94 protein-coding genes, 3 tRNA genes, 1 other RNA gene and 1 riboswitch are annotated in these 106,665 nt (G+C 63.5%); of the genes, 64 read left to right on the top strand and 34 right to left on the bottom strand.

All coding sequences use genetic code 11. From position 1 onward, the window contains the following. The 5 genes from LPA37_RS16635 to LPA37_RS16615 all read left to right on the top strand — a co-directional run. A partial coding sequence (locus LPA37_RS16635) for an endoribonuclease YicC domain-containing protein (protein WP_229013135.1) occupies positions 1-332 on the top strand: 332 nt, incomplete at its 5' end. Positions 333-339: 7 nt separating this feature from the next. Next, positions 340-1,023 (top strand): guanylate kinase, encoded by a 684-nt coding sequence (gmk, locus tag LPA37_RS16630; protein WP_228981318.1) that lies wholly within the window; start codon positions 340-342, stop codon positions 1,021-1,023. A gap of 59 nt (positions 1,024-1,082) precedes the next feature. Beyond that, complete coding sequence (rpoZ, locus tag LPA37_RS16625; protein WP_006025620.1) at positions 1,083-1,286, top strand: DNA-directed RNA polymerase subunit omega; 204 nt, start codon at positions 1,083-1,085, stop codon at positions 1,284-1,286. A 91-nt stretch (positions 1,287-1,377) separates the two neighbouring features. Next, entirely contained in the window at positions 1,378-3,762 is a 2,385-nt protein-coding gene (locus LPA37_RS16620; protein WP_228981317.1) for a RelA/SpoT family protein, read from the top strand. Between the two features lie 60 nt (positions 3,763-3,822). Next, positions 3,823-4,314: a phage protein NinX family protein gene (locus LPA37_RS16615; RefSeq protein WP_228981316.1), complete on the top strand. Its 492-nt coding sequence runs from the start codon at positions 3,823-3,825 to the stop codon at positions 4,312-4,314. A 52-nt stretch (positions 4,315-4,366) separates the two neighbouring features. On the opposite strand, the gene LPA37_RS16610 is transcribed toward LPA37_RS16615, so the two are convergent. Together LPA37_RS16610 and LPA37_RS16605 are read right to left on the bottom strand one after the other, a co-directional pair. Next, positions 4,367-4,443: transfer RNA gene (locus LPA37_RS16610), tRNA-Arg, on the bottom strand. Between the two features lie 101 nt (positions 4,444-4,544). After that, positions 4,545-4,621: transfer RNA gene (locus LPA37_RS16605), tRNA-Arg, on the bottom strand. Between the two features lie 116 nt (positions 4,622-4,737). On the opposite strand from LPA37_RS16605, the gene greB reads away from it, so the two are divergent. After that, positions 4,738-5,307: a transcription elongation factor GreB gene (gene greB, locus LPA37_RS16600; protein ID WP_228981315.1), complete on the top strand. Its 570-nt coding sequence runs from the start codon at positions 4,738-4,740 to the stop codon at positions 5,305-5,307. Between the two features lie 99 nt (positions 5,308-5,406). Here greB and LPA37_RS16595 read toward each other — a convergent pair whose 3' ends face one another. Beyond that, positions 5,407-6,555, bottom strand: a complete 1,149-nt coding sequence (locus LPA37_RS16595; protein WP_229013134.1) for a porin — start codon at positions 6,553-6,555, stop codon at positions 5,407-5,409. 527 nt (positions 6,556-7,082) lie between these two features. After that, positions 7,083-7,334, bottom strand: coding sequence for a hypothetical protein (locus LPA37_RS16590; RefSeq protein ID WP_229013133.1), 252 nt, complete (start codon positions 7,332-7,334; stop codon positions 7,083-7,085). Between the two features lie 362 nt (positions 7,335-7,696). Here LPA37_RS16590 and LPA37_RS16585 point away from each other — a divergent pair, with 362 nt between their 5' ends. Together LPA37_RS16585 and LPA37_RS16580 are read left to right on the top strand one after the other, a co-directional pair. Then, positions 7,697-7,900, top strand: a complete 204-nt coding sequence (locus LPA37_RS16585) for a cold-shock protein (RefSeq protein WP_090528809.1) — start codon at positions 7,697-7,699, stop codon at positions 7,898-7,900. A 281-nt stretch (positions 7,901-8,181) separates the two neighbouring features. Beyond that, a complete protein-coding gene (locus tag LPA37_RS16580) occupies positions 8,182-9,339 on the top strand; it encodes an exonuclease domain-containing protein (RefSeq protein WP_229013132.1) in 1,158 nt (385 codons plus the stop codon). Here the strand turns inward: LPA37_RS16580 and LPA37_RS16575 are convergent. The 5 genes from LPA37_RS16575 to pepN form a co-directional block, all read right to left on the bottom strand. After that, positions 9,336-9,941, bottom strand: coding sequence for a chorismate mutase (locus LPA37_RS16575; protein WP_407672541.1), 606 nt, complete (start codon positions 9,939-9,941; stop codon positions 9,336-9,338). The two genes, LPA37_RS16580 and LPA37_RS16575, sit on opposite strands and share 4 nt — an antisense overlap. 255 nt (positions 9,942-10,196) lie before the next feature. Continuing rightward, positions 10,197-10,346: a hypothetical protein gene (locus LPA37_RS16570; RefSeq protein WP_228981305.1), complete on the bottom strand. Its 150-nt coding sequence runs from the start codon at positions 10,344-10,346 to the stop codon at positions 10,197-10,199. Positions 10,347-11,243: 897 nt separating this feature from the next. After that, positions 11,244-11,319, bottom strand: a tRNA-Thr gene (locus LPA37_RS16565). 62 nt (positions 11,320-11,381) lie between these two features. Next, positions 11,382-12,398 (bottom strand): class 1 fructose-bisphosphatase, encoded by a 1,017-nt coding sequence (locus LPA37_RS16560; protein ID WP_228981304.1) that lies wholly within the window; start codon positions 12,396-12,398, stop codon positions 11,382-11,384. Positions 12,399-12,595: 197 nt separating this feature from the next. After that, complete coding sequence (pepN, locus tag LPA37_RS16555; RefSeq protein ID WP_229013131.1) at positions 12,596-15,298, bottom strand: aminopeptidase N; 2,703 nt, start codon at positions 15,296-15,298, stop codon at positions 12,596-12,598. Between the two features lie 212 nt (positions 15,299-15,510). Between pepN and LPA37_RS16550 the strand changes: the two genes are divergently transcribed. Beyond that, positions 15,511-16,206 (top strand): DUF4136 domain-containing protein, encoded by a 696-nt coding sequence (locus LPA37_RS16550; RefSeq protein ID WP_228981302.1) that lies wholly within the window; start codon positions 15,511-15,513, stop codon positions 16,204-16,206. A gap of 114 nt (positions 16,207-16,320) precedes the next feature. Here the strand turns inward: LPA37_RS16550 and LPA37_RS16545 are convergent, their stop codons facing one another. Further along, entirely contained in the window at positions 16,321-16,893 is a 573-nt protein-coding gene (locus tag LPA37_RS16545) for a TMEM165/GDT1 family protein (RefSeq protein ID WP_228981301.1), read from the bottom strand. 18 nt (positions 16,894-16,911) lie between these two features. Further along, positions 16,912-17,127, bottom strand: a riboswitch (yybP-ykoY riboswitch). 543 nt (positions 17,128-17,670) lie between these two features. Between LPA37_RS16545 and LPA37_RS16540 the strand changes: the two genes are divergently transcribed. Genes LPA37_RS16540 through LPA37_RS16455 form a run of 18 tightly spaced genes read left to right on the top strand, consistent with a single transcriptional unit; the run spans position 17,671 to position 34,737 of the window. Next, positions 17,671-18,372 (top strand): beta-ketoacyl synthase chain length factor, encoded by a 702-nt coding sequence (locus LPA37_RS16540; RefSeq protein WP_228981299.1) that lies wholly within the window; start codon positions 17,671-17,673, stop codon positions 18,370-18,372. Continuing rightward, positions 18,356-19,150 (top strand): lysophospholipid acyltransferase family protein, encoded by a 795-nt coding sequence (locus LPA37_RS16535; protein ID WP_229013139.1) that lies wholly within the window; start codon positions 18,356-18,358, stop codon positions 19,148-19,150. Before LPA37_RS16540 ends, LPA37_RS16535 begins: the two co-directional genes overlap by 17 nt. Continuing rightward, the gene (locus tag LPA37_RS16530) at positions 19,125-19,424 is read left to right on the top strand and encodes a phosphopantetheine-binding protein (protein WP_228981298.1); all 300 of its coding nucleotides are present in this window, start codon (positions 19,125-19,127) and stop codon (positions 19,422-19,424) included. The genes LPA37_RS16535 and LPA37_RS16530 overlap by 26 nt, the downstream gene beginning before the upstream one ends. 3 nt (positions 19,425-19,427) lie before the next feature. Continuing rightward, on the top strand, positions 19,428-19,679 hold the full coding sequence (locus LPA37_RS16525; protein WP_228981297.1) for an acyl carrier protein: 252 nt from the start codon (positions 19,428-19,430) through the stop codon (positions 19,677-19,679). Next, a complete protein-coding gene (locus tag LPA37_RS16520) occupies positions 19,679-20,320 on the top strand; it encodes a COG4648 family protein (protein WP_229013130.1) in 642 nt (213 codons plus the stop codon). Before LPA37_RS16525 ends, LPA37_RS16520 begins: the two co-directional genes overlap by 1 nt. A 5-nt stretch (positions 20,321-20,325) precedes the next feature. Further along, complete coding sequence (locus LPA37_RS16515) at positions 20,326-22,017, top strand: AMP-binding protein (RefSeq protein WP_229013138.1); 1,692 nt, start codon at positions 20,326-20,328, stop codon at positions 22,015-22,017. Further along, on the top strand, positions 22,014-23,753 hold the full coding sequence (locus LPA37_RS16510; RefSeq protein ID WP_229013129.1) for a glycosyltransferase family 2 protein: 1,740 nt from the start codon (positions 22,014-22,016) through the stop codon (positions 23,751-23,753). Before LPA37_RS16515 ends, LPA37_RS16510 begins: the two co-directional genes overlap by 4 nt. Then, positions 23,740-25,338, top strand: a complete 1,599-nt coding sequence (locus LPA37_RS16505; protein ID WP_229013128.1) for an HAL/PAL/TAL family ammonia-lyase — start codon at positions 23,740-23,742, stop codon at positions 25,336-25,338. Before LPA37_RS16510 ends, LPA37_RS16505 begins: the two co-directional genes overlap by 14 nt. Next, complete coding sequence (locus LPA37_RS16500) at positions 25,335-25,766, top strand: acyl-CoA thioesterase (protein WP_229013127.1); 432 nt, start codon at positions 25,335-25,337, stop codon at positions 25,764-25,766. Before LPA37_RS16505 ends, LPA37_RS16500 begins: the two co-directional genes overlap by 4 nt. Beyond that, complete coding sequence (locus LPA37_RS16495; protein ID WP_228981288.1) at positions 25,754-26,428, top strand: LolA family protein; 675 nt, start codon at positions 25,754-25,756, stop codon at positions 26,426-26,428. The genes LPA37_RS16500 and LPA37_RS16495 overlap by 13 nt, the downstream gene beginning before the upstream one ends. Then, positions 26,428-28,845, top strand: a complete 2,418-nt coding sequence (locus tag LPA37_RS16490; RefSeq protein ID WP_229013126.1) for an MMPL family transporter — start codon at positions 26,428-26,430, stop codon at positions 28,843-28,845. Before LPA37_RS16495 ends, LPA37_RS16490 begins: the two co-directional genes overlap by 1 nt. Then, on the top strand, positions 28,842-30,026 hold the full coding sequence (locus LPA37_RS16485; protein WP_267478177.1) for a beta-ketoacyl-[acyl-carrier-protein] synthase family protein: 1,185 nt from the start codon (positions 28,842-28,844) through the stop codon (positions 30,024-30,026). Before LPA37_RS16490 ends, LPA37_RS16485 begins: the two co-directional genes overlap by 4 nt. A 38-nt stretch (positions 30,027-30,064) precedes the next feature. Next, a complete protein-coding gene (locus tag LPA37_RS16480) occupies positions 30,065-30,556 on the top strand; it encodes a hotdog family protein (RefSeq protein ID WP_228981324.1) in 492 nt (163 codons plus the stop codon). Continuing rightward, positions 30,553-31,278: a 3-ketoacyl-ACP reductase FabG2 gene (locus tag LPA37_RS16475; RefSeq protein ID WP_228981284.1), complete on the top strand. Its 726-nt coding sequence runs from the start codon at positions 30,553-30,555 to the stop codon at positions 31,276-31,278. The genes LPA37_RS16480 and LPA37_RS16475 overlap by 4 nt, the downstream gene beginning before the upstream one ends. Further along, positions 31,278-32,504, top strand: a complete 1,227-nt coding sequence (locus LPA37_RS16470; protein WP_228981281.1) for a beta-ketoacyl-ACP synthase — start codon at positions 31,278-31,280, stop codon at positions 32,502-32,504. The genes LPA37_RS16475 and LPA37_RS16470 overlap by 1 nt, the downstream gene beginning before the upstream one ends. A gap of 5 nt (positions 32,505-32,509) precedes the next feature. After that, the gene (locus LPA37_RS16465; RefSeq protein ID WP_228981323.1) at positions 32,510-33,748 is read left to right on the top strand and encodes a beta-ketoacyl-[acyl-carrier-protein] synthase family protein; all 1,239 of its coding nucleotides are present in this window, start codon (positions 32,510-32,512) and stop codon (positions 33,746-33,748) included. A gap of 37 nt (positions 33,749-33,785) precedes the next feature. Beyond that, positions 33,786-34,283, top strand: coding sequence for a signal peptidase (locus LPA37_RS16460; RefSeq protein ID WP_228981279.1), 498 nt, complete (start codon positions 33,786-33,788; stop codon positions 34,281-34,283). Positions 34,284-34,302: 19 nt separating this feature from the next. Next, on the top strand, positions 34,303-34,737 hold the full coding sequence (locus tag LPA37_RS16455) for an excinuclease ABC subunit A (RefSeq protein WP_228981277.1): 435 nt from the start codon (positions 34,303-34,305) through the stop codon (positions 34,735-34,737). 65 nt (positions 34,738-34,802) lie between these two features. Here LPA37_RS16455 and LPA37_RS16450 read toward each other — a convergent pair whose 3' ends face one another. Then, positions 34,803-35,534, bottom strand: coding sequence for a class I SAM-dependent methyltransferase (locus LPA37_RS16450; protein ID WP_228981276.1), 732 nt, complete (start codon positions 35,532-35,534; stop codon positions 34,803-34,805). Between the two features lie 158 nt (positions 35,535-35,692). Between LPA37_RS16450 and LPA37_RS16445 the strand changes: the two genes are divergently transcribed. Beyond that, a complete protein-coding gene (locus LPA37_RS16445) occupies positions 35,693-36,937 on the top strand; it encodes an NAD(P)/FAD-dependent oxidoreductase (protein ID WP_228981322.1) in 1,245 nt (414 codons plus the stop codon). Positions 36,938-37,090: 153 nt separating this feature from the next. Here LPA37_RS16445 and guaD read toward each other — a convergent pair whose 3' ends face one another. The 7 genes from guaD to LPA37_RS16410 all read right to left on the bottom strand — a co-directional run bounded on the left by guaD (position 37,091) and on the right by LPA37_RS16410 (position 47,015). Further along, positions 37,091-38,404, bottom strand: a complete 1,314-nt coding sequence (gene guaD, locus LPA37_RS16440; RefSeq protein WP_229013125.1) for a guanine deaminase — start codon at positions 38,402-38,404, stop codon at positions 37,091-37,093. A 131-nt stretch (positions 38,405-38,535) separates the two neighbouring features. After that, positions 38,536-39,564 (bottom strand): adenosine deaminase, encoded by a 1,029-nt coding sequence (locus LPA37_RS16435; protein ID WP_228981269.1) that lies wholly within the window; start codon positions 39,562-39,564, stop codon positions 38,536-38,538. A gap of 84 nt (positions 39,565-39,648) precedes the next feature. Beyond that, complete coding sequence (gene xdhC, locus LPA37_RS16430; RefSeq protein ID WP_228981268.1) at positions 39,649-40,656, bottom strand: xanthine dehydrogenase accessory protein XdhC; 1,008 nt, start codon at positions 40,654-40,656, stop codon at positions 39,649-39,651. Positions 40,657-40,733: 77 nt separating this feature from the next. After that, complete coding sequence (xdhB, locus tag LPA37_RS16425; RefSeq protein ID WP_229013124.1) at positions 40,734-43,118, bottom strand: xanthine dehydrogenase molybdopterin binding subunit; 2,385 nt, start codon at positions 43,116-43,118, stop codon at positions 40,734-40,736. Then, on the bottom strand, positions 43,118-44,674 hold the full coding sequence (xdhA, locus tag LPA37_RS16420; RefSeq protein WP_228981263.1) for a xanthine dehydrogenase small subunit: 1,557 nt from the start codon (positions 44,672-44,674) through the stop codon (positions 43,118-43,120). Before xdhA ends, xdhB begins: the two co-directional genes overlap by 1 nt. Positions 44,675-45,036: 362 nt before the next feature. After that, entirely contained in the window at positions 45,037-45,543 is a 507-nt protein-coding gene (locus tag LPA37_RS16415) for a disulfide bond formation protein B (RefSeq protein ID WP_228981262.1), read from the bottom strand. Between the two features lie 95 nt (positions 45,544-45,638). Then, a complete protein-coding gene (locus LPA37_RS16410) occupies positions 45,639-47,015 on the bottom strand; it encodes an amidase (RefSeq protein WP_229013123.1) in 1,377 nt (458 codons plus the stop codon). 192 nt (positions 47,016-47,207) lie between these two features. Between LPA37_RS16410 and LPA37_RS16405 the strand changes: the two genes are divergently transcribed. From LPA37_RS16405 to LPA37_RS16395, 3 genes are all read left to right on the top strand, one after another. Next, on the top strand, positions 47,208-48,965 hold the full coding sequence (locus LPA37_RS16405; RefSeq protein ID WP_228981259.1) for a cation:proton antiporter: 1,758 nt from the start codon (positions 47,208-47,210) through the stop codon (positions 48,963-48,965). A gap of 130 nt (positions 48,966-49,095) precedes the next feature. Further along, on the top strand, positions 49,096-50,517 hold the full coding sequence (locus LPA37_RS16400) for a gamma-glutamyl-gamma-aminobutyrate hydrolase family protein (protein ID WP_229013122.1): 1,422 nt from the start codon (positions 49,096-49,098) through the stop codon (positions 50,515-50,517). A 268-nt stretch (positions 50,518-50,785) separates the two neighbouring features. Then, a complete protein-coding gene (locus LPA37_RS16395) occupies positions 50,786-51,493 on the top strand; it encodes a DUF2968 domain-containing protein (RefSeq protein WP_228981257.1) in 708 nt (235 codons plus the stop codon). Positions 51,494-51,707: 214 nt separating this feature from the next. Here LPA37_RS16395 and LPA37_RS16390 read toward each other — a convergent pair whose 3' ends face one another. The 4 genes from LPA37_RS16390 to LPA37_RS16375 all read right to left on the bottom strand — a co-directional run bounded on the left by LPA37_RS16390 (position 51,708) and on the right by LPA37_RS16375 (position 55,216). Further along, positions 51,708-52,307 carry a cupin domain-containing protein gene (locus LPA37_RS16390; RefSeq protein ID WP_228981254.1) on the bottom strand — a complete coding sequence of 200 codons (600 nt, stop codon included), beginning with the start codon at positions 52,305-52,307 and terminating at the stop codon, positions 51,708-51,710. Positions 52,308-52,467: 160 nt separating this feature from the next. Next, a complete protein-coding gene (locus LPA37_RS16385; RefSeq protein WP_229013121.1) occupies positions 52,468-52,962 on the bottom strand; it encodes a cache domain-containing protein in 495 nt (164 codons plus the stop codon). 416 nt (positions 52,963-53,378) lie between these two features. Continuing rightward, complete coding sequence (locus LPA37_RS16380; RefSeq protein ID WP_229013120.1) at positions 53,379-54,458, bottom strand: hypothetical protein; 1,080 nt, start codon at positions 54,456-54,458, stop codon at positions 53,379-53,381. 233 nt (positions 54,459-54,691) lie between these two features. Next, complete coding sequence (locus LPA37_RS16375) at positions 54,692-55,216, bottom strand: GNAT family N-acetyltransferase (RefSeq protein ID WP_228981249.1); 525 nt, start codon at positions 55,214-55,216, stop codon at positions 54,692-54,694. A gap of 202 nt (positions 55,217-55,418) precedes the next feature. On the opposite strand from LPA37_RS16375, the gene tcuC reads away from it, so the two are divergent. After that, positions 55,419-56,717 carry an MFS transporter gene (gene tcuC / locus LPA37_RS16370; protein WP_228981248.1) on the top strand — a complete coding sequence of 433 codons (1,299 nt, stop codon included), beginning with the start codon at positions 55,419-55,421 and terminating at the stop codon, positions 56,715-56,717. Between the two features lie 117 nt (positions 56,718-56,834). Here the strand turns inward: tcuC and LPA37_RS16365 are convergent, their stop codons facing one another. Further along, positions 56,835-58,682, bottom strand: coding sequence for a tetratricopeptide repeat protein (locus tag LPA37_RS16365; RefSeq protein ID WP_228981247.1), 1,848 nt, complete (start codon positions 58,680-58,682; stop codon positions 56,835-56,837). Between the two features lie 125 nt (positions 58,683-58,807). Between LPA37_RS16365 and LPA37_RS16360 the strand changes: the two genes are divergently transcribed. The 3 genes from LPA37_RS16360 to LPA37_RS16350 all read left to right on the top strand — a co-directional run bounded on the left by LPA37_RS16360 (position 58,808) and on the right by LPA37_RS16350 (position 62,152). Then, positions 58,808-59,134, top strand: coding sequence for an ArsR/SmtB family transcription factor (locus tag LPA37_RS16360; RefSeq protein WP_228981245.1), 327 nt, complete (start codon positions 58,808-58,810; stop codon positions 59,132-59,134). 113 nt (positions 59,135-59,247) lie between these two features. Beyond that, on the top strand, positions 59,248-60,357 hold the full coding sequence (locus LPA37_RS16355; protein ID WP_407672543.1) for a cation diffusion facilitator family transporter: 1,110 nt from the start codon (positions 59,248-59,250) through the stop codon (positions 60,355-60,357). A gap of 79 nt (positions 60,358-60,436) precedes the next feature. Then, a complete protein-coding gene (locus tag LPA37_RS16350) occupies positions 60,437-62,152 on the top strand; it encodes an FAD-dependent monooxygenase (RefSeq protein ID WP_229013118.1) in 1,716 nt (571 codons plus the stop codon). 94 nt (positions 62,153-62,246) lie between these two features. Here LPA37_RS16350 and LPA37_RS16345 read toward each other — a convergent pair whose 3' ends face one another. Genes LPA37_RS16345 through LPA37_RS16330 form a run of 4 tightly spaced genes read right to left on the bottom strand, consistent with a single transcriptional unit; the run spans position 62,247 to position 67,467 of the window. Further along, on the bottom strand, positions 62,247-62,489 hold the full coding sequence (locus LPA37_RS16345) for a formate dehydrogenase subunit delta (protein ID WP_228981240.1): 243 nt from the start codon (positions 62,487-62,489) through the stop codon (positions 62,247-62,249). Positions 62,490-62,498: 9 nt separating this feature from the next. Then, a complete protein-coding gene (gene fdhF, locus LPA37_RS16340) occupies positions 62,499-65,411 on the bottom strand; it encodes a formate dehydrogenase subunit alpha (RefSeq protein WP_228981238.1) in 2,913 nt (970 codons plus the stop codon). A 17-nt stretch (positions 65,412-65,428) separates the two neighbouring features. After that, positions 65,429-66,985, bottom strand: coding sequence for a formate dehydrogenase beta subunit (locus LPA37_RS16335; protein ID WP_229013117.1), 1,557 nt, complete (start codon positions 66,983-66,985; stop codon positions 65,429-65,431). Continuing rightward, on the bottom strand, positions 66,982-67,467 hold the full coding sequence (locus LPA37_RS16330; protein WP_267478176.1) for an NAD(P)H-dependent oxidoreductase subunit E: 486 nt from the start codon (positions 67,465-67,467) through the stop codon (positions 66,982-66,984). The genes LPA37_RS16335 and LPA37_RS16330 overlap by 4 nt, the downstream gene beginning before the upstream one ends. Before the next feature lie 143 nt (positions 67,468-67,610). On the opposite strand from LPA37_RS16330, the gene LPA37_RS16325 reads away from it, so the two are divergent. Both LPA37_RS16325 and LPA37_RS16320 read left to right on the top strand, forming a co-directional pair. Next, positions 67,611-68,690, top strand: coding sequence for a substrate-binding domain-containing protein (locus tag LPA37_RS16325; RefSeq protein WP_228981236.1), 1,080 nt, complete (start codon positions 67,611-67,613; stop codon positions 68,688-68,690). Between the two features lie 110 nt (positions 68,691-68,800). Further along, entirely contained in the window at positions 68,801-69,067 is a 267-nt protein-coding gene (locus LPA37_RS16320; RefSeq protein ID WP_228981235.1) for a hypothetical protein, read from the top strand. A 75-nt stretch (positions 69,068-69,142) separates the two neighbouring features. Here LPA37_RS16320 and LPA37_RS16315 read toward each other — a convergent pair whose 3' ends face one another. Next, positions 69,143-69,502, bottom strand: coding sequence for a COG4315 family predicted lipoprotein (locus tag LPA37_RS16315; protein WP_228981234.1), 360 nt, complete (start codon positions 69,500-69,502; stop codon positions 69,143-69,145). A 746-nt stretch (positions 69,503-70,248) separates the two neighbouring features. Between LPA37_RS16315 and LPA37_RS16310 the strand changes: the two genes are divergently transcribed. The 4 genes from LPA37_RS16310 (at position 70,249) to LPA37_RS16295 (ending at position 76,006) form a co-directional block, all read left to right on the top strand. Further along, entirely contained in the window at positions 70,249-71,214 is a 966-nt protein-coding gene (locus LPA37_RS16310; protein WP_229013116.1) for a lysophospholipid acyltransferase family protein, read from the top strand. Positions 71,215-71,317: 103 nt separating this feature from the next. Then, positions 71,318-72,514, top strand: coding sequence for an HlyD family secretion protein (locus tag LPA37_RS16305; RefSeq protein WP_228981230.1), 1,197 nt, complete (start codon positions 71,318-71,320; stop codon positions 72,512-72,514). Between the two features lie 2 nt (positions 72,515-72,516). Beyond that, positions 72,517-74,634 carry a peptidase domain-containing ABC transporter gene (locus LPA37_RS16300; RefSeq protein ID WP_229013115.1) on the top strand — a complete coding sequence of 706 codons (2,118 nt, stop codon included), beginning with the start codon at positions 72,517-72,519 and terminating at the stop codon, positions 74,632-74,634. Continuing rightward, positions 74,627-76,006, top strand: a complete 1,380-nt coding sequence (locus tag LPA37_RS16295) for a TolC family outer membrane protein (RefSeq protein WP_229013114.1) — start codon at positions 74,627-74,629, stop codon at positions 76,004-76,006. Before LPA37_RS16300 ends, LPA37_RS16295 begins: the two co-directional genes overlap by 8 nt. 109 nt (positions 76,007-76,115) lie before the next feature. Here LPA37_RS16295 and ssrA read toward each other — a convergent pair. From ssrA to ompA, 4 genes are all read right to left on the bottom strand, one after another. After that, positions 76,116-76,485, bottom strand: a transfer-messenger RNA (tmRNA) gene (ssrA, locus tag LPA37_RS16290). A gap of 178 nt (positions 76,486-76,663) precedes the next feature. Further along, positions 76,664-77,377, bottom strand: coding sequence for an HAD family hydrolase (locus tag LPA37_RS16285; RefSeq protein WP_229013113.1), 714 nt, complete (start codon positions 77,375-77,377; stop codon positions 76,664-76,666). A 28-nt stretch (positions 77,378-77,405) separates the two neighbouring features. Then, entirely contained in the window at positions 77,406-78,104 is a 699-nt protein-coding gene (ubiG, locus tag LPA37_RS16280; RefSeq protein WP_229013112.1) for a bifunctional 2-polyprenyl-6-hydroxyphenol methylase/3-demethylubiquinol 3-O-methyltransferase UbiG, read from the bottom strand. 226 nt (positions 78,105-78,330) lie between these two features. Continuing rightward, entirely contained in the window at positions 78,331-78,978 is a 648-nt protein-coding gene (gene ompA, locus LPA37_RS16275; RefSeq protein ID WP_228981222.1) for an outer membrane protein OmpA, read from the bottom strand. 491 nt (positions 78,979-79,469) lie between these two features. Between ompA and gyrA the strand changes: the two genes are divergently transcribed. The 17 genes from gyrA (at position 79,470) to cysM (ending at position 98,624) form a co-directional block, all read left to right on the top strand. Then, positions 79,470-82,106 carry a DNA gyrase subunit A gene (gene gyrA, locus LPA37_RS16270; protein WP_228981220.1) on the top strand — a complete coding sequence of 879 codons (2,637 nt, stop codon included), beginning with the start codon at positions 79,470-79,472 and terminating at the stop codon, positions 82,104-82,106. Positions 82,107-82,234: 128 nt separating this feature from the next. Beyond that, positions 82,235-82,852, top strand: a complete 618-nt coding sequence (locus LPA37_RS16265; RefSeq protein ID WP_229013111.1) for a DUF2059 domain-containing protein — start codon at positions 82,235-82,237, stop codon at positions 82,850-82,852. Positions 82,853-83,040: 188 nt separating this feature from the next. Continuing rightward, entirely contained in the window at positions 83,041-84,123 is a 1,083-nt protein-coding gene (gene serC, locus LPA37_RS16260) for a 3-phosphoserine/phosphohydroxythreonine transaminase (RefSeq protein WP_228981219.1), read from the top strand. Between the two features lie 50 nt (positions 84,124-84,173). Next, on the top strand, positions 84,174-85,256 hold the full coding sequence (pheA, locus tag LPA37_RS16255) for a prephenate dehydratase (protein WP_228981218.1): 1,083 nt from the start codon (positions 84,174-84,176) through the stop codon (positions 85,254-85,256). 59 nt (positions 85,257-85,315) lie between these two features. Further along, positions 85,316-86,431, top strand: coding sequence for a histidinol-phosphate transaminase (gene hisC, locus LPA37_RS16250; RefSeq protein WP_228981217.1), 1,116 nt, complete (start codon positions 85,316-85,318; stop codon positions 86,429-86,431). Positions 86,432-86,476: 45 nt separating this feature from the next. After that, positions 86,477-87,418: a prephenate dehydrogenase gene (locus tag LPA37_RS16245; RefSeq protein WP_228981215.1), complete on the top strand. Its 942-nt coding sequence runs from the start codon at positions 86,477-86,479 to the stop codon at positions 87,416-87,418. Between the two features lie 12 nt (positions 87,419-87,430). Beyond that, the gene (gene aroA, locus LPA37_RS16240; protein ID WP_229013110.1) at positions 87,431-88,735 is read left to right on the top strand and encodes a 3-phosphoshikimate 1-carboxyvinyltransferase; all 1,305 of its coding nucleotides are present in this window, start codon (positions 87,431-87,433) and stop codon (positions 88,733-88,735) included. A 46-nt stretch (positions 88,736-88,781) separates the two neighbouring features. Next, entirely contained in the window at positions 88,782-89,468 is a 687-nt protein-coding gene (gene cmk / locus LPA37_RS16235; protein WP_229013109.1) for a (d)CMP kinase, read from the top strand. Between the two features lie 177 nt (positions 89,469-89,645). Beyond that, positions 89,646-91,361, top strand: a complete 1,716-nt coding sequence (gene rpsA / locus LPA37_RS16230; protein WP_090528989.1) for a 30S ribosomal protein S1 — start codon at positions 89,646-89,648, stop codon at positions 91,359-91,361. A gap of 22 nt (positions 91,362-91,383) precedes the next feature. After that, positions 91,384-91,707 carry an integration host factor subunit beta gene (locus LPA37_RS16225; RefSeq protein WP_228981209.1) on the top strand — a complete coding sequence of 108 codons (324 nt, stop codon included), beginning with the start codon at positions 91,384-91,386 and terminating at the stop codon, positions 91,705-91,707. 220 nt (positions 91,708-91,927) lie between these two features. Further along, positions 91,928-92,221, top strand: coding sequence for a lipopolysaccharide assembly protein LapA domain-containing protein (locus tag LPA37_RS16220; RefSeq protein WP_229013108.1), 294 nt, complete (start codon positions 91,928-91,930; stop codon positions 92,219-92,221). Positions 92,222-92,284: 63 nt separating this feature from the next. Continuing rightward, on the top strand, positions 92,285-93,460 hold the full coding sequence (gene lapB, locus LPA37_RS16215) for a lipopolysaccharide assembly protein LapB (protein WP_229013107.1): 1,176 nt from the start codon (positions 92,285-92,287) through the stop codon (positions 93,458-93,460). Between the two features lie 173 nt (positions 93,461-93,633). Then, entirely contained in the window at positions 93,634-95,049 is a 1,416-nt protein-coding gene (locus LPA37_RS16210; RefSeq protein ID WP_228981203.1) for a UDP-glucose dehydrogenase family protein, read from the top strand. Beyond that, positions 95,003-96,004, top strand: coding sequence for a D-glycero-beta-D-manno-heptose-7-phosphate kinase (rfaE1, locus tag LPA37_RS16205; RefSeq protein WP_407672539.1), 1,002 nt, complete (start codon positions 95,003-95,005; stop codon positions 96,002-96,004). The genes LPA37_RS16210 and rfaE1 overlap by 47 nt, the downstream gene beginning before the upstream one ends. Before the next feature lie 84 nt (positions 96,005-96,088). Next, entirely contained in the window at positions 96,089-97,081 is a 993-nt protein-coding gene (rfaD, locus tag LPA37_RS16200; RefSeq protein WP_229013106.1) for an ADP-glyceromanno-heptose 6-epimerase, read from the top strand. 77 nt (positions 97,082-97,158) lie between these two features. Continuing rightward, complete coding sequence (locus tag LPA37_RS16195) at positions 97,159-97,533, top strand: ComEA family DNA-binding protein (RefSeq protein ID WP_229013105.1); 375 nt, start codon at positions 97,159-97,161, stop codon at positions 97,531-97,533. Positions 97,534-97,721: 188 nt separating this feature from the next. After that, positions 97,722-98,624: a cysteine synthase CysM gene (gene cysM / locus LPA37_RS16190; protein ID WP_228981196.1), complete on the top strand. Its 903-nt coding sequence runs from the start codon at positions 97,722-97,724 to the stop codon at positions 98,622-98,624. A 94-nt stretch (positions 98,625-98,718) separates the two neighbouring features. Here the strand turns inward: cysM and mltB are convergent, their stop codons facing one another. Then, the gene (gene mltB, locus LPA37_RS16185; RefSeq protein ID WP_229013104.1) at positions 98,719-99,951 is read right to left on the bottom strand and encodes a lytic murein transglycosylase B; all 1,233 of its coding nucleotides are present in this window, start codon (positions 99,949-99,951) and stop codon (positions 98,719-98,721) included. A gap of 194 nt (positions 99,952-100,145) precedes the next feature. On the opposite strand from mltB, the gene LPA37_RS16180 reads away from it, so the two are divergent. Next, positions 100,146-101,069: a histone deacetylase family protein gene (locus tag LPA37_RS16180; protein ID WP_228981191.1), complete on the top strand. Its 924-nt coding sequence runs from the start codon at positions 100,146-100,148 to the stop codon at positions 101,067-101,069. Between the two features lie 29 nt (positions 101,070-101,098). Here the strand turns inward: LPA37_RS16180 and LPA37_RS16175 are convergent, their stop codons facing one another. After that, positions 101,099-102,025, bottom strand: a complete 927-nt coding sequence (locus LPA37_RS16175; protein ID WP_407672542.1) for an alpha/beta hydrolase — start codon at positions 102,023-102,025, stop codon at positions 101,099-101,101. Positions 102,026-102,253: 228 nt separating this feature from the next. Here LPA37_RS16175 and LPA37_RS16170 point away from each other — a divergent pair, with 228 nt between their 5' ends. The 5 genes from LPA37_RS16170 to LPA37_RS16150 all read left to right on the top strand — a co-directional run. Continuing rightward, on the top strand, positions 102,254-103,288 hold the full coding sequence (locus LPA37_RS16170) for a methionine ABC transporter ATP-binding protein (RefSeq protein WP_229013103.1): 1,035 nt from the start codon (positions 102,254-102,256) through the stop codon (positions 103,286-103,288). Then, the gene (locus LPA37_RS16165; RefSeq protein ID WP_228981185.1) at positions 103,278-103,931 is read left to right on the top strand and encodes a methionine ABC transporter permease; all 654 of its coding nucleotides are present in this window, start codon (positions 103,278-103,280) and stop codon (positions 103,929-103,931) included. The genes LPA37_RS16170 and LPA37_RS16165 overlap by 11 nt, the downstream gene beginning before the upstream one ends. 53 nt (positions 103,932-103,984) lie before the next feature. Further along, positions 103,985-104,788: a MetQ/NlpA family ABC transporter substrate-binding protein gene (locus tag LPA37_RS16160; RefSeq protein WP_228981184.1), complete on the top strand. Its 804-nt coding sequence runs from the start codon at positions 103,985-103,987 to the stop codon at positions 104,786-104,788. Between the two features lie 287 nt (positions 104,789-105,075). Beyond that, complete coding sequence (locus tag LPA37_RS16155; RefSeq protein ID WP_229013102.1) at positions 105,076-105,825, top strand: electron transfer flavoprotein subunit beta/FixA family protein; 750 nt, start codon at positions 105,076-105,078, stop codon at positions 105,823-105,825. Between the two features lie 26 nt (positions 105,826-105,851). Then, positions 105,852-106,665, top strand: an 814-nt coding sequence (locus LPA37_RS16150) for an electron transfer flavoprotein subunit alpha/FixB family protein (RefSeq protein ID WP_229013101.1), incomplete at its 3' end; no start/stop codon positions are given.

The raw sequence follows: 106,665 nt of genomic DNA, 5'->3' as shown, positions 1-106,665 counted from the left end.
AGCCGCGGGGGGGGGCCGCCCGGCCGGCGGGGGCCACGATCGTCCCGCGCGAGGAAATCGCCGAACGTATCCGCCAGGAAGTGACGATTTACGGCATCCGCATCGACATCGCGGAAGAGCTCACGCGCCTCACCGCGCATCTGAACGAAACGCGTCATGTGATCGAGAAGGGCGGCAAGGTCGGCAAGCGCCTCGACTTCATGATGCAGGAACTGAATCGCGAGGCGAACACATTGGGATCGAAGGCGGCCGCGAAGGAACTGGCCGATTCGTCGATGACGCTGAAGCTCCTCATCGAGCAGATGCGCGAACAAGTACAAAACCTGGAGTGACACGCCCATGACTGGCCAGACACGCGAAGGCAGCGCGCAGCACAACCCGTACGCCGGCGCTTATCCGGGCAACCTGTTCATGGTCGTGGCGCCGTCCGGCGCGGGCAAGTCGACGCTCGTGAACGCGCTGCTCGCGAAAGATCCGCAGATCCGTCTGTCGATTTCGTACACGACGCGCTCGCCGCGTCCGAAGGAACAGGGCGGTCAGCACTATCACTTCACGACGGTCGACGATTTTCTGTTGCGTCACACGCAGGGTGAGTTTCTCGAAAGCGCGGAAGTGCACGGCAACTACTATGCGACCTCGCGCGTGTGGATCGAGGAACAGATGAAAAGCGGCCACGACGTGCTGCTCGAAATCGACTGGCAAGGCGCGCAGCAGGTGAAAAAGCAGTTCCACAATGCCGTCGAAATTTTCATTCTGCCGCCTTCGCTCGATGCGCTCGAAGAGCGTCTGAAGAAGCGTGGCCAGGACGAGCCGAACGTGATTACGCGCCGTCTGCTTGCCGCGGGTAGCGAGATGGCGCACGCCGCCGAAGCCGAATACGTGGTGATCAACGAGAACTTCGATCGCGCGCTCGCCGAGCTGCAATGCCTCGTCGCGGCGACGCGTTCACGCTTCGCTTCGCAGTACGCACGCCACACGCAGCTTTTTGTGCAACTCGGCATCCATCTGCCGCACGGCGGCTAACGGCGGGGTTTCCGGCACATAAGGTAGAATAAGCAACATACTGAGAAGGAATTTCCAACATGGCCCGCATTACCGTCGAAGACTGTCTGAAACAGATTCCGAACCGTTTCGAACTGGCGCTTGCCGCAACCTATCGCGCGCGTCAGCTCGCACAAGGCCACACGCCGAAGATCGAAAGCCGCGACAAGCCTACCGTCGTCGCACTGCGCGAAATCGCGGCTGGTCAGGTCGGCGTCGAAATGCTGAAGAAAGTGCCGGTTTAAGGCGCGCTTCGTCCGCATTCGACTGCTGAGTTATTGAACAACGCGTGCAGACCGGCTTGTCGCCAGCACGTATTCCGGCACGGAGGCGAACATGAGCACGACCCCATCGCCTGCCACTTCGGAAGCGGAGCACGATTCACACGACAACGTCCCCGAAGGCGATTCGCCTTCGACTGCACGCCGCTACATCGACGCGGTCCTCGAACAGTCGTTTCGTCATCTGTTCGGGCCGACCGCCACGCCGGAGCAGCCGCGCCGGCATGACGTCGTTTCGATCTCGAAGCTGACGTCGGCACTTGCCGAATACATCACGCCGGAAGAGATCAAGGACGTCAAGGCGGCCTTCCATTTCAGCGATGAGGCCCATCTCGGCCAGTATCGTCAAAGCGGTGAACCCTACATCACGCATCCTGTCGCCGTCGCGGAAATCTGCGCCGGCTGGAAGCTCGACGCCCAGTCGATCATGGCGGCGCTGCTACATGACGTGATGGAAGATCAGGGCGTGACCAAGGCGGAACTTGCCGAGCGCTTCGGCGCGAAGGTCGCGGAACTGGTCGACGGGCTGTCGAAGCTCGACAAGATGGAGTTTCGCAATCGCGAGGAAGCGCAGGCGGAAAACTTCCGCAAGATGCTGCTCGCGATGGCGCGCGACGTGCGCGTGATTCTCGTCAAGCTTGCGGACCGCCTGCACAACATGCGCACGCTGGGCGCGGTACCGCATGAGAAGCGCCGTCGCGTGGCGCGTGAAACGCTCGATATTTACGCCCCGATCGCGCACCGGCTGGGTCTGAACAATACGTATCGCGAGTTGCAGGACCTGAGCTTCGCGAACTTCAACCCGCATCGGTACGCCACGCTCGAAAAGGCCGTCAAGGCGGCGCGCGGCAACCGTCGCGAAGTGGTCGGCAAGATCATGGAATCGGTGCAGCGCGCGATCGCCGACGCGAAGCTCGATGCCGAAGTCACCGGCCGCGAAAAGACCATCTTCAGCATCTACAAGAAGATGCGCGACAAGCAACTGTCGTTCTCGCAGGTGCTCGACGTGTACGGGTTCCGCGTGGTCGTCGAAAGCGCGCTGGAGTGCTACACCTGCATCGGCGCGCTGCATGCGCTCTATAAACCGGTGCCGGGCAAGTTCAAGGATTACATCGCGATTCCGAAGGTCAACGGCTATCAGTCGCTGCACACCACACTCGTTGGCCCGTTTGGCGCGCCGATCGAGTTCCAGGTGCGCACGCGCAAGATGCACGAGATCGCGGAAGCGGGCGTCGCCGCCCACTGGCTGTACAAGAACGGCAGCGCCGATCTCAACGACGTGCAGAAGCGCGCGCATCAGTGGATGAAATCGCTGCTGGATATCCAGAGCGAAGCGGGCGATTCGAGCGAATTCCTCGAACACGTGAAGATCGACCTGTTCCCGGATGCGGTCTATGTGTTCACGCCGAAGTCGAAAATCATGGCGTTGCCGCGCGGCGCCACGGCACTCGATTTCGCGTATTCGATCCACAGTGACCTGGGCAACCAGTGCGTCGCGGTGAAGATCAACAACGAACTGCTGCCGCTGCGCACGGAGCTGAAGAGCGGCGATATCGTCGAAGTCATTACCGCGCCGTATTCGAAGCCGAATCCGGCGTGGCTTGGCTTTGTGCGCACGGGCAAGGCGCGTTCGGCGATCCGCCACTACCTGAAGACGATGCGGCTGAACGAGTCGGTGCAGCTCGGCGAACGTCTGGTCGATCAGGCGCTGAAGGGCTACGGCTTTGCACTGTCGGACGTGACGCCGGAAGTCTGGGAAAAGCTGGTGCAGTGGACCGGCAACAAGAACCGCCAGGAAATTTTCGCGGACATCGGCCTTGGCCGGCGCGTCGCAGCCGTGATGGCAAAGCGCATCGAGGTGCTGATGAGCGGCCGCGACGCCGACGACGACAGTCCGCGCCAGGAGTCCGCCGGCTCGCATGCGCCGCCGCCGGTCGTGATTACGGGCACCGAAGGCATGTCGGTGCAGCTCTCGGCCTGCTGCCGTCCGATTCCGGGCGACGACATCATGGGCTACATCGGCATTGGCCTCGGCATGGCGATTCACACCACCGATTGCCGCGTCGCACAGCGCATTCACCGCCGCGATCCGGGCCGCTGGATCGACGTCGCGTGGGCGCCGCAGCCCGGGCGTCTCTTCGACGTCGCGATCAAGGTGCTGGTGAAGAACACGAAGGGCGTGTTCGCCCGGGTCGCCGCCGACATCACGTCAGCCGACGCGAATATCGTTCATATCGCAATGGACGAAGACCTGTCGCAGGAATCCACCGTCCTGCGCTTCGTGATTCAGGTGAGCGACCGCGTGCACCTCGCCAATGTCATGCGCCGCGTGCGTACGAACCCGGATGTGATGCGCATCGCGCGCGAGCGTCCGAGCGAGGAAGGCCATCATCGCCACGACGGCGGCATGCGCATCGACCGCGAACGCGCCGATTACTGACGGTTTCAGGCGCGTCTGAATCGAACGCGCGCACCTGCGGCTGTTCGAAAGGGAAATCCGATGAACGTTGCTGATCTGACCGATGTCGCGCTCGATTACTGGGTGGCGCGAAGCCTCCACGATTTTGTCCGCGAAATCCACTTCACCGACAGCGGCCGCACGGTTGCGATCCGCGGCACCGACCGCGGCCGCCCCTGGGATGGACGGTTTACGCCGTCGGCCTCATGGGAAGCGGCTGCGCTCGTGCTCGACCGCGCAAGGCAGCTGGAGCTCGCGGCGGGCGGGCACGGCACCGACGCGCATTGTGTCGCTGATTTCGAGGGTGGATTGCATACGGTGGAAGGGCGCGGGGAATCGACGCGAACCGCACTGCTGCGGGCATTCGTCGCGAGCCGTTTCGGCGATACGGTCGCTGACGACATGCTGCGCCAGTCGCAGGCACTGGCGGGCGTGTGTGCGGAAGTAATCAGCGAGGCGTTGACGCCGCCCTCCGCCGAAGACATGCCGACGCCGAACGGCCGCATCGGCGATATCCAGTCGGCGCCGCGTTGATTGAGGCAACATAAAAGACAAAGGGCCTTCCATCTGGAAAGCCCTTTATAGGTGGTGCGGCTGGCAGGATTCGAACCCACGACCCCTTGGTTCGTAGCCAAGTACTCTATCCAACTGAGCTACAGCCGCACGCGAAACAGGTAGTGCCTGAACGCCGGCGCTTCGTACAAAAAACCGACGAAAGGCCGGTGAAACAAAAGGGCCTTCCCGGAGGAAGGCCCTCGAATAAGTGGTGCGGCTGGCAGGATTCGAACCCACGACCCCTTGGTTCGTAGCCAAGTACTCTATCCAACTGAGCTACAGCCGCACGCAGAAACGGGATTATAGCAAAGCCGCGAAAAAAGGGAAGCCACAAACGCCAATTTGTCCCATTATCCTTGTTATGTATCCTTGATGGACGGGGCCTGGCCCTTTCGAAGCACCATGAACAAAGCCTTTGTCAAAGAGTCGACCGACGATCTGGACGACGACGCCGATGTCGCCCAGCCCGAGATTCCCGCGGGTGCGAAGAACTACATCACGCCTGCGGGTTACCGGCGTCTGCGTGACGAACTGTTGCATCTGATCGACGAGGAGCGTCCGGAGGTCGTGAGGCTGGTGTCGTGGGCGGCGTCGAACGGCGACCGCTCCGAAAACGGCGATTACATCTACGGCAAGCGGCGCCTGCGCGAAATCGACCGGCGTATCCGCTTTCTGACGAAACGCCTCGATCTGGCGGAAGTCGTCGACAGCAGCCGGCAGGAGAGCGTCGACCAGGTGTTTTTCGGGGCGAGCGTCGACTACGGGACCGAAGACGGCGAAATGCACACGGTGACGATCGTCGGCGTAGATGAGGTCAATCTGGACATCGGACATGTGAGCTGGGTTTCGCCGATTGCGCGCGCGCTGCTGAAGGCGCGAACCGGCGACCAGGTCACGCTGCACACGCCTGCGGGGCCGGAACCCATCGACGTGCTCGACGTCCGTTATCCACGGCCGGACGCAGGCGGGTAAGCCGTTACGACGTCGATGTCGATACCGGAGAATGCCCGCGGCCAGTAAAAAAGGCGCCGCAAGCGGCGCCTTTCAATACTGCGGATACTACCTGACAGCTTAGAAGCGGTGACGCAGACCAGCCGTCACAGCGACTTGCTTGTTGTTGCCCGAAGCGTTCAGGCCGTTGATGTCTGCATTGACACCAGCGCCTTCGTTGACTTCCTGGTATTCGCCTTGCAGGTACACGTCCGTACGCTTCGACAGCGCATAAGCGGTTTGCAGGTTGAACTGGTTCCAGTGCGGGCTCGTGCCTTCCAGGTTGCCACGCGTGTACGTGTACGAACCGGCGATGCTGATAGCCGGCGTCAGAGCGTAACGTGCGTTTGCTTCGAAGTTCTGGAAGCGTGCGCTGTCGCCGTTCGTGGCGATGCCACCCGACACGCCCGACGCACCTTGGCCGATGCCGGCGAGACCGTTCAGGTTCGTTTGCGAGTACACGAGGCCAGCCGTTGCCGGGCCGAACGAGTAGCTTGCACCTGCGCCCCACGTTTGCTGACGTGACGCGAAGAACGTGTTGTCGCTCGACACCGCGCCGCTCGTGTTGAACGCTGAGCCCGGTGCAGCCGTTGCGCCGTTGCTGTTCAGTTGCAGGTAGGCCGCGCCGATGTTCAGGCCGCCGTAGTTATACGATGCACCCGCGCTGTATGCGCGGTTGTTCGCGAAGCCGTCTGCCTGGTTCGAGAAGCCATACAACGCGCCGAACTTGAAGCCGCCGTAAGCCGCGCTCTGGTACTTGACCGAGTTGTTCACGCGGAACGAGTTGTTCAGGTTGTCGTTGTCGAACGGGTGGGCAAACTGCGTGCCGCCGTATTGCGTGCCGGTCAGCGACAGCGGGCCGACGTAGTCAACCATGCTGTCGTATTGACGGCCCAGCGTCACGGTACCGAACTGGTTGCTCGACAGACCGACGAAAGCCTGGCGGCCGAATTCACGACCACCTTGCTTCAGCGTGCCGTCGTTGATGCCGAAGCCATTTTCCAACGTGAAGATGGCCTTCAGACCGCCGCCCAGATCTTCCGCACCGCGCAGGCCCCAACGGCTGCCGTTCACCGCGCCGCTCGTTTCCTGCCAGTTGCTATGACCGCCCTGGTTGTTCGTGTAGGTGATGCCTGCGTCGATCAAGCCGTACAGCGTGACGCTGCTTTGTGCATGAGCGGCAGTAGCGAAAACGCCCGACAGGGCCGCGACCATGAGTGTCTTTTTCATCTTTGTAACTCCGAGAACAGGATGGGCTTTGGAAACCCAGGCTTCAAGGAAACGATCACGCAACGCTGCGAGAGGCGGAATGCACGTGAAAACGCGCCATACGACAGGCACGTTCGTTTCCGGGACAGCCAAAGTGTATGTACGTGAGTTGCGATGCGCCCATTCCGAAATCCGCAATAAAGTATTACTGGATTGGAAATGATATTTAGCCTCGGCTAAAGCCTTGCTGGTAAAGGCTTTGGGGGCTTCTTCCCGATACGGGAGATTGATGTCAACCTTAGGGCGTTGTGCAATTGCGACAGCAAAAGTGGCCCAAAAACTACAACGTTTGTCTCAAACTGTAACTGTTGCAGTTTTCGAAATAGACGATTGTTGTTATTGCCGCTAATCGCATTTCAAGGCAGCGCTATACTGAACTTTCTGCTTTTCGGAGCAGACTTTTTCGTTGACGAAAAAGATCTCCAAACCTTTGTCGGCGCGGCCTTCCAGCCGCGCTCTTTTTTTTCAGCCGTTCTGCACGTTCCTTCCTAGCCAGCTCCGGTTGCCACCGGATTCGCTTCGTCGAACCCGAAGCTGCCATGCACGCTCCAATCTTCCATCACGTAGCGGCGCGCGTCCATAGGGGAAGACAGCAGGTTCTGCCAGTGATCGCCGTGCCACACCGGGTCGAATGCGAACGCAGAAGAATCCGCCGCTTCCGTGGTTCCTTCCGACTGTACGGATGACGGTTGAGAATGAAAAAGCCAGTTGGCCAGCCATCCGGGTTGCTTGAAAAACATGGCGATCTCCCTTTTGCGTGATACATAACTTCGATCGTGATGTGAATGTATTACATGAACAACCCGGATAAACACTTACCAAAAACACTATTTGTTACATAGTGGAAATTTTGCCCGAATTTCCGTTCTGAGACTTTTAAAAAAAGTAATAATGACCGATAGTTTTAAAATGCGTTTTGAATTAGGTGACTGCTTCATTCAGGCCTTCAAATCCAGTTGCCTGGATTTCTCTTGACGGCTTCTCATCGTTCCCCGTATAACGGCAAGGCTGAATTCCAGAGCTGGATGTGTAGTTGGCAGGCCCATGGAGTTGGCATAAAGGGCATCACCCGTTTTACTTTAAATTTCGAGGGAACTGGAATATGGAAACCGGTATCGTCAAATGGTTTAACGATGCTAAGGGCTTTGGATTCATCACGGCTGATTCGGGTGGCGAAGATCTGTTCGCTCATTTCTCGGAAATCCGCTCGGAAGGATTCAAGTCGCTGAAAGAAAATCAGCGCGTGTCCTTTGAGGTGAAGGCCGGGCCGAAGGGCAAGCAGGCTGCGAACATCCAGCCGCTATAAGCCTCTGCGCGCCACGCGCAGAGGTTGCCGTGACCTCAAAAGCCCTCGCCACGCCGAGGGCTTTTTTTATTGGCGGAAATTGTGGAATTTTAATCGAAATTAAAAAGCGGATTTCGCAGGGCTGGTTTATAAATTCTGAATGCCGGTGGCGATTTTTTAAAGGTCATGAGCGCGCGGGTTTTTTATTCGCCGGGCAACCAGACAGAAATTTCCCGCCGCAATCCTGCTGATCTGCCAACTGGTGCATACTTGCGCAAAGTCCACGCCTAGAACGCATTCTCATGTCTGAACAGTATCTGGCGGTTCCCGCCATCGATGTACCTATTGTCTTTGTCGACCTCGAAACCACTGGCGGATCTGTCGGCGAGCATCGAATTACCGAAGTCGGCGTAGTCGAAGTGGGGCCGCAAGGCGTTTCGCGCTGGAGCACGCTGGTCGATCCGCAACAACCCATCCCGCCCTTCATCCAGCAACTCACCGGCATCACTGACGCGATGGTGCGTGGCGCGCCGACGTTCGAGTCAATTGCGCCCGCGCTGTTCGAGCGCCTGAAGGGCAGGCTCTTCGTCGCGCATAACGCCAGTTTCGACCGCGGTTTCCTGCGCGGCGAATTCGCGCGCGTGGGGCTGACGTTCAATCCGGATGTGCTGTGCACGGTGCGGCTGTCGCGCGCGCTGTTTCCGGCCGAAAAGCGCCATGGTCTCGATGCGCTGGTTCAGCGGCATGCGCTCGTGCCGTCCGACAGGCATCGTGCGCTGGCGGACGCCGATCTGCTCTGGCAATTCTGGCAGCGTCTGCACAGCCTCGTGCCGGTGGACGCGCTGCGCACGCAGATCGAGCGCACCACGCGCTATTTCCAGCTTGCCGGCGACATCACCGAGGACCTGCTTGACACCGCGCCGGCCGGCTGCGGCGTCTATGCGTTCTATGGAGAGGACGACCTGCCACTCTACGTCGGGCGCAGTGTGCGTGTCCGTCAGCGGGTACGGGCGCATCTCACGGCCGAGCGGCGTTCAGCGAAGGACATCCGTCTCGCGCAGCTGGTTCGGCGCGTCGAATGGCGCGCGACGGGCGGCGAGCTTGGCGCGTTGCTCGCCGAAGCGCAGTGGATTGCGACATTGCGCCCGCGGCATAACCGGGCGCCACGAGTGGGCCGGCACGATCCCGTCGACGCCCCCTGGCCGTTCAGCGGTCCAGTCGTCTTCGAGGAGCGCGATGCGCAATCGCAGGCCACGGCGTTTCATGTGATCGATCGCTGGCGCTATCTCGGCGGTGCGGCGACACAGAAAGAGGCAGCTTCGCTGGTCGTGCCAGGTATTGCCGGCGCGTTCGAACTGTCGACGTACCGCATTCTCCAGACGCATCTCGAGCGCGGCCTCGCAGTGTCGCTGCTGGGCGCGCCAGCGCCGCTCGCTTCGAGCGACGCCGCTACCGTCTAACCCGTCGCGCCGACGCCGCCCGACTCACACACGTGCGAGAGTGCATGCGTCAGCGCGCTCGAATGCGCGGCGTCGTAGCGCGTCAACGACTTCCAGTTTGCAATGCCCCGTGCGACCCGCGACGGACAGTCCGCTGCACCGCGCAGCGGCTGCACGCGCGCGAGGCCAGCCAGCATCGACTGCGTCAGTCGATCCAGTTGCGGGCGCGTGCTGGTGGCGAGGTCCGGTGCGGCGCCAGCCGGCGGCTGGCCGTTGCGCCACGCATCGAACAGTGCATTCTGCACATCCTTGCTGGCATCGATCTGATCCCGGAAGAACGCTTGCGCGAACGCCGGATCGACATTCGCGACTACCGCGCGCTTCGCGACATCAGCGAGTAGCGTGTTTTCGCGCGGCGTGTCGGTGATCGGCTGATGCGTTGCCCACTTGTAGCGCGCGACCGGCTCGGCGAGCGCAAGACGTTGCGAGGCAAGCGCGATGAGATTGGTGAGCGCTGTGTCGTCGCCATCGGCGGAGGCGGGAAGCGGTGCGACGGCGAGCGTGGCCGCGACCAGCGTCGCGCAGAGCGCGCCAGTGCGTGTCAGAAGTGTCAGAAGTGTCATGAGTGAATAGCGGCCGGCAGGCCAGAACGGAAACAGCAGTAGAGTAGACGATCACCGCACTGGCGCGGTCAAATCGACGCGCGCAACCGTGCGCGCCAGGTGCCGCCACCCGGCGCGCAGGCAACAATCAGGCGGCAGTCGTTCGCGCGAGTGCACGCGGTACGCAGCGCGCAACGGCGCCTGCGCACGATAGCCATCCCCGCGCGAATCGGGCGTCACCCGGCGCGTCACCCGTATTGCCGTGTCTGACCACGCTTACTTCTGGTCGCACGACTTGCGTTGTTCGTCGAAGAATGCGCGAACGTGTTCTGGAAGTTCGGCCCCGAGGAACTCAACGCCTGCCGGTTCCGGATCCGGACTCAACACCTTGTCTGGGGTCGGAATTCTTGGCGGTCTGGTATCCATGATCTTTCTCCTTTACAAACCGATTATCTGCTCCGGTCTCCGTTTTGCACCAGTGCTGCGAAGCGGCAACTCCGGTTTCGCTGTTTCATTGTTGCTTTAACGGCACAGCCCTTCCGGAATTGAAGTCGAGTGAATAAAATTTATCGGTTGTCTGCTAATCCCTTGCTGTCAGCTCTTCCTTACAGCCAGTCTCCCGCTCCTCTCCGCCCTGGTCCGTGCGTCGCCATACATGCGGACGCACGAAAGCGGTGTCGTTGTTATTGTGCATCGCAGCGAAAAGATGCGCGATTCCGGATTCGTATGAAATGTGATCTTGCCTGATCTTTTATTAACGGATGATTAAGGCGCTCCGTTGACGAACAGAAACAGGTTTCGTTGTCGTCAACGTGAATGAGGACGCATTCGGTTTTTAAACGATCATTCGTTCGGAAATCGACTTTCGAAAATATCGCTAATATTTACCGGACATGGAAATATGCGTCCGGTGTGAGGAAGGCGTGAATGCATTTGCCGGGTAGCGACGCGGTTTCGCCGTCCGGAGCAGGTTCGTCGTTCTACCGGGAGGCGCACATGAAATCGGGCGCATCGTTGTGAACGCGGTATGCGTTCAATCAGGATTCTTAAGCATGGCCAGGAGGCGAAACAACCAGCCGATGCAGTTTTTTCGTAGCGATCGCGCCGCGCCGTGCATCTGGAATGGTTTTGTGCGCAACGACCGCGTCGGAATATCAGGGAATCGTGCTGGACCCGCCGCGGCAATGTCGTTCGCTACGATGGGGGTAGCGAGACCGCGACCGACGGCGTACGGTTCGCCGACGTCGCCTTTATCCGCGCTCCACAAAGCCTGCAAAGCAAAAAGCCCAGTCGCGATGACTGGGCTTTTTGCCTGAATCTTGTTGGTGCCGGAAAGAGGAATCGAACCCCCGACCTTCGCATTACGAATGCGCTGCTCTACCGTCTGAGCTATTCCGGCATCAGGGAAACGAGATTATAGGGACTTCTTCAATAGTTTGACAAGCCCCCGGTTCAACTTTTTCAGCTTTTTGCTTCGAGATGGTAGCGGGTCACGCGATCGACTTCATTTTTCGAGCCGAGGAACACCGCGACGCGTTCGTGCAGGCTCTTCGGCATCACGTCGAGAATGCGTTTCTCGCCGTTCGTCGCGGCGCCGCCCGCCTGTTCGACGATGAACGCCATCGGGTTCGCTTCGTACATCAGGCGCAGCTTGCCTGGCTTGTCCGGGGTACGCTTGTCGGCGGGGTACATGAAGACGCCGCCGCGGTTCAGGATACGGTGCACGTCCGCGACCATCGATGCAATCCAGCGCATGTTGAAGTCCTGCTGACGCGGACCTTCGGAACCCGCGTTCAGTTCACCAATGTATTGCTGGACCGGCGGATGCCAGTGGCGTGCGTTCGATGCGTTGATCGCGTATTCGCGTGTTTCGACCGGAATGCGCATATCGCTTTGCGTAAGCACCCACGAGCCGAGTTCGCGATCGAGCGTGAAGCAGTTCACGCCATTGCCGGTCGTCAGCACGAGCACGGTTTGCGGACCGTAGACGGCATAGCCCGCGGCGACCTGCTGCGAGCCGGGTTGCAGAAACGACTGCTCGGTCGGTTGCTGGCCATCGGGGCAGCGCAGCACCGAGAAGATCGTGCCGATCGACACATTCACGTCGATGTTCGACGAACCGTCGAGCGGGTCGAACACCAGCAGGTATTCGCCCTTCGGATAGTTGCTGGGGATCGGGAAGAACGTTTCCATTTCTTCCGACGCCATCGCGGCCAGGTTGCCGCCCCATTCGTTCGCGTCGAGCAGGATTTCGTTCGACAGGATGTCGAGGTTTTTCTGCACCTCGCCCTGCACGTTTTCGCTGCCGGCTGTGCCGAGCGCTTCGCCCAGCGCGCCCTTGCTGACGTGGTAACTGATCGACTTGCATGCCCGCGCAACGACTTCGATCAACAGACGCAGATCGGCAGGCAGGTTATTGGTCTCGCGTTGCTGCTCGATCAGGTACTTCGTAAGAGTGGTACGACGTTGCAAAGCCATTGCTTACTCCGGAAAGGCATAGGAATGCACTGATTTTACCTGCTTGCATCCGCCCGCCCCGCCTTTTGAGACGGCGCGTGCGCTTTTCGCATCACGAGGGTTCGATTCGCGGCGCATTGAGGCGGCCCGTTTCTCGCATGAAAAAAAGAGCCGGCGTACCGCACCGGCTTCTTCTTCAAACAGAACCGCCGAAAAAATCAGCCCAGCGCCTTCTCCACGATCTCGCGCACATCGCGCGATTTCACCTGCGCCGCGACGGACTCCAGTGCCGCGCGCATGCCGTCGCGCAGCGTCGGCGTGAACCGGCGCCACAACTCCAGCGAGCGCGCGAGACGCGCCGCAACCTGCGGATTCATCGCGTCGAGCGCGATCACCTGTTCGGCCCAGAAGCGGTAGCCCGAACCGTCCTCCGCGTGGAACTGCGACGGATTGGCCGCGCAGAAACTGAAGATCAGCGAGCGTGCCCGGTTCGGGTTCTTCAGCGTGAACGCCGGATGCGCCATCAGCTTGCGGACGATATCGATCACCGGCCGCTGCGCGCTGCCGCGTTGCGTCGCCTGCAGTGCGAACCACTTGTCGATGACGAGCGGTTCGTTTTCGAAGCGTCGATAGAAGTCGTCGAGGGCGGCGTCCGCCAGCGTGCCGCCCGCAGCCGCCGACGCATTCAGCAGCGCCGACAGCGCAGCCGACCGGTCCGTCATGTTGTTCGCCGCGTCGTACTGCGCGTGGGCAAGACGCACGGCTTCGGCGGGATCGTCCAGTTCCGCGAGATACGACAGCGCGAGGTTCTTCAGCGCGCGATGGCCCGAAGCCTCGGGAGTCGCTTCGTATGCGCCCGGCGTCTGATGCCGGGCGTAGATCGCGAGCCAGTCGGCGCGCAGCGCGTTCGCCAGACGGTTGCGCACGAACTGCCGCGCCCGGTGCACGGCGGCCGGATTCGACTCGGCCATCTGCTCGGCCAGGTACGCTTCCGAAGGCAACATCAGCGCGAGTTCGCGAAACGCCGGCGACAGCGTTTCGTCGCGCAGCACGCGCGCGAACGCTGCGACCACGGCGTCGTCGAGCTGCAGCGGCGCGCCCGTCGCGGCGTGTGCCGCGAGTGCGAGCAGTTCGCGCGTGGCAAGCCGCTGGCCGGCTTCCCAGCGGTTGAACGGATCGCTGTCGTGGGCAAGCAGGAAGGTCAGTTCCTCGTTCGAGTAGTCGTATTCGACGATCACCGGCGCCGAGAAATTGCGCAGCAGCGAAGGCAGCGGCTTGTCGGCAACATCGACGAACGTGAAGGTCTGCTCCTTGGCCGTGAATTCGAGCACGCGCGTCGTGCCCGCGCCCGCGGCCGTTTCACCTTCGAGGCGCAGCGGCAGATCGGCGCCGTCCTTGCCGATCAGGCCGATGGCGAACGGAATCAGCAGCGGACCCTTTTGCGTATCGCGCGCGGCCGGCGAACTGTCGCCGTAGCCTTGCGTCAGCGTCACGCTGTAACGGCGCTGCGCAGCGTCGTACGTGGTCTTGACGGACACGCGCGGCGTGCCGGCCTGGCTGTACCAGCGCTCGAACTGCGCGAGGTCGCGACCGTTGGCGTCGGCGAGCGCGTGACGGAAATCGTCGCACGTCACGGCCTGGCCGTCGTGGCGCCTGAAGTAGAGATCCATGCCCTTGCGAAAACCGTCGCGGCCGAACAGGGTCTGATACATCCGCACGACTTCCGAGCCTTTTTCGTAGACCGTCATCGTGTAGAAATTGTTGATTTCGACGTAGCTTTCCGGGCGCACCGGATGCGCCATCGGGCCGGCGTCCTCGGCGAACTGCATCTGGCGCAGCACGCGCACGTCCTCGATGCGCTTCGTGGCGCGCGCGGCTTCATCGCTACTGTTGCTCTGGCCGCCGGCCATGTCGGCGGAAAATTCCTGGTCGCGGAACACGGTCAGCCCTTCCTTCAGGCTCAGCTGGAACCAGTCGCGGCACGTCACGCGATTGCCGGTCCAGTTGTGGAAGTACTCGTGGCCCACCACGGCCTCGATGTTCGCGAAGTCGGTATCCGTCGCGGTTTCGGGGTTCGCGAGCACGTACTTCGTGTTGAAGATGTTGAGCCCCTTGTTCTCCATCGCGCCCATGTTGAAGTCGCTCACGGCGACGATCATGAAGCGGTCGAGATCCAGTTCGAGCCCGAAGCGCTGCTCGTCCCAGCGGATCGAGTGCTTCAGCGAATCCATCGCGTGTTGCGTCTTGTCGAGGTCGTGCGGTTCGACCCACACCTGCAGCAGCTTTTCCTTGCCCGAGCCGCTCTTCACGCGCTCCTCGAGCGCGACGAGCTTGCCCGCCACCAGCGCGAACAGATAGCTCGGCTTGCGAAACGGGTCTTCCCAGCGCGCGAAGTGGCGACCGTCAGGCAGGTCGCCTTCGTCGACCAGATTGCCGTTTGACAGCAGCACCGGATATGCGGCCTTGTCGGCACGCAGCGTGACCGTGTAGGTCGCCATCACATCGGGCCGGTCGAGGAAGTACGTGATGCGGCGAAAGCCTTCGGCTTCGCACTGGGTGAAGAAGTTGCCGCCCGAGACGTAGAGGCCCGAGAGCGTGGTGTTCTCCGCCGGGTTGCAGGCGCTCACGAGCGTCAGCTCGAAATCGTCGGGCACGTGGTCGAGCGTCAGGCCGCGCGCGTGCGGATGCGCGGCGGCGTGCGGCTTGCCGTCGATCGTCGCGCTGACGAATTCCAGCTGTTCGCCCATCAGTTCGAAATGCGACGCGCGCACGGCGCCGGGATTGCGACGCACGCGCATCGTGTTACGGACGACCGTGCGCCCGGGGACGAGATCGAACTCCAGCGCGACGGTATCGATCATGAATGCGGGCGGCGCGTAATCGGCGCGGCGGATCACAGCAGGCGTAGCGGTGTCGGACATGGCGGGTTCATTAAAGAGTGCAGGGCGGCCGATGGCCGTGCGGGGTGCGCGGCGACAAACCAGTTGGACCATTGTACAAAGCCATTCCAGATTGTGCCCCTCGAACTTTTTACCGACGATGCGGGTCAGCGTAATATCGGGCCACGATGCAATGGCGCAGCGCGCCTGCCAGACACCGAAAGATGCCGAAGACGCTGAAAATGAGGAAGACCATGAAGTTCGACCGTTGGACCCGCCGTGTCACCATGCTGCTGGGCGCCATGGCTGTCACCCTGTCCGGCTGCACCACCTGGGTGACGACGCAGGTCACCGCCTTCTCCGACTGGAGCGGGAGCGACGCGACGCGAACCTATGCATTCACCCGCGCCAGCGACCAGCAGAACAACCTCGAACTGTCCACCTACGAGGCGCTCGTCGGCAACGAACTCACGAACCAGGCGTTCCGTCGCGTGAACAGTCGGGACGCGCACTATCTGGTTGGACTCGGCTACGGCACCCGCAGCGATATGGTGACGGTTTCGCAGCCGGTCTATTACTACAACCCGTGGCCGGCGCCTTACTACTGGGGCCGCCCGATGGTGGACCCGTGGGGACCGTTCGGGCCGTTTCCGGCCGGCTACGTGGGCCAGAGCTATCCGGTCTATACCCATCTGCTCAGCATCCGCATCACCGATCGCGCGTCCGGCAAGGAGGTGTACAACGTGACGGCCCGCAACTCGGGCGACGAGCCGTCGCTGGTGCGCGCGATGCCATATCTCGCACGCAGCGCGCTCGCGGATTTCCCGCTGGGTAACGGCGTCGTGCGCACGGTACGCATTCCGCTCGATGGCAGCGGCGGCGCGCCGTCGAACGAAGCGGCTGTGGGAGCGCCGCCGGCGCCGGCCTCCGCGGCCAAAACCGTCCAGTAGCCGAGGCTTCGCAGGTTTTACGCGTTCCGCACCGGCGGCATCGCGGCGGAAAAAGCCGGCTCCCGCGTCATACGCGGAGCCGGCTTTTTACTGATGCATCACGCGGAACGCGCCTCAGAGCCCCACGCCGAAGAGCGCCATCGTACCCAGCACCACGAACATGACCGCGGCGATACCGTGGACCACCTTCGTCGGCAGCCGGTGGGCGAAGCGGTCGCCGAGCAGGATGGCCGGCACGTTCGCGATCATCATCCCGAGCGTCGTGCCGGCCACCACGCCGAAGAAATCATGGAAACGCGCGGCGAGCGCGACGGTGGCGATCTGCGTCTTGTCGCCCATTTCCGCGAGAAAGAACGCGACGACGGTCGCCCCGAACACGCCGAGGCGCGTGCGGTTCGCGTTGGCTTCGTCTTCGTCGAGCTTGTCGGGCACCAGGATCCACAGCCCCATGCCGATGAACGACACCGCCAGCGCCCAGCGCATGATCGTCGGCGTGACGAGCGTGCCAAGCCATGCGCCGAGCGCGCCGGCGCCCGCGTGATTGACGAGCGTCGCGACGAGGACGCCGAGAATGATCGGCAACGGTTTGCGATAGCGGGCAGCGAGGACGAGTGAAAGCAGCTGCGTCTTGTCGCCGATTTCGGCCAGCGCGACGGCGCCGGTCGAGATGAGAAAGGCTTGATCCACGTTGTGATGGTTTTCCCGGGCCGTGATGAACGAGCGACGACCCACAACCAGCCGGACCCTGTAGCGGCAGCTGTGGATCATCGGTCTCGCCAGGCCTCAAGGCTGCGTCTGCCATGGCCGTACAGGCCAGGTCTGTTGACAGGCGCCCCCGCGTGACACGTGCGCGGCGCGGTCTTCATGACTGAAAGACTGCGCGGACATGCAGCAGGGCGGCTACTCCCCAATGAGGGGCGGATTATAACACGCGGTTTTCGGGTCGCTGCGCCCCGCCTGGCGCGCCTGGGCCCCGTCCGCAGTCCCTTTCAACCTGATGTCGCAGATGCGACGCGTGCAAACCGTCCAGATTCCGGCGGATGGCGCAAACATTTCTTTCCGAAAGTAAAAAGGGCGACATGAAAATGCGAGAGCGGTTCACCACATTTCGTCAGCATGCGAAAGGGTTTGAGGCCTTCCAGGACTACATTTACGTTTCCGTGGCGGCGTTAAGACGGATACAGATAGATACGTCTTTCGTGGCTGATTTAATCCACAATATTCAGTATGATGCCGGCGACCGCCGGGGAATCCGAGTCTAACTAACATCATGTCCGGTGAGTCCGCCCCTAAATAATCCGGGGCATCGGCCGTTAATTCACCTGAACACATATAAATAACGAGACTGGATTGACCCTTGCGGCGTCTGCCCCGGGCTGGGCGGCGCCCGTGTGTCGCCTTCCGGCCGGCGCGCCGGATGGGGCGCCAGCAGCCTTAGCCGCTTTCAATCGCGCGAACACCGATATGCCCGATCTGCACTGGACTATTCCGGTTGCTCGCTGGTCTTCCTGGCCTGCCGCCGCAGCCACCGCCCCCGATATCGGCTTCATCGAGCCGATCGTACGGCGGCGACTGAGCACACTGTCGCGCGCCGCGCTGAAGGTGGCGCACGACTGCGTGGGCGATGACGTCGCCGCCGTGCGCACGGTATTTGCGTCGCGACATGGCGAACTGCGCCGCACCACCGACATCCTGCGCGCCATCAGCGCGGGCGAACCCGTATCGCCGACCGCGTTCAGTCTTTCGGTTCTCAACGCGATGACGGGCGTGTTCGGCATCGCCCGCGGCGACCGTTCGCCGGCGAGCGCGATTTCGGCGGGCGCCGAGACCCTTGGCTACGCATTGCTGGAAGCGCATGCGCAATACGCGAGCGATCCCGCCACGCCCGTGCTGCTCGTCTACGCCGATGAACCCGCCGATCCCGCGTACGGCACGATCGAAGACGAAGTGCAGGGCGGCGCACTTGCCATCCTGCTCGACGCGGCCGCAACCGCAGGCCAGCTGACGTGTACGATTGCCCGCGCGCCGGACGCCGGCGATGCGTCGTTCGCCGTATTCCCGACACAGAGCCAGGCCGTGCATCACTGCCTCGACACGCACGCGAACGCGGTGTGGCAGGGCGCAGGCGCAATCTGGCAATGGAGCTGGCATCATGGCGCGGCTTGAGTTCGTGTGGCGGTTGACCGCAACCGGCCTCGCGATGGCGGTGTTCGGGGTATGCGGTTTCCTGTTTTCCGTGATCGTGTTTCCGCTCGCGTGGCTATGGCCGCACCGGGCGTCACGGCAACGTGCGGTGACCACGGTCATTCACGGATTTTTCCGCGCGCTCGTGGCCGTGCTGCAGTTCGCCGGCGTGATGAAGCTCGAAGTCGAGGGCGGCGACGCACTGCGCACCCGCCGTCCGGCGGTCGTCGTGGCGAATCATCCGACGTGGCTCGACGTGATGGTGCTGCTCTCGCTCACGCCGCACGCGTGCTGCGTCGTGAAGAACGCGCATTGGCGCAACCCGTGCTTTTACGGCATCGTGCGGGCGGCCGAATACGTGAGCAACGCGGACCCGGTCGAGCTCGTCGAGGCAGGCTCGCGGCAACTCGAAGCCGGCTATACGATGATCGTCTTTCCGGAGGGCACGCGCAGCCCCGCGCAGAACCGTCTGCACGCGTTTTCACGCGGGTTCGCGCACATGGCGATCAAGGCGGGCACGCCGATCCTGCCCGTGCTGATGAATTGCGATCCGCCCGTTTTCACGAAAGAGATGCGCTGGTACGACGTGCCGGCGCGCGCATTTTGCATGCGCGTGAGCGTGCTCGAGCCGGTTGGCGTCGAACAGCTTTCAGCCCACGAGACTTCGCCGGCACTTGCCGCGCGTTCCGTGACCAGCGCCATCGAGGCCCACATTACCCAGCATCTGTTCGACTATGGATTCTTTAAAACTGGAAATTAAGCAGCTCCTGATCGCCGCTTTGGATCTGGAGGACCTGACACCTGCCGACATCGACGACGATGCGCCGCTCTTCGATACCGATGGCATCGGTCTCGATTCGATCGACGCGCTCGAGATCGGCATCGTGCTGCGAAAACAATACCAACTGACCATCGCTGCGAACGACGAACGCACGCGCGAGCATTTCCGCTCGATCAATACGCTGGCGGCGTTTGTCGCCAGCCAGCGCGAGCCGGTGCACGCAGCGAACGAAACCGCAGGAAAAGGGGAGTAAATCGTGAACGAGGCAGACATTCTTGAGCGCATCCGCGCCATCTTCAAGGAGAACTTCGCGATCGAGCCCGAGCGCGTGACGCCCGGGGCGAATCTGTTCGAAGATCTCGATCTGGACAGCATCGATGCAGTCGATCTCGCGATCAAGCTGCAGGAGATGACGGGCCGACGCATCAAGCCCGAGGAGTTCAAGTCGGTGCGCACGGTCGGCGACGTGATCGGCGCGGTCGAATCGCTGCTGGCGGCGCAGGGCTGATGCAGTCTGCTCCGTCAGACGCACCGGACGCTACGGCAGGCGGGGTGCGTCGGGTGCTGGGCGCGATCGTGCAGGTGCTGTTGAAGCTGGCGTATCCCGCGTTGATCCTGTGCGCCTGGAAGTGGGACACGCCGCGCTACGTCGGGCTCATGCTGTTCGCCATCCTGTGGTTGCAGCGCTGGGCGGGGACCGGCAGCGTGGCGTCGTCGCTGCGCAGGCTGACGGCCGTCGACTGGTGCGTCGCGGGCCTGTTGAGCTGCGCGTCGGCCGCCATCGTCGCGACCAACAGCGAGATGCTGCTGCGTATTTACCCATCGCTCGTCAACCTTGGCCTGCTGATCGCGTTTGGCGCGACGCTCGTGCGCGGGCCGACGATGATCGAGAAATTCGCGCGCATCAGAACGCCCGATCTCAGTGCGCCGGCCGTGCTGCACACGCGCCGCGTCACCCAGATCTGGTGCGGATTCTTCGCGCTGAACGGCACGTTCTCCGCGTATACGGCGTTCTTCTGGACGCGCGAGGCGTGGTCGCTCTATAACGGCGCGATCGCGTACTTCCTGGTCGGCGTGCTGCTGATCGGTGAAATCGTCTGGCGCTATCTCGTGGTGCTGCCGCGCGCGGCGCGCTCGGGGGCGGCATGAGCACATTGATCGCGCTGCACGATCTGCTGCTACCGGTGCGAACCGACGCGACCCCCGTGTGCCGCAACGGCGACACGGTGACCGGTTTCGCCACGTTTCGCGCGCGAGTCCTGAGCCTCGCGGATACGTTGCACGCGCAACCGTCGACGCGCTACGCGCTGTGCGTCGACGACGCTTACGATTTCGCGTGTGCGCTGTTCGCGCTCTTTGCCGCCGGCAAGGAGCCCGTGATTCCCGCGAACGCGACGCCAGGCTACCTCGCCGATCTTTCGGACGCGTTCGATGCCGTGCTGACCGACGCCAGCCTGCACGCGCTCTTCGCCGATGCGCCGCAAAAGCCAGGCATGCGGATCGCGACCATCGATCCCGTCGCGCCGCTCACGCTCTACACATCGGGCAGCAGCGGCCGGCCGAAGCCGATCCACAAGACGCTCGCGCAGTTCGACGCCGAAGTGCACACGCTCGAAACGCAGTGGGGCGCAACCGTCGGCGATGCGACGGTGCTGGCGAGCGTTCCGCATCATCACATTTACGGGTTGCTGTTTCGCGTCCTGTGGCCGCTTACCGCCGGTCGCGCGTTCGACCGTTTAGTCTGCATCGATCCGATGCAGTTGCAGGAGCGCGTCGATCGATGTGGCGCGAACGCCGTGCTGGTGTCGACGCCGGCGCAACTGTCGCGCTGGCCCGCGCTTGCGGGTTTTGGCACGCTCGCGCCTGTGCCGCGTGTGGTCTTTTCGTCGGGCGGTCCGCTCGCACGGGATACCGCGCGCGAATACGCCGCCGCGTTCGGTGCGGCGCCCGTCGAAATCTACGGCAGCACCGAGACGGGCGGTATCGCCTGGCGGCAGCAGAGCGAATCGGAGGCGTGGCAGCCGGTGGCCGGTATCGAAGTGCGTCGCGATGAAGACGGCGCGCTCAACGTGCGCTCGCCGCATCTCGATCACGACGGCTGGCATCGCACCGACGACGCCATCACGTTCGACGACGATGGCCGGTTCCGTCTGCGAGGCCGGCTCGATCGCGTGATCAAGCTCGAAGGCAAGCGGCTTTCGCTGCCCGAGCTCGAAGTGCGGCTTGCGCTGCACCCGTACGTCGCACAGGCGGCGGTCGTGCCGCTCGCGGGCGCGTCGCGCGAACGTGTCGGTGCGCTCATCGCACTCACCGATGCAGGCAGCACCGCGCTGCGCGGCGAAGGCCGGCTCGCGCTGACGAAAATCTTGCGACGTCATCTCGCGGCCTGGTTCGACGTCGTCGTGTTGCCGCGGCACTGGCGTTTTCGCAGCACGTTGCCGTTCGATGCGCGCGGCAAGCTGCCGGCCGCCGCCGTGGCCGCCGCGTTCGAGGCGCGCAGCGAAGGCGTCGAGGTGCTCGCCGAAGCGCGCACCGGCGACGAAGTGCATTACGACCTGCGCGTGCCGCCGGAACTGGCGCATTTCGCGGGTCATTTTCCTGGCTTGCCGATTCTGCCGGGCGTCGTGCAGGTCGACTGGGCGATTCGTCTCGCAGCGGAACATGTTCCTGATGCACGCGCCATTGCTTCGGTCGACCGGCTGAAGTTCATGGCCCCCGTGCCGCCCGGCGCGACGTTGAGCCTGAAGCTCTCGCACGATGCGACGCGCCGTCGCGTGCAGTTCGCCTACCGGCTTGGCGAGCGCGAATGCGCGTCGGGCGTGATCGTGTACCGGGAGCGCGTATGAACTTCGCGCCCTGCATCGTGATTCCGATCTACAACCACAAGGACGCGATTGGTTCGACCGTCGCGCATCTGGCGGTGCACGGCCTGCCGCTTTTCGTCGTCGACGATGGCAGCGATGAAGCCACGCAGCACGTGCTCGCCGCGCTGGCAGCGCAATACGCGGGACAGGTGACGCTGTTGCGTCTGCCGGTGAACGGTGGCAAGGGCGCGGCCGTGATGGCCGGCCTGCGCGCCGCCCGCGCGGCAGGTTACACGCACGGGTTACAGATCGACGCCGACGGCCAGCATGACGCCGCCGACGTGCCGCGTTTCATCGACGCGGCCCGCGCCGAGCCCGGCGCGGTGATACTCGGGCGGCCGGTATACGACGAAAGCGTGCCGAAGTCGCGTTTGTATGGCCGCTATCTGACGCATGTGTGGGTGTGGATCGAAACGCTGTCGTTCGAGATTCGCGATTCGATGTGCGGATTTCGCATGTATCCGCTCGATCTCGCCTGTGCGCTGATCGACAGCGTCGCGCTGCCCACGCGCATGGATTTCGACATCGAGATTCTCGTGCGTCTCTACTGGCGTCGCATCGCGTTTCGCGCGATTCCGACGCGCGTGACGTACGCGACCGACGGCGTCTCGCACTTCGACGTGCTGTGGGACAACGTGCGCATCAGCCGAAGCCATACGCGGCTCGTCGCGGGCATGCTGCTGCGTTTGCCGTTGCTGCTCGCGCACAAGGTGATGACGCGACGCGCGGTGCCCTCGCTCGATGCCGATGCCGCAAATGATGGAAAGCGTGGTCAGCACTGGTGGCGCATCGCTGAGCGCGGCAGCCAGCCAGGCATGTCGTTGCTCGCGCTAAGTTGCCGGCTTTTCGGCATGCGCTTTACCGCGTTGTGGCTGCATCCCGTGGTCGCGTACTTTCTGTTGACGGGCCGTGCCGCGCGCGTGGCGTCGCATAACTATTTCGCGCATCTCGCGCGGGCGTCATCGCCCGATGCGAAAACGCCGCGCCCAGGCTGGCTCTCCGCGTACCGGCAGATGCTGGCGTTCGCGCAGTCCGGTCTCGACAAGCTCGCTGCGTGGTCGGGGCGCGTCGACATGAAGGACGTGCGGTTCGACGATCCGCGAGCGTTCGAGGCGTTGAGCGCGAGTGGCCGCGGCGCGCTCGTGATCGGCGCGCATCTCGGCAACCTGGAAATGACGCGTGCGCTCGCCGCGCGCGGCGCGCACACGAAGGTGACCGCGATTGTCTATACGGAACACGCGCGACGCTTTAACAGCGTGCTTGCTTCGTCGAACAGCGACTTCACGCGGCGGCTGGTCGAAGTCAGCGACTTCGGTCCGGAAACCGCGATGATGATGCAGGAGCGCGTCGATGCCGGCGAGCTGCTCGTGATCGTCGGCGATCGCGTGCCGGCGCACGAAACAGGACGCACGACCGAGGCGCAGTTTCTCGGTGCGACCGCGCCGTTCGCGCAGGGGCCCTATGTGCTCGCGCATGCGTTGGGTTGCCCGGTGTACCTGTTTTTCTGTATCCGGGAGCAGTCTGGCTACCGGCTTTATTTCGAACCGTTCGCGGAGCGCATCGACCTGCCGCGCCGCGAACGCGCGCAGCATCTTGCTGCATGGGCGCAGCGCTACGCCGCACGCCTCGAACACTACTGTCGCAAGGCACCGTTTCAATGGTTCAACTTTTTCGATTTCTGGGCGCGCCCAGGTGGAGGCGCGAATGGCCGAACATGATCTGATCGACGATGCCGGGCTCGATGCGCAACCCGCCGTCGACAAGGCAATCGTCATCGGCGGACGCCGGCTGACGATCGAAGACGTGGTCGCGATCGCGGAGCGTCGCGCGCCCGTCGCGCTGAGCGACGATCCGGCATGGCGCTCGCGCATCGAGCGCGGCGCCGATTTTCTGCGCAGGCATCTCGCCTCGGGCGCGACGGTGTACGGCGTCAACACCGGCTATGGCGACGCATGCGTGGTCGACGTACCGATGGACCTCGTCGAAGCATTGCCATTGCAGCTCACGCGTTACCACGGCTGCGGCATGGGCGTGCATCTCGACGACGCCCAGACGCTTGCCGTGATCGCCGCGCGCCTCAACTCGCTCGCGTATGGTTTCTCGGGCGTACGACCTGTCCTGCTCGACCGTCTCGCCGATCTCATCAACCATCGCGTGCTGCCGCGCATTCCGTCGGAAGGGTCGGTGGGCGCAAGCGGCGATCTGACGCCGCTGTCGTATGTTGCCGCCGCGCTGGTCGGCGAGCGCGACGTGCTGTTCGAAGGCCAGTTGCGCGACGCGTCGGACGTGTGGGCGCAACTCGGCCACATGCCGCTCAGGCTCGCGCCGAAGGAAGGCCTTGCGTTGATGAACGGCACCGCCGTGATGACCGGTCTCGCGTGTCTCGCATTCGCGCGTGCCGATCATCTGACACGGCTTGCCGCGCGTCTCACCGCGCTCTCGACGGTCGCGCTCGACGGACGTGCCGCGCATTTCGACACGCTGCTGTTCGAAGCGAAGCCGCATGCCGGTCAGGCGGAAGCCGCCGCGTGGATCCGAGAGGATCTGGCGGGCCGCGCCGATACGCCGGGGCATCGTTTGCAGGACCGCTATTCGATTCGCTGCGCGCCGCATGTGATCGGCGTCGCGCGCGATGCGTTGTCGTGGGTACGGCGCGACGTCGAGAACGAACTGAACAGCGCCAACGATAACCCGCTGATCGATCCCGACGGCGAGCGTGTGCTGCACGGCGGCAACTTCTACGGCGGACACATCGCGTTCGCGATGGATTCGCTGAAAGTGGCCGTCGCGAATCTCGCCGACCTGATGGACCGCCAGCTCGCGCTGCTCGTCGACGACAAGTTCAACAATGGTCTGCCGCGCAACCTGTCGGGCGCGTCGCCTGCGCGCGCGCCGATCAATCACGGCTTCAAGGCCGTGCAGATTTCGTCGTCCGCGTGGACGGCCGAAGCGCTCAAGCTGACGATGCCCGCGAGCGTCTTTTCACGTTCGACCGAAGCGCACAATCAGGACAAGGTCAGCATGGGCACGATCGCCGCGCGCGACTGCCTGCGCATACTTGAACTGACCGCGCAGGTCGCGGCGGCGCATACGCTCGCGACGGTTCAGGCGGTGCGGCTGCGTTTGCGCATGAACGAAACGACGCCCGTGCCCGCGCCACTCCACGCGTTCGCTGGGCGTGTGAGCGCGCAGTCGCCGTTCGTCGACGAAGATCGCGCACTCGAACCCGACCTGCGCGCGTTGACCGCGCGCATCGTGGAGTGCGCGTTGATCGACGGCTATCGCGGAGAGCACATCGCATGACCGGAACCGGCAGGGTGCTCAGGGCGAGCGCGACGGTCGAAGTGCCGTTTCATGACGTCGACGCCATGGACGTCTGCTGGCACGGCCATTATCTGAAGTACTTCGAGATCGGTCGCGCGGCGCTGCTGCGCGCGTTCGACTACGACTATCCCGAGATGCGTGCCTCGGGTTATCTGTGGCCGATTGTCGAGGCGCATCTGAAATACGTGCGACCGGCCACGTACGGTCAGCGCATCGACGTGTGCACCGAACTGCTCGAATATGAAAACCGCTTGAAGATCGGTTACGAGATCGTCGACAGCGTGACGGGCACGCGACTCACGAAGGGCTATACGATCCAGGTGGCGGTCGACGCGGCGACGCAGGAACTGCAGTTCGTCTCGCCGCCCGTCGTGTTCGAACGGCTGGAGCGTGCATGGTCACGTTAAAACTTCGCGCGTACGTATTCGCGGCGGCGATCGCGTTGACGCTACCGATGTCGTCGCTGCCCGCACGCGCCGCGGGCACGCAGCAGGCGGCATCGCCAAACGACACGCAACTGGTCCAGCAGATCGCCGGTCGTCTCGCGCAGGCGAAAGGCATCCGCGCGCAGTTCACGCAGACACAGACGTTGTCCGCGATGAACCGGCCGCTCGTGAGCACGGGCTCGCTCGTGTTCTTCCGCGAGCGCGGCGTGATCTGGCAGATCGATACGCCCTACAAGGCGACATACGTCATCACCGATGCGGGCGTCGCGCAGGTCGACGCGAACGGCAAGCCTTTCACGGCGAATCGCCAGCCTCAGGGCGCGCGTGGCGTCGCGCAGGTTTCGAAGATGATGCGTGCGATGCTGGGCGGCGATCTCTCGGCGCTCTATTCGCAGTTCGACGTGAAGGCGGACGGCACGACCGCGCAATGGCGCATGCAGCTGACCCCGAACCAGCCGCAGCTCGCGCAGTCCATCAAGGGATTGCAGATGGAAGGCGGAGATTATCTGAAGACGCTGCGCATCACGCTCGCCAACGGTGATGTCACGCAGATCGGGTTCGCGAACAGCAACGCCATCGACGCGCTCGATCCGGCCGATCTCGCGCTGCTGGGGGCGAAGTAATGCAGGTGCTGCAGCAACGCGCCGCGCGGCACACATGGGGCATTCGTGCCGCGTGGCTGCTGCTCGCCGTGGTCGCGTCGCTGTATTGCGTGTGGCGGTTCACGGTCGGCTCGCCGTTGCAGACCAATCTGCTCGCGCTGCTTCCCGCCACCGAGGCGGACCCCGTCGCCGAAAAAGCCGTCGACACGCTCGCGGCCGCGCTGGGCGACCGCACGGTGCTGCTCGTCACATCGAACGATGCGACGCATGCGAAGGCCGCCGCGAAAGCGCTGGGTGCGACGCTCTCGAAGAGCGGCGCGTTCGCTTCCGTGATCGCGGAACTGCCGCCGTTCGATACTTCGCAGATCGCGCGTCTTTATCTGCCGTATCGCTTCAATCTGCTCGCGCCCGACGATCGCGCCGCGCTTGCGGGCGGTCCCGCCGCACTGCACGACGCGCTTGCGCAACGTTTATACAGCCCGATGCAGGGCGGCCTGTCCACCCCCGTCGCCGACGATCCATTCGGCTGGCTTCAGCACTGGATGGCCGGCCTGCCGCTCGCCACCTCGAATCTGGCAATCGAGGACGGCCTGCTGGTCGCGCACCGGGGCGCGGCGACGAGCGTGCTGATCGTTGCCACATTACCCGGCTCGGCATACGAATCGGAGACCCAGCATGCGGTGATGGAAGCCGTCGCGCACGGTGAAGCCGCGCTGAAAACGACATGGCCCGACGTCACGCTGGCCCGCACCGGTGCTGTGTTTTATGCGCAATCCGCGCGCGCCGCATCCGAGCGCGAGGTGCATCTGATCGGCGTGGCGTCGATTTGCGGCATCGCGTTACTGATGCTGTGGGTGTTCCGCTCGCCGCGTCTGTTGCTGCTGGGTTTCGTATCGACGGCGCTCGGCGTTGTCTGCGCGCTCGCGGTGACGATGCTGGTGTTCGGCAAGCTGCATCTGCTGACGCTCGTGTTCGGCGCGAGCCTGATCGGCGAAGCGGTCGACTATTCGATCCAGTACTTCGTCGTGTACCTCGGCGGCGCTCGCGACTGGGAACCGCGGCGCGGCGCGCGCGAAGTCCGCCCTGCACTGAGCGTTGCGCTCGCGACGAGCCTGCTCGGCTACGCGATCCTCGCCTGGGTGCCGTTTCCCGCGTTGAGGCAGATTGCCTGTTTCGCGATCGTCGGGATCTGCACGGCGTTCGCATCGGTGTTGTGGCTGTTGCCCGCGTTACTGATGCATGCGCCGAAGCGCACGCCGCAGCGGATCTTCAACGGCGGCGCCACCTTGCTTCGGCGATGGCAGGCCGCAATCGGCGGACGCCGCGCATGGGGCGTGGCGGTGCTACTCGTGATCGTCGCGATTCCGGGCTGGCTGCGTCTCACGAGCGACGACGATATTCATCTGCTGATCCAGCGCGATCCGGCGCTCGTCGCGCAGGAGCAGAAAGTGCGTGACGCGATTGGCGTCGACAACAGCGCGCAGTTCTTCGTCGTGCGGGGCGAGACGCCCGAAACGGTGCTGCAGCGCGCGGAAGCGCTCGGCGCGCGTCTCGATGCGCTGACGGGCAAGCTGAAAACGAACGGCTGGCAATCGGTGACTTCGTTCGTGCCTTCCGCGAAGCGTCAGCGGGAAGATCGCGCGTTGCTCGCGCAGCACGTATTCAACGATCCCGTCGCGTTACGCGCGATGCTGATCGATGCGGGTTTTCGCGACGCGGTCGCCGACGCGTGGCTGAAGGCGTGGGCGCAGTCCGGACAGTCCGTGCTGACGGTCGATCAGTGGCTCGCCGCGCCGTGGTCGCAGCCGTACCGGCATCTCTGGCTCGGCCAGGTCGATGCCGGTGCGAATGCTGCATCGCACGGTTATGCCGCTGTCGTGATCCCGCAAGGCGTCACGCCTGACAATCAGGCGGCATTGATCGCCACCGCGCACGCGTTGCCGGGCGTCGTGTTCGTCGACAAGGCGGCGAGCGTGTCGTCGCTGTTCGGCGAGTACCGTGTCGATAGCGGGATCTGGCTTGCGGGCGCGCTCGCGCTCGTGATGGCGTTGCTGATGGTGCGCTACCGGCCGCGCGGCGGCATCATGGTGACATTGCCGGTTCTGCTCGCTGTCGGCGTGACGCTTGCGGTGTTCGGCTACGCGCGCATACCGCTCAATCTCTTCAACTGGCTTGCGCTGATGCTCGTACTTGGCGTCGGCGCAAACTATGCTGTATTTCTGCGCGAAGGGTGCATACGCGCGCCGCACGAACTCGGCGCGGTGTGGACCGGCGTGCTGCTTTCGGCATCGACGACGTTGCTGTCGTTCGGTCTGCTCGCATTGAGCGCGATGCCCGCGCTGAAAAGTTTTGGCGCGACGCTGGCGCTCGGGATTGCCGTTTCGGTGCTGCTTGCGCCGGCCGGCATGCCGTCACAGGATGAAAGGAGGGCTACGTGAGCGTGTCACGAGTTTACTTACATGCCCTCGGCATGATCAACGCGCTCGGCGAAAATCTCCACGCAATCGTGCCGGCGCTGGCCGCGTGCCGCGCGCCCGGAATGGGCGTCGCGCACATGGGCATCGGCGATGCGTTCGTCGGCCGCGTGTGCGCGCCGCTCGACATTGCGCCGCCCGCGTCGCTCGCGCGATACGACTGCCGCAACAACCGCCTGCTGCTCGCCGCGTTGAAGCAGATCGAATCCGCGGTTCAGGCGGCGCGCGAACGGTATGGCGCGGACCGTATCGGCGTCGTGCTGGGCACGAGCACATCCGGCATCGATGCCGCCGAAACCGCGTTCGTCCATCAGGCGCAGGCGGGCGAGCTGCCCGCGAGCTTCAACTACCGGCAGATGGAAATCGGCACTGTCGCGCCGTTCGCGGCGGCCGTGCTGGGCATTCACGGCCCGGCATTCACGATTTCCACCGCGTGTACGTCGAGCGCCAAGGCGTTCGTTTCGGCGCGAAGGCTGCTGCAACTACGGCTTTGCGATGCGGTGATCGTCGGCGGTGTGGATTCCCTGTGCGAATTGACCGTGCAGGGTTTCGCCTCGCTCGAATCGACGAGCAACACGCGCACCAATCCGATGAGCCGCAACCGTAACGGTATCAACGTCGGCGAAGGTGCGGCACTGTTCCTGATGAGCCGCGACGAGGGTGCCGTGCGGCTCGCGGGCGCGGGTGAATCGAGCGACGCGCATCATATTTCGGCGCCGGACCCGCAGGGTGTCGGCGGTGAGATGGCATTGCGCGCCGCGCTGGATGATGCGGGACTGGCGCCGTCGGCGATCGGCTACGTGAATCTGCACGCCACCGCCACGCGCAAGAACGACGAGATGGAAGCGCATCTGATGTCGCGTGTTTTCGTGGAAGGCGTGGCGACGAGCGGCACGAAGCCGTTCACGGGTCATCAACTCGGCGCGGCGGGCGCGACCGAACTCGGCTTCGCATGGCTCACGCTCGCACGCGATGACGTCGCGCTGCCAAAGCATGTATGGGACGGCGAGGCCGACGCTGGATTGCCCGCGCTCGATCTCGTGGAGAGCGAGCGTTATCTGTCGCGGCCGGCCGGCCCGCAGTACGTGATGAGCAATTCGTTCGCCTTTGGCGGCAGTAACGTCAGCCTGATTCTCGGACGGTAATGGACGCGATGGATACCTCAACCGCCAGTGCTCACGCGATGCCCGTCGAACCGGAAGCGGGCGCGACATCGGGTCCGTTCGGGCCGATCGAAACGATCCTGCCGCATCGCGGCACGATGCTGCTGGTCGACGCCGTGCTGACGTACACCGACGAAACGCTGAGCGCCAGTGCGCACGTCGAAAGCGACGCGTGGTACGCCGACGCCGACGGCGCGATGCCCGCGTGGATCGGCATTGAACTGATGGCGCAGGCCATTGCGGCGCACGTCGCGCTGCTCGCGATGCGCGCGGGTGGCCGGGCGCGTCCGGGCGTGCTGCTCGGCTCGCGCAGTTACAGCGCGCTCGTGTCCGCGTTTGCCGCCGGTGCGCGCCTCACGATCGAGGCGAAGGAACTGCTGCGTAGCGAGGAAGGCCACAGCGCGTACGAATGCACGATCGATCACGACGGTGTGTGCTACGCGCAGGCCGTGATCAAGGTGTATCAGCCAGTCGACTTTCAGTCATTCATCGAAGGGAGCTTCAGCACATGAGCCGGCGTGTTCTCGTAACCGGTGCAAGCCGCGGCATCGGCCGCGCGATTGCCTACCAACTGGCCGCTGACGGCTTCACGGTATCCGTGCATTGCCGCACCGGACGTAGCGAAGCCGAGGCCGTGACGGCCGGCATCGCGGCGCAGGGCGGCGCGGCGCGCGTGCTGCAGTTCGACGTGCGCGAGCGCGCCGTGTGTCGCGAAGTGCTCGAAGCCGATATCGGCACATACGGACCGTACTACGGCATCGTGTGCAGCGCCGGCGTGACGCGCGATGCGGCGTTCCCCGCACTCACCGAAGAAGACTGGGACATCGTCATCGAAACCGGGCTCGACGCGTTCTACAACGTCGTGCATCCGCTGACGATGCCGATGGTGCGAGCGAAGAAGGGCGGCCGCATCGTCACGATCGCGTCGGTGTCCGGCGTCATCGGCAATCGCGGGCAGGTGAATTACAGCGCGGCGAAGGCCGGCCTGATCGGCGCGAGCAAGGCGCTGGCCGTCGAACTTGCGTCGCGCAACATCACGGTGAACTGCGTGGCGCCCGGGTTGATCGAAACCGGCATGCTCGACGACATGCCGCTCGAACATGCGCTGAAAACAGTGCCGATGAACCGCGTCGGCCAGCCGGCCGAAGTGGCTTCCGTGGTGAGCTTTCTGATGTCCGATGCCGCTTCGTATGTGACGCGGCAGGTCATCGGCGTGAACGGCGGGATGATCTGATGAAGCGCGTCGTCATTACCGGCATGGGCGGCGTCACGGCATTCGGCAGTGCGTGGGACGGCATCGAGGCCACGCTGCGCAGCGGCCGCAATGCCGTTCGACGCATGCCCGAATGGGATTATTTCGAATCGCTGCATACGCGGCTCGCGTGCCCACTGCCCGAATTCACGCTGCCTTCGCACTATCCGCGCAAGAAGACGCGTTCGATGGGCCTCGTATCGATGTACTCGGTGCGCGCAAGCGAGCTGGCGCTCACCGACGCGGGCCTCATCGACGACCCGACGATCAGCGACGGACGCATGGGTGTCGCGTACGGCTCGTCGTCCGGATCGGTGCAGCCGATCCGCGCGTTCGGCACGATGCTCGAAACCGGCTCGATGGGCGACGTCACGTCGAACAGCTACGTGCAGATGATGCCGCACACCACGGCCGTGAACGTCGGGTTGTTCTGGGAGCTGAAGGGGCGCATCGTGCCGACGTCGTGCGCGTGCGCATCGGGGAGCCAGGCAATCGGCTACGCGTATGAGGCGATCGCGACGGGCAGGCAGACGCTGATGCTCGCGGGCGGCGCCGAGGAACTGTCCGGTCCCGCGGTCGCCGTGTTCGATACGCTCTACGCGACGAGCACGCGCAACGACGAGCCGCATCTCACGCCGCGTCCGTTCGACGTCGCGCGCGACGGTCTCGTGGTCGGCGAAGGCGCGGCGACGCTCGTGCTCGAAGAGTACGGGCATGCGCTCGCGCGTGGCGCGCGCATTCATGCCGAGATCGTCGGTTTCGGCTGCAACTCGGATGGCGCGCACATGACGCAGCCCACCGCGGCGACGATGGCGTTCGCGATGCAGCTTGCGCTTCAGGATGCAAAGCTTCCGCCCGAAGCGATTGGGTACGTGAACGCACACGGCACGTCGACGGACCGCGGCGACGTCGCGGAAAGCCACGCGACCGCGCAGACATTCGGCGCGCACATGCCGATCAGCTCGCTGAAGAGCTATGTCGGCCATACGCTCGGCGCGTGTGGCGCGCTCGAAGCATGGTGGACGATCGAAATGATGAAGCGCAACTGGTATGCGCCCACGCTGAATCTGACCGATGTCGATCCGGCCTGTGCGCCGCTCGATTACATCGTCGGCGAAGGCCGCACGATCGACACCGAACATGTAATGACCAACAATTTCGCGTTCGGCGGCATCAATACGTCGCTGATTTTCAGGCGCGTGCCGTGAGCGTGATGGCAAAGCGCGGCATGCAGCGCGTCGTCGTGACCGGCATGGGCATCGTGTCGTGTCTTGGCAACGCGCTCGACGACGTGTCCTCCGCATTGCGCGCGGGGCGTGGCGGCATCACGCGTGTCGATGCATGGCGTGAGCGCGGTTTTGGCAGCCAGGTCGCCGGTGTTGCATCGGTGGCGAACGAGTTGCCGTTCGATCGCAAGCTCGAACGCTTCATGGGTGACACCGCGCGTTTCGCGGCCCATGCCGCGCGCAAGGCGATCGATGACGCCGCGCTCGATCCCGCTGCGTTGCGCTCGCCGCGCGCAGGCGCTGTGATCGGCTCGGGTGTCGGCACGATGTCGACGTACGACGCGGCGATGGCGGTCGCGAATGCGCGTGGCGTCGAGAAGACGCCGCCTTATACCGTGCCGCAGGCGATGAGCAGCACTGCTTCGGCGAATGTCGCGCAGGTGTTCGGCATCGAGGGCGTGACGTATTCGCCTTCGTCCGCGTGCACGACTTCTTCGCTCGCGATCGGACAGGCGATGCAGCTGATCCAGACAGGCCGCCAGGACATCGTGCTTGCGGGCGGCAGCGAATCGCTGCACGACAACATGACGCTGATGTTCGACGCGATGGGCGCGTTGTCCCGGCGTTTCAACGACACACCCGGGAATGCATCGCGTCCGTACGACGTGGCGCGAGACGGTTTTGTGATGGCGTCGGGCGGCGGCGTGCTGGTGCTCGAATCGCTGGAGCATGCGCTCGCACGCGGCGCGCGCATTTACGCCGGGCTGACCGGTTTCGGACATTGCACCGACGGCGCCGGGATGGTCACGCCGCACGCGAGCGGCATTGCACGCGCAATGCGCGAGGCGCTCGACGAATCCGGTGCACGTCCCGACTACATCAACACGCATGCACCTTCGACGCCACGCGGCGACGCTGAGGAACTGCTCGCGCTGCAGTCGATTTTCGGCGCGGAGATTCCCGCGTTTTCCTCGACGAAGGGATTGACCGGACATCCGCTTGGCGCGTGCGGCGCGCACGAGGCAATCTACGCGTTGCTGATGATGCGTGACGGTTTCATCGCGGGAACGACAGGAATCGAAGTTCCCGATCCGGCTCTGGATCTCGACCGGTTGCCGCTCGTGCGCGAGTCGCGTGAAGCGTCGATCGACACGGCGATGTCAGTTTCGTTCGGGTTCGGCGGGAGTTGTGCGAGCCTGGTGTTGAGTGCCTGGAAAGGCGTGTGAAGTAAAAGAAGATCAAACCATAACGAGGGAAATAACAATGAAGATGCGTTACACGCACGGCGTCGTGGCAATCGCGGTCGCGTTTGCGGCTCTGTCCCAGACCGCGCAGGCGGGAACCGAGGTGAAGTCGTTGCCGCTGCAGGCCGTGCTCGGGCAGGCGGCACCCGCAGGGCAGGCCACGCCGGGAAGGCGCATGCAGGCTGTCGCGCAGCCGCAGTCGGGCGCCGATATCGCGTTGTTCTTCGGCGACGAGGCACACCCGGCGGTTCGGAGCCAGCTCGGTGACGCATCGGAATCGGCGCGTATTGCGCGCAGGACCGACGATCAAACGACCGCATGCAATCGCGCGCTGAGCGAAGCGGTCGACAAGTTGCGCACGTATGCGCATGACCATAACGCGAACGCGATCATCAATATCCGCACGAGTTTTCATAGCACCGAAACCGCGTCGACGACGGATTTCACGTGCGGTGTGAGTGGTTCCGCTGCCGCGCTGCGTCTGCGCGGCGACGCTGTTGTACTCGAAACCAACTGATAAAACGGGGAACATGATCATGAAACGCCATTTGATGTTTGCTGCAGTCTTCGCGTCGCTGATGACGGGCCAGGCCTTCGCGCGCGATACCATCAACAACTTCCCGGTCGACGCAGCGCTGAAGAGCGAGCCGGGCAAGGTCGGCGATGACATTCCGCTGTATTTCGCGGGCCAGAAGCATCCGGCAGTCGTGAAGTCGTTAGGCGAGTTCGCGACCAACAAGAAGACCAATGCATTCGGCAAGAGCGACGAGGCTGCATGCCAGCACGTGTTTCTGTCAGCGGTGATCGAATTGCAGGAGCGGGCGCGCAAGGAAGGCGGCAATGCCGTCATCAATATCAAGAGCAACTACAAAAATGAAGAGCGCGAGAGTGCGACCGAGTACACGTGCGGCGCGGGTGCCGTGGTGGCGGGTGTCGCGCTGAAGGGCGACGTGGTGACGTTGAAGAAGTAAGCGGCGCGTGTAGTCGTCGTGGCAGCGTGGCATGCGCCGCACTGCCACGGCAGGTCGGGTCGGCGTCAGGACGACGGCGTTCGGGTCGCTGCCACGTTGACCAGCGTTTCGCGACGCTTGCCGGGTTGCGGACGATGCAGGCCGAGCCGCTCGAAGAGACCGAAGTCCCTGGCGCGGCTCCACCAGAGATAGGGCAGTGAGATGTTGCGTTCGCCGAATGCGAAACCGGCGTCGCGGATCATGCCGAGATATCCGTCAGCGCTTTTCTGCACGTGCATCGGATGACGGAACAACAGACGGATCACCCATGACTTGATGTATGCATCGGTCGATTCGGCGAAGAGCAGCACGCCACCCGGTTTCAGCACGCGACGGAATTCCGCCAGTGCGCGTTCCTGTTCAACGAGGTGGTGGAATGTTTGATGGCAGAACACGATGTCGGCGCTGGCGTCGGGCATCGGCAGGCGGGCACAGTCGCCGTGCATGACATCGATGGCTATGTGCGGCGGGCAGGCGCGGGCCGCGTTTCTGGCGAGTGCGAGTGACGGTTCATGAAAGTCGACGCCGGCAATGCGAGCCGGCTTGAACGCTTCGGCGAGCAGGCGAAACGAAATGCCCTGGCCGCAACCCGTATCGACGATGACCGGTGCGGCCGGCAGGGGTGTATCGATCAGGCGCTTGAGGTCGTTGATCGCGACGCGCAGGACGTGGTGCTCCCACGTATGGGTTCGCAGGAACCAGATGCCGAAGGCCGTTTCCGGCACGTATGGCACGCGGGATGTTTCAGCTGGCGACATATGGTCTCCTCGTCGCGATGTAATGGTCGATTGACTGATCTGCGCGTCATTGTAATTGGAAGTCGATGACGCGTGAGGGGATGGCGGGTACAGGGCGCGCTCTGTCTGCGACAACCGTGGATTACCAGAAGAGGGTTACCTTGAATACGAATACTGATATTAATACTCGTACGAAGACGGGCGATGCGGTGGATGTCGCGATCATTGGTGCGGGGCCTGCGGGTTCGGTTGCCGCGGCGTTGCTCCGGAAGGCCGGGTGTTCCGTACTCGTGCTGGAGCGCCAGCATTTTCCGCGGTTTTCGATTGGCGAGAGCCTGTTGCCGCAGAGCATGGCTTACCTCGAAGAGGCGGGCATGTTGCAGGCCGTCGTCGAGGCCGGGTTTCAGTACAAGAACGGCGCGCATTTCATCGCGGGCGAGCGCGTATCCTCGTTCGATTTCCGTGACAAGCACACGCCTGGATGGGGCACCACCTATCAGGTCGAGCGGGGCACGTTCGATGACCTGCTGATTGGCTGTGCCGCGAAAGCGGGCGCCGAAGTACGCTTTGGGCACACCGTGCGCGCGATGCAGACGGGCGATGCGCCGGTCCTGGACGTCGAGAACGAAGCCGGCAACACGTACAAGGTACACGCACGATTTGTCCTCGACGCTAGCGGGTTTGGGCGCGTTTTGCCGCGGCTTATGAATCTTGAGACGCCGTCACGGATGCCGACGCGCGCGGCGATTTTCACGCACGTTCAGGACGGGATTCCGTTCGGCGCGATGGATCGCAACAAGATCACGGTAGCGGTTCATCCGGAGCGTCGTGACGTGTGGTACTGGATGATTCCGCTTGCGGGCGGGCGATCTTCGGTGGGGTGTGTGGCTGAAGTGGCGTTCCTCGATGTACCCGAGGAGGCGCGTGAGGCGAGATTACGTGAGTTGATCCGGCAGGAGCCTACGTTTGCGCGGTTGATTGGCGATGCACCGTTTTTGATGCCTGTGCGGCATATTGGCGGTTACTCGGCGAACGTCGAGCGGTTGCATGGCGCGGGTTATGCGTTACTGGGTAATTCGGGGGAGTTTCTTGATCCGGTGTTTTCATCGGGCGTGACGATTGCCGTGCGTTCGGCGCATCTTGCCGTGCAGGTTTTGTTGCGGTCGTTTGATGGCGAGGCTGTCGACTGGCAGCGGGAGTATGACGTGCCGTTGCGGAAAGGGATTGATACGTTTCGGGCGTTTGTTGAACGGTGGTACACCGGTGAGCTTCAGGAGATTATTTTTTATCCTCATCAGACGGATTCCATCCGGAGGATGATCAGCGCTGTGCTCGCTGGATATGCATGGGATGAGAGCAATCCTTATGTCGCTGATCCTGAGCGACGACTCAAAACGTTGTTTGAGGTTTGTTCCCAAACCTAGTGGCTGTGTTTTTTTGTTGTTCTGGTTTTTGGGCCTTTCCTGGTTTTCGTACCGGTCTGTTTGTGCTGCCCCTTTGGCGGGGCGGCATTCTGGTTTTGTCTCGCCGATGCGGGTTCTTGCCAAAAACAAAAAAAAAGCCAAAAAACAAAAACATCAAACCGCGCCGCGAGGCGCACCCCTCGAATGAACAAGCCTCCCACCCGAATAAGTCTCAAACACAGCGCGATCATCGCCTAAAAGAGCAAACGAGAACAACAACTCTTCAAGCGATTCACACCGGGCATTCCGCCGGGCAAGCACTCGCGTCCCCGCCGGATCAAGCACGACAAAATCCGCTTCACTACCCGCGGCAAGCGTCCCAACCCTGTCGCCAAGATCCAGCGCCTCAGCAGCACCTGCCGTCGCCAGCCAGAACATCCGCGTAGCGCTCAGATGATGTCCGTTCAATCGCGCAACCTTGTGCGCCTCATTCATCGTCTGCAGCATCGAGAACGATGTGCCTCCACCCACATCCGTCGCCAGCGCCACCGGCATGCCCGCTTCACCCGCCGCGTCGAAATCGAACAGTCCACTGCCAAGGAACAGATTGGACGTCGGACAATGCGATGCCACCGCGCCGGTCTCCGCCATCCGTCGACGATCCTCGTCATCGAGATAGATGCAGTGCCCATACACCGCGCGACGACGCAGCAACCCGTAATGGTCGTAAATGTCCAGATAGCTACGATGCCCCGGGAACAGGTCGGCCACCCACTTCACTTCGTCTCTGTTCTCGGCAACGTGGCTCTGGATAAATACATCCGGATGCTCGCGTGCGAGCACGCCGCACGCCTCCAGTTGCGCTTCGGTCGAAGTCGGCGCAAAGCGCGGCGTCAATGCGTACATCTGGCGTCCACGGTTGTGCCAGCGACCGATCAGCTCGGCGCTGTCGTCGTAACCCGATTGCGCCGTGTCACGCAGAAACTCAGGACAGTTGCGATCCATCAGCACCTTGCCCGCCACCATCCGCAAATTTCGCGCTTCGCTTTCGGCAAAGAGTGCATCCGCGGATCCCTTGTGCACGGTGCAGTACACAAGCGCCGTCGTCGTGCCGCAGGCAAGCAGCTCATCGACGAAAAAGCTCGCGGTGTCGCGCGCGTACGCCGGATCCTCGAAGCGACGCTCCGTCGGGAACGTGTACGTGTCCAGCCACGGCAGCAGTCCGGGTGCCGGCGACGCAATCATGTCGGTCTGCGGATAGTGAATGTGCGTGTCGATAAACCCGGGCACGATCAGCTTGTCGCGCATCTCGCTGACCTGTGTGCCCGGAGCGAGCTGTTTCGATAGCGCCGCATACGCGCCGCTCGCAACCACGTGACCGTCCTCGACGATCAGAAGACCGTCTTCATTGAAGACCGCCGCATTGGACGATTGCGCGGGATCGCCATTGAAGGTCAGCAGTTGTGCGCGGTAAGCCGTTTGAGTCATGGAAAAACCGTCTCCGTCATAGGGAATCTAAAGTCTCAAGGCTGGCTCTCCTGCCAGCTCTTGTTGTCAGGGTTCAGGATTCAAAGCAGGGGAATGCACACGCAAGGCAAAACGCAACGCAAGCGCGTGCGTCAGGCGTTCCAGTGCGCGTCGAGCTTTGCGAACATCGCGTCGCGTTCTGCCGGCGTCACGAATGAAGCCTCAAAACTGTTGCGCAGAATCGTGTAGACCTCGGCATCGTTCAGCTTCAATGCCGCGATGGTCGCCACATAGTTCGCGTTTACATAGCCGCCGAAATACGCAGGGTCGTCGGAGTTCACCGTGACCGCGACGCCGCGTTCAAGCAGGTCCTTCAGCGTGTGTTTCGTCATGTCGTCGAACACGCACAGCTTGAGGTTCGACAGCGGGCACACGGTCAACGCCACGCGCGTATCGGCGAGGCGTGTCACGAGCGCGGGATCTTCGATGCTGCGTACGCCGTGATCGACACGGTCCACCTTCAGCAGGTCGAGCGCTTCGTAGATGTATGCCGGCGGCCCTTCCTCGCCCGCATGCGCGACGAGCTTCAGTCCCTTGTCGCGTGCCTTCGCGAACACGCGCCCGAATTTCGATGGCGGATGCCCACGCTCGGACGAGTCCAGTCCGACACCGATCAGGCGGTGACGGTACCGATCGAAAAGCGGCAGCGCTTCGTCGAAGGTGGCGAGGGCATCCTCCTCGGAAAGATGGCGCAGGAAACACAGGATCAGCTTGCTGGTGAGCCCGCGTTTTTCGGCGTCCGCAAGGGCACGTTCAATGCCGGCCACCGCTGTTGCAATCGGAACGCCACGTTCGGTATGCGTCTGCGGATCGAAGAAGATTTCGGTGTGAATGACGTTGTCGGCAAGCGCGCGTTCGGCGTACGCCATCGTCATGTCGTAGAAATCCTGTTCCTTGAGCAGCACGCTCGCGCCGGCGTAATAGATGTCGAGGAACGATTGCAGATCGGTGAACGCATACGCAGCGCGCAATGCATCGATCGAGTCGTACGCGAGCTTCACGCCGTTGCGCTCAGCCAGCGCGAAAATCAGTTCGGGTTCGAGCGAGCCTTCGATGTGAATGTGCAGCTCCGCTTTAGGCGCGGCTGCCGCTTTGGTAGTGAGGGCGTCGATTGGGGTCATGTTCTGTCGTGTACGTTTATGTCTGTGGAGCTTCCTTCGCTCCTGATATTGCGGGTTTGGTACTGATTCTGATTAATGCTGTCCTCAGGCCGTTTGCGTCGCATGGGCCTGCGCTTCGACGGCCTGGAGCAGTTGCGCGGCCGCCGAGATCGCGATGATTTCCGGCGACTTGTCGATGATGCCGTCCACGCCGAGCGGGCATTTCATCCGCGCGATCCGCGAAGGATCGATGCCGCGGGCGGCAAGCCGGTGCTCGAACTGCTTGCGCTTCGAATGCGAGCCGATCATGCCGAAGAACGCAAAGTCGCCGCGCTGCAGGATGCGCTCGGCAAGCGCCAGATCGACGCGATGATCGTGTGTCATCACGATGAAGTACGTGTTCGGCGCGGCACGGTCGACGGCTTCGTCGGGCGCGTCGTTCGCGTCGATCGTGAGGTTCGGCGCGTTAAGCGTTTCGCGCGGCGGGAACTGCGCGTCGCGTTCGTCGACCCACAGTACGTGGCACGGCAGCGTCGCGAGCACGCGCACGAGCGCGGCGCCGACGTGCCCTGCGCCAAACAGCACGACGGCGAAGTCGCGCGGCGCGATCGTCTCGGTGAGCAGCGCGCCGCTCTCGTCGAAACCGGCGCCGTCCCACAGCAGACAGTCGGCGCCTTCGACGCCGGGTTCCGGATCGGACAGCATCACGGCATCCGGAGCGGGGCCGAATGATACGCTACGCACGGTCGACTGGCCGGCGGCGTTGCGTCTCGCAAGCGACGTCACCCAGCCAAGATCGCCGACGTCGAGCCGTTCGAACGCAAGCACCACGGCGCCGCCGCAGCACTGTCCGAGACTTGGGCCCAGCGCGAAGCGTTCGAGCCTGCGCAGATGCGGCGTACGCATGCCGTCCTTGAGCACCTGACGCGCGGTCTCGATGGCCTTCCACTCGAGATGTCCGCCGCCGATCGTATGCTTCGCGGAATCGCGCGTGACGATCATCCTGGTGCCGGCATCGCGCGGCGCGGAACCCTCGGCGCGCGCGACCGTCACGAGCACGACGGCATCGCCGTGAGCAAGTAGCTGTTGCAGATCGGGCAGCCAGGTTTGCATCCGTCTTTCTCCATACAGGGCTTCACGGGATCGCCGTAAGGCCGGTTATGTGCGCGGCGACTCGCGTATCAAAGGCTTCAGGCTGTCGAATCGGCCGTTGCGGGTGCCGGCGCTGGCCGCGCATGCAGTTGCGCATGCAACCGCATCGCGTCGATCGCATCGAGAATCGCCTCGGGCGTCGCGGGCGCACGCAGCGGCGGCGCGACATCCGCATCCGGCGCCACTGCGGCGATCGCGTCGCGCAGCGCGAGCAGCACCGAAAACGGCAACAGCAGCGGCGGCTCGCCGACGGCCTTCGAACGGAACACGGTCGGCTCGGCATTTTCGTTGCGATACAGCTTGACGTTGAATGCCGCGGGCGTGTCGCTGACAGCGGGAATCTTGTACGTCGAAGGTGCATGCGTCATCAGGCGGCCGTCACGATTCCACCAGAGTTCCTCGGTGGTGAGCCAGCCCATGCCCTGGATAAATCCACCTTCGACCTGACCGATATCGATCGCGGGATTGATCGACTGACCGACGTCGTGCAGGACATCCGTGCGCACCAGCTTCCATTCACCGGTGAGCGTATCGACGACGACTTCCGACACCGCCGCGCCGTACGCGAAATAGTAGAACGGATGGCCGGTGAGCGTCTTCGCGTTCCAGTGGACTTTCGGCGTCGTATAGAACCCGTCGGACCACAGCTGGACGCGCGCCAGATACGCGGCGTCGACCAGTTGCGCAAACGGGATCGATGCGCCGTTGACGCTCACCATGCCGTCGGCGAACGTCACGTCTTCGACGGCGCCGTTCAGCTGCTGCGCGGCGAGCGCGGCCAGCCGGTCGCGTATCGTGCGGGCGGCGGCTTCGGCGGCCTTGCCGTTCAGATCGCTGCCGGTCGAGGCAGCCGTCGCCGACGTGTTCGCCACCTTCGACGTATCGGTCGCGGTGGCGCGCACGCGCGACAGCGCGACGCCGAGTTCGCTCGCCACCACCTGCGCGACCTTCGTGTTGAGCCCCTGGCCCATTTCGGTGCCGCCATGATTGACGAGAATCGAGCCGTCCTTGTAGACGTGCACGAGCGCGCCGGCCTGATTCAGGAACGGCACGTTGAACGAGATGCCGAACTTCAGCGGCGTCATCGCGATGCCGCGCTTGAGCACGGGGCTCGTCGCGTTGAACGCGGCGAGCGCGTCGCGACGCGCCCGGTAATCGCTTGTCGCGAGCAGTTCTTCGGTCAGCGGCGCGATGACGTTGTCCTCGACGCGCTGTCCATACGGTGTCACGTCGCGTTCGCCGACGCCATAGTAGTTGGCGGTTCGTACATCGACCGGATCGCACTTCAGCTGGCGCGCGATGCTGTCGAGCATTACTTCCATGACGAGCGCGCCCTGCGGTCCGCCGAAGCCGCGAAACGCGGTGTTCGACTGCGTGTTGGTCCGGCAGCAGAGCGTGAGGATCTCGACGTCGGACAGATAGTAGGCGTTGTCGAAGTGACAGACGGCGCGTGTCGCCACCGCGCCCGACAGATCCGCCGAATAGCCCGCGCGCAACGCAATCTCGACGCGCGCGCCGAGAATCCGGCCGCTATCGTCGAAGCCGGCTTCGTATTCGTAGATCGCGTCGTGGCGCTTGCCGGTGATCATGAAGTCGTCGTCGCGATCGGCGCGCAGTTTGACCGCGCGCTGCAGCTTGTGCGCCGCGAGCGCGGCCACGCACGCGAACAGCGCCGACTGCGATTCCTTGCCGCCGAAACCGCCACCCATGCGCCGGCATTCGCACATGACGCTGTGCGTCGGCCAGTCGAGCATATGCGCGACGACGTGCTGCATCTCACTCGGATGCTGCGTCGAACTGTAGACGAGCATGCCGTCCATCTCCTTCGGCAGTGCATACGCGACCTGCCCTTCGAGATAGAACTGCTCCTGTCCACCCACTTCGAACGTGCCCGAGATGCGATGCGGCGCGGCGGCGATCTTCGCTTCGGGACTGCCGCGCTTCAGATGCAGGGGCGGCAGCACGAACTGCTTTGCCGCTTTCGCTTCGGCGGGCGTGAGCACCGCTTCGAGCGGTTCATAACGGACGACGTCGTCGCTCCTTGCAAGCGACGCCGCACGCCGCGCGAGTTCATGACTTTCAGCGATGACGGCGAAAACGGGCTGGCCGAGGTACAGCACTTCGCCGTCGGCGAGGATCGGGTCGTCGTGCAGCACCGGGCCGCAATTGTTTTCGCCGGGAATGTCGGCGGCCGTCAGCACCGCGACGACGCCCGGCGCGTTGCGCACCGCATCGAGATCCATCGACACGATGCGCGCGTGCGCATGTCGCGACAGACCGAGCGCCGCGTGCAGCGTGCCCTGGAGTTCGACGATGTCGTCGGTGTAGGTCGCTTCGCCGCTCACGTGCAGCGTGGCGGATTCGTGCGGTAACGCGGCGCCAGCGGCGGATTGCGTCACGAACGCATCGGTTTGCCTGTTCATCACAACGGCTCCCTTGCCGCATCGGCGGCTGCTTCGCCAGGTTCGCCCGCCTCGAATGCGAACGCGTTCACATCGGACAGCGCGAGCGGCGCGACGTCGCGCGTTTCCAGATGAAAGCGCCACAGCAGATTGCGCGCGACCTTCAGCCGGTAAGCGCTCGACGCGCGCATGTCGGTCAACGGCTGATAGTCGGCGGTGATCGCGTCCATCGCGTTGCGGGCGCAGGCTTCGTCCCATGACGCGCCGGCCAGTGCCGCTTCGGCCTTTGGCGCGCGCTGCGGCGTCGCCGCCATGCCGCCGAACGCGACGCGGGCTTCCGCGATCGTGCCGCTGGCGTCGATCTTCAACGCAAACGCCGCGCAGACGGCCGAGATGTCCTGATCGTACCGCTTCGAGACTTTATAGGTGCGAAAGCGCAGATCGCGCGCGGGACGCGGCACGCGGATCGCCGCGACGAATTCGCCGGGTTGCAGCGCGCTTTTCTGATAGCCGACGTAGAACGCATCGAGCGGCAGCGTGCGCGTGGCGCCGCCGTGCCGCAGCACGACTTCGGCGCCGAGCGCGATCAGTGCGGGCATCGAATCGCCGATCGGCGAGCCGTTCGCGACATTGCCGCCGAGCGTGCCGGCGTTGCGGATCGGCAGCGAGGCAAAACGCGTCCAGAGTTCGGCGAGTTCGGGATAGTCGACGGCGAGCGCCGCATACGCGTCTTCCAGCGATGCGGCCGCGCCGATGGTGAGCGTCTGCGCGTCTCGCTCGATGGTTTTCAGTTCGGCCACGTTGCCGATGAAGAGCACGTCGCCGAGATCGCGAAACTGCTTGGTCACCCACAAACCGACGTCCGTGCTGCCAGCCAGAATGCGGGCTTGCGGATGCCGCGCGCGCAACGCAGCGAACGCCTCGACGGTGACGGGCGCGTAGAACGTCGGCGAGCCGAATGACGCGCCGCGCGCATCGGGCGCGGTGTATTCGAAGGTGTCGCTGCGCTGGAGGGTGCGCAACGCTTCGGCGATGGGCGCGCGCTCGAGCGGCACACGCGGATACTGCTGATAGTCGAACATCTTCTGCGCGGCTTCGACGATGGGCCGATAGCCGGTGCAGCGGCACAGGTTGCCCGACAGCGCGGTGTTGATTTCATCGCGCGAGGGCAGGCCGGCGCTGGCGGGCTGGTTCTCGTAGAGCGCCCACATCGACATCACGAAGCCCGGCGTGCAAAAGCCGCATTGGGAGCCGTGACAGTCGACCATCGCCTGTTGTACCGGATGCAGCGCGCCCCCGGCGTCGCGCAAATCCTCGACGGTGAAGAGCGCGCGGCCATCGAGCGTCGGCAGGAACTGGATGCAGGCATTGACCGCTTTCAGCGTGAGCGCGCCGTGCGCGTCGCATTCGCCGACGACGACCGTGCACGCGCCGCAATCGCCTTCCGCGCAGCCTTCCTTGGTGCCTGTGCAATGGAGATCCTCGCGCAGATGCTGAAGCACGGTGCGCGACGCGGGCACGTCGCGCACTTCACGGACGGACCCACGGTAGAAGAAGCGGATGGTGTGCGTTGTCATGGCGAATCCAGAAGACATTGCGGACCGGGCGCGCGTTACGCATGGGGTCGTGCCGTAGCCGGCCTCGCGCACGTAGATCGCCATCCATGACCGAAGATAGCACCGTCGGGCACCAGAAAGTATTTCGGTCCGATGATGCGGGCTATCAGCCTGCGGTCATGCCATCCGTACGATTCGTATCGCGCGGACAGGTTGCGTCGCGCCGGAAAAATCGCGGAGCCATGCGGGGCGGGGGAGAGCGGCCGGTGCGGGCGTGCGACGAGGGCAGAAACAGGAGTGCCGGAGCCGGCCAGGTGTTTACGCGCAGGCGGCCCGCGATGGGCGCGGCCTGCGCGTTTTTTGCGGATGCGTGCAGCGGGGCGTTAGCTGCGGTGACGGTTGCGCACGATACTCAGGGCGAGCAGCACGAACGTGATCACGAACGCGATCAGCGACCACGTAGGCAGCGAAAGCCCGAGGATAGGCGGATACGGCGTTTCGCAGAGGCCGGCTACCTTGAAGACGGAGGGCAGCCAGCGCGCGGGCGGCAGGCTGTCGACAACCGGTTGCAGTGCATCGAAACCGCAGCTGAAACCCGGGTGCGCCAGCACATGGATATGCCGTGCCGCCGTGACGATGCCGCCCAGCGCCGCCAGCGCGGCCAGCACTTCCAGCAGCCGCACGCCGCGCCAGCGGTCGAACCGCGCGCCGAGGAACGCGAAAATCGCGACCAGCAGGAAGAAGTAGCGCTGGATGATGCACAGCGGACACGGATCTTCGTGCTTCACGAACTGGAGATAAAGTGCGCCCGCAACCAGCGCGACGCAGATGAGACCGAGCAGGACGAGCCATGTGCGCTCGCTGCGCAGCACGGGATCCCGATGATGCATGAGGTGGTTTAGAGCCATTTTGATATAAATAGGGGCCGAAGTAGCGTGAGTGTGACCGCGATTCTAGCGCGAACGCTGCCCGTATCGCGGCTGGTCTAACGGATAGTGTTCAGGACGGCTTCGACGGCCCGGCCAACCCCGAGCAGTGCGTCGTCGCCATAAGGCTCGCCGGCCAGCATCAGGCCGACCGGCGCGCTTCCCCGCGCGTGGCAGGGTAGCGACAGCGCGCAGGCGTCGAGAAAGTTGAATGCGCTCGGATTGCGCAGGATCAAGGCGTTCGTACGGCCGAACGCGTCGTCGTCGTGGATGAGCTCGGCGAGGCGCGGCGGCACGACCGGCACGGTCGGTGCGACGATCGCGTCGAAGCGCTGCCAGAGCGCCCGCGCGGCATCGAGCATCGCGTGGCGTTCGGCGACGAGGTCGAGGTAATCGGCGGCACTCGCGGGCTGACCTTTCAGGATGCGCACCCGGACGCGCGGGTCGTATTCCTCGCGGTGCTTTTCCAGCAGCGGACGGTGCCATGCGTACGCTTCAATCGATGAAAAGCCGAAGCGATTGATCGTGGGCAGCCGGTCGAGCGGCGCAAAGCGCACTTCGCTTACGATCGCGCCGGCGGCTTCGAGATGCTTGAGGGCGGCATCGATGGCTTCGGCGACGGCCGGTTCCACGCCGTCTGTCACATAATGATTGAGCACGCCGAGCCGCACGCCTTCGAGCGGCCGCGCGGCCGGAATGCGCGGCTCGAGCCCCGCCAGCATCCGGTCGACGAGCGCGCAGCACGCCACCGTTACGCCGATCGGGCCGAACGAATCGAGCGTCGTCGAAAGGGGCACGCCCCCTTGTCTCGGGATGCGCGCGGCGGTCGGCTTGAAGCCGGTCAGGCCGCACAGCGTGGCCGGAATGCGGATCGAGCCGCCGGTGTCGGTGCCGAGCGCGACCGCCGCCATGCCGTCCGCGACCGATACGCCCGCGCCCGACGACGAGCCGCCTGAAATCCGTTCGTCGCCTTTCACGTCGCGCCGCCAGGGCGACAGCGGATGGCCGTAGTGCGGATTGAGCCCGAGCCCGGAGAACGCGAACTCGCTCATATTGGTGCGCCCGACGATCACGGCGCCCGCGCGCTTGAGCCGCGCGACGACGAGTGCATCGGCGGTGGCGGGCGCGGCGCCGGCAAGCGCCCGGGAACCGGCGCGCGTCACCTGGCCTTCGATATCGAACAGATCCTTCACCGAAACCGGAATGCCCGCGAGCGGCGAGAGCACGGTGCCGGCGGCGCGCAGGCGATCGTGGGCGTCGGCGGCGGCACGCGCGCTGTCCGCATCGACGTGCATGAAGGCGACCGCGCCCTGGCCGGCGGGATCGGCAATCCGTTCGAGTGCGGTCTCAACCAGCTGGCGGCTCGTCGTGCGGCCGGCGGCCAGATCGGCGGCAAGCTGGGCAAGCGGCGGGAAGGGCGTGAATTCGGTAGCCATGGCGGTCCGTGTCCAGTCGATGATGCGGAAGATGCAATGTGCGGTTTTGCCGGGTCCGGTGTGCCGGCCGGCGCCGGAACACCGCGCGGCGCACGTCAGGCGATATCGTTCGCATTGTAGATCGGCGCGCAGGGGACTTCTCGTCCAGCTGGGTTACCATGCTTTCTTTACCATTTGTAAGGATCTGGGCGTATGCATCACGGCATCGGCTTCATTCAGGATCTGGCGGTGGTGATGGCGATCGCGGGCGTCGTCACGGTGTTGTTTCATCGCCTGAAACAGCCGGTGGTGCTGGGGTATATCGCAGCGGGCGTGATCATCGGGCCGTACACGCCGCCGTTCCAGCTGATCCACGACGAGCAGACCATCCAGACGCTCGGCGAGCTCGGCGTCGTCTTCCTGATGTTTTCGCTCGGTCTCGAGTTCAGCCTGCGCAAGCTGTTTCGCGTCGGCGCGACGGCGATCGTCGCGGCGTTATCCGAGATCGTGCTGATGCTGTGGCTCGGCTACGAGATCGGCAGCGCGTTCGGCTGGAGCCAGATGGACTCGCTCTTTCTCGGCGCGATCCTCGCCGTTTCGTCGACGACGATCATCGTCAAGGCGCTCTCCGAACTGAACCTGAAGCGCGAAAGCTTCGCGCAACTCGTGTTCGGCATTCTGATCGTTGAAGATATCCTGGCGATCGCCATGCTCGTGCTGCTCTCCGGCATCGCGCAGACGGGCGAACTCAACACGGGCGTCGCGTTCGTGACACTCGGCAAGCTGCTGCTCTTCATGACGGTTTCGCTCGTCGCCGGTATTCTGATCGTGCCGCGCGCGCTCAACTACGTCGCGCGCGCCCAAAGCGACGAGATGCTGCTCGTGTCGGTGCTGGGCTTTTGCTTCGGCTTCTGTCTGCTCGTCGTGAAGCTCGACTACAGCATCGCGCTCGGCGCGTTCCTGATCGGCGCGATCATGGCCGAGTCGCGTCATCTGCATCGTATCGAGCATCTGATCGCGCCGTTGCGCGATGCGTTCTCGGCGATCTTCTTCGTGACGATCGGGCTGATGCTCAACCCCGCCGTGCTGGTGGATTACGCGTGGCCGATCGCGGTGATCACGGTGGCCGTGATCGTCGGCAAGATCGTGTCGTGCGGGCTCGGAACCTTTCTTGCGGGTAAGGATGGCCGCACGGCGATGCGCGTCGGCATGACCGTTTCGCAGATCGGCGAGTTCTCGTTCATCATCGCGTCGCTCGGGCTGACGCTGAAGGTGACGAGCGCGTTTCTCTATCCGGTCGCGGTGGCCGTGTCGGCGCTCACCACGCTGTTCACGCCATACCTGATCCGCGCGGCCGATCCGTTGACCCGCCGTCTTGCTCACGCCATGCCGCCGACGCTTGCCAGCCTGTTCGGCATGTACGCACAATGGCTCGGCAGCCTGGGGCCGGCAACGGGCGAGCCGACCCTGTTCAGCATCACGCGGCGCATTGTCGTGCAGATCGCCGTGAACCTCGCGCTCGTCGCGGCGATCTTTCTGGCGGTGTCTTACGGTTCGTCGTATGGCAGCCGCTGGATCGGGCGCTGGATCGCCTCGGAGCCGAACCAGCGCGTCGTGCTATGGAGCGCGGCGCTGCTGGTATCAATGCCGTTTCTCGTCGCCGTGTATCGCAAGACGAAATCGCTCGCGTTGCTGCTCGCCGAGATCAGCGTGCAGCCCGGGAAGGCGGGACGCTTCACGTACGCCATCCGCTATGCGATCTCGGGCCTCGTGCCGGTTGTCTCGATGATCGGCGTGTTCCTGCTGGTCGCGGCGCTCTCGGGCGCGATCCTGCCGCCGACAGGTCTGCTCATCGCCGTGCTGGTCTGCGCCGCGCTGCTGGCGGCCCTGTTGTGGCGATGGTGCGTGAAGATTCACGCGGCGATGCAGATCGCGCTGCGCGACACCTTCGACGAGCAGCCGGATCCCTGACCGTCGGTTTTTCGCAAAAAAGCCGCAACAATGTGAGCAAATGTTTGCTGGTTTGCCGCTGATGGCGGGCTGGCGGATAATCGGACGGTGTCCCATTCGTTCGCGTACACGGCGCGCCTGTCCCACAGTCATGAGCGAAAACAAGCCAACCAATCCTGGAACACCCGCAGCCGCTTCCGCGGGTAAGCCCGGCGCTACACCTTCCTCCACTGATTTGCCCGGCACATCGTCGCCCGACGCGCAGTCCGCGCCGGCGGGGTCGTCGACGGCGCCAGCGGCCGCGCCCGAGGCCGCGGCCCGCGCATCGACGGACGATCCGCGGAGCGCGTCGACCGTGACGCCCGCCGCGACACCGAAGACCCGGCAGCAACTCGACGCCGCCGAAGCACGCGCGGCCGCCGTCCAGGCTACTGCGAAGCAGGAAGCCGCGGTTCACGATCGCGACCGCACATCGCGAACGGGTACGCCGGCGTCGTCTGCTGGCGCCACGGCCGGTGCGTCGCCAGCCTCCGCCGAAACGACCGGAGCGACCGAAACGACCGGAACCGCCGGAGCTACCGGAACCGCCGCGGGCGCAGCACCCGCACCGGGTACGCCGCCACCGGGCTTCACGTCGCAGCCGGACTTCGCCACGTTCAATCCGCCGCCGGCCAGTTCGCTGCCGCCTTCGGCGCCGCGTTATCTGAAGCACAACGATTCGGCGTGGACGGTATTCGGACGGATCATCGCCGCGCGCGCCCGGCAGCTGTTCGATCGCGCCGGCCAGCGCATCACGCAACGCACACTGCGTATCGGCGTGTCGGCGCGGATCTTTCATCCGGAACCGGGCGCGAGAGGCCTGCGCGGCAAGACGCTGCAATACCTCGAAGAGTCGATCGCGCACTGGGTGATGTCGCGCGACGTCATCGTGTTCATGATTCCGACGGTCGGCCATCAGGGCATGCTGCATCCGAGCAACATCCGTCTGCGCGACTACGCGAAGCACCTCGACGGCCTGCTGCTGCAAGGTGGCGCGGACGTCTCGCCGCAGTCTTACGAGGAAGCCGCGACGCGGCCGGAGTGGCCCGGCGACCGCGTTCGCGACATGTACGAACTGGAACTGCTGCATGAGTTCGTCGAGTCGGGCAAGCCGGTGCTCGGCGTGTGTCGCGGCTGCCAGTTGATCAACGTGGCGTTCGGCGGCTCACTCTACCAGGATATCGCCACCGATGTGCCGACCGCCGGCGTGCATGTCAGCGAGCAGTACGACCAGCATCGTCACGCTGTGCATTTCCCGGATGGTTCGACGCTCGCGAACATGTTTCCGGGGCGGCGCGAAGCGATCGTCAACTCGATTCACCACCAGGCCGTGAAGACGCTCGGTCGCGACCTGAACATCGAGGCGGTCTCGGCGGCCGACGGCATCATCGAAGCCGTGCGGTATCGTCGCGCGCCGTTCGTGATGGGCGTGCAGTGGCACCCGGAATTTCACCGTGCGGGCGGTCCGGAACTGCTCGACTGCACGCCGTTGCTCGATACGTTTTTGCGCGTCGCGCGCGAGACCCGGTTCTAGCCTCGCCGTTTTCGACATCGACAGGAAAGCCGGCGCATGCCGGTTTTTTTGTGTCTTCTTTTGTCCTTCCCCTGGGATTTCCATCGCTTTTCGCGCGGGTCCACTTCGTTGAGCCGCGATTGATCTTCGACGTCGCTGATTGATGCGATCGCCGGGGCGCTCATCTATCTCGATTTAAAGTCTGCACGGGGTTGCTCAGAACGCTTCGCTTCGCCGTCAAACCGCGCGATAATCGTCGGCTATTCAGCATTTGCACGGAGCATGCACGATGAAGTACTCCTTATGTTTGCGGCGCGCGATGCTGCTCGCGGTGGTGGGCGCGTCGCTGCATGGTGTGGCGGTGCAGGCGCAGGAGAGCGACTCCTCGGCGCCTGTCGTCGGCACGCGACCCGCGATGAACACGCTGACGCCGCAGTTGAGCGCACCGCCCCAGCAGGGCGCGTCGGGCGCGAGTGCCGCGGGCGATGCGCAGGGTGACGTCGCCGAACTGATGCAGATGATTCACGATTCGAAGCTCGTGGAATTGCGCACCACATACAACGGCAGCTACGGCGCGAGTCTCTTCTTTTATCCGCAGGAAATGACGTATTACGTCGCGCTGTTTCAGGACCGTCATTTCTGGCGCGTGATCAAGTCGCAGGACGATGTGCGTGCCGAAGCGATTTACGCCGGCTTCGTGAAGCAGACAGCAGAGCTTGCCGACATCGAAATCCATCGAACCGGATTGCAGGCGCAAAAGGCGTTTCTCGATCGTGTGATCGCATTGTCGGAAGACCGGGCAAAGCGCTTGCAGGCCGACCTCGATGTCGCGCGGACGCAGCAGGCGCAGGTCAACGAACACCAACGCGAGGTGCAGGGCGAGGCGGTCGCGTTGCGCGCCGGGAAGGACCGCGCGCAGGCGCAGCTGCGTGAACTGCAGCGGCAGGTGCAGCAGTTGCAGCGTCAGACGGAAGCAGGCTTGCCAGGCGCACGATAGCGCGACGTCAGTGCCTGTCCGAAACGAAACAGACCGATTGTGTGAACTGCAACACTAGCGCTCACGAGACCGTAGACCGTAACCGGACCGAAGCGGAATTACAAGGTATCGGATTCGAAGGCCGAAAGCGGTCGCTCAACGTGCGAAATGACAGGTATCGGCGAAGCGAAGCCCACAAGAGGATGTCCACGCAATGAGGCGGTTAAACCGCTGTTCACGGGAAATTTGCGGGAGATGAAAACGGTTTGGTGCCGTCGAGCACAAACATCACCAGGGCGTGCAGATCCGCCGAGCCACTGGCCGAGACTTGCATCGGGACACCAGCACCGTGGCCCGGCTCGACCTGGCCAGCCTTAACGACCATCACGCCGTCTGGAGTACGAACGCTTTGCGCCCCGGCCAGCACGAAGAAGGTCTCCGAGCCCGGATGAGTATGCACGGGAGTTGTGCTGCCAGGCGTCCCACTAGCCGCATTGATTCTGAGGAGATACTGCGGCGCAATAACTCGAGGGATGGGGCCTACCTCGGCCACCTTCGTGCCGCCCACTGACGACCCACCCGCCGGGCCGAGCGTGAAAAGCCAGACCTTGCCCGCCGATTCGGCAACCAGTCCCCAGGTGCCTGCGACGGCTTGCGCCTGCCCGCGCGTTGTAAAGCGCTCTATTCGCCAGAAAAGTTGTCCGGGCGGCAACTCGGCGACCTTCTTTTCGGCCAGCTTCGTGATGACAAGTGGCGTCTGCGCAACCGCCGCCGATGGCAGCAAGGACGGTCCCAACGCCAGAACCAGAATGAAACTGATGAGAAATCGTGTCATGAGGACGCCGCCTTTGTTCACGTACCGACGTAAACCACTCTGGAGCCTCACTCGCCGCGCTACGCTACGTCATCGACGATCCCGCAACTGCGACACGTGACCACTCGCCACAACGGATTCTTACGCAGCCGTGCGGTGATCGACTGAGGCTAGCCAGAATCTACTCCGAATAGAAACCCGAACCCACCAGGCCTGGAACTCCGTTGATCTTTACTGCCTTCACATAGGTCCATTTATGCGACGGCTGGGTCTGCCCGGGTCTCAGGAACATGTAATCGACCCAGCCCGATCCCTTCGTTTCAGCCGTCTGAATCATGGCGTCGTGAAACAGCTTGCCGTTGGTATCTTTCTGACCGTTGACATTGGTCCCCTCACGGGCCGGGAAGGCCGGATTCAACAAGACATTTGCCTTCAGATCGTAAACGAACAGATAGGTGTCCCCGTGGAACCACTCGCTGCCTTTCGCTCTGAAGCCGGAAAACGCCTCCCTGCCTTTACTGTCAATCAACGCCGCAGCTTTGTCGACCAGCGCTTCGGTTTGTTTTGCTGTCTCGGACGTCGGGGAAGATGACTGAGAAAACGCAGGCGACGCGGAGCAGAACAATCCAGCCAGCAGCAAGATGCTGATAAAGAGAGCTTTCCCGTTCACGTTCATAGCGGTATCTCCAGCCGTATCGAATGACGACCGCTGAGCGGACCCGGTGGCGCTTCGTCACAGGCTCGGCGAGGACTACACAAGAGCCGCTTGTGGGAGGGAAGCACTTGCTCCGTATGCAAGAAGACCAGGACGCGAAGCGCAGTCTGGTCAGGCTCGTTTTCCCGCATCGCATGGGCGACTTGACATGAATGACTGCTGCTAATGTCGACCTGACAGCGGACGGTCGCGGAGAGGAAAATGGCCGAACCGCGGAAGTAGGCGGTCGACCCGGTAATCCCCCGTCAGATATTCCGTGGCCAATTGCTGGCGAAACTTCACGGTGTATTCGTCATTCCCCCCAAAGAGGTTGGACGGTTGTCCAGCTTTCGGGGAGCGGCTTATGTGTGTCGGGCTGTTTTTTGGGGTGCTGTCGGTTATGGCGAGAAGCTGTCAGGCACCTCGGTCACGCGACGTTGCGTCATGCCGTTCATCCAGTCGCCGGAGGCGTTGTTCGTGCGGACAGGTGTGCGCGATGTCGCGGGGCTGCCTGTCAGCGTGGCGGCCCAGGTCTTGATGGACGCGTAGTCGTCAGTGGAAGCCGTGGACGCCGCATGGGGCGAGAAACGCCCCGCGGCGGATAGCGCAGCATCGGGACGACGCGCTGTCCCGATGCGTTGACCTGTGGTGGCCGTGGCTACATTCGAGGCGGCAGAACGACGGCTCACTCCGGCGAGTTGCGCGGCCCGGCGTTGATCCGCCTTCAGCGATTTCGCGTACGTCGTGCCTGTTGCATCGCGCGCGGACTTGCGCGATGACTTCACGTTCGCGTGGGCGATTTGGGTGGAGCGCTTGCGCGTGGAGCGCCTTGTTGAGTCGCGACCGGCTGATGCAGCGACGGCTGTAGTCGTTGCCGCCGATGCGCTTTTCATTACCGTTTCCGCGGTCTGTCCGCGACCTGGCGCCCGGGAACCAGCCGGCAGCCTGGCGTCTTCATTGCGCAATGCATCTTGCGCCGACGGCACACGAGGTGATGCAGGAGCGTCGGCCCTGGCGACATTGTCAGCATCGCGGCCGCCTGCATCCGGTGGCGAATGAGAAGACGACAGCGCGATCCACGCGAGTATGGCCGCGCCGCTCACGGCGCACGCGCCACCCAGAGCCATCCGTTTGCGAGTGGAGGTGGGCGGTGCAACCGGCGGTATCCGCAAATCGATATGCGCGGCGCGCGCCGGGGCCGCGGGCGAACCCGATGGCCCGGCGACATGCGAAGCAGTCACCGGACCGGTGCGCTTCGCCTTGAGCGGTTCCCACCGGCATGCCGAGCGTATCGCGTCGGCGCTCAGACAGAACGTGTGCAGCATCGCTGCATACAGCGCCTTGAGTTCGGCACGAAAGCTGACATTGGGCGGCAGCAGCGCCCATTCGCGACCGAACGAACGAGGCAGGCGTTCGAGCGGATGCGTTCTGGGCAGCGCCATTGCGCCTTCGATCAAGGTGAGGGGAATTGTCGACATCGTTCTTCTCGCGATGCCGCGTAGCTGAGGTTGGCCGTTCGACGTATGACGCGACGCCGATGCACCGCGACATGCAGTGGCCGACCCCGACGCGGGCCGTCTCGGTAAAAGCCATAGCTGGAAGCGGCCGATGATGCCTTGGCACCCAGGCGCCAACGATCAGAAACATCTGAAAGTGCCTGGCGTTATATCGGGTTCTCCGCGTTGCATTGCATCGAACGGAAGCATGTCGTCTACGCGGCATCTGCGTCGAGACGATAGATGTAGCGCAGTGCCGTGATGTCGACGCCGCCCATGAAGTCCGGCTCCGCGCCTGCTGCCCGCCAGCCCTGACGTTCATAGAACGCGATCGCGGGCGCGTTGCCCTCGAGTACATAGAGATAGAGCTGGCGCTCGCCCTGCGTGCGCGTCCAGTCGCACGCGGCGCGCATCAGCCGCTTGCCGACGCCGATACCCTGGTGCGCGGGCAACGCATGCAGGTTGTCGAGCAGCACACCCCATTGCGAATCGGTCTGCCGTTCGACGCACACGAAGCCCATCGCCTCGCCCGCACGTTCGGCGACCACGACGAGCCGCCTTTCGGCACCCGGCGCCGCAAGCCGGGCCCGCCAGTGCGCGGCGCGATCCTGCACGACGTCGTTGTCGAGAAACGCGTCGGGCAGCAGGCCGCGATAGGTGGCCTGCCAGCTGGCGGCGTGGATCGATGCAATGAGCGCGGCATCTTCGACGGTGGCGGGACGCAGGATGAGTTCGGACATGGCGGAAAGCGCGCAAACAGGGGCGGTAATCGCATAGTGTACCGCCCGCCGCGAGGCGATTTTAGTAAGCATTCTGTATGAATTCTGATGCATCATCCTGATGCTCATCCCGATGTTGCCGCGCGCGTCTCCGCTGACGCCGCGGTCGTTTCAACTGCCCTTCGTCGTCGCCAGCACGGTGAGGGGCCAATCAGAGAATGTCATGTCTACTGCGTCCCACGCATCGCCGTCAAGCGAGTCGAAGGTCAAGACAGTATTCCGCGTGGTCAGCGGCAACTTTCTTGAGATGTATGACTTCATGGTCTACGGCTATTACGCTTCGGCGATTGCCAAGACCTACTTTCCGGGCGGCAACGAATTCGCCTCGCTGATGCTGTCGCTGTCGGTGTTCGGCGCGGGCTTCCTGATGCGTCCGCTCGGCGCGATCGTGCTCGGCGCGTACATCGACCATCACGGCCGCCGCAAGGGGCTGATCCTCACGCTCGGCCTGATGGCGCTCGGCACGCTCACGGTAGCGGCGATTCCCGGGTACGCGACGATCGGTGTGCTGGCGCCGGTGCTCGTGCTGCTCGGGCGGCTGCTGCAGGGTTTCTCCGCAGGCGTCGAACTGGGCGGCGTCTCGGTGTATCTGTCGGAAATCGCGACGAAGGGTAACAAGGGCTTCTATTGCTCATGGCAGTCGGGCAGCCAGCAGGTGGCGGTGGTGTTCGCCGCGCTGATCGGCGTGGTGCTGAACCGGATCCTGCCGGCCGACCAGATGACCGCCTGGGGCTGGCGTGTACCGTTCCTCATCGGCTGCCTGATCGTGCCGTTCCTTTTCTTCATCCGCCGTTCGCTGCAGGAAACGGAAGAGTTCAAGGCGCGCAAGCATCGTCCGTCGATGGGCGAGATCATGAAGTCGATGGTGCAGAACTGGGGCGTCGTGCTGGCCGGCATGGGCATGGTGATCATGACGACGGTGTCGTTCTACATGATCACCGCGTACACGCCGACGTTCGGCAGGGAAGTGCTGAAGCTGTCGTCGATCGACGTGCTGATGGTGACGGTGTGCGTCGGTGTGTCGAACCTGATCTGGCTGCCGCTCTCGGGTGCGCTGTCGGATCGTATCGGCCGTCGCCCGGTGCTGCTCACGTTCACGATCCTGACGATTCTCACGTCGTATCCGGCTGTGCAGTGGCTCGTCAGCGATCCGTCGTTCGTGCGTCTGCTGATGGTCGAACTGTGGCTCTCGTTCCTGTACGGCTGCTACAACGGCGCGATGGTCGTCGGTCTGACCGAGGTGATGCCGGTCGAGGTGCGCACCGCGGGTTTCTCGCTTGCCTACAGCCTCGCGACGACGATCGGCGGCTTCACGCCGGCCATCTCGACGCTGCTGATTCACACGACGGGCAACAAGGCCGCGCCGGGTCTGTGGATGGGTGTGGCCGCGATCGTCGGCCTGATCTCGACGCTCGTGCTGTATCGCACGCCTGAGGCGCGCAACCAGTACCGCACAGCGTAACGGCGTGCGCGCCGCAAGCATTCCACGCATTGCACGGATCGTATGATGGGTGTCGTGTGACGTAGCAGTGGTCGATCCGGAAACCCCCATGTTCGTCGTGAACGTGGGGGTTTTGTCTTATGCGTCGCGTAAAGCGAGCGCGACGGTTTGCACGACGTCGTCCCACGCGCCCGGTTCCGGCTGACGCACGAGTTCGACGCCCGGATACCACGGGCTGCGCGTCTCGCGGGTGAACCAGCGCCAGTCGGCGGCGAACGGCAGCATCAGCCAGAGCGGCTTGCGCAGCGCGCCGGCAAGGTGGGCAATCGACGTATCGATCGAGACGACCGCATCGAGCCGTTCGACGATCGCGGCGGTGTCCGCGAAGTCGGCGATGCGCTGCCCGAAGTGATGGATCGAGGCGGCGCGCGGATGCGCTTCGAGCGCGGCGCGCTCTTCCGCGCGCAGGTCGGGCTGCAGCACGATCCAGTCGATGCCTTCGAGCGCGAAGAGCGGCTCGAGCGCGGCGAGCGGCATCGTGCGGTTTTCGTGCTGCTGGATGCGGCCGGACCATGCAAGACCGATCTTGCGTTTCGCGTGACCGCCGAGCGAACCGCGCCACTTGCGCCGGTACGCCGGCGGCACGCTGAGATACGGCGTGCGCGCGGGGATCGTATCGAACGTCGTGCCGAGCGCGAGCGGCAGGCTCAGGAGCGGACACTGCAGATCGGCGTGCGGGCGCGGCGCGCCCTGTGCGATCAGCGTGATGCGCCATTCCTGCGCGGCGGGAGCGAGAACCGGCAGCAACTGCGGCTGCACTTCGAGCACGACACGTACATCGCGACGCGCGACAAGCGGCACGAAGCGCACGAACTGCAGCGTGTCGCCGAAACCCTGTTCCGCGTGGATGAAAAGCGTCTTGCCTGCGATCGGCTCGCCGCGCCAGCGCGGCATCGGCAAACTGACCGGCAGCGCGGTGGTTTCGAGCCGCCACTCGTATTCCGGCAGACCGCGCGCGAAGTCGCCCTGCGTGAGCCAGACCAGCGCGCGGTTCATATGCGCCGACGCCAGATCGTCGCGCAGACGCAGTGCCTGATTGAACGCGCGCACCGCTGCGTCGAGCGCGCCGAGCGCGTGACGCGCCGTGCCGAGTCCGAGCCACGCGAGGCTGAACGCCGGATCGAGACCGACCGCGCGCTCGAAATGCTGCGCGGCCTGCGCGTGCTGCCCGAGCGCGGCCAGTGCATTGCCGAGCCCGAACAGCGCGGGCGCGAGATGCGGCTGCATCGCAAGCGTTGCTTCGAACGCGGCGACGGCTTCTGCGTGCCGGCCGAGTGCGTCGAGCGTGTTCGCCAGATTGAATTTTGCCGCGACAAAGCGCGGCTCCGCGGCGAGCGCGGCCTGGAACTGCGTGATTGCGTCGTCCGGCTGGTCGAGTGCGTTGAGCGCCATGCCGAGATTGTTGTGCGCGCCTGCGTGGCCCGGGCGCAGCGTCAGCGCACGCTCGAATGCGGCCACGGCCTCGCGATGCTGACCGAGCGCGTGCAGCGCGTTGCCCAGATTGTTATGCGACGACGCATCCGCCGGTTGCAGTTGCAGCGACCTGCGGAAGGCATCGGCGGCATCTTCATGACGGCCGGTCGCCGCGTACGCGTTGCCGAGGTTGTAGTGCGCCATCGGGAGCGTCGGCGCGAGCGAGAGCGCGTTGCGAAACCGCTCGATCGCGCCATCGAGACGGCCGAGCGCCTTCAGCGCGTTGCCGAGATTCAGTTGCAGCGCGGCGTCGTCCGGGCGCAGGTCGGCCGCGCGCTTCACGAGATCGGCGGCGGCGGCGTGCTGGCCCTGCTGATGGCGCAGGACGCCGAGCAGATGCAGGGCGTCGACGTGGACGGGGTCGGCGGCGAGGGTCGCGAGGTAATCGCGCTCGGCGTCGTCGAGTCGACCGTCACGATGCGCCGCCCAGGCGCGGTCAAATACAGGTTGCATGACGGTGGGAAGGCAGTTCGGTGAGACAGACGCCGCATTTTCCCACACTCGGCGCCGCGCACCCGGATTGACGTGGCGGGCAGCAACGCATAACATATGAACAAATGTTCATATGTACATCGACAATGACTCCTTCGACTCAGGATGACCGCGTCGTCCAGCTCGCCGATCTGTTCCGGCTGCTTGGCGATCCGACGCGTTTGCGCATCGTGCTGGCCTGCGCGGAAGGCCGGCGCGCCGTGGGTGCGATTGCCGGACTGCTGGGCCTGTCGCCTTCGCTGGTGAGCCATCACCTGCGCCTGCTGCGCGCGGCGCGCATCGTGCGCGCGGAACGGCAGGGCAAGCAGGTGTTCTATCTGGCGGCCGACCTGCATATCAGCGCGATGCTCGCGGGCATGCTCGAACACGTGGCCGAGCCGGTTGCGGAATTTTCCATGGATCAAGAATCATGAATACGACGAACCGGAACCAGCCGGCCGAAGAGCGGGAAGACGAACACGCGCCGTCATCGGTAGAGGATTCCGGCGCCCATGGCGACGAAACCGCGCGCGTGTCCCCTTCGCATATGAAGTACCGTCGCGCGTCTGTGCCCGTGTCCGCGTCCGCGCACCGGCATGGCGCGGGTTGCGATCACGCGGGTCATTCACCTGCCACGCACGGTCACGCGGATCACGGGCATGCCGAAGACGCCGCCCACCAGCATGACGATCACGCCGGGCACGACCACGCCGTGCACAGCCACGGTCACGGTCACGGTCACAGTCATGGCGGACATCACCATCCCCACGCACCCGTAGCGGGGCAGGGCCGCTCGTTCGCACTCGCTGTCGGGTTGAACGTTGCGATTGTCGTGATCCAGGGCGTCTATGGCGTGCTCGCCAATTCGACCGCGCTGCTCGCCGACGCCGGCCACAATCTTTCCGACGTGCTCGGCCTGCTGCTCGCATGGGGCGCCATCTGGCTGACGACGCGCCGTCCGTCCGCGCGCTACACGTTCGGTCTTGGCAGTTCGTCGATTCTCGCTTCGCTGGCGAACGCCGGTTTGCTTCTTTTTGCGTGCGGCGTGATCGTCGCCGAGGCGATCGGGCGACTGTTCCATCCAGCGCCGGTCGCCGGTCTCGACGTGTTCGTCGTCGCGACGTTTGGCATGGTCGGCAACGGCTTTTCGGCGTGGCTCTTCATGCGTGGCCAGGAGAAGGATCTCAACATTCGCGGCGCGTTTCTGCACATGGCCGCCGATGCGCTGATTTCCGCGGCAGTCGCCGTGAGCGGTCTGGTGATTCTTTTCACGAACTGGACGTGGCTCGATCCGCTGATGAGTATCGTCGTGGTCGCGGTGATCGTGTACGGCACGTGGGGGCTCGCGCGCGATTCGATGTGCCTCGCGCTCGACGCGGTACCGCCAGGCGTCGACCTGCAGCGCATCCGCGACTACCTTGGCGCGCAGCCGGGCGTCACCGGCGTGCACGACCTGCACGTGTGGGCACTGTCGACAACCGGCAATGCGCTGAGTGCGCACGTCGTCATGCCCGACGGTCATCCGGGCGACGAGTTTATCGACAGCATCGTAAGGACGTTGCGCGAGCGCTTCGAGATGCATCACGCAACGCTCCAGGTCGATCTCGGCACGACCGATCATCACTGCGCGCTCGATCGCCACGCGGCCAGCCATTGACACGCAATTGACGCAGTGCGTCGCCGGACGGAAATACGGCGGCGTACACTAGACACCGTGTCAGTGTCTGGAGCCCTGCATGGCCGCTGTTCCTCTCGACGCGCCGCCGGTCCTCATCGTCGGCGCGGGTCCGACCGGGCTTGCTGCCGCGATGAGCCTCGCCCGGGCGCGCATACCAGTACGTCTCATCGACCGCGCGTCGCAGCCCGCACCTTATTCGCGCGCGATCGGCATCCAGGCGCGCACGCTCGAACTGCTCGAACAGCATCGCATCGTCGAACCGTTTCTCGAACTCGGACACCGGGCGCGTGCCGCCAATCTCTACTCGAACGGGCAGCGTCGCGCGCGGCTCGATTTCGATCCGTTGCAGACGCGTTATCCGTATCTGCTCTTCATCGATCAGTCCATCACCGAGCGGCTTCTTGCCGGACATCTGGAAACGCTGGGCGTCACGATCGAGCGCGGCGTCGAGATGACCGGGTTCGCACAGGGTTCGGCCGGACTGAACGCCACGCTGCGACGCGCCGACGGTCACGTCGAGACGCTGCATCCCTCGTATCTGATTGCCGCCGACGGCGCGCATAGCGGCGTGCGTCACCGGCTCGGTGTGAGCTTTTCGGGCAAGACATTCCAGCAGACGTTCCTGCTCGCGGACGTCGAGGCCGACGTCGACTGGCCCGACGACGAATTCCACATCTTCGCCTCGGGCGAGGGGCTCGCCGGCATGTTTCCGATGGGCGAGGAGCGCTACCGGCTGATCGCCGATCATCCGCTTCAACCGTTCGAAGCCATGAGCATGAACGGCGAGGCGCCGCCGCCGTCGGAAATTCCGTCCACACCGCCTTCGCTCGATGAATGCAGGGCGATGATCGGGCGACGCGTACGGCATCCTGTGACGCTGAAGTCGCTGAACTGGTCGTCGTATTTTCATCTGAACAGCCGCATGGTCGGCCAGTTGCGCGCCGGGCGTGTGTTTCTGGCCGGCGATGCCGCGCACGTGCACAGCCCGGCCGGCGCGCAGGGCATGAACACCGGCATCCAGGAGGCGTTCAACCTCGGCTGGAAGCTCGCGTGTGTGCTGTCCGGCGAGGCGCCTGACCGGCTGCTCGACACGTATCACATCGAACGTCATCCGATCGAACGCGACGTGCTGCGGCAGACGAGTTTCGTCACGCATCTCGCCGAAGCCGATCATGGCCCGCTCAAGATGCTGCGCGAACGCGTGATGCCGGTGCTGTCCACGCTCGGGCCGCTGCGCGACGCCGCGCGCCGTTCCGTCAGCGAACTGTCGATCCAGTACCGGCGCAGTCCGCTCACGCTGGAGCGTGTGCTCGACGGCGGTCCGCGCGCGGGTGAACGCGCGCCCGATGCGTACGTACACGTGCTGGACGGCCCGTTGGGACGCGCGCCGGGCGTGGGCTGCCTGTTCGATCTGCACGATCCGGCTTATTTCTCGCTGCTGCTGCTGGTCGCGCCGGACAAGCAGGAAGAAGCCACGCACGATCCGGTCACCGCCCGCGATGCGGCGCGCGATGCGGACCTGAAACGCTTTGTCGAGGAAGTGGCGCTGCTCATGCCGGGTGCGATGCGCATCTGGCGTCTGACCGACGTGCAGGGCGAGGGCGGCCCGACGCTGACCGATTCCTATGGCCGCACGCGGCCCGCGTTCTATCTGGTGCGCCCGGACGGCTACATCGCGGCGCGCGGCCGGCCCGCGTCGGATCTGAACGGCCTGTTGCGTCACTGCGAAACGTGGTTCACGAAAAGCACGCAGGCTGAGCGCGATATCGGCTGACCCGCGGCGACTGAACCACAACAGCTGAAAACCAGCGGATAAAAAAACGCCGGACGCATCACGCGTCCGGCGCCCTGTGCTGCTACTGCGAGATTCAGGCAGCGACCGGTGTCAGGTCGTCGCGATGCTTCACAAGCGATTCCCTGACGATATCCGACATCACGATTTCGGTGGCGCCGGGTGTGTCGAGCGTCGCCAGAATCGCGCGACGCATCCGCGGCTCCCAGAAACGCCGGATGTGATCGGCGATGCTGGTCACGGCTTCCTCGTGATCCGGCAGTGAATCGAAGAAATCGCCGATCCGGTTCGCCATGTCGATCAGGTTGTTGTCATCCATGGTTTGCCCTCATTTACCCGACGTGACGTTGGCCAGTTCGAGCTGCTCGGCGTTGAAGCGCGAATACTGCTGCTGCCACTCGGACGGCTGTTCGACCGGCATCACCTGCACCGCCGTCACCTTGTACTCCGGGCAGTTCGTCGCCCAGTCGGAACTGTCCGTGGTGATCACGTTCGCACCCGATTCGGGGAAGTGGAACGTCGTGTACACGACGCCCGGCTGCATGCGCTCCGTCACCTTCGCGCGCAGCACGGTCTGTCCGGAGCGCGACTCGATGCCCACCCAGTCGCCCGTCTTGATGCCGCGCTCCTCGGCGTCGTGCGGATGCAGTTCGAGCCGGTCCTCTTCGTGCCAGCGCGAATTCTCCGTACGGCGCGTCTGCGCGCCGACGTTGTACTGCGACAGGATGCGGCCCGTCGTCAGCAGCAGCGGATATTTGCGCGTGACCTTTTCCGGCGAGGCGATGAACTTCGTGATCACGAACTTGCCCTTGCCACGGACGAACGTATCGACGTGCATGGTCGGCGTGCCGTCCGGGGCTTCTTCGTTACACGGCCACTGGACGCTGCCCATCTCGTCGATCTTCTTGTACGAGACGCCATGGAACGTCGGCGTGAGCCTCGCGATCTCGTCCATGATTTCGGACGGATGCGTGTAGTCCATTTCGTAGCCGAGCGCGCGCGAAAGCAGCAGTGTCACTTCCCAGTCGGCGTAGCGCCCGAGCGGCGGCATCACCTTGCGAACGCGCGAGATGCGACGTTCCGCGTTCGTGAACGTGCCGTCCTTCTCGAGGAACGTCGAGCCTGGCAGCAGCACGTGCGCGTACTTCGCGGTTTCATTCAGGAAGATGTCCTGCACGACGATGCATTCCATCGCCGACAGCGCGGCCGCTACATGGTGCGTGTTCGGGTCCGACTGGACGATGTCCTCGCCCTGGCAGTACAGGCCCATGAACGTGCCGTGCGTGGCCGCATCGAACATGTTCGGAATGCGCAGGCCCGGCTCCGGTTGAAGCGTGCAGTTCCATGCCTCTTCAAAGAGCGTGCGCGTCGTCGTATCGCTGATGTGGCGATAGCCCGGCAGTTCGTGCGGGAACGAGCCCATGTCGCACGAGCCCTGCACGTTGTTCTGGCCGCGCAGCGGGTTCACGCCGACGCCTTCGCGGCCGATGTTGCCCGTTGCCATCGCGAGGTTCGCGATACCCATCACGGCCGTGGAACCCTGTGCGTGTTCCGTGACGCCCAGGCCGTAATAGATCGCGGCGTTGCCGCCCGTCGCGTAGATGCGGGCCGCGGCGCGAACCGTTTCCGCCGGCACGCCGGTGACCTCGGCGGTTGCTTCCGGTGCGTTTTCCGGCAGTGCGACGAAGTCGCGCCATTGCTGGAACGCGCGGTCTTCGCAACGCTCGGCGATGAACTGGTCCGCGAGCAGGCCTTCGGTGACGATCACGTGCGAGAGCGCATTGATGATCGCGACGTTCGTGCCCGGACGCAGTTGCAGGTGATACACGGCCTTCACATGCGGTGTATCGACGATATCGATCACGCGCGGATCGATGACGATCAGCTTCGCGCCTTCACGCACGCGCCGCTTTAGACGCGAGCCGAACACCGGATGCCCGTCGGTCGGATTCGCGCCCATCACGACGATCACGTCGGCCTTGTCGACCGATGCGAATGTCTGCGTGCCGGCCGATTCGCCGATCGTCGTCTTCAGGCCGTAGCCCGTCGGCGAGTGACATACGCGTGCGCAGGTGTCGACGTTGTTGTTGCCGAACGCGGCGCGCACGAGTTTCTGCACGAGATAGGTTTCCTCGTTCGTGCAGCGCGACGACGTGATGCCGCCGATCGAATCGCGGCCGTGCTTCGCCTGGATGCGACGGAATTCCGACGCGGCATAGCTGATCGCTTCTTCCCAGCTGACTTCGCGCCACGGATCGGTGATTTTCGCGCGGATCATCGGCTTCGTGATGCGGTCCTTGTGCGTCGCGTAGCCCCACGCGAAGCGGCCCTTCACGCACGCATGGCCTTCGTTCGCGCCGCCGTTCTTGTACGGCACCATGCGCACGACCTGGCTGCCCTTCATCTCGGCCTTGAACGAGCAGCCGACGCCGCAATACGCGCACGTCGTGATCACCGAGTGCTCGGGCTGGCCGAGCATCACGATGGTCTTTTCCTGCAGCGTCGCGGTCGGACATGCGGCGACGCACGCGCCGCACGACACGCATTCCGATTCCATGAACGGCACGTTCTCGCTCGCGGCGACGCGCGATTCGAAGCCGCGCCCGGTGATCGTCAGCGCGAACGTGCCTTGCGTTTCCTCGCACGCGCGCACGCAGCGGTTACAGACGATGCACTTCGACGGGTCGTACGTGAAGTACGGATTCGACTCGTCTTTCACGTCCTTCAGATGGTTCTCGCCATCGAAGCCGTAGCGCACTTCGCGCAGGCCCGTGACGCCCGCCATGTCCTGCAGTTCGCAGTCGCCGTTCGCGGGACAGGTCAGGCAGTCGAGCGGGTGATCGGAGATGTACAGCTCCATCACGTTGCGTCGCAGCGATTGCAGACGGTCGGTTTGCGTGCGTACTTTCATGCCGGCTTCGACCGGCGTCGTGCACGACGCGGGATAGCCGCGGCGGCCTTCGATCTCGACGAGACACAGACGGCACGAGCCGAACGGTTCGAGCGAATCGGTGGCGCAGAGCTTCGGCACGTTCACGCCGGCCTCGGCCGCGGCGCGCATCACCGAGGTGCCGGCAGGCACCGTGACGGATTCGCCGTCGATTTCGAGCGTCACACTGACGTCGGCGTGACGCAGCGGCGTGCCGTAGTCGGTGTCATCGAACGGATCGCGTGACTGTGATTTGCAGGCGCAGTTGCCGGAGCCGCAGCCGCCAGCTTTCGGGTTGAGCACGTCGGACATATTGTGGGGCTCCATCGTCAGGCCGCGGCCGCTTTCGGCGCGGTGTCGAGACCGAAGTCTTCGGGGAAATGGTCGAGTGCGGACAGCACCGGGAAGGGCGTCATGCCGCCCATTGCGCAAAGCGAGCCCGCCACCATCGTGTCGCACAGGTCGCGCAGCAGTTGCACCTGTTTCGTCGAGGTGTCGCCGTTGCGGATGCGGTCGATCACTTCGACGCCGCGCGTCGAGCCGATCCGGCACGGCGTGCATTTGCCGCACGATTCGATCGCGCAGAAGTGCATCGCGTATTGCGCGAGGTCGGCGAGATTCGACGTGTCGTCGTGCACGACGAGACCGCCGTGACCGACCACCGCGCCGACCGCCGCGTAGGCCTCGTAATCCATCGGGATATCCCACTGGCTTTCGGGCAGATACGTGCCGAGCGGGCCGCCGACCTGGACGGCGCGTGCCGGACGACCGCTCGCCGTGCCGCCGCCGTAGTCGTAGAGCAGTTCGCGCAGTGTCACGCCGAACGCCAGTTCGACGAGGCCGCCCTGTTTGACGTTGCCCGCGATCTGGAACGGCAGCGTGCCGCGCGAGCGGCCCATGCCGAAGTCCTTGTAGAACGCTGCGCCCTTCGCGAAGATGATCGGCACCGTCGCGAGCGTGATCACGTTGTTGATCACGGTCGGCTTGCCGAAGAGGCCCGCGAGCGCAGGCAGCGGCGGCTTCGCGCGCACGATGCCGCGTTTGCCTTCGAGCGATTCGAGCATCGCGGTTTCCTCGCCGCACACGTAAGAGCCCGCGCCCTTCGCGACGAACAGCTCGAAGCGGTGCGCCGAGCCGAGCACGCTGTCGCCGAGCCAGCCGGCGGCGCGCGCTTTCACGATCGCCGCTTCGAGCGTGGCGATCGAATGCGGATACTCGCTGCGCACATAGATATGACCGACGGTTGCGCCCGTCACGATGCCCGCGATGATCATCCCTTCGATCAGCACGTACGGATCGCTTTCCATCACGAGACGATCGGAGAACGTGCCGGAATCGCCTTCGTCGGCGTTGCAGACGATGTACTTCTGGTCCGCGAGCGCCGCGCGCACCGTGCGCCATTTGATGCCGGCCGGGAACGCCGCGCCGCCGCGCCCGCGCAGGCCCGATTCGATCAGCGCGTCGCAGGCGGCGGCGCCGTCCATCGCGAGCGCCTGCTTCAGACCTTCGATACCGCCATGCGCGACGTAATCTTCCGTCGACAGCGGATCGGTGATGCCGATGCGCGCGAACGTCAGGCGCTGCTGCTTCTTCAGATACGGAATCTCGTCGACCACACCCACATGCCGCGCGTGCGCGTTGCCTTCGATAAAGCCCGCATCGAACAGCGACGCGACATCGGCTGCCTCGACGTTCGCGTAACCGACGCGGCCCGCCGATGTTTCCACTTCGATGAGCGGTTCGAGATAGAGCAGACCGCGCGAGCCGTTGCGCACCACCTCGATCGCGATGCCGCGACGCGTGGCCTCTGCTGCGATGGCTTCAGCGATGGCGTCCGCGCCGAGCGCGAGTGCCGAGGAATCGCAGGGAATAAAGATGCGCGTCATACCGTTTCCTCCACACACTGGCTGGCGGCGGCAAGGATCGCATCGAATTTTTCCGGCGTGACTTTCGCGTGCAGCGTGTCGTTGACCATCATCGCCGGCGACAGCGCGCACTGGCCGAGGCAATACACCGATTCCAGCCCGACCGCATCGCCGTGGCTGTGATCCGCGTCGAAGCGGCAGCCGGTGCGCGCTTCGATATGTTTCGCGAGCGCTTCGGTGCCCATGCTGCGGCATGCTTCAGCGCGGCACAGTTGCACCGTGACACGCGCGGCGGGCTGCGTGCGGAAGTGGTGGTAGTAGCTGATGACGCCGTGCACTTCGGCGCGCGACAGGTTCAGCGCCTTCGCGAGCGGCCCGACGACTTCGGGCGGCACGAATCCGGTTTCGTCCTGGATTGCGTGCAGGATGGCCAGCAACGACATCCCCGGCCGCGCATGACGCTGGACGACCTCTTCGGGCACGACGGTATTTGTATTGTTCAAGTGGGGGCTCCTCCAGAGTCAAATATGCACTTGTTATTCATAATGTGTGCATCTATGCTTTCGTGTATCTGGTATATCTGTATAGAAAGATAGGTGGACAACCCGTCTGCCGCAATAGGAAACGTTGTTGCATATACGAGCTCATGATCAAAATTGAATGCCAGGCGCAACTCGTGATGCGCGATCTGGACGGCCGGGAGGCCAGTCTGACGGACGTCGTGCCGCTTCTGGCGCTCGTCGATGAATCCGGCAGCATTTCGCAGGCCGCCACGCTTAAGGGTTTGTCCTACCGTCATGCGTGGGGTTTACTCCGCTCAATCGAGGAGCGGCTCGGCGGTGCGTTGATCGCCAAGGAGCGCGGCCGGGGTTCGGTGCTGTCAGAGCTGGGTCAGGCAGTGCTGCGTGCGCAGCGTCTGTGTGGCGAGCGACTCGACGGCAACATGCAGGCGCTGGCGAGTGAGGTCGCGAGCGACCTGAACCGCTGGCTCGCGCCGCCCACCGACAACGTCCGGATTCACGCGTCGCACGGTTATGCGGTCGCGGCGCTCGTGACCGAGCTGGTGACGCGCGATATCGCCGTCGAAATCAAATACCGCGACAGCGGCGAGTCGGTGACGGCGCTTGCTCGCGGCGAATGCGATCTGGCGGGCTTTCACCTGCCGCGCGGCGAGTTTCGCGAGGCGTGCGCCGATGCATATAGAGGCTGGCTCGATCCGCAGCGACATGTGCTGGTGCATCTCACGATGCGCCAGCAGGGCCTCTTTCTCGCGAAGGGTAATCCGAAGGGAATCGTTGGCCTGACCGATCTTGGGCGTGACGACATCCGCTTCGTCAACCGTCAGCCGGGATCGGGCACGCGGATGCTGCTCGATCTCGCGTTGCGGCGCATCGATATCGATCCGGATCGCGTAAACGGCTATGCATCGGCGGAACTGACGCACTCGGCGATCGCGGCGTTCGTGGCGAGCGGAATGGCTGATGTGGGCTTCGGCGTCGAGCCCGCCGCGCATCATTTCGGGCTCGACTTCGTGCCCGTGGTCCACGAGGACTATTATTTCGCCTGCGAGCGGCAGGCGCTCGCGCGCGCGCCGCTCGCCGCCGTGGCCGCGCTCCTGCGTAGCACCACGTTTCGCGACTGCGTCGCGCGGCTGGAAGGCTACGATCCGCTGTACTGCGGCGAGGTCTTCGAGCTCGATGAGGGATTGAGCGGCGTGGCCGCGTAAGCGCGCGTAACATCCGCGGCGCGCGTGGCCGCTGCATCGCGGCGCGGTTTGCGATACTCTCTACGCTTCGCAGCCCGCTTCACGCGCGTGTCACGACGCGCCGAGTTCCTATGAAATTCCTGATCAATGTGTGCGCCGCCGCGATCTCCGTCGGCGCACTTTTCGGTACCGTTTCAGTTGCGTTCGCGCAGAACTCGCCGGGTGTGCCCGGCGGCATCCTGCAGGACCAGTTCCGTCTGAAGGAGCATCCGCAGATGCCGTTCGCCGCATCGGCGCCTTCGAAGAAGTATCAGAAGGACACCCCGTCGGCGCGTCGCCGCAAGGGCGACAACGGCGATCCGAACGGCTGCAACCTGCAGTGCCCTGACGACGAGTAATGTGTCGCGACGCCGCGAATGTGCATATCGCGGCGTGTGGGCAAAGCGGATCCCTTCAGCCTGCTTCAGACCGCATCACGGCTTTGCCGTGTGCCACATGTCCTTGAAGCCGTCGCCCTTCATATCCCCCGCCCTGGTGTCTTTCGCGAAGCGATACACCGGCTTGCCTTTATACGCCCACTGCTTCTTGCCATCGGCTGACGGAATCACCGTCCAGTCGCCCGAAGGCTTGTCGTACGAGTCAGCCATCGCGGCCGGCCACGCCGTCGCGCAGCCGCCCATGCAGGCGCTTTTGCCAGGCGTCGTGTCCTTGTCGAACGTGTAGAGCGTCATGCCGTCTTCGTCGACGAAATGGCCATCGACGGCTTTGGGCATCTCGGCGAAAGCGGTCTGCTGGATCGCGAGAAGGGCGAGCAAAAACATCGTCTTGCGCATGATGTGATCTCCTGTTGTGGACGTTCTGTGATGGAGTTTAGGTGTTCAGGGAGAACGGCACGTGACGAGAGCGTCGCGTGTTCCCGATAAACGGGTGCCGGTGGGAGATTATTCCGTCCGTCGTGGTTTTTATATCCGGTGTCGGAATATCTGATTTTCTGCGTGGGGTTTTTCCCGCATGGCGTAGTTTATTTTCGTTTTGCCTGCCTGATAGTTAATTCTGGAACTTCATCTGACGGAAGTGCCTGATCCTGTTTTGAATTCCTTATTGATGACCGGGAACTATTCCTGATTCATTTATTGTGTGTTTCCTGCGTGGGGCCGCGCAACAGACCTGCCGTGGCGCTGCCGGTGAGCGCTGCACGTGACTTCGTTAAAAAGCTGTACCCGGGATTTGCGAGATGCGATCGTTTCGCGGACTGGTTTTTTTAATACAAACAGGTCAATGTAAATAAAGGTCATGCCGTTTTATATTAAAAAAATCCCGGGCTATGATTCGCGTCGCTCGAATATGAATATCCGTTTCGAGTGAAGGAAAATAACCCATCATCAATGAGGTAACTGAAATGCAAAAGATCGAACGCACCGAACTGGCCAGGGCAGCTATCGCAGGCGGTTGCTGCAAGTGCTGCTCCGCTCCGGCAAAGGCGGCGAGCAAACCCACGCCGTCGAAGCCGGTAGCCTGAGCTTCGCGTAGCTGACAGGACGGCCCCCCGAGGGGCCGTCTTCATGTTGACGCCATTCCCATGTTGATGCACATCTGGTCGCAAAGCGCGGTCGCCAGATTGCGGGTTGCGTTGCGCAACAGCATCAGGCGCTGGCCGCTTTACCTGCGAGGCGCACTGGTGGCGCGGCTTCCGGCTGCGGCAATCGAACCACTCGCGCTCGCCGGTTCACGCATACGCGGTTTTGCCGACGCGCGTGCGCGTTGTCATGGCGAAATGCGTTGTGAGATTGGCCGCGATGTACTCGGGTCCGCGCCGTTCGACAGACGGCGTGTCGCCGCGAGCAGCACGCGCGAGCGTCTGATCGATCAGCGTATCTATTACGGCAGGCTGTCGCGTGGCGTTGAAGTGTGGCCTGAACTTCACGCGGTCGCTGCCCGGCTCGCGAGTGAGATCCGGCGTCTGAAGGCCATCGATCCGAAACGTCCGGTCATCGTGTCGCCGTTTCACTATGTGTCCCAGTACGCGAACATCTACGTGGTCGACGCATTGCGCGTCGCGCTGGGTCTCGAATCGATTGCTGTCGTCTCGGCTGTGCCACGGGACATGTATGGCGATGACGACGCCCTGATTCCTGGCGTGGATGTGCTCTACACCTACGGCGATGGCGATCGCAACGGGCTCGGCCTGCGCGTTGCGCGGGCGTTGAGGCGCACGGGCGTCGCGGTGCTGTTCGCCGACGTGCCGCCGTTCGCGTTGCACCGCTATCCGATGGAAACCGTGGGTGTTTCGATGTTCGGGCGTCCCGCGCGGATTCATAACGGCGTGTTTCGCCTCGGTACACAGTTCGACGCAACCTTGCTGCCGTTCTATCTGCGCTTCGACGCGGGACGCTTCAGCGCCGAACTGTTCGAGCCGCTGACGCTGGCCGGCGAGGGCGCGCCGCAGCAGCTTGCCGGCTACATCGAGACCGCGCTCATCGATAACTTTCTTCACTCGCTCGTCGCGGTCAATCCGTCGATGTACGCCTTCGCGCCAACGCGTTAGGCGCGCTGCGCTTGCGCTGTCCTGCCAGGCGCGGCATGCCGCGCGCGTGAATTCAGGCAAGGCGTCCACGCCGGTCAGAAGCCGGCATTCCGCACAACAGGTTATGGAACCCATCGATCTCCCTCAATTCAAGGACGTCTCATGGCGCTGGATCGCCTATGCGACGTCGGCGCTCGTGACCGTCGCGACGGCGTTCGCGTTTTTCCACGAAGTCGAACTGAAACAGGACGTGCGCGCGGAGATCGTGTCGCCGTCGGAAATCAAGATTCAGGGCCTCGAAGGCCTCGTCGCGGATATCTACGTGCATCAGGCCGAACGCGTCGCGCTGGGTGCGCCGCTCTTCAGGCTCGAGCGGGATCTGTCGCTCGCCAGCGATGGCCGTCCGCGTCCCATGTTCGACGAACACATGCGTGACGAACAGATCGCTTCGACCGAAGCGCAGTATCGCCAGCGCAAGGCGGAACTGTCTGTGCAACGCGAGACGTCGCAACTGACCGAAGCCAGCCGGCGCGCGGAGATGTCGTCGCTCGACGAGCAACTGGCCCAGAACCGGCAACTCGTCGATGAATCGGCGCACAAGCTGTCGCGGCTCGAGTCGGTGTCCGAGTACGTCACCGCCGACCGCATCGAACAGGCGAAGGCCGACACGCATCAGGCGAAAGTCGTGGTCGCGCAGAGCACCGCGCGGCGGCAGCAACTCGTGGCGGAACTCGGCACGGCAAGAAGCGCGCAGGCCGGGATCGACGCCCAGCTGAAGGAACTCGACGCGCGGCATGCGCGCGATCTTCAGGACCTTCGCATGCGGTTCGAGCAGAACCGGCAAAACATGACGATCTCCGCGCCGCGCGCAGGCACGGTGTCGTTTTCGGGGCTGGTGGCGGGGCGAACGCTTGCCGCATCCGATGTAGCGCTCGTCATCGTGACCGGCGAGGGCGGCGCGTTGCGCGCCGCGCTGCGCATTCCTTCGCGCCGTCGCGGCTTTGTGCGCGAAGGGCAGACCGTGCGGCTCAAGTTCGACGCGTTTCCGTACGCGAAATTCGGCAGCTACGAGGCGCGCATCGATTCGATTTCGCGCACGACGGTGCGCTCGCCGATGTCGCCACCTTCGGGCGCGTCCGAGCCGCGCGCGCCGGAAGGCGATTACATGGCGTGGGCCACGTTGCGTGGCCACACCTTCGACTTCGAGCGGCAGCACTTCGAGATCCTGCCCGGCATGTCGGCGACCGCGAGCATCGTGATCGAACGCCGGACGATTGCCGAATGGGTGCTGGCGCCGTTCTTCCGCATGCTGAGGGGATAACCGTGCGCGCGATCTATCAAAACGAAGTGGCCGAATGCGGCTACGCCTGTCTCGCGATGGTGCTGTCGCACTTTGGCCGCGCGACGGAAGTGCGCGAGCTTCAGGCGTTCAGCCCAATCTCGTCCAATGGTCTTTCGCTGATGGACCTGTACGACGTCGCTGTCGAATTTGGCCTTGCCGTGCAGGCGTACCGCTTCGGCACGTCCGATCTGCCCACCGTCAAGCGCGGCTCGATCCTCCACTTTGGCGGCGCGCATTTCGTCGTCTTCGAGAAGTGCGGACGCGGCTATGTGCAGGTGATCGATCCGGCAAGCGGCCGGCGACGCATATCGATGGAAACGTTCATCGCGAGCGTGTCCGGTTATCTGCTCGAATGCGCACCGACGCCATCGATGCCCCGCGTGCGCAGCCGCTCGCACGTGCCCGCGGCGCTTGCCCGGGTGCGCGCGCTCAATCCGCAACTCAAGGCGCAGATCGCGAAGGTGATGTTCGTCGCGCTCGGCAGCCAGTTCGCGATTCTCGCAATGCCGTATCTCGGCAATCTCGTGCTCGACGATGTTGTCGCCGCCGATAACCTGAACCTGCTCAACATCCTGATCGTGACGTTCAGCGCGATTTTCGTCACGGGCGCACTGAGTCATTTCGTGCAGACGTACCTTGTCGAGCTGCTGCACGGTTTCGTGCAGATGAACATGACCGAGGGAATACTCGCGCATCTGCTGCGCAATCCGGTGTCGTACTTCGAAAAACGTCACGTGGGCGATCTGTTCGCGCGGGTCAAGGCGCAGGATGAAATCAGTATCTTCGCCACGCGCACCCTGATTTCGCTTGGCATCAATCTGGTCGTCGGCGTGCTGGCACTCGCGTTGATGCTCGTGCAAAGCCCGCAACTGACGGCCATTGCCCTGGTGATTTTTGCGTTCTATGTGATGGTTTCGTACGCGCTCTTCGCGGGCATGCGCGACACGCACGCGCTCGTACTCGAAGAATCCGCGCGCTGCGACGATACGTTGATCGAGACGATCCGTGCCGCGTCGCTTATCAAGCTGTCGCAGGGCGAAACGCGGCGCACCGCGATGTTCATGGCGAAGTACCGCGCGTATGTCGCCGCGCTCGTTCATGGCGGCCGTCTTGCGAGCGCGCGCGACGCCATTCTCAAACTGGTGAACTACGCCGACATGATCGCGATCACCTGGTTCGCGGCGCGGCTGATGCTGGGCGGCGCGATCTCGGTCGGCGTGTTCTATTCGTTCCTGATCTACAAGTCGTTGCTGTCGGAGCGACTGGCTGCGTCGATCAATGCGCTGTTCGAGTATTTCATGTTGAGCGTGCCGGTTGCGCGCGTGGGCGACATCGTCGACTGCGAAGGCGAGCGGTATACGCCCGCCAGCGACGTCCATCGAACTGTCGAGGTCCGCACGTTCGGGCAGATCGACGTGCGCGACGTGACGTTTCGCTACGGCGTTTCGGACCAGCCGGTGCTGAAGGGCGCGAACCTCACGATCAACAAGGGCGACAAGATCGTGATCATCGGCTCATCCGGCAGCGGCAAGTCGACGCTCTTCAAGCTGCTCGCCGCCGCCGAACAGTTGCAGGAAGGGCAGATCACGCTGAATGGCATCGCGTGGCCGAATCTGACCGTCGACGAAATTCGGCGACACGCTGTGCATATGCGTCAGGGCGACCTGATCCTGCATGGCTCGATTGCCGAAAACATTTCGCTCTTCGCGGGCAACGCGGACGAAGCACGCATTCACGCGCTGCTCGATGACGTCGGTCTGCTTGCCGACGTGATGCGTCTGCCGATGCGCACGCGTACGGTGATCAGCGACACGATCGCGAATATTTCCGCCGGCCAGCGGCAGCGCCTGCTGCTGGCGCGCGCGCTTTACCAGCCGCGCGAACTGCTGCTGCTCGACGAACCGACGTCGAATCTCGATCCCGTGTCGGTCCAGCATATCGTCGCGTTGTTGCAGCGTCTCGATCGCACGATCGTGGTGATCACACACGACATGTCGCTCGCATCGGCATTCGATGTGCGCTACCGGCTGGTCGACGGCGTGCTCGTGCGCGATCTCGACTGTTGTGATGCTCGTAGCGAGGTGGCCCCTCATGAATAAGCGCATGGTGCTGGTCGCGCTGGCGATCGTCGCGGGTGTTCAGTGCGTACGGGCGGCCGATCTGCTGACCGTCGTCGAGCAGACCACCGATCACGATGCGGAGCTCGCGGCGACCCGCGCGGGCGCACGCGCCGCGCATCAGGCGATACCGAAGGCGCGCGCGCAGTTGCTGCCGCGCGTGGAGGGCGGCTGGGGGCGTGCCTATAACCGCATCGCGACCGAAGACTTCCCGACTACCACGTACTGGCAGAACGGCTGGACGGTGAGCCTGACGCAACCGGTGTTCGACTGGAGCCGCTGGACGACTTACCGGCAGGCGGACTTCATCGAGGCACGCGGCGCCACCGAGGTCGCGCAGGCGCAGCAGGCGTCGATCCTGAAGGCCGCGCGCGCGTACTTCGACGAACTCGCCGCCGAGGATGAACTCGCGCGGGCAAACGACTATGCCGCCGCGCTCGATACACATCTGACCCAGCTGCGCCGCAGGCAGCTAGCCGGCGAAGCGACGGTGATCGATTTACGCGAAGCCGAGTCGGGTGTGCTGCAGGCGCATCTGCAGCAGCAGGACGCGGGCAACGCGTTGCAGCTGAGCCGGCTCGCGCTGGAGCAGGCGACCGGGCAGCCCTTCACCGCGCTGTCACGGCTGGCCGATCCGGTCACGATGCCGCGCGTCGAACCGGACGACATCGACGCGTGGGCAAACCAGGCGCAGGCTCACGACTATCAGGTGCAGTTGAAACAGATCGACTGGCGCATCGCGAAACTCGAGGTCGAAAAGGCCCGCGCCGCGCATCTGCCGACGGTCAACCTCACGGCGAGCCATACGCCGGCAGGCGCCGGTTCCGGTTACGCACGCCCGACGACCACCACGACGGCGATGCTGTCAGTGAGCATTCCGTTTTTCGAGGGCGGCGAAACGGAGGCACGCGTCGACGAGACGGTCGCGCTGGAGGACAAGGCGCAGGACGACCTGACCTCGGCGATCCGCCAGGCTGGCGCGAGCGCGCGTGAAAACTGGATGCGCCTTCGCTCGGGCGCCGCGCGCGTCGACGCGCTGGCGCGTCTTGCGAGGACATCGAGCGCTGCGTTTGCCGCGACGCAGATTGGCTACAAGGCGGGCAGTCGCGACAGCACCGACGTGCTGCGTGCCGCCGACACGTTCTACGCAAACCGGCGTGACCTGATCCGCGCACGATACGAGACGATCATGGCGCTCCTGCAACTGAAGGCCGCGACGGCCGCCCTCACGTTTGACGAAGTGGCGAGCGTCAATACGTTGCTGGTCTCCGCGGCGAATGGCGCGCCGCGGCAGCCACTGCGCGCGCCTCAGGTTGCACCGGCACGAGCGGAGTTCCCAGCGTCTTCTCACTGATGCATCGAGTTTGGGAGCGCGTAACAGAAAGCCCCACGCAGCGCGAACTGGGTGGGGCTCTTGTTGATCTGCTGATACTGACTGTTGCTGCTTGTTACCGGGTGTTTTCTGGTGGAGGCGGCGGGAATCGAACCCGCGTCCAGAAGCACTCTACGACCAGTTCTACATACTTAGTTCTATCTTTTGATTTAACCGGACCGACGCGGACGAACACGCTTCGGTACAGCGATTCACTGGATTTTCGACCTTGGCGTCGTGACGCCGACAAGGCTTAACTGACGTATATGACCTCTGTCGGTATTGCTACCGGTCTTGCGACTCTAACCCGTCAGTGAGCCAGGCAGAGGACGGCGGCCCTTAGGCTGCCAGTGCGAACGTTTCGTCGTTTGCAGTTACGTTTTTCCCGCTGATTTACGAGGTTACGGGGCCTCGGTATGCCCTGGCCGCTTCGCAACCCCTGTCGAAACCAGGTCGCCCCCGCGGTCGGATGACCTGCATATGCAGGTCAATCCCCATCTTACAATACGGCGACTCCTGCGTCACGGCTTCTCTGCAATCCAGGCCGGGATCCCCGCTTGATGCCTCCGCGCCACAGGGGGATTTGCCACCGCAAACCCAAACGCGGTCCTGTCTCCGACCACGGCGACCTGTTCGATATCAGGTGATGTCGCGCAACAGGCGTTGCAATTCGGCAGTCGACTGGACGACGTGCCTCGCGTGCCATTTCGCGGGCGGCAGGTCGTTGCCGCAATAGCCGTACGCGGCGGCCACCGTGACCATGCCGGCGGCAAACCCCGCCTGCACGTCGCGCAGATCGTCGCCGACGTAGACGACACGCTCGGGCGGGATCGCCATTTCCTGCGCCGCGTGCAGGAGCGGCGCGGGATGGGGCTTCGAGTGAGGCGTCGTATCACCGCTGACCACGCAGACCGCGCGCTCCTCGAGACCCAGTTGCGCGACGAGCGGGTCGGTCAGGCGCGATGCCTTGTTGGTCACGATGCCCCAACGGATGCCGCGTGCGTCCAGGTCGTCGAGTACCGCGTCGATGCCCTGGAACAGGGTTGTCTCGATACACAGATCGGCTTCGTAGTTGGCGAGAAACTCCTCGCGCATCGAAGCGAACTCATGGTCCTCAGGACCAATGCCGAAGGCGCCGCCAATCAGGCCGCGCGCACCCGCCGATGCGAGCGGGCGCAACGCGTCGAGCGGCACCATGTCGAGCCCGCGCTCGTGGCGCATCTTGTTGACCGCCGCGGCGAGGTCGGGTGCGGTATCGGCCAGCGTGCCGTCAAGGTCGAACAGGACGGCCTGACACAGACCGGTTGCAGCATCGTCGTCTTCGCGCTGGGGCAGAGGCGTGGGGTCGCTCATGAAGGTGTGTTCGCAGGTTTCGGGTCGGTCAGGCGGGGCGGCGGCTGGCGAGCATGTAGTTCACGCTCGTGTCGTCGGCGAGCGCGAAGTGCTTGCTGAGCGGGTTGTACACAATGCCCTTGATGTCGTCGGTGATGAGGCTCGCGCTACGTACAAAGCCCGCGAGTTCGGACGGACGGATGAAACGCGCGTAGTCGTGCGTGCCCTTCGGGAGCATGCGCGCAATATATTCCGCGCCGATCACGGCAAAGAGGTACGACTTCACGTTGCGATTGAGCGTCGAGAAAAACACGCTGCCGCCCGGCTTGACAAGGGTCGCGCACGCGGCTACCACGGCTGCCGGCTCGGGCACGTGTTCGAGCATTTCCATGCAGGTCACGACGTCGTAAGTGCCGGGTTCGCGGGCAGCGAGCGCCTCCGCGGCGATTTCTTCGTAATCTACGGTTACACCGCTTTCAAGACTGTGAAGATCCGCGACGCCCAACGCCTCGCGCGAGAGATCGATGCCCTTGACGTGCGCCCCCATTCCCGCCATCGATTCCGACAGGATGCCACCGCCGCAACCGATATCCAGCACGCGTTTGCCGGCGAGCGCCGCATGCGTGTCGATCCATTTGAGCCGGACTGGATTCAGTTCGTGCAGCGGTTTGAATTCGGCGTTCGGGTCCCACCAGCGATGGGCGAGATCGCTGAATTTCTGTAATTCGTGGGGATCGGCATTGGTCATGTCGGATTCGGGCCTTGATGAAAGCGGGTGAGCGGGCAGGCGAGGATAAACCCTGAGTATATAGGCCGTCGAACCCGGCGGCAAAATGCTGCGCAATGCAGCGTGCCTGAGTCAGAAACCCTGCGGAAAATGGGTGCCGCCCGTGAGCACGGTACAGATAACCGGCGTCTGGAATAAAAAAAGCCCCGCCGAAGCGGGGCTTTGATGCTGCGGTAACGCTGTAATCTTACTGCTTCGAAGTACCGACAACTTCGACTTCCACGCGGCGATCCGGTGCGAGGCAGGCGATGAGTTGCTTGTGGTTCTTCTGGTTGCAGCCAGTTGTAACCGGGTTGCGCTTGCCCTTGCCTTCCGTGTAGACACGGTTGGCTTCGATGCCCTTGCTGACCAGGTATGCCTTGACAGCTTGTGCACGACGCAGCGACAGACGGTCGTTGTACTTGTCCGAACCGATACGGTCCGTGTAACCCGTTGCGACCACGACTTCCAGGTTCAGACCCTGGATCTTTGATGCGAGTTCGTCGAGTTGTTGCTTGCCAGCCGGCTTCAGGACAGCCTTGTCGAAGTCGAACAGGGCATCAGCCTGGTACGTAATCTTCTGGCTGGTGATAGCCGGCGCGACAGGCGCCGGAGCCGGCGGGGTCGGAGCCTGGGCTACCAGGGCGCCATCGCACTTCGCGTTAGCCGTTGCCGGCGTCCAGAACGCATCGCGCCAGCAAAGCTCGTTCGTGCCGTTCATCCACACGTATTCGCCGGTGCCGTTCACCCAGTTGTCATTCGTGGCTTGTCGCGACGCCGGCACCGACTGTGCCGAAGCGGATGCAGCCATTACTGCGGTAGCTGCAATGAACGCGAGCTTTGAAAGTTTATTCATATTTCTCCTCTCGAAATTGAGATTACCGCAGGTTTACTGCGAGCTTGTTGACGAAGACAAGTCATACATTGCTCGAAGTATAACATCGGTGCGGAACAAAAGACGTGCTGTGTAGACTTCGAGCAGTGTCTAACTCTTTGTGCGTTGGCATTTTGCCATATCGTTCCCTTCTGACGATAAAAAAATCCTTCCCTGTTTCTTGCCCCCAACCAATTGTGGTGCATGCGCAACAAAGAAACTGCTGGATTTTTGCGTCCGTCCGCTTTGTTCCGATACAGGTCTGTATCCGGAAAAATCTACCGGCCGGGCAGACCGCTCGTCGGGCACGCAGGAGCCGTTCCCGGTCCTCTCCCTAATAGGTATACGGACCCCGTCGGGCGCGGATGCCGGGCATGTTAGAATCGCGTGATGCGTTGCGCCTGCAGCGTCTACGCGAAGCCGGCTTATCGTGCGTTTCAGGTGGCCGTCCTTGCATGTAAAAGACACGGATAATGGATCAATTCGCTAAAGAGACTCTGCCAATCTCCCTAGAGGAGGAAATGCGCCGTTCGTATCTCGATTACGCGATGAGCGTGATCGTGGGGCGTGCGCTCCCTGATGTCCGCGACGGCCTGAAGCCGGTCCACCGGCGCGTGCTGTACGCGATGCACGAGCTGAACAACGACTGGAACCGCGCCTACAAGAAGTCCGCGCGTATCGTCGGCGATGTGATCGGTAAGTATCACCCGCACGGCGACACGGCTGTCTACGACACCATCGTCCGGATGGCGCAGGACTTTTCGCTACGATACATGCTGGTGGACGGGCAGGGTAACTTCGGTTCCGTCGATGGCGACAACGCAGCGGCGATGCGGTACACCGAAATCCGCATGGCCAAGATCGGCCATGAGCTGCTCGCCGACATCGACAAGGAAACCGTCGACTTCCAGCCGAACTACGACGGCAGCGAAAACGAACCGGCCATTCTGCCGGCGCGTATTCCCAATCTTCTGATCAATGGCTCGTCCGGTATCGCGGTCGGGATGGCGACGAACATTCCGCCGCACAACCTGAACGAGGTTGTCGACGCCTGCCATCATCTGCTGAAAAACCCGGAAGCCACGATCGACGAGCTGATCGAGATTGTCCCCGCGCCTGATTTTCCGACCGCCGGCATCATCTACGGCGTCGCGGGCGTGCGCGACGGCTATCGCACCGGCCGTGGCCGCGTCGTGATGCGCGCCACGACCCACTTCGAGGAAATCGATCGCGGCCAGCGCATGGCGATCATCGTCGACGAACTGCCGTATCAGGTGAACAAGCGCTCGCTGCTGGAGCGCATCGCCGAGCTCGTCAACGAGAAAAAGCTGGAAGGCATTTCCGATATCCGCGACGAATCCGACAAGAGCGGCATGCGCGTCGTGATCGAGCTGAAGCGCGGCGAAGTGCCTGAGGTGATCCTCAACAATCTGTACAAGGCGACGCAACTGCAGGACACGTTCGGCATGAACATGGTCGCGCTCGTCGACGGCCAGCCGAAGCTGCTGAACCTGAAGGAAATGCTCACCTGCTTCCTGTCGCATCGACGGGAAGTGCTGACGCGGCGCACTGTATATGAACTGCGCAAGGCCCGTGAACGCGGCCACGTGCTCGAAGGCCTGGCGGTCGCGCTCGCGAACATCGACGACTTCATCGCGATCATCAAGGCCGCGCCGACGCCGCCGATCGCGAAGCAGGAGTTGATGGCGCGTCCGTGGGATTCGTCGCTCGTGCGCGAAATGCTGTCGCGCGCCGAAACCGAGAACGCATCGGCGGGCGGGCGTGAAGCCTATCGTCCCGATGGTCTGAACCCGGCGTTCGGCATGCAGCCGGATGGCCTGTACCGTCTGTCGGACGTGCAGGCGCAGGAAATCCTGCAGATGCGTCTGCAACGCCTGACGGGTCTCGAGCAGGACAAGATCATTGGCGAATACCGCGAAGTGATGGCCCAGATCGCCGATCTGCTGGATATCCTCGCGCGTCCGGAACGCATTACGGCGATCATCGTCGACGAACTGACGTCGATCCGCGCCGAATTCGGCGACGCGCGCCGCTCGCGCATCGAGCTGAACGCGACCGAGCTGAACACCGAGGACCTGATCACGCCGCAGGACATGGTCGTCACCATGTCGCACGCGGGTTACGTGAAATCGCAGCCGTTGTCCGAATATCGCGCCCAGAAGCGCGGAGGTCGCGGCAAACAGGCGACGTCGATGAAGGAAGACGACTGGATCGACACGCTGTTCATCGCGAACACGCACGATCACATCCTGTGCTTCTCGAACCGCGGCCGTGTGTACTGGGTGAAGGTGTATGAGGTGCCGCAGGGCTCGCGGAACTCGCGCGGCCGTCCGATCGTCAATATGTTCCCGCTGCAGGACGGCGAGAAGATCACGGTGGTGCTGCCGGTCAAGGAATTCTCGGCCGACCGCTTCATCTTCATGGCGACGGCGCTCGGCACGGTCAAGAAGACGCCGCTGGAAGCGTTCAGCCGTCCGCTGCGCAAGGGTATTATCGCGGTCGGTCTCGACGACGGTGATTACCTGATCGGCGCCGCGATCACTGACGGCCAGCACGACGTGATGCTGTTCTCGGATTCGGGCAAGGCGGTGCGCTTCGACGAAAACGACGTGCGTCCGATGGGCCGTGAGGCGCGCGGCGTGCGCGGCATGCAGCTGGACGACGGGCAGCAGGTCATCGCGCTCCTCGTTGCCGGCGACGAGCAGCAGTCGGTACTGACCGCAACGGAGAACGGCTTCGGCAAGCGCACGCCGATTACCGAGTACACGCGTCATGGCCGCGGCACAAAGGGCATGATCGCGATCCAGACCTCGGAGCGTAACGGCAAGGTGGTCGCCGCGACGCTGGTCGATCCTGAAGCGCAGATCATGCTGATCACCAACACGGGCGTGCTGATTCGTACGCGCGTGTCGGAAATCCGTGAGATGGGACGCGCAACGCAAGGTGTTACACTCATCAGCCTTGATGAGGGCACGAAGCTTTCAGGTCTCCAGCAGGTCGCCGAAGCGGAAGCGGATGTCGAAATCGAAGGCGACGCCGACGGTCCCGCCGATGTCGATACGAACGGTGAAGAGGGCGGTGCAGCCTGATCTGCGCTGACCTCGTGGGTATTGAGTACATAACGGATGAGCAAGCCGCATGAATCTGCGCCGACCTGCGAGGTTGCGGCGCGATTCGGGCGGCAGGTAGTTCGATCTATTTCTCTTGGGGAGTAATGATGCAAAAACGATTCAAACAGTTGATGTTGCTGGCCGCTTTCGTACCGACTTTCGCGATGGCGCAAGCACTTCAAACCCAGCAGGCAGCGCCGGCTGCAGCAGCAACTGCAGCAGCGCCGGTTGATCCGGCCAAGCAGGCTGCGATCAAGGATCTGCTGGACGCGATCGACGCGCAGAAGCTCGTCGGTGCAATCGGTAACAGCGCACAAATGCAGGCAAAGCAGCTGGTTCCGGCCATCCTGTCGGACGCCCTGTCGGAAAACAAGTCGCTGACGGACAAGCAGAAACAGGCTTCCGTCCCGACGCTGCAAAAGAACACGGTGCCGAAGCTGGTTGACTCGGCCGGTCAGGTGTTCGCAACGGACTCGTTCCGCCAGGACGCGATGCAGGCTCAGTACGACGCGTACGCGAAGTACTACAGCACGCAGGAAATCAAGGATCTGACGTCGTTCTACAAGAGCCCGACGGGCCGCAAGTTCATCCAGGTGCAAGACCAGGTGGGCCGCGACGTCGTGAACGGTCTGATGCAGAAGTACATGCCGCAATCGATCAAGGCAACGCGCGACCAGGCTGACAAGGAAGTTGCTTCGGTCAAGCCGGCCGCCGCCGCGAAGTAAGCGGGCCGACAGGCTCAGCCGGCGCTGCCGCGACCGGCCATACAAGGGCGTCTCAGGGCGTCCGGGTTTGGCGGGTTGCCACTGTCAGTGCGATAATGGTCGTTTGCGCGCACGCGCAGACGACCATTTTCTTTTCAGGCGCGCAATCCCGCAATTTCTGCGTCGCGCCTGCTTCTGGGGTTTTCAGGATGCGCGTCTTTAATTTCTCCGCCGGACCGGCGGCCATGCCCGAAGAAGTGCTGCGCCAGGCGGCGGCTGAAATGCTCGACTGGAATGGCAGCGGCATGAGCGTGATGGAAATGAGCCATCGCGGGAAAGAATTCATGTCGATCCATGAAGAGGCGCTCACGGATCTGCGCGAACTGCTCGCGGTGCCGGCAAGCCACCGCATCCTGTTCCTGCAGGGCGGCGGTCTCGGCGAAAACGCGATCGTGCCGATGAACATGCTTGGCGCTCGCAAGAACATCGATTTCGTCATCACCGGTTCGTGGTCGCAGAAATCGTTGAAGGAAGCGCAGAAGTACGGCGCCGCTCATATTGCCGCGTCGGGCCAGACGGCAGACGGCTTCACGCGCGTGCCTTCGATGGCGGAATGGAAGCTGTCGGACGATCCGGCTTATGTGCATCTGTGCACGAACGAGACGATTCACGGCGTCGAAACCTTCGAAATTCCCGATCTCGGCGATATCCCGCTCGTCGCGGATGCGTCGTCGCACATCCTGTCGCGCCCGATGGACATCGCCAAGTACAGCGTGCTGTTCGGCGGCGCGCAGAAGAACATCGGCATGGCCGGCGTCACGGTCGTGATCGTGCGCGAGGACATGCTCGATCGCGCGCTCGCGATCTGCCCGTCGGCGTTCGAATGGAAAACCGTCGCTGAAAACAATTCGATGTACAACACGCCGCCCACCTATGCGATCTACATCGCCGGGCTCGTGTTCAAGTGGTTGAAGAAGCAGGGCGGCCTTGCCGCCATGGAAGCGCGCAATCTCGAAAAGTCGAAGCTGCTTTACGACACGATCGATGCGAGCCGTTTCTATCTGAACAAGGTCGAGCGCAACGCGCGGTCGCGGATGAACGTACCGTTTTTCCTCGCCGACGAGTCGCGTAACGAAGATTTCCTGGCCGGCGCGAAAGCGCGCGGGCTGGTGCAGCTGAAGGGCCACAAGTCCGTCGGCGGCATGCGGGCGTCGATATACAACGCGGTGCCGCTCGAAGGCGTCAAGACGCTCGTCGAGTACCTGAAGGAATTCGAACAACGCAGCGCCTGATTCCTGGCGCGCATCCTTTCCCGTATTCTCCGGCAGGGCCGTTTTCACGCATGGACGACGAACTTAATTCAAGACTCAAACCGTTGCGCGACCGCATCGACGCGATCGACGCGCAACTGATCTCGCTCCTCAACCAGCGGGCCGCGGTCGCGCTCGAAGTGGGCGAGGTGAAGAAGCATTTCAACGCGCCGGTGTTTCGCCCGGAACGTGAGCAGCAGGTTATCGCGCGTCTGCAGGGCATGAGCGACGGCCCGCTCGCCGACGATCACATCAGCGCGATCTGGCGCGAAATCATGGCCGCGAGTCGCGCGCTGGAAAAGACCATCCGTGCCGCGTATCTCGGGCCGGTCGGCACCTATAGCGAACAGGCGATGCACGAGTACTTCGGTCAGTCGATCGAAGGGTTGCCGTGTCCATCGATCGACGAAGTGTTCCGTTCGGTCGAAGCCGGCGCCGCCGAGTTCGGCGTCGTGCCGGTCGAGAATTCGACGGAAGGCGCCGTGTCGCGCACGCTCGATCTGCTGCTGCAGACGCAGCTTGTGATCGGTGGCGAGCTTGCGTTGCCGATTCATCACAACCTGCTGTCGCTCAATGGCGGCCTGACCGGCGTGACACGCGTCTGCGCGCATGCGCAGGCGCTCGCGCAATGCCAGCGCTGGCTCACGGCTAACGCGCCGCATCTCGAACGTCAGGCGGTGGCGAGTAACGCCGAGGCCGCGCGCATGGCCGCGGAAGACCCGACGATCGCGGCCATCGCCGGCGATCGCGCGGCGACGCATTACGGCCTGCAGGTCGCCTACGCCCTGATTCAGGACGATCCGCACAACCGCACGCGCTTCGTGATGATCGGCAAGGAACCGGCGGGTGTCAGCGGCAACGACCAGACCTCGCTGATCCTGTCGGTCAAGAACGAGCCGGGTGCGCTCGTGAAACTGCTGGAACCGCTCGCGCGGCACGGCGTGTCGATGACGCGTTTCGAATCGCGGCCGGCCCGCGTCGGCACCTGGGAGTACTACTTCTACATCGACTTCGAAGGTCATCGCGACGACGCAACTGTCGTGGAAGCGCTTGCGGACCTCGAAAAGAAGGCTGCCTTCGTGAAGATTCTCGGTTCGTATCCGCGCTCGCGCTGATATCGCCTCAAGTCCGCCGCCCCATTCAGCCAACTGGCAAAGTCGATCTGGAGTTACTCATGACATCGCAATTCGGTCCTTCCTATGTGCGCGACATCGCGCCTTACGTCGCTGGCAAGCCGATTTCGGAAGTCGCCCGCGAGTTTGGCCTCGATGAAGCGCGCATCGTGAAGCTCGCGTCGAACGAAAACCCGCTCGGCATGCCCGAATCGGCGAAGCAGGCGATGGTGAAGGCCGCGAACGAGCTGGGCCGCTATCCGGATTCGAACGCGTTCGAACTGAAAGCGGCGCTGGCCGCGCGCTACGACGTGCCCGCCGAATGGATCACGCTGGGTAACGGTAGCAACGACATCCTCGAAATCGCGGCGCACGCGATCGTCGAGACGGGCCAGTCGATCGTCTACGCTCAGTATTCGTTCGCCGTCTACGCACTGGCTACACAGGGTATCGGCGCGCGCGCGATTGTCGTGCCGGCCGTGAAGTACGGTCACGATCTCGACGCGATGCTTGCCGCGATCACCGCCGATACGCGCCTGATCTTCGTCGCCAACCCGAACAATCCGACGGGCACGTATATCGAAGGCCCGGCGCTCGAAGCGTTTCTCGACAAGGTGCCGCGTGACGTCGCCGTCGTGCTCGACGAGGCGTATACGGAATACCTCGCGCCGCAAAAGCGCTACGACTCGATCGCGTGGGTGCGCCGCTATCCGAATCTGCTCGTGTCGCGCACGTTCTCGAAGGCGTATGGCCTCGCGGGTCTGCGCGTCGGTTTTGCTATCGCGCAGCCGGAACTGACTGACCTGCTGAACCGTCTGCGTCAGCCGTTCAACGTGAACACGCTCGCCCAGGCTGCAGCGGTCGCTGCACTGAACGACAAGGCATTCCTCGAAGAAAGCGCAACGCTGAACGCGCAGGGCTATCGGGTGCTGACCGAAGCGTTCGAGCGGCTTGGCCTCGAGTATGTGCCGTCGGACGGCAACTTCGTGCTGGTGCGCGTCGGCAGCGACGACAACGCCGGCAATCGCGTGAACCTCGGCCTGCTGAAGCAGGGCGTGATCGTGCGGCCGGTTGGCAATTACGGTTTGCCGCAGTGGCTGCGCATCACGATCGGTCTGCCGGCCGAAAACGAGGCGTTCATCGCGGCGCTCGAAAAGACTCTCGCCGCCGCTAGCTGAGCGGTTCGACCTGTTACCGCGCGCCGTTCCAGGCGCGCTTTTTCCGTGACCGCTGTGGCCGCTTTTTCCTTTAACAAACTGGTGATTTTTGGGGTCGGCCTGATCGGCGGATCGCTTGCGCGCGCGTTGCGCGAGCGCGGCGGCGTGTCGGGCGCGCGAAGCGTGACCGGCGTGGGCCGTTCGGCGGCATCGACGGCACGTGCGCTCGAACTCGGTGTCATCGACGCAACCGCGGCGCTCGCCGACGATGCGGCGTTGCGCGCAGCGCTTGCCGGCGCCGACTTCGTGCTGCTGGCGGCGCCGGTTGCGCAGACGCAGTCGCTGCTCGAGCGCATCGCGCCGTTCCTCGACGATGTCACTCTCATCACCGACGCCGGCAGCACGAAGTCCGACGTGGCGGCGGCCGCGCGTGCAGCGCTCGGTGCGCGCATCGGCCAGTTCGTGCCGGGGCATCCGGTTGCCGGCCGCGAATCGAGCGGCGTGGACGCCGCGCTGCCGGATCTGTACGTCGGCCGTAATGTCGTGTTGTGCCCGTTGCCGGAAAACGATCCGCAGGCGGTGGAGCGCGTCGCGGCGATGTGGCGTGCAACCGGTGCGAGCGTGTCGAACATGTCGCCGGAGCAGCATGATCGTGTGCTCGCTTCGGTGAGCCATCTGCCGCATGTGCTGTCGTTCGCGCTCGTCGAGCAGATTCTGAATTCGCCGGACGCCGCGCTGAAGTTTTCGTTCGCCGCCGGCGGCTTTCGCGATTTCACACGGATCGCGGCGTCGAGCCCGGAAATGTGGCGCGACATCTGCGTGGCGAACCGCGCTGCGCTGCTGGACGAACTCGACGACTACATGGCTGTGCTGACGCGCCTGCGCGCCGCGATCGAAACCGGTGATGGCGCCGCGCTCGAAGCCGTGTTCGCCCGCTCGCGCCTCGCGCGAACCGAATGGCAGGAACGCGGCGGCGCGAAGATTTCCGCCGGCGACGCCTCGAAATAACAGGACACACTCATGGAACATCTCGATCTCGGACCTTTTTCCCGTGCGTCCGGCACGATCCGCCTGCCGGGTTCGAAGAGCATTTCGAACCGCGTGCTGCTGCTGGCTTCGCTCGCCGAAGGCGAAACGACGATCACGAACCTGCTCGATTCCGACGATACGCGCGTGATGCTGGCCGCGCTCGAGCAACTCGGCGTGAAGCTCAAGCGTGACGGCGACACCTGCGTGGTCACCGGCACGCGCGGCGCGTTCACGGCGAAGACGGCCGACCTGTTTCTTGGCAACGCCGGCACGGCGGTGCGCCCGCTGACGGCGGCGCTGGCGGTGCAGGGCGGCGATTACCGCGTGCACGGCGTGCCGCGCATGCATGAGCGGCCGATCGGCGATCTGGTCGACGGGCTGCGGCAGATCGGCGCGAAGATCGACTACGAGGAAAACGAAGGCTATCCGCCGCTGCGCATCCGTTCCGGCAACATCGCCGCGGAAGCGCCGATCCGCGTGCGCGGCGACGTCTCGAGCCAGTTCCTGACCGCGTTGCTGATGACACTGCCGCTCCTGAAAACGGAGAGCGGCGTGACGATTGTCGACGTCGAGGGCGAGCTGATCTCGAAGCCCTATATCGACATCACGATCAAGCTGATGGCGCGCTTTGGCATTGAGGTCGAGCGCCTCGGGTGGCAGCGTTTCACGGTGCCGTCGGGCAGACGCTACCAGTCGCCGGGGCGGATCATGGTGGAAGGCGACGCGTCGTCGGCATCGTATTTTCTCGCGGCCGGTGCGCTCGGCGGCGGTCCGCTGCGCGTGGAAGGCGTCGGGCGGGCGAGCATCCAGGGCGACATCGGTTTTGCGAACGCGCTGATGCGCATGGGCGCGAACGTGTCGATGGGCGACGACTGGATCGAGGTGCGTGGCATCGGCAACGATCACGGCAAGCTCGACCCGGTCGACATGGACTTCAACCTGATTCCGGATGCGGCCATGACAATCGCCGTGGCCGCGCTTTTTGCCGACGGCACGAGCACGCTGCGCAACATCGCCAGCTGGCGCGTGAAGGAAACCGACCGGATCACCGCGATGGCAACCGAACTGCGCAAGGTCGGCGCGACGGTGGAGGAGGGCGAGGACTATCTCGTCGTCACACCGCCCGCGAAGCTGACGCCGAACGCGGCCATCGATACGTACGACGACCACCGGATGGCCATGTGCTTCTCGCTGGTGAGTCTCGGCGGCGTGCCGGTGCGCATCAACGATCCGAAGTGCGTCGGCAAGACATTCCCCGACTATTTCGAGCGCTTCATGGCGCTTGCCCAACCCTGACGACGAATCCCGAATTGATCTCATTCGACCTGACGCGCGACCCTAGATGAAACCGACCCGTCCCTTTCACCAGACGCCCGTCATCACGATCGACGGCCCGACGGCCTCCGGCAAGGGCACCGTAGCCGCGCTGGTTGCCGCGCACCTTGGCTTTCACCTGCTGGACAGCGGCGCGCTGTACCGGCTGGCGGCGCTGGCGAGCCTGCGCTACGCCATCCCGGTCGGCGATGCCGATGCGCTCGCCGGGTTGATCAACGATCTGCACATCACGTTCCGTGAAGGGCTTGCACAACTCGACGGCGCGGACGTTTCCGCGGAAATCCGCATGGAAGAGATCGGTAACCGGGCTTCCGCGATTGCGGTTCACGCGCCTGTGCGGGCCGCGCTGGTGGCGCGCCAGCGGGCGTTTCGCAAGGAGCCGGGGCTGGTCGCCGACGGCCGCGACATGGGCACGGTGATCTTCCAGGACGCGACGCTGAAGGTCTTTATGACCGCAAGCGCGGAGGCTCGCGCCGCGCGGCGGCATAAGCAATTGATCCAAAAAGGAATTTCTGCTAATATAGATGACTTGCTTCGGGATTTGCGTAAGCGTGACGAACGCGATAGTCAGCGTGCGGCCGCGCCGCTCAAGCCCGCGGCGGATGCAATGCTTCTGGATACCTCGTCGCTTTCGGTCGACCAGGCGGTCGATCAGGTGGTGCAGTGGTACCAGAGCGTAGTGGTGAAAAATTAGCAAAAAACAGTATGCGCAGTTGATTGTGTAGTGCAGTAGGTGCTTCGCGAATGGTCGTGAAGCGTGTTTTAACCCCTTAACCCCGCGTGGCATTCGTATTTTTGCCCTATTCGCCCAGCGAATTCGCTAGCCATTCCGGCCGGCAGGCAGCGCGAAAACCCGCAACTTCTGATTTTTATGTCCGACCTGCAAACCTCTACCCCGAATACCGAATCTTTTGCGGCTCTGTTCGAAGAGTCGCTGACCAAGCAGGACATGCGCGCTGGCGAAGTGATCTCCGCCGAAGTCGTGCGTGTCGACCACAACTTCGTGGTCGTGAATGCTGGTCTCAAGTCCGAAGCCTACATCCCGCTCGAAGAGTTCCTGAATGACGCGGGCGAGGTAGAAGTGCAGGCGGGCGACTTCGTTTCCGTCGCGATCGACGCGCTGGAAAACGGCTATGGCGACACGATCCTGTCGCGCGACAAGGCGAAGCGTCTGGCTTCGTGGCTGTCGCTGGAAAAGGCCCTCGACAACAACGAACTCGTGACCGGCACGATCACGGGCAAGGTCAAGGGCGGCATGACCGTCATGGTCAACGGCATCCGCGCGTTCCTGCCGGGTTCGCTCGTCGACACGCGTCCGGTCAAGGACACGACCCCGTACGAAGGCAAGACGCTGGAATTCCGCGTCATCAAGCTCGACCGCAAGCGTAACAACGTCGTGCTGTCGCGCCGTGCCGTGATCGAAGCCACTCAAGGCGAAGAGCGCGCAAAGCTGCTCGAGACGCTGAAGGAAGGCGCGATCGTGGAAGGCGTGGTCAAGAACATCACCGACTACGGCGCGTTCGTGGACCTCGGCGGTATCGACGGCCTGCTGCACATCACCGACATCGCATGGCGTCGTGTGCGTCACCCGAGCGAAGTGCTGTCGGTTGGCCAGGAAGTTACCGCGAAGATCCTCAAGTTCGATCAAGAAAAGAACCGCGTTTCGCTCGGCATCAAGCAACTCGGCGACGATCCGTGGGAAGGCATTTCCCGCCGTTACCCGTCGGGCACGCGCCTGTTCGGCAAGGTCACCAACATCACTGACTACGGCGCATTCGTCGAAGTGGAATCGGGCATCGAAGGCCTGGTTCACGTGTCGGAAATGGACTGGACGAACAAGAACGTTGCACCGTCGAAGGTTGTGCAGCTGGGCGACGAAGTCGAAGTCATGGTTCTCGAAATCGACGAAGACCGCCGCCGTATCAGCCTCGGCATGAAGCAATGCAAGCCGAACCCGTGGGACGACTTCAGCCGCAACTTCAAGAAGGGCGACAAGCTGCAAGGCGCAATCAAGTCGATCACCGACTTCGGCGTCTTCATCGGTCTGCCGGGCGGCATCGACGGCCTGGTTCACCTGTCGGACCTGTCGTGGAGCGAAACGGGCGAAGAAGCGGTTCGCAAGTACAAGAAGGGCGACGAAGTGGAAGCCATCGTTCTCGGCATCGACGTCGAGAAGGAACGCATTTCGCTGGGTATCAAGCAGCTCGAAGGCGACCCGTTCAGCAACTTCGTTGCAATGAACGACAAGGGTTCGATCGTCGACGGCGTGGTCAAGACGGTAGATGCGAAGGGTGCCGTGGTTCAGCTGTCGGCGGAAGTCGAAGGCTACCTGCGCGCTTCGGAACTGTCGCAAGACCGCGTGGAAGATGCACGCAACGTCCTGAAGGACGGCGACAAGGTCAATGCGATGATCATCAACATCGACCGCAAGTCGCGTGGCATCAACCTGTCGATCAAGGCCAAGGATTCGGCAGAGCAACAGGAAGCGATTCGCGGCCTGGCTTCGTCGGATTCGAGCTCGGCTGCAACCGGCACGACGAACCTCGGCGCGCTGCTGAAGGCCAAGCTCGACGGCCAGAACCAGTAAGCCTTAAGAGGTCTGCTGCAGTATGACCAAATCGGAATTGGTCGCCCAGCTGGCTACGCGATTTCCGCAACTTGTACTCAAAGATGCGGATTTTGCGGTGAAGACGATGCTTGATGCGATGTCGGAGGCGCTTGCCAGCGGTCATCGCATCGAAATTCGTGGCTTCGGCAGCTTCGGCTTGAACCGTCGTCCTTCCCGCGTCGGACGCAATCCGAAATCGGGCGAAAAGGTGCTGGTACCTGAGAAGTACGTACCGCACTTCAAGCCTGGCAAGGAATTGCGCGAGCGCGTCGATGGTCGCGCGGGCGAGCCGTTGAAAGCCGAGTCGCCGGACGACGATCTGTGAGATTCAGCAGCGTCGTCAGCGTCCAGTGCAGACGGCAAAGACCAGAAAAAGCGCCTTCGGGCGCTTTTTTTTCGTCTGTCCCGTCTGTCATTCCCCGGCGGTTCGTGCCTCACGGGGAACGCTTCATTTACAATACGGGTCACTTCGGCGCGGGCAATTCCGTGGCGCGACGCGTCATCAGGCCAGCGTCATCTCGCAACTGCCGTCAAGAGACTAATTCATGAAATTTATCGTCTGGTTGATCCGCGTTCTGGTGTTCGTGCTGCTGCTGGTGCTCGCGTTCGCCAATACGCAACCCGCCACGCTGAATTTCCTCGCCGGTTATGCGTGGCAGGCGCCGCTGATCCTGATCGGTCTCGCGTTCTTCGTCGTCGGGCTGCTGGCGGGTCTGTTGTCGTCGATGCCGGCCGTGGTCCGCCTGCGATTCGAGAACGGCCGTCTGAGACGCGAGTTGCGCGCCGCGCGCGAAACGCCTGTGGTTGTCGAAGAACCACCGCTGCCGCCGCTGATCTAGTTTTCTTCCTGCCGCGTGCGGTTGCGCACGCTGGCGTTCAATTCCCACTTCCGAACAATTCGCATGGATCTGGATTTCTGGTGGCTGCTCGTCATACCCGTCGCGTTCGCGTTCGGCTGGATGGCGGCGCGGTATGACCTCAAAGCGTTGCTGTCCGAAAGCGCCAACCTTCCGCGTTCGTATTTTCGCGGCCTGAACTTCCTGCTGAACGAGCAGCCGGACCAGGCCATCGATGCGTTCATCGAAGTCGTGAAGCTCGATCCTGAAACCATCGAACTGCATTTCGCGCTGGGTAACCTGTTCCGGCGTCGCGGCGAAACCGACCGCGCGATCCGGGTGCACCAGAACCTGTTGAGCCGGGCGGATCTGCCTGTCACCGAGCGCGACCATGCGTTGTTCGAGCTTGGACAGGATTTCCTGAAGGCGGGCCTGCTCGATCGCGCGGAGGAAACGTTCCGCTCGCTCAAGTCGGGTGATTACGCGCTGGGCGCACAGCGCGCGCTTCTCACGATCTATGGGATCGAGAAGGACTGGAACAAGTCGATCGATACTGCACGCCAGCTCGAAACGATGGGCTCGGAGTCGCTCGAAAAGGAAATCGCGCAGTTTCATTGCGAGCTCGCGCAGGAAGCGCTGCAGCAGAAGAATGTCGAAGAAGCGCGCCGGCAGCTCGGCCTCGCGTTAAAGGCGAATCCGCAGAGCGTGCGCGCGACAATTCTGTCTGGCGACGTCGATGCAGCGGGCGGCGCGCAGGAAGCGGCGATCGCGCAGTGGCTGCGTGTCGAGGCGCAGAATCCGGCGTATCTGCCGCTCGTGGCGGAAAAACTGCTGAAGGCATATCAGGCGCTCGGTCGGGGCGAAGAAGGCGCGGATCTGATGGCCACGTGGATCGACCGTTACCCGTCGAACGATCTGCTTGACGTCGCGTACCAGCATGTCGCCGCGTTGCGCGGACTCGATGCGGCACATGCGCTGGCGCGCGCGCAGATGCAGAAGTCGCCGAATCTGGCGGGAATGACGCGTCTGCTCGAGGCTCAGCAGTCGACGGCCGAAGAGCCGCGTCGCAGCGAGCTGGAACTGATGCGCACGTTGATCCGGCAGCGCACGAAGAACCTGCCGCGCTACACGTGCCAGAATTGTGGATTCCGGGCGCGCCTTTTTTATTGGCAATGCCCGGGCTGCAGCGGTTGGGAGACCTATGCGCCGCGCCGGGTAGAGCCGATCACTGCGTCGAACTGAATATCGGGCGAGGGCCTTCGCTTGGGGGGGGGCGTCGCTATCGGAACAGCATCTACAGTCAGGGGCGCCGCGCATGCGTGATGCGCCGCTGGCACTGGCGAGATGCCCCGGGCGGCGAACGCCGCTCTCTGTAACAACAGGATTCGCCAGATGAATCCAATACCGGAGCGCGTATGAAAGTCACTATCATCGGCACGGGCTACGTCGGCCTTGTCACGGGCGCGTGTCTCGCCGAAATCGGCAACGACGTGTTCTGTCTCGACGTCGACCAGCGCAAGATCGACATTCTCAATAGCGGTGGCGTGCCGATCCACGAGCCGGGTCTGCAGGAGATGATCGCGCGTACGCGCGCGGCTGGGCGCATCCAGTTTTCGACGGACGTCGAAGCGAGCGTCGCGCACGGCGAAGTGCAGTTCATCGCGGTCGGCACGCCGCCCGATGAAGACGGCTCGGCCGATCTGCAATACGTGCTCGAAGCGGCCCGCAATATCGGCCGCCACATGACCGACTACAAGGTGATCGTCGATAAATCGACGGTGCCGGTCGGCACGGCCCAACGCGTGCAGGGCGTGATCAACGAGGAACTCGCGAAACGGGGTCTCGCGGGTAGCGCGGAGCATCAATTCTCGGTGGTGTCGAATCCGGAGTTCCTGAAGGAAGGCGCCGCCGTCGACGACTTCATGCGCCCCGATCGCATCGTACTCGGCAGCGACGACGACGAAGCCGGCATGCGTGCGCGCGAAAAGATGAAGCGTCTGTACGCGCCGTTCAACCGTAACCACGAACGCACGCTTTACATGGATGTCCGTTCGGCCGAATTTACGAAGTACGCGGCGAATGCGATGCTGGCGACGCGCATCTCGTTCATGAACGAGATGGCGAACCTGGCGGATCGCGTCGGTGCGGATATCGAAGCGGTGCGTCGCGGTATCGGTTCGGACCCGCGTATCGGCTACCACTTTCTGTATGCGGGTTGCGGCTATGGCGGTTCGTGTTTCCCGAAGGACGTGCAGGCGCTGATCCGTACGGCGGCCGGGACGGGCCCGGGTCTGCGCATTCTCGAAGCGGTCGAGGAAGTGAATCACGAGCAGAAGGAAGTCCTCGTGCGCAAGATCACGAAGATGCTTGGCGACGACCTGACGGGCCGTACGTTCGCCGTCTGGGGGCTCGCGTTCAAGCCGAATACCGACGACATGCGCGAAGCGCCGAGCCGTCGCGTGATCGCTGATCTGCTCGCGCGCGGCGCGGCGGTGCGTGCGTACGATCCGGTCGCGGTGGATGAAGCGCGACGTGTTTTAAATCTCGATCTCGGTCACGAGCCCGCGCAACTCGCGCGGCTGCATTTCACCGCGACGCAGGACGAGACGCTTTCCGGCGCGGATGCCCTCGTGATCGTCACGGAATGGAAGGAGTTCAAGAGCCCGGATTTTGTCCATCTGAAGGCGGTGCTCAAGTCGCCGCTGATTTTCGACGGCCGCAACCTGTATGAACCTGGAGCGATGGCCGAGCTCGGCATCGACTATCACTCGATTGGACGTCCGCATGCCGAACTTTCCGAATCTACGGTCAGCACCTCATCCGATGCCTGAGCACGCCATGCCCATTCCCGATGTGGGCGTCGTCCCGCGCGCCCAGCTCGCGGGTGCCCGCGTTCTCGTGGTCGGCGATGTGATGCTGGACCGCTACTGGTTCGGCGACGTCAACCGCATTTCGCCTGAAGCGCCGGTGCCCGTCGTTCATGTGCAGAAGCAGGAAGACCGGCTGGGCGGTGCGGCGAACGTCGCGCGCAATGCGGTCGCGCTCGGTGCGCAGACGGGCTTGTTGTGCGTCGTCGGTCACGACGAGCCGGGCGAGCGCGTCGTGCAACTGCTTCAGGATAGCGGCGTGGCGGCTCATCTCGAGCGCGACCCGGCGCTCCTGACCACGATCAAGTTACGTGTGCTTTCGCGTCAGCAGCAACTGCTGCGCGTCGATTTCGAGAACACACCGGCGCATGAAATCCTGCTTGCGGGTCTCGCGCGCTTCGACGAACTGCTGCCTTCTCACGACGTGATCCTGATGTCGGATTACGCAAAGGGTGGTCTTACGCACGTGACGCAGATGATCGCGCACGCACGCACGGCCGGCAAACCGGTGCTGGTCGACCCGAAGGGCGACGACTGGGAACGCTATCGCGGCGCCACGCTGATCACGCCGAATCGCGCGGAGCTGCGCGAGGTGGTCGGGCAGTGGAAGTCGGAGGATGACCTGCATGCGCGCGTGGCGGCGTTGCGCGCGTCGCTCGACTTCAAGGCGCTGCTGCTGACGCGCTCGGAGGAGGGCATGACGCTCTTCACCGACGAAGGCGTGCTGCACGCTTCGGCCGTTGCACGCGAAGTGTATGATGTCTCGGGTGCGGGCGACACCGTGATCGCCACGCTCGCCGTCATGCTCGGCGCCGGCCTGTCGCTCGTCGAAGCCGTCGGGCTCGCGAATCGCGCAGCCGGCATCGTGGTCGGCAAACTCGGCACCGCTACCGTCGACTACGACGAACTCTTTCAATGATGTCGCGCACCGCCCGACCTTCGCGCTCCACCGCGACACCGGCGGCGGGTTGCGAAGGCTGAACCTCATTTCTGCAGGACGACCATGACCCTCATCGTCACCGGCGCGGCCGGTTTTATCGGCAGCAATCTCGTCAAGGCGCTCAACGAACGCGGCGAACAACGGATCATCGCCGTGGATAACCTCACGCGCGCCGACAAGTTCAAGAACCTCGTCGATTGCGAAATCGATGACTACCTCGACAAGACCGAATTCGTCGAGCGCTTTACGCGCGGTGATTTCGGCAAGGTGCGTGCGGTGTTTCACGAAGGCGCCTGCTCGGACACGATGGAAGCCGACGGCCGCTACATGATGGACAACAACTTCCGCTACAGCCGTGCGGTGCTCGACGCCTGCCAGGCGCAGGGCGCGCAGTTCCTGTACGCGTCGTCGGCGGCTACCTATGGCGGGTCGAGCCGCTTCGTCGAGGAGCGCGAAGTGGAGAAACCGCTGAACGTATACGGCTACTCGAAATTCCTGTTCGATCAGGTGATCCGCCGCGTGCTGCCGACGGCGACCAGCCAGATCGCCGGCTTTCGGTACTTCAACGTGTACGGCCAGCGCGAGACGCACAAGGCGCGCATGGCGTCGGTGGCGTTTCATAACTTCAACCAGTTCCGCTCGGAAGGCAAGGTCAAGCTGTTCGGCGAGTACAACGGCTACAACCCGGGTGAACAGACGCGCGATTTCGTTTCGGTCGAAGACGTCGTGAAGGTGAACCTGTTCTTCTTCGATCATCCGGAGAAGTCGGGCATCTTCAACCTTGGCAGCGGCCGTGCACAGCCGTTCAACGATATCGCTTCGACGGTGGTCAACACGCTGCGTGCGCTGAATAGCGAGCCGGCGCTCTCGCTCGCGGAGCAGGTGCAACGCGGGCTGATCGAGTACATTCAGTTTCCCGATGCGCTGCGCGGCAAGTATCAGTGCTTCACGCAGGCGGACCTCACGAAGCTGCGTGCGGCCGGCTACGACGCGCCGTTCCTGAGTGTGCAGGAAGGGGTCGATCGCTACGTACGTTGGCTGTTCGGCCAGCTTTAACGCCTTCCTGCACATCAATACACTGGGGTCTCCTGGTCGGCGGCAGTCGCCGGCCGGTTGTTCAAGGGAGATTCCACATGTTCAAAAAATTTCTGGTTCTGACGGCACTGCTCGCTTCGTTCGGTCACGCGTTTGCATCGGTGGACGTCAACACCGCCAATGAGGACGCGTTGCGCGGTGTCAAGGGCATCGGCCCCGCACGCGCCAGGGCAATTCTCGACGAACGCACCGCACACGGCCCGTTCAAGGACGCCGCCGATCTCGGCAAGCGCGTAAAGGGCATGGGCGGTCATACGGTCGAGCGGCTCCAGTCTGAAGGCCTCGCGGTCGGACCCGCTGGTGCGCAGGCTACCGCTTCCGCGTCGGGCAAACCGGCGCCAGCCGCAGCGGGTACAGCTACCGCCGCGAACGCGAAGAAAGACAGTACGACCACCGTCGCGGTGAAGAAGTAACCTGAATCAGGCGGCCACGTGTGTGTGCAAGAGCGCGCGGCCGCCTGCCTGAAAGTGGAGCATCCGGTTCTGGGGTGAAGCACGGCGTAATGCGCGTCCATCCACACGGCCAAAAGGGCCACCCGGCAGGCGGGGGCATGGTGGTTTAGAATCGCTGGATTCCGCGCATCGCTTTCCAGGCATTCGATATGGCTTACAAAACAATTGAAGACACGATTGGCAATACGCCGCTCGTTCAGCTTGTCCGCCTTCCGGACGACGAAATCCGTAGCCGCAACAACGTGATTCTCGGCAAGCTCGAAGGCAACAATCCGGCGGGTTCCGTGAAGGACCGCCCGGCGCTTTCGATGATCAGAAAGGCAGAAGAGCGCGGCCGCATCAAGCCGGGCGATACGCTGATCGAATCGACAAGCGGAAATACCGGCATCGCGCTGGCCATGGCTGCGGCGGTCCGCGGGTACAAGATGATGCTGGTCATGCCTGAAGACCTGTCGGTCGAACGACGTCAGAGCATGGCGGCGTACGGCGCGGAGATCGTTCTCACGCCCGTCACGGGTGGCATGGAATACGCACGTGACCTCGCCGAGCAGATGCAACGCGAAGGCAAGGGCACAATCCTCGACCAGTTCTCCAATCCCGACAATCCACTTGCTCATTACGAGACGACTGGCCCGGAAATCTGGCAGGACACGGAAGGCCGCATCACGCATTTCGTTTCGGCGATGGGCACCACGGGCACGATCATGGGCGTGTCGCAGTACCTGAAGGAAAAGAACGAGTCGATCGAAATTATCGGTGCGCAACCGGAAGAAGGTTCGCGCATTCCGGGCATCCGCAAATGGCCTGAAGCGTATCTGCCGAAGATCTTCGATCGCAGCCGCGTGGATCGCGTCGAGAACGTGAGTCAGGCAGCGTCCGAAGCGATGGCGCGGCGTATGGCCGCCGTGGAAGGCATCTTCTGCGGCATCTCCGCGGCAGGCGCGTGCGAAGTCGCCTTGCGTATCGCGCGGCAGGTCGAAAACGCGACGATCGTGTTTGTCGTGTGCGATCGCGGTGACCGCTATCTGTCGACCGGGGTGTTCCCCGCCTGATCGCGGTCGGCCTTCCCGTCTGGCATCGCCAATAAAAAAGCGCCGGCTCCGGCGCTTTTTTTATTCTACGGCGCGACCTTCACGCTCCGGCGGATTACTGCGCGTTCGCGCCCGATGCTGCCGTGCTGCTCGAATTCGCGCCGGCGGCCGTTTCGCTCGCGATCTGTGCCTTGATGCGCTCCCCCAGCTGATACACGGCCAGCGCGTAGAAGAAGCTGCGGTTGTAGCGCGTGAGTACGTAGAAGTTTTTCAAACCCAGCATGTATTCGGTCGCGCGGCCCGGCGTCGGCAGATCGATCATCGCGACCGGCGTGCCGGCTTCCGATGCGATATCGAGCCCCGGCTCGTTCATCAGCATGCCCGCGCGCAGCAGTTGCTGAAGCGGCCAGTGCGGTTCAGGCTGCCCGTCGGCGGCGGCCTGCGCGACGCCGAGGCTGCCCGTGTCCGACGCAATCTTCCATACCACCGGACGGCCCGTTTCCCAGCCGTTCTGTTTAAGATAATTCGCGACGCTACCAATCGCATCCGCCTGGCTCGTGCGCAGATCGATCTGCTTGTTGCCGTCGAAGTCGACCGCGTATTGCACGATGCTGCTTGGCAGGAACTGCGGAATGCCGATGGCGCCCGTGTACGAGCCGAGCACCGAGGTGGGATCGATCTGGGCGTCGCGCGTCCAGACCAGGTAGTCTGCGAGATTCTTGCGGAACGTCGTCTGACGGTCGGCGCGATTCGGGGTGTTGGGGTAGTCGAAGGTTAGCGTGGTGAGCGCATCGAGCACACGGAAGTTGCCCATGTAGCGCCCGTAAATGGTTTCGACGCCGATGATGCCCACGATCACTTCCGGCGGCACGCCGAACTGCTCATAGGCGCGCTGCAACGTCGCCTGGTTCGCGCGCCAGAAGCGCACTCCCGCGTTGATTCGCACCGTATCCAGGAAGCGCGACTGATACACCCGCCAGTTTTTCACCGAAGGCGACGGCGAAGGTGTCACGAGTTTCACCGCTGTCGCCGAGTAGCTCGTGTGCGCGAACAGCGTGTGCAGCGTGGCGGAATCGAAATCGTAGCGTGCGACCATGTCGTTGATGAACGCGTCGACGTTCGGATTGTTCGCGTAGCGTTGCGGAACGATCTCTTCCTCGAAGGTTTGCCCCTGAGGCACGGGCTGCTCCGGTAAACCCTGCGCGACGAGCACGGGTGCTTTTGCCCGGGCAGTCTGCGCCAGCACCGCGGGCGATGCGATGAACGCGCATGCGGCGACGGACAGCGCGGCGGCAACGTTCGTTACGCGAAGCCGGTTTCGTGCGGACAGGGCAAGCTTGACGATCATAGGGCAGGGGTCGGTTCGGTGCGAAGGGTTCGGCGCAGTATACCCGACGGCATTCGCAAAACCATGGCCAGAGCGCGTCGCGGCGATCCGTTGTGGTAACTTGATGCCTGATACGCGTGCCACGTGCGGCGCGCGCAAACGGAAGGAGACATGTCGCGCTGGCTTTGATCGCCAGGCGGCAGAAGAACACGCTCATGGCAACAGGCTTCTATTCCCACAACGACTGTCTGCTGCACGAAATGGGGCAATGGCATCCCGAGTGTCCGGCGCGCCTGCAGGCAATCGAAGACCAGCTGATCGCAAGTCGCATCGGTTCGCTCATCGAGCGCGAATCGCCGCCGCTCGCCGACGATGACGCGCTACTGCGCGTGCATACCCAGGCGCATGTGGACTACATTCGCGCATGCTCGCCGGATGGGGGTTACGCCGCGATCGATCCTGACACAACGATGAATGCGCACACGTTGCAGGCCGCGTTGCGCGCGGCGGGCGCGGCGGTCGCGGCCACCGACGCCGTCATAGAAGGCCGCTACGACAACGCGTTCTGCAGCGTGCGTCCGCCCGGTCACCACGCGGAGCCGGCACGCGCCATGGGCTTCTGCTTCTTCAACAACGTCGCGATCGCCGCGCGTCACGCGCTCGAGGTGCACGGCCTCGCGCGCGTCGCGATCATCGATTTCGACGTGCATCACGGCAACGGCACCGAAGCCGCGTTTGCCGGTGACTCACGTGTGCTGATGTGCAGCTTCTTCCAGCATCCGTTCTATCCGTTCACGGGCGCCGACAACCAGGCGGCGAATATGGTCAACGTGCCGCTCGCCGCGCGCACGGGCGGCATGGTCATGCGCGAAGCCGTCGACCTGATGTGGCTGCCGCGGCTTCATGAGTTCAAGCCGGAAATGCTCTTTGTGTCGGCGGGATTCGACGCGCATCGCGAAGACGACCTCGGCAACATGGGCCTCGTCGAAGACGACTACACATGGTTGACCCAGCAGATCCGGGATATCGCAGCCCGCTACGCGCAAGGACGCATCGTCAGCACGCTGGAAGGCGGCTACAACCTCTCGGCGCTCGGGCGCAGCGTCGTGGCGCACGTCCGGGCACTGGCCGACATCTGAGCGACATCTGAAGCCTGCACGCCAGTGCGTCAGCCCGCACGCGCCAGGATCCACTGGATCAGGGCGCTGATTACCCGATCGCGGTCCAGGTCGTTCATCGTCTCGTGATAGCTGTCGTTATAGAGCGTGAGTGTCTTGTCCGGCGAGCCGGCGTGCGCGCCGAAGTCGCGGCTGCCATCGGGCTCGGTGAGTCTGTCCGCGGTGCCGTGCCAGACCAGCAGCGGCAGACGCAACGACGCGCGACCGCGTTCGATCCGTGTCATCGCATCGAGAATTTCCGCGCCTGTGCGTGCGGGTACCGCGGCGTGATGCACCAGCGGATCGCCACGGTTCGCCTCCACGACCGCCGGGTCGCGCGAGAGCAGCGACGCATCGATCTTCATCGCCGGAAACCGGGGCCACACGCGGCTGATGATGCGGCTCATCGTGATCATCCAGCGCGGCACATCGCGGCCCGCGGCGAGCGCCGGGCTCGACAGGATCAACCCATGCAGCTTCGGGCCGTTGCCGGCGGCGCGCTCGATCGCATGGAGCGCGGCGACCGTGCCGCCCATGCTGTGGCCCATCAGGAAGAGCGGCGTTCCGGGCCGGGATGCCACGCTGAGCAGGGTGTCGGCATCGTCGAGATAGTCGTCGAAGCGCTTGATCCAGACGCGCGCGCCGGATGCCAGCCCGTGTCCGCGCAGATCGATCGCGACCAGTTCGATGCCCACGGCGTTCAGTTCGTGGGCAAGTGCCGTGTAGCGGCCCGCGTGTTCGGCAAGCCCATGGACCAGCGCGACGGTCGCACGCGGTGTGCCTTCAGGCGTCCACCGGTAGAGCGCCAACCCGGCGCCGTCGCGCGTGGTGACGCGCGAAATCGCGGCGACCGGCGCTGACGGCAAAGCTCCGTCCCGTGTCGCGGACGTGTCGGCTGCATGTGAAGTGATCTCTGTCACTGCTGTCTCCAGTCTCATTATTCTGATCCGACCGATCATAGCGGCGAGCACCCGGCCGACGTGAGGAACCTGTGTGGTGCGATCCTCTAATGCCTGCAGGTTATGAAAAGATCGTAATTGATTATTAAAGAGAATGATGCCGATGCGGTAAAATCCCGGCTCAAATCCCAATAAAAGCAACGGCGGCTGGGTGTCGGAGCGCAAAACGCTCGTCGGACAGAACCAACCGCCGTTTCGTTTTTCCACATGATCGAACTTCGCAATATTTCGCAGCGTTTCGCGGGGCCCAGAGGCTGGGTCGAAGCACTGCATAACGTCAATCTGGCCATTCCGCCTGGCGAGGTGTTCGGCATCATCGGGCGCAGTGGCGCGGGCAAGAGCACGCTGGTGCGCACGATCAACCTGCTGACCCGTCCGACCGAAGGCAATATCGTCGTCAACGGTCGCGATCTGACGACGCTGCCCGCCGCGCAACTGCGCGAGGCGCGCCGCGAGATCGGCATGATCTTCCAGCATTTCAACCTGCTGTCCTCGCGTACGGTCTACGAGAACGTCGCGCTGCCGCTCGAACTCGCCGGCATGAAGCGCGCCGAAATCGAGTTGACGGTGTTGCCGCTGCTCGAACTCGTCGGCCTGTCGGCGCAGCAGGATCGCTACCCGGCGCAAATCAGCGGCGGTCAGAAGCAGCGTGTCGGCATCGCGCGTGCGCTCGCGAGCAAGCCGAAAGTGCTGCTCTCCGATGAAGCGACGTCCGCGCTCGACCCTGAAACCACGCGCTCCATTCTCGATCTGCTCAGGCGTATCAACCGCGAACTCGGTTTGACGGTGGTCCTGATCACGCATCAGATGGAGGTGATCAAGCAGGTCTGCGATCGCGTCGCGGTGCTGGATGCCGGGCGCGTCGTCGAAGAGGGCAAGGTCATCGATGTGTTTCTGCAGCCGCACCACGAAGTCACGCGCGCGCTGATTGGCGACGTGATCGCCCAGGAACTGCCGCCGGCGATGAAGGCGCGCGTCGCCGAACGTTTGAAGACGGGCAGCGGTCATCTGCTGCGTCTTGCGTTCACCGGTTCGGGCGTCGACCAGCCGATCCTGTCGGAGACGATTCGGCGCTACGAACTGGATTTCAACATCCTGCACGGCCAGATCGACGAGATTCAGGGCCAGGCATTCGGCTCGCTCGCGGTGCTCGCGGGCGGACAGCCCACCAGGGTCGCCGAAGCGATCGTGTATCTTCGCGAACAGGGTGTGGTGGTCGAGGAGCTGTCGTATGTTGAGTGAAATGTTCGATATGTTCGTGCAGTCGTTCTGGGAAACGCTCGTGATGGTGGGCATTTCCGGACTGGTCGGCGCGCTGGTGGGTTTGCCGCTCGGCGTGCTGCTGTATCTGACGGATCGCGACGGCGTGCTGCAGAACATCGGCGTGAATCGCGTGATGGGCGTGGTCGTCAACGCCGTGCGTTCGACGCCGTTCATCATCCTGCTGGTCGCGGTGATTCCTTTTACCCGGCTGATCGTCGGCTCGTCGATCGGCACGGCCGCCGCGGTCGTGCCGCTGACGATCGCCGCCGCGCCGTTCATCGCGCGTCTGGTCGAGACGGCGCTGCGCGAAGTCGACCGCGGGCTGATCGAAGCCGCGCAGGCGATGGGCGCGACGACCAGCCAGATCGTCTTCAAGGTGCTGTTGCCGGAATCGCTGCCGGGCGTGATCGCCGGCCTCACGATCACGTTCGTTTCGCTGGTCGGCTATTCGGCGATGGCCGGTGCGATCGGCGGCGGCGGTCTCGGCGACCTTGGCATCCGCTATGGATATCAACGGTTCCTGCCGCAGGTCATGCTGACGGTCGTCGTCATCCTGATCGTGTTCGTGCAAGTGGTGCAGTCGTTCGGGGATTGGCTCGTGCGTCGTCTGAGCCATAAATAACAAAGGCTTTGCCCTTCACGGGTAGTCGCTCATACAGATTGGAAAGGTCAGTCATGCAACGTCGTTTTGTTCTCAAGCTCGCCGCCGTGCTCGGCGCCGCATCGGTATTCGCCTCGACCGCGACGCTCGCCCAGGCGGACGAAACCATCAAGGTCGGCGTCACGGGCGGCCCGCATGCGCAGATCATGGAAGTCGTCAAATCGGTCGCCGCGAAGAACGGGTTGAACATCAAGATCGTCGAATTCTCGGATTACGTGCAGCCGAACGCGGCGCTGGCCGGCGGCGATCTCGATGCCAACAGCTACCAGCACGACCCGTATCTGCAGGCGCAGGTGAAGGACCGCGGCTACAAACTGATCCGCGTGGCCGATACCGTCACGTACCCGATGGGCATCTATTCGAAGAAGATCAAGACGCTGGCCGAACTGAAGCCCGGCTCGAAGATCGCGGTGCCGAACGACCCGACCAATGGCGGCCGTGCATTGCTGCTGCTGCAAAAGCAGGGCCTGCTGAAACTGCGCGCCGATGCCGGTCTGAAGGCGACACCGCTCGATATCGTCGAGAACCCGAGGAAGCTGAAGATCGTCGAACTCGACGCCGCGCAGATTCCGCGTTCGCTGAACGACGTCGACGCCGCCGCGATCAACACGAACTTCGCGATGGAAGCGGGTCTGAAGCCGAGGCAGGACGCGATCGCGATCGAAGACGCGAACGGTCCGTACGTGAACATCATCGCGATCCGCGAAGCCGACAGGAACAAGCCTTGGGTCGCGAAGCTGGTGGCCGCGTACCATTCGCCGGAGGTGAAGCAGTTCGTCGACGGCAAGTTCGGCGGCGCGGTCATCACGGCCTGGTAAGGCCTGACAGGCCCGGTGGGCGTTATGGGTGTGAGATCGGGTTATCCGCCGCGCCCGGCAGTCAAGGCAAGTGCCGACCGTATGCAATCTCGAACTTAGAGGCATCGGGCATAACCCGGGCTTGTCGTCCGGGTTTTTTTGATATTAAAATAGAACGATCGTTCGCTAAACCTGTAGCATTGCGCAGGGGCGATATTTCCGATGCAGACAGCCTGCGGGCGGTTGCTGTGAGGGCAGTCGTTATAATGACCGTCGGGTTGACGTATTCGTAACTTTGGAGCGTGTGCATGAAGATCCTGGTGCCAGTCAAGAGAGTGGTCGATTACAACGTGAAAGTCCGGGTGAAGTCGGACGGTACGGGTGTCGACATCGCGAACGTGAAGATGTCGATGAATCCGTTCGACGAGATCGCGGTGGAAGAAGCGGTGCGCCTGAAGGAAGCGGGCGTGGCGACTGAAGTGATCGCCGTATCGTGTGGCGTGACGCAATGTCAGGAAACGCTGCGCACGGCGCTGGCGATTGGCGCGGACCGCGCGATCCTGATCGAGTCGAATGAAGAGCTGCAGCCGCTGGCCGTTGCCAAGCTGCTCAAGGCGCTGGTCGACAGGGAACAGCCCCAGCTGGTGATCCTCGGCAAGCAGGCGATCGACGACGATTCGAACCAGACCGGCCAGATGCTGGCTGCGCTGGCGAACCTGCCACAGGCGACGTTTGCGTCGAAGGTGGTGGTGGCGGACGGCCGCGCGACGGTCGCACGCGAAGTGGATGGCGGCGCTGAAACGCTGTCGCTGACGCTGCCGGCGGTGGTCACGACCGACCTGCGCCTGAATGAGCCGCGCTACGTGACGCTGCCCAACATCATGAAGGCGAAGAAGAAGCCGCTGGAGACGCTCAAGCCGGAAGACCTCGGCGTTGATGTGACGCCGCGTCTGAAGACGCTGAAGGTGGTCGAGCCGCCGAAGCGCAGCGCCGGCGTCAAGGTTGCCGACGTGAAGACGCTGGTCGAGAAGCTGAAGACCGAAGCCAAGGTGCTTTGATCACGAACACGCAGGAGACGGACGAAATGACGAATCTGGTAATAGCAGAGCACGACGGCGCATCGATCAAGGCGGCGACGCTGAACACGATCGCTGCGGCACAGAAGATCGGCGGTGATATTCACGTGCTGGTGGCGGGCCACAACGCGCAGGGCGCGGCGGACGCGGCAGCGAAGATCGCGGGCGTGAGCAAGGTGCTGCTGGCCGACGCGCCGCAACTCGAAGCGGGCCTGGCGGAAAACGTCACAGCGACGGTGCTGTACATCGCGAAGAACTATTCGCACATCCTCGCGCCGGCGACTGCCTGTGGCAAGAACATCGCGCCGCGCATCGCCGCGAAGCTGGACGTCGCGCAGATCAGCGACATCACGGCTGTAGACAGCGCCGACACGTTCGAGCGCCCGATCTACGCGGGTAACGCGATCGCGACGGTGCAATCGGCTGACCCGATCAAGGTCATCACGGTACGTACGACCGGTTTCGACCCGGTTGCAGCAGAAGGCGGCAGCGCGACGGTCGAGAAGATCGAAGCGGCAGCCGATACGGGCCTGTCGCAGTTCGTAAGCCGCGAAGTGACGAAGCTGGACCGGCCGGAGCTGACCTCGGCGAAGATCATCGTGTCGGGCGGGCGAGGGCTGGGCAGTGGCGAGAACTACACGAAGGTGCTCGAGCCGCTCGCGGACAGGCTGAACGCAGCGCTGGGCGCCTCGCGTGCAGCAGTCGATGCGGGTTTCGTGCCGAACGACTACCAGGTGGGCCAGACCGGCAAGATCGTGGCGCCGCAACTGTACGTGGCGGTGGGCATCTCGGGTGCGATCCAGCATCTGGCGGGCATGAAGG

The sequence above is a fragment of the Paraburkholderia gardini genome, assembly GCF_907164545.1.
Classification (GTDB): Bacteria; Pseudomonadota; Gammaproteobacteria; order Burkholderiales; family Burkholderiaceae; genus Paraburkholderia; species Paraburkholderia gardini.
Note: the sequence above shows the minus strand (reverse complement) of the source record. Positions and strands in the feature narration are given on the sequence as shown.

Coding starts and splice junctions, on each gene's coding strand:
- LPA37_RS16320 (WP_228981235.1), top strand. CDS start 68,801: ATGAAATTCCTGATCAATGTGTGCGCCGCCGCGATCTCCGTCGGCGCA.
- LPA37_RS16385 (WP_229013121.1), bottom strand. CDS start 52,962: ATGAACGTGAACGGGAAAGCTCTCTTTATCAGCATCTTGCTGCTGGCT.
- ompA (WP_228981222.1), bottom strand. CDS start 78,978: ATGAATAAACTTTCAAAGCTCGCGTTCATTGCAGCTACCGCAGTAATG.
- LPA37_RS16570 (WP_228981305.1), bottom strand. CDS start 10,346: ATGGATACCAGACCGCCAAGAATTCCGACCCCAGACAAGGTGTTGAGT.
- LPA37_RS16475 (WP_228981284.1), top strand. CDS start 30,553: ATGAGCCGGCGTGTTCTCGTAACCGGTGCAAGCCGCGGCATCGGCCGC.
- LPA37_RS16560 (WP_228981304.1), bottom strand. CDS start 12,398: ATGGCTTTGCAACGTCGTACCACTCTTACGAAGTACCTGATCGAGCAG.
- LPA37_RS16505 (WP_229013128.1), top strand. CDS start 23,740: ATGGCCGAACATGATCTGATCGACGATGCCGGGCTCGATGCGCAACCC.
- LPA37_RS16210 (WP_228981203.1), top strand. CDS start 93,634: ATGAAAGTCACTATCATCGGCACGGGCTACGTCGGCCTTGTCACGGGC.
- LPA37_RS16155 (WP_229013102.1), top strand. CDS start 105,076: ATGAAGATCCTGGTGCCAGTCAAGAGAGTGGTCGATTACAACGTGAAA.
- LPA37_RS16520 (WP_229013130.1), top strand. CDS start 19,679: ATGCAGTCTGCTCCGTCAGACGCACCGGACGCTACGGCAGGCGGGGTG.
- LPA37_RS16435 (WP_228981269.1), bottom strand. CDS start 39,564: ATGACCCCAATCGACGCCCTCACTACCAAAGCGGCAGCCGCGCCTAAA.
- pheA (WP_228981218.1), top strand. CDS start 84,174: ATGGACGACGAACTTAATTCAAGACTCAAACCGTTGCGCGACCGCATC.
- LPA37_RS16495 (WP_228981288.1), top strand. CDS start 25,754: ATGGTCACGTTAAAACTTCGCGCGTACGTATTCGCGGCGGCGATCGCG.
- LPA37_RS16400 (WP_229013122.1), top strand. CDS start 49,096: ATGAGCGAAAACAAGCCAACCAATCCTGGAACACCCGCAGCCGCTTCC.
- LPA37_RS16405 (WP_228981259.1), top strand. CDS start 47,208: ATGCATCACGGCATCGGCTTCATTCAGGATCTGGCGGTGGTGATGGCG.
- LPA37_RS16175 (WP_407672542.1), bottom strand. CDS start 102,025: ATGAGACTGGAGACAGCAGTGACAGAGATCACTTCACATGCAGCCGAC.
- serC (WP_228981219.1), top strand. CDS start 83,041: ATGCGCGTCTTTAATTTCTCCGCCGGACCGGCGGCCATGCCCGAAGAA.
- LPA37_RS16540 (WP_228981299.1), top strand. CDS start 17,671: ATGCCCGATCTGCACTGGACTATTCCGGTTGCTCGCTGGTCTTCCTGG.
- LPA37_RS16220 (WP_229013108.1), top strand. CDS start 91,928: ATGAAATTTATCGTCTGGTTGATCCGCGTTCTGGTGTTCGTGCTGCTG.
- LPA37_RS16165 (WP_228981185.1), top strand. CDS start 103,278: ATGTTGAGTGAAATGTTCGATATGTTCGTGCAGTCGTTCTGGGAAACG.
- cmk (WP_229013109.1), top strand. CDS start 88,782: ATGAAACCGACCCGTCCCTTTCACCAGACGCCCGTCATCACGATCGAC.
- rfaE1 (WP_407672539.1), top strand. CDS start 95,003: ATGCCGAACTTTCCGAATCTACGGTCAGCACCTCATCCGATGCCTGAG.
- LPA37_RS16365 (WP_228981247.1), bottom strand. CDS start 58,682: ATGCAACCTGTATTTGACCGCGCCTGGGCGGCGCATCGTGACGGTCGA.
- LPA37_RS16575 (WP_407672541.1), bottom strand. CDS start 9,941: ATGACACTTCTGACACTTCTGACACGCACTGGCGCGCTCTGCGCGACG.
- LPA37_RS16450 (WP_228981276.1), bottom strand. CDS start 35,534: ATGTCGCCAGCTGAAACATCCCGCGTGCCATACGTGCCGGAAACGGCC.
- LPA37_RS16335 (WP_229013117.1), bottom strand. CDS start 66,985: ATGACGCGCATCTTTATTCCCTGCGATTCCTCGGCACTCGCGCTCGGC.
- aroA (WP_229013110.1), top strand. CDS start 87,431: ATGGAACATCTCGATCTCGGACCTTTTTCCCGTGCGTCCGGCACGATC.
- LPA37_RS16325 (WP_228981236.1), top strand. CDS start 67,611: ATGATCAAAATTGAATGCCAGGCGCAACTCGTGATGCGCGATCTGGAC.
- pepN (WP_229013131.1), bottom strand. CDS start 15,298: ATGTCCGACACCGCTACGCCTGCTGTGATCCGCCGCGCCGATTACGCG.
- LPA37_RS16345 (WP_228981240.1), bottom strand. CDS start 62,489: ATGGATGACAACAACCTGATCGACATGGCGAACCGGATCGGCGATTTC.
- LPA37_RS16160 (WP_228981184.1), top strand. CDS start 103,985: ATGCAACGTCGTTTTGTTCTCAAGCTCGCCGCCGTGCTCGGCGCCGCA.
- LPA37_RS16470 (WP_228981281.1), top strand. CDS start 31,278: ATGAAGCGCGTCGTCATTACCGGCATGGGCGGCGTCACGGCATTCGGC.
- guaD (WP_229013125.1), bottom strand. CDS start 38,404: ATGACTCAAACGGCTTACCGCGCACAACTGCTGACCTTCAATGGCGAT.
- LPA37_RS16390 (WP_228981254.1), bottom strand. CDS start 52,307: ATGACACGATTTCTCATCAGTTTCATTCTGGTTCTGGCGTTGGGACCG.
- LPA37_RS16350 (WP_229013118.1), top strand. CDS start 60,437: ATGGCCGCTGTTCCTCTCGACGCGCCGCCGGTCCTCATCGTCGGCGCG.
- rpsA (WP_090528989.1), top strand. CDS start 89,646: ATGTCCGACCTGCAAACCTCTACCCCGAATACCGAATCTTTTGCGGCT.
- LPA37_RS16295 (WP_229013114.1), top strand. CDS start 74,627: ATGAATAAGCGCATGGTGCTGGTCGCGCTGGCGATCGTCGCGGGTGTT.
- LPA37_RS16285 (WP_229013113.1), bottom strand. CDS start 77,377: ATGAGCGACCCCACGCCTCTGCCCCAGCGCGAAGACGACGATGCTGCA.
- LPA37_RS16195 (WP_229013105.1), top strand. CDS start 97,159: ATGTTCAAAAAATTTCTGGTTCTGACGGCACTGCTCGCTTCGTTCGGT.
- LPA37_RS16590 (WP_229013133.1), bottom strand. CDS start 7,334: ATGTTTTTCAAGCAACCCGGATGGCTGGCCAACTGGCTTTTTCATTCT.
- lapB (WP_229013107.1), top strand. CDS start 92,285: ATGGATCTGGATTTCTGGTGGCTGCTCGTCATACCCGTCGCGTTCGCG.
- LPA37_RS16415 (WP_228981262.1), bottom strand. CDS start 45,543: ATGCATCATCGGGATCCCGTGCTGCGCAGCGAGCGCACATGGCTCGTC.
- tcuC (WP_228981248.1), top strand. CDS start 55,419: ATGTCTACTGCGTCCCACGCATCGCCGTCAAGCGAGTCGAAGGTCAAG.
- LPA37_RS16305 (WP_228981230.1), top strand. CDS start 71,318: ATGGAACCCATCGATCTCCCTCAATTCAAGGACGTCTCATGGCGCTGG.
- LPA37_RS16490 (WP_229013126.1), top strand. CDS start 26,428: ATGCAGGTGCTGCAGCAACGCGCCGCGCGGCACACATGGGGCATTCGT.
- rfaD (WP_229013106.1), top strand. CDS start 96,089: ATGACCCTCATCGTCACCGGCGCGGCCGGTTTTATCGGCAGCAATCTC.
- LPA37_RS16480 (WP_228981324.1), top strand. CDS start 30,065: ATGCCCGTCGAACCGGAAGCGGGCGCGACATCGGGTCCGTTCGGGCCG.
- LPA37_RS16500 (WP_229013127.1), top strand. CDS start 25,335: ATGACCGGAACCGGCAGGGTGCTCAGGGCGAGCGCGACGGTCGAAGTG.
- xdhB (WP_229013124.1), bottom strand. CDS start 43,118: ATGAACAGGCAAACCGATGCGTTCGTGACGCAATCCGCCGCTGGCGCC.
- LPA37_RS16580 (WP_229013132.1), top strand. CDS start 8,182: ATGTCTGAACAGTATCTGGCGGTTCCCGCCATCGATGTACCTATTGTC.
- LPA37_RS16615 (WP_228981316.1), top strand. CDS start 3,823: ATGAACGTTGCTGATCTGACCGATGTCGCGCTCGATTACTGGGTGGCG.
- LPA37_RS16455 (WP_228981277.1), top strand. CDS start 34,303: ATGAAACGCCATTTGATGTTTGCTGCAGTCTTCGCGTCGCTGATGACG.
- xdhA (WP_228981263.1), bottom strand. CDS start 44,674: ATGACAACGCACACCATCCGCTTCTTCTACCGTGGGTCCGTCCGTGAA.
- LPA37_RS16620 (WP_228981317.1), top strand. CDS start 1,378: ATGAGCACGACCCCATCGCCTGCCACTTCGGAAGCGGAGCACGATTCA.
- LPA37_RS16410 (WP_229013123.1), bottom strand. CDS start 47,015: ATGGCTACCGAATTCACGCCCTTCCCGCCGCTTGCCCAGCTTGCCGCC.
- LPA37_RS16380 (WP_229013120.1), bottom strand. CDS start 54,458: ATGTCGACAATTCCCCTCACCTTGATCGAAGGCGCAATGGCGCTGCCC.
- LPA37_RS16585 (WP_090528809.1), top strand. CDS start 7,697: ATGGAAACCGGTATCGTCAAATGGTTTAACGATGCTAAGGGCTTTGGA.
- LPA37_RS16225 (WP_228981209.1), top strand. CDS start 91,384: ATGACCAAATCGGAATTGGTCGCCCAGCTGGCTACGCGATTTCCGCAA.
- LPA37_RS16465 (WP_228981323.1), top strand. CDS start 32,510: ATGGCAAAGCGCGGCATGCAGCGCGTCGTCGTGACCGGCATGGGCATC.
- LPA37_RS16360 (WP_228981245.1), top strand. CDS start 58,808: ATGACTCCTTCGACTCAGGATGACCGCGTCGTCCAGCTCGCCGATCTG.
- LPA37_RS16460 (WP_228981279.1), top strand. CDS start 33,786: ATGAAGATGCGTTACACGCACGGCGTCGTGGCAATCGCGGTCGCGTTT.
- LPA37_RS16550 (WP_228981302.1), top strand. CDS start 15,511: ATGAAGTTCGACCGTTGGACCCGCCGTGTCACCATGCTGCTGGGCGCC.
- xdhC (WP_228981268.1), bottom strand. CDS start 40,656: ATGCAAACCTGGCTGCCCGATCTGCAACAGCTACTTGCTCACGGCGAT.
- fdhF (WP_228981238.1), bottom strand. CDS start 65,411: ATGTCCGACGTGCTCAACCCGAAAGCTGGCGGCTGCGGCTCCGGCAAC.
- hisC (WP_228981217.1), top strand. CDS start 85,316: ATGACATCGCAATTCGGTCCTTCCTATGTGCGCGACATCGCGCCTTAC.
- gyrA (WP_228981220.1), top strand. CDS start 79,470: ATGGATCAATTCGCTAAAGAGACTCTGCCAATCTCCCTAGAGGAGGAA.
- LPA37_RS16180 (WP_228981191.1), top strand. CDS start 100,146: ATGGCAACAGGCTTCTATTCCCACAACGACTGTCTGCTGCACGAAATG.
- LPA37_RS16375 (WP_228981249.1), bottom strand. CDS start 55,216: ATGTCCGAACTCATCCTGCGTCCCGCCACCGTCGAAGATGCCGCGCTC.
- LPA37_RS16315 (WP_228981234.1), bottom strand. CDS start 69,502: ATGCGCAAGACGATGTTTTTGCTCGCCCTTCTCGCGATCCAGCAGACC.
- LPA37_RS16310 (WP_229013116.1), top strand. CDS start 70,249: ATGTTGATGCACATCTGGTCGCAAAGCGCGGTCGCCAGATTGCGGGTT.
- cysM (WP_228981196.1), top strand. CDS start 97,722: ATGGCTTACAAAACAATTGAAGACACGATTGGCAATACGCCGCTCGTT.
- LPA37_RS16355 (WP_407672543.1), top strand. CDS start 59,248: ATGAAGTACCGTCGCGCGTCTGTGCCCGTGTCCGCGTCCGCGCACCGG.
- greB (WP_228981315.1), top strand. CDS start 4,738: ATGAACAAAGCCTTTGTCAAAGAGTCGACCGACGATCTGGACGACGAC.
- ubiG (WP_229013112.1), bottom strand. CDS start 78,104: ATGACCAATGCCGATCCCCACGAATTACAGAAATTCAGCGATCTCGCC.
- mltB (WP_229013104.1), bottom strand. CDS start 99,951: ATGATCGTCAAGCTTGCCCTGTCCGCACGAAACCGGCTTCGCGTAACG.
- LPA37_RS16595 (WP_229013134.1), bottom strand. CDS start 6,555: ATGAAAAAGACACTCATGGTCGCGGCCCTGTCGGGCGTTTTCGCTACT.
- gmk (WP_228981318.1), top strand. CDS start 340: ATGACTGGCCAGACACGCGAAGGCAGCGCGCAGCACAACCCGTACGCC.
- LPA37_RS16530 (WP_228981298.1), top strand. CDS start 19,125: ATGGATTCTTTAAAACTGGAAATTAAGCAGCTCCTGATCGCCGCTTTG.
- LPA37_RS16170 (WP_229013103.1), top strand. CDS start 102,254: ATGATCGAACTTCGCAATATTTCGCAGCGTTTCGCGGGGCCCAGAGGC.
- LPA37_RS16395 (WP_228981257.1), top strand. CDS start 50,786: ATGAAGTACTCCTTATGTTTGCGGCGCGCGATGCTGCTCGCGGTGGTG.
- LPA37_RS16510 (WP_229013129.1), top strand. CDS start 22,014: ATGAACTTCGCGCCCTGCATCGTGATTCCGATCTACAACCACAAGGAC.
- LPA37_RS16265 (WP_229013111.1), top strand. CDS start 82,235: ATGCAAAAACGATTCAAACAGTTGATGTTGCTGGCCGCTTTCGTACCG.
- rpoZ (WP_006025620.1), top strand. CDS start 1,083: ATGGCCCGCATTACCGTCGAAGACTGTCTGAAACAGATTCCGAACCGT.